The following is a 107,547-nucleotide window of genomic DNA, read 5'->3' as shown; positions in this document are numbered from 1 at the left end:
TCCTCTCGACCTTCTTCCTCATCACCTATCTCATCGTGCTGTTCCAGATCATCATCGACCTGTTCCGCGACCGTGAGATCGGCGGCTTTGCGCGGGCCATCTGGGTGATCGCACTGATCTTCGTGCCCATGCTGACAGCGCTCTTTTATCTCCTCATCCGCGGCAGCGGCATGGGGCGGCGGCAGATCCAGGCCAGTCAGGAGGCAAGGGCGGAGGCCGAAACCTATATCCGCAATGTCGCCGGCACCTCGCCAGCCGAACAGATCGCCCGGGCCAATGGCCTCCTGAAGGACGGGGTGATCTCCGAGGCCGAGTTCAACGCGCTCAAGGCCAAGGCGCTGGCATGAGCGAGGCGGGTCGAGATGGCTCAACGGGAGTTGCCGGCATGACCGACAAGGGCCCGGGCCATGACCAGGATCACAATCATGATCAAAATCATGATCGAGATCACGACCCGATCATCCCGATTGTCGATGTCATCGTCGCGCAATTGCGCGAACGGGCGGGGCGGCCTGACGCCGCCCTGACCTGCGCGGACCTGCTAGGGATGGTCGGCGAGCGTTCGCATGTGCTGGCGATCATGCTTTTTGCGCTGCTCAACCTCCTGCCCGGCCCGCCCGGCTACAACTTTCTCATGGCCGTGGCCATGTTCGCGGTCGGCATATCCATGCTGCTGCGCCAGCCACTGAGCTTTGGCAGCTGGTTTGGCCGCATGCCGCTGCCGCTCAAAGTCATCAAGAAGCTGCTCGAGGCGCTGGCCATGATCGTGCGCTGGGTCGCAAAGATTTCGGCGCCCCGCTGGCGCGGGCTGACCGGACCGGGCGCCATGCCCTTCGTGGCCGTGATCGCCATCATCCTGGCTCTGGTCAACATGGCCCCGGTGCCGTTCATGAATCTCATTCCTTCGGCGGGGCTGGCCGTCATCTGCATGGGCGTCCTCAACCAGGACGGCATCGCTGTCCTCGCGGGCGTCGCCATCGGCGCCCTGGGCACTCTGGTGGCGCTGGTCGCCATCTGGCTGATCTTCGTGCTCGCCTTCGCCCTGGGCGATATCGTCGAGCATGTGGTGGAGGGGGATGACCCCTGACGGGATAGGCCGGCGCCTCCGGGCACGCGGCAGAGCATGAAAACCGGCCCGCAGGGCCAGAACGACACACAAGTGCAAGGAGTTACCAAATGGCGGCGTCTTCCAAGCGTTGGGCGGTTACGTTCAGCCTGTTGCGCGGCGCGCTACTGCTGATCGGTGGGCTTGTCGCCATGTTTCTCCCCGACTACGCGCTGAAGGTCGTGGTGGTGGTCGGCGGCACGGTGCTGCTGGTCGATGGCGTGCTGGGGGCCCTGGCGAGCCAGAATTACGGCATTGAATCGAGCTGGCCATTCTGGCTGAGCCTGGTGCGCGGCGGCCTCGCCGCACTGGCCGGCATAATGCTGCTCCTGAGCCCTTTCCTTGCGGGCATGCTGACCCCCGAAGTCCTCTCCTGGGTGATCGGGCTCGGCGCCATTGCCGTGGGCCTGACGGAAGCCTTCATCCTGATCCGCTACCGCAAGAATTTTCCGCCGGTCTGGACCTCGGTTGCCGGCGCCGCGATCTACGTCGTGCTCGGCGCCCTGCTCATCGCCCTGCCGATGACTGGCGCGCTCCTTCTGATGCAGATCGGGGGCGGCCTCGTTGCCCTTTTTGGCCTGATACAGATCGTGCGCAGCTGGGGTGCGGCCAAGGAACGGCTGGCGCGGGGCTGAACGTTTGCCGTTTCCGAGGAGCGCCGCCAAATGCAGCCATCAGCGCCACCCAGAACCATCAGGGAGCCCTCGCTTGTCGATGCACTGATCCCGCTCGCCGTGCTGGCGGTGCTGATTTCGGCGGCGGTCTATCTCTTCGGCAACGACGCCATGGAAGGGCCGCTGCAGGTGGCGCTGATCTTTTCAGCGCTCACCGCCGCCCTCATCGTGCTCAAGAATGGTCACTCCTGGGAGGAGGTGGCAGAGGCCGGTCGCAAGGGCGTCTCCTCCGTCGTCAGTGCCATCTTCATCCTCTTTGCCATCGGCGCGCTGATCGGCGCCTGGAACATGGCCGGCACCATCCCGACCCTGGTCTATTATGGCATCATGGTGATGAACCCCGACTGGTTCTACCCCGCCGCCTTCCTCATCTGCGCGCTCATTTCCTTCGGCATTGGCAGCTCCTGGACCACTGCCGGGACCATTGGCGTCGGCCTAGTCGGCCTCTCCATCATGGTGGGTGTCTCCGTGCCGATCACGGCGGGCGCGGTGATTTCCGGTGCCTATGTGGGGGAAAAAATGTCCCCGCTCTCGGAAACCGCCATCCTCGCCGCACAACTGACAGATACGCCGATCCATACCCATTTGCGGGCCCAGGCCTGGAGCTCCATTCCCGCTTTGCTCATCGCGCTTACCGGCTTCATCCTCTTCGGCGCCTTTGACGGCACGTCCGGCGCCAGCGACGCGCTGATCGATTCCGAATTGGCCGCCCTGTCGCAGCTGTTTTCGATCACGCCATGGACCCTGCTCCCGGTGGTCCTGCTCGTCGCGCTTTCGGCGCTAAAAGTTCCAGCTTCCCTCGCTATCGCCTCCTCCGCGCTGGCCGCCGCCATCCTGGCGCCTTTCCTGCAGTCCGACGCGGTGCTGCGCTTCGTCAATGCGCCCGACCTGCCCCCGATCGTGGCCCATATCAAGGCCGGCTGGCAGGTGATGGCGACGGGGTTCGAGGCCCGATCCGGCATCGAACAGGTGGATAGCCTGCTCTCGCGCGGCGGCATGGCGAGCATGCTTCTCACCATCTGGCTCATTCTGGGGGCGCTGGTCTTCGGGTCGCTCCTCGACGAGTTCGGGCTGCTGCTCAAGCTCGTGACCCCACTGATCTCGCGGGCCAAAACCACCGGCTCGCTTGTTGCCACCGTCGTCGGCTCGGCCCTGGGGCTCAATGTCGTGGCGGGGGACCAATATGTGGCCGTGGTCCTGCCGGCACGAATTTTCAGCGCCGAGTTCAAAAAGCGCGGCCTTGCCTCAAGCAATCTCTCCCGCGCCGTGGCCGATGGCGGCAGCGTCACCTCGCCGCTGATCCCCTGGAATTCCTGCGGCGCCTATATGGCGGCCGTGCTGGGCGTGCCGGTGCTGGTCTATCTGCCGTTTTGCCTCTTCAATATTGCCAGCCCCCTCATGACCCTTCTTATTGGGGTGACAGGCTGGCGGGTGGTAAAGCTCGGCAAGGAAGAAGCGCGTCCGGACGCCATTGCCGGCTAAGCGCTGCGCGATTTCCAGGTTTCAGTCTCAACAGAACTTCGGCCGGGCCTGGAGGCGAACAACTAGGCCAGCGCGGAGAGGAGTTCGGCCAGATGGGTGACCGTGGCCGGCCGCTTGCCGACCGGGCGCACCGGGATCAATCGTCCCTCATGCCGCGCTTCGCTGGGGCTATAACCAAAATGGCGCTTGAAGGCGCGGCTGAATTCCGAGGGTTCGAGAAAGCCGCGCTCGGCCGCGATCTCGTAAATGGAACGCATATCGGTGCCGGAGGACAGGGCGCGATGGGCATCCTGCAGCCGGGCCGCGCGAATATAGTGCACGACGCCGCCCAGCGGCTCGAAGAGGCGATAGAGCGCGGTTCTAGACATGCCCAAATGGCGGCAAAGCTCCCGGACACCAAGCTGGGGCGAGAGCAGGTTCTGTCGGATGAAGCGTTTGGCGCGCTCCAGCTGCGTCGCCTGCAGCACAGGCATGGCTTCGGCCAGTGTATCGGGGCCCGGCGCGGTGCAGGCAATCAGCATGGCCCGCGTTGCCGCCACGACGGCAGGCAGATGTTCCGCGCCGAGCCGCGGCAATTGCCGCTCCAGCGAATGCATATAATCGGCCAGAAGCCCGCCGAGCTGGGAGGCGACATGGCGCTCATGCAGTGCATCGAGGCCCCGCGCCCCTGCGGGACAGAAATCGCGCGGCACGACCAGGGCCACGGCATCGAAATCGGTCGTTGAACCGGCGCTGACGCGGTGCATGGATCGCACATAGCAGAGCCCCGCGCCCGCCCTGTGCCCTGCTTCCGAACGCATGCTGCCCCGCCTTGGGGCAACCAGAAGCCAGTGATCCACCGCATCCGCCCGCAAGCGGATTGCATCGCGGCGAAAATCGAGGGCCGGCATTGTCGTATGGGTCAGGGCCAGAGGCCCCAGATCCCAGGCCAGCGACCGCGCGGAAAAGCCCCTTTCAACGGGGCTGCGCGGGGTCATCGCCACGAGCGGCCGCATGATCGAAAGCCAGGCATCGAACTGGTGCTCCCGCTCGACACTTGCCGTGGTAAAGACATAGCTCGGAACACGTTCGGCCGTGGCTGCCTCATCCATAGCCCAACTCCCGGGAAACTGCCGCGCCGCAGGTCATCTGGCACCATCCAAGCGCTGGACGGGCATGGACCCTCGCAGGGTCAACGCCCTGCCGCCGCACAAACTCTGATGGCGCACTGCCCGAAACGGCCGGAAAATGCCAACGGGCGAGCCTAAAGCGCGTCGCGATCTCAAGGATTCGCTCCCGGCGCTTTAGGTCCTTGTTGTTGCGCAGGTCTTTGTCCCGAAACCGGTGTTCGCTTTCGGGAGACAGGTTTTAGAAGCGGTTCGCCGTGAACGTACGCCGGGAGACGCCGGCAACGGTCGGATGATAGGTGCAGCGCAGGGCCCTGATGCTGAGCATGTCGCCGGCAAAGGCGCCGCTGATCGCGCCCATGAAGTTCGCCGTGGGCCGGCAATCGACCGCCGCAGCTTCCCAGGCCCGGCGATTGCCGCAGGACGTGCGATGCAGATCCATGAAAATGTCTCGACCCGAAACGTGCCAATCCATGCGGCCATCGCAGCGGGCGCCGCCGCCGCGAACAGTATAGGTGCCGCGGCGCTCGAAGCAGAAGGTCAGCCGATAGGGGCCAAAGAGGGTTTCATTGGCCCGGAAGCAGCCATTGACCGCGACGCCCCCGGGATGGTCAGGCACCATGACCATGGGCGCTATGTCTTGCCCAAACGTCGGAGAAGCGAGGCCGGCCAACATCGTTGCAGCCGCGAAAAGTAATTTGAAACCGATGCCTTTCACGAGAATGCACTCCTCCAAGCGTCGAGCGGTCAGTCCTGCTCAAGGCAAGTCTAGCCAATGCATGGGGTGGTTTTGATGTGCATGGCGTCCCGCAACTTTACCCCGTGTCCCTATTTGCAGAGCTGCCGGGAGCGATCCTTTCCCCAGCGCTCATTCTTGGATTAGCTAAATCCCTGCCGTGCATTTCAAGAAGAGAGAATTCATGACCCAGGATCACGAAGAGGGTTTTGATCGGCGCGATTTCATGATCGCCTCCCTGGGGGCCGTCAGCGCCGCCGCGGCGCTGATGACAAGCCCGGCCATGGCACAGGACGCCGCGACGCCGAAAACCGAAGGCGGCACCGTTTTTACCGGCGATATCATCAGTGGCAAGCAGGTGATCTCGGCGCTCGATATCGAGACGCTCGAACCGGGAAAGCACTTTTTCTATTTCCAGGGCGTGCAGATGCCCACCGGCCAGCACTGGTATGTGTCCGTTGCCGTGACCAAGGGCGAAAAGCCGGGCAAGCGCGTGGGCCTGATCAGCGGCGTGCACGGGGATGAAATGAGCCCCATCCACACCATTCAAAAGGTGCTGGCCGAGCTCGATCCCGCGCAAATGTCGGGCAGCGTACTGGCCGTGTTCGACCTGTCGCGGCCCGCCGTCGAAGACATGACCCGCCGCTGGCATAATTCGGGGCGCGGCATGGACCTGATCGACATGAACCGCCTGTTCCCCGGCAATGAAAACGCGCCCGACGCGCCGGTGCGCCATGCGGGCCTCGTCTTCAACCGGCTGCTGCGCAATAATCTCGACTATGCCATCGACTTTCACACGGCTGCGACCGGCATGGACGCCACATCCTTCCACCTGGCGCGCATGGACCTGCCCGAGGTGCGCGCCATGGCCGAGCTCTATCCAATCGACCATATCTTCGACAACATCGCCTATCCCGGCATTCTGCCCAATGCGCTGATCGATGCCGGCATCCCCTCCTTCACGCCCGAAATCGGCCGCCCGCGCATCTTTGACCACGAAATGATTCCGCTCTTCGTCGAAGGCACGATGAATGTCCTGAAATATCATGGCGTGATTGCCGGGGAGATCGGGCGGACCGGGAAGGACAGCGGCGTTTTCATCGGCGACGCCATGGCGCCTGTCATCACCACTCATGGTGGCTTTGTCGAACTGCTGGTCGAACTCAACGAGGCCGTCGAAGCCGGGCAGAAGGTTGCCATTCAGCGCAATACATTTGGCGAAGTGGTCGCCGAATATACCGCGCCGCGCAGTGGCGAAGTGCTGGCGCGCCGGACCGACGCCACCTGCGAAGAGGGGATGATCATCCTCTCCTTCCTCTTCGACAGCACCGTGCCGGAAGGCGGCGACCAGATCGTCGAATGAGCCTTTTTTGGGTCGGGCCCTGCCCGGCCCCTTTCCATCAACCTGACTTTCGGGAGTTAGTCTCATGACGATCGGATTTCATCGCTTTTTCAGGGGATCGCTGCTGGCGGTTGTGCCGCTGATGCTGGTCGGCGCGGCGGAGGCCGCAGGCTGGACGGCGCGCGGCAATGAGCCGGGATGGCATGTCGAAGTCAGCGATACCGCGATCAGTTTTTCCAGCATGGAGGGCGAGACTTTTTCCATCGAGCCGGTGCCGGAGCCGGTGCGCGCGGAAGATATTGAAGTCTATACGGGCGCGGCCGGCGATGAGGCCTTTACGCTCGTTGCCATCGACAAGATCTGTACCGACAATATGTCGGGCATGCCTTTCCCCAAGGCCGTGGTGGTGACGATCGGCGAACGAGCGCTGGTCGGCTGCGGCGGCGATCCGCTGAGCCTGCTGGTCGGGGACTGGAAGGTCGAGGAAATTTCGGGCGAGGCGGTCATCGCCAACTCGGAAACCTCCCTCGCCTTCGATCTCGACGGCAGCATCCACGGCAATGCCTCGTGCAACCGCTTCTTTGGCGGTTTTACTCTGACCGGCGAAGGCCTGACCCTGTCGCCCGGCGGCGCCACCATGATGGCCTGCGATCAGGGCCTGATGGAGCAGGAACAGAAATTCCTGGCCGCGCTTGAGAATGTTAACCGCTTCGAGAGTCTGCCGGATGGCGGGTTGCGGCTGGTGGATGTGGAAGGCAATACGGTTCTTGCCCTCCGCCAATAGCGAGCGAAGTCAGGCCCGCGCCTGCTTCCAGACATAGCGCCGGTAAAGGGTCGAGCGATCGACCCCGAGGGCCCGCGCCGCCGCCGACAGGTTGCCATTGTGCCGCGCGATGGCACGGCGCATGGCCACTTCGGTTATGTTTTCGATGTCGCCATCGGGCAGGGATGGTTCCGGTGGCTTTTCTGTCATGGCGGGGAGCGATGCAGCAGTGATCGGCTCGCCCGGATCGTTGAGGGCGGCCATGGCGCGCAGGCACCCGACGAGCTCGCGAAAATTGCCTGGCCAGTGATAGGCGGCGAGCTGTTCGAGCACCGGTTTTGGCAATTTGCCGTGGCGCTGGGCGACCTGCGACCACAGCGCTTCGATGAGCGCGGGGCGGTCGCTGCGCTCGGCGAGCGATTGCAGCGTGATCGTATATTGGGCGATGCGAAAATAGAGATCGGCGCGAAAAGTGCCGGCTTCGACCATCGCCTGTAGATCGCGATTGGTCGCGGCTATGGGCACGAAATCGGCCTTTTGCGGTGTGCCGCCGCCGAGCGGGGCGACTTCCTTGTCCTGCAGGACGCGGAGAAGGCGCGACTGCAAAGCGAGCGGCATGTCGCCGATTTCGTCGAGAAAGAGGATGCCGCCTTCGGCCTGTTGCACCAGACCCCTCGCACCCGACTTTTTGGCGCCGGTAAAGGCGCCGGCTTCGTAGCCGAAGAGCTCGGCTTCGATCAGGCTTTCGGGCAGCGCTGCGCAATTGATGGCGATGAAGGGTTTGCCCGCACGACTGGTTTTGGCGTGGAGGTGCCGGGCAAAGACTTCCTTGCCGGCGCCGGTTTCCCCGGCGATGAGCAGGGGGATTTCGGCATTGACGAGCCGGATGCCTTTGGCGAGATCGGCCTGGGCTTCGGGCGAGAGAATAGGGCCGTCGTGCCGGATGCGAGTATCGCGTGAGATGGTGCCGGTGACCCGCAACGGCGTTGCCCGCGGCTGGGTGACGGCGGCGAAAAAGCGCTCGCCATTGCGGCTGCGGAGGACGCCATTGTCGACCGCGAGCGCGGCTTCGGCGAAGATTTCTTCGCTTGTGGCTTTGCGCAGCGCCTTGCGATCGAGCCCGACCAGATGCAGCGCGCGGCGATTGCCAGCGACCAGCTTTTCGCCATCGAAGACCAGCACGCCCTCGCGGGCCGTGCCCAGGAGATCGGCGGAGCGATGGAAGCGGACGACGGTCATTTCCTCAAAGGCGCGATTGAAGAAGCGGTGCTCGATCTGTTCAACCGCGAGGCGAACGAGGCCCATGGCATGGGTGTGTTCGGCCGAGGCATGGCCCGACATGTCGAGCACGCCGGCCAGCTTGCCATAGGGGTCGAAGATGGGTGAGGCCGCGCAATGCAGGATTCCATGCGGCTCGAAAAAATGTTCGGCGCCGTGCACTTCGATGGCGCGGCGTTCGGCCAGGGCCGTGCCGATGGCATTGGTGCCGGTGGACATTTCGGACCAGGCGACGCCGGGGCGCAGCGCCACCCGGGCGGCGCGGCCGGCAAATTCGGGACTGCCGGCGGTGTCGAGCACGAGGCCCTTGGCATCGGTGAGGATGACGACGCTATCGGTGAGCTTTGCTTCCATGCGCAGCGACACGAGTTCGGAGCGCGAGAGCAAGCGCAGAGTTTCGTTCTGCTCGTGAAGGCCGCGCAATTCGGCGGCGCTCATGGGTTCGGCGAGCACGGTGCTGCCGGCATCGAGCCCCTGTTCGGCGCAGCGTTGCCAGGAGCGCAGGATGGGCGCCGGGACCAGGCCTTCGGGCAGGTCCAATCCTGAGAAGAATTTTTCGCGAGCGGCGGCCAGAGCCACCTCGGACGCAGTGTTCATCCTCGTTTCCTCCCAGTTGTGGCAGTTTGCAACAGGTGTTGCATCCGCCATCGCCTCTGGTTGTGGCAAAGTGTTGCATCCGGAAATTCAATCCGTCCAGCCAATTGCGCATCACGAAAACTTCGGCTGTTGCACCAATGACTTGGCCGATACTGGCATGGCGGTTGCAATGAGTGAGGCATCCAAAAAGGGAGGATGCCATGAACAAACCGGAATTCGTCGGCCAGCGGACCAAGTCTCCGTACAAGGCCAAATATGGCAATTACATCGGTGGGCAATGGGTCGATGCCGTCGACGGCGAGACCTTTGAAAATACCTCGCCGGTGACTGGCCAGGTGATCTGCGAAGTCGCGCGCTCCAAGGCCGCCGATGTCGAAAAGGCGCTCGATGCCGCGCACAAGGCGGCACCGGCATGGGGTCGCACCTCAGTGGCGCAGCGCGCCGTGATGCTCAACAAGATCGCCGACCGGATGGAGGAGCATCTGGACGAAATCGCCCTGGCCGAGACCTGGGACAATGGCAAGCCGATCCGCGAAACGACCGCCGCCGATATTCCGCTCGCCATCGACCACTTTCGGTATTTTGCCGGCGCCATTCGTGCGCAGGAAGGTGGGATTTCGGAAATCGACCGCGATACGGTGGCCTATCATTTTCATGAGCCGCTGGGGGTCGTCGGGCAGATCATTCCGTGGAATTTTCCGATCCTGATGGCCGTGTGGAAGCTGGCCCCGGCCCTTGCCGCGGGCAATGCCGTGGTGCTGAAGCCGGCCGAGCAGACGCCGGCTTCGATCCTTTTCCTGATGGAGCTGATCGAGGACATTCTGCCCCCCGGCGCCGTTAATATCGTCAATGGCTTTGGGCTCGAAGCGGGCAAGCCGCTGGCTTCGTCCAACCGCATCGCCAAGATCGCCTTTACCGGCGAGACGACGACGGGACGGCTGATCATGCAATATGCCAGCCAGAACCTCATTCCGGTGACACTCGAACTTGGTGGCAAATCGCCGAACATCTTCTTCTCGGACGTGGTCAACGAAGATGATGATTTCTTCGACAAGGCGCTCGAAGGCTTCGCCATGTTCGCGCTCAACCAGGGCGAGGTCTGCACCTGCCCGAGCCGCGCGCTGATCCAGGAAAATGTCTATGATCGCTTCATGGAGCGGGCGATCAAGCGCGTGGAAGCCATCAAGCAGGGTTCGCCCTTCGAGATGTCGACCATGATCGGCGCCCAGGCATCGAGCGAGCAACTCGAAAAGATCCTGAGCTACCTCGACATCGGCAAGCAGGAAGGCGCCAAGGTTCTTACCGGCGGCGAGCGCAACAATCTCGAGGGTGAGCTTTCGGGCGGCTATTATGTGAAGCCGACGGTCTTTGCCGGCACCAACAAGATGCGGATTTTCCAGGAAGAAATCTTTGGGCCGGTGGTTTCGGTGACGACCTTCAAGGACGATGCCGAAGCGCTCGAAATCGCCAATGACACGCTCTATGGCCTCGGCGCCGGCATCTGGACCCGCGATGGCAACCGGGCCTATCGCTTCGGCCGCGCCATTCAGGCCGGTCGCGTCTGGACCAATTGCTACCACGCCTATCCCGCTCACGCGGCCTTCGGCGGCTATAAGCAATCGGGTATCGGCCGCGAAAACCACCGCATGATGCTCGACCACTACCAACAGACCAAGAACATGCTGGTTTCTTACTCCCCCAAGAAGCTCGGCTTCTTCTGAAGCCATACCGTTGCGCTCCTCCCAAGGCGCAGCCCCCAGGGATCACCCCCTGGGGGCATCCACGGGAGGATCAAAGTTCGTTCCGGCAGGTGGGCCTGACCACCCCCCAACTCTCCCCCACGGCGGGCCGGCCTGTCGGAACGAAATCTCTTTTTTGCGGGAGAGTGAAATGACCGATTTTGTGGACCGCGTGGTGGCAACACCAGCGGCTTTGGACTTGCTGCACGACATCGAGGCGCGGCACGGCAAGGTGATGTTTCACCAGTCCGGCGGCTGCTGCGATGGCTCTTCGCCCATGTGCTATCCCATAGGCGACTTCATCCTCGGCGATCGCGATGTGCAGATGGGCGAGATCGGCGGCGCGCCGTTTTATATGTCGCCCAGCCAGTTCGAATATTGGCAACATACCCAGCTCATCATCGACGCCATTCCCGGCCGGGGCGGCATGTTCAGTTTGGACAATGGGACGGAGCGGCGGTTTCTGACGCGGTCGCGAGTGTTTTCGGATGAGGAGCATGCGCGGAGAAGGCCGATTGCGGTGCAGTAAGGGGGCGTAAGAACGCCCCTCCCCATCGTCATTGCCGGGCTTGTCCCGGCAATCCATCTTGCCAAGGCATGGACCACCGGGACAAGCCCGGTGGTGACGAGTGAGGGGACGTTTGCGATTTCAATGAAACTGCGCGGTTTCCGTCGATTCACCCATGGCCGTGGTGGCGCTCTTGCCTTCGCTTACGGCAAGGGAGACCGCGTCGAAATAGCTGGTGCCCACTTCGCGCTGGTGGCGAACCGCCGAAAAACCATGGGCTTCGGCGGCGAATTCGGCTTGTTGCAGGCGCGAATAGCCGGCCATGCCATCGGCCTTGTAGGCGCGGGCCAGTTCGAACGTGGTGAGGCTGAGATTGTGGAACCCGGCTAGGGTGATGAACTGGTATTTGTAGCCCATGGCGGCGATTTCGCGCTGGAAGCTGGCCATGGCGGTCTCGTCCATGTGGCGCGCCCAGTTAAAACTCGGCGAGCAATTATAGGCCAGCATCTGGTCCGGATGGACCTTTCGCACGGCCTCGGCGAACTTTTTGGCCTCGGCCAGATCCGGCTTGCTGGTTTCGCACCAGATGAGATCGGCATAGGGCGCATAGGCAATACCCCTCGCGATGGCGGCGTCGATGCCGCCCTTGAGGCGGTAAAAACCTTCGGGCGTGCGTTCGTCCGTCACGAAGGGCCGGTCATATTCGTCGATATCCGAGGTGATAAGCCGCGCCGCTTCCGCATCGGTGCGGGCCATGATCAGGGTCGGCACGTCCATGACATCGGCAGCGAGACGCGCGGCGTTGAGAGTGCGGATGAATTGGCTGGTGGGCACCAGCACCTTGCCGCCGAGGTGGCCGCACTTCTTTTCCGAAGCAAGCTGATCCTCGAAATGCACGGCGGCCGCGCCGGCTTCGATCATGGATTTCATCAGCTCGAAGGCATTGAGCGCGCCGCCAAAGCCGGCTTCGGCATCGGCGATGATGGGCACGAAGAAGTCGAGGTCGGTGGTCGCGATCCCGTCGGCCTGTTCCATGCTCTGGATCTGGTCGGCGCGCTGCAGCGCCTTGTTGATGCGGCGGACCACGGCGGGGACGCTGTCGACGGGATAAAGCGACTGGTCGGGATACATATTGCCCGAAGAGTTCGCATCGGCAGCCACCTGCCAGCCGCTCAGATAAATGGCCTGCAACCCGGCTTTCACCTGTTGCACCGCCTGGTTGCCCGTAAAGGTGCCAAGGGTCGGCACAAAATCCTGGCTGTGCAGCAGCTCCCAAAGGCGGCGGGCGCCGTTCTCGGCCAGCGTGTGGCGGATCGGCAAGGAGCCGGAGAGGCGCGCGACATCGGCGCGAGAAAAGGTGCGGGAAATGGTCTTCCAGCGATCGGGCGCATAGTCGGGCGCCGGAAACTGTTCGGGTTGGCTGGGCTTGTCGAGCATGTCGGGTCTCCTCAATTGGACATGGCTTCGCCGGTCCCGCCCGGAGGCGGGATCTGGCATTTTGTGGGATTGGCGGGGGTTTAGGCGGGGACCTTGCGGCTAAAGGTGGCGGCGAACATGCCACCGCCGGAGAACAGTTCGGTGCTGTCGGCGCCGCTAACCAGGGCAAACTGGTGACGGCCGATCTTGCCGGCAATGGCATAGCCCTGTTCGTCGAGGCCGCGCGCCTTGAACTGGGCCATGGCTTCGTGGGCACTGGGGGCGATGATGGTCAGATATTCTTCGCGTTCGCTGATGCTGGGGCTCATCTCCAGAACTCCTCTTGGCTGGATGATGTAAAGATTTGACAATTCCGCCCAGAAAGCAAGAATAGACCGGAAATCGGCTAGTAAAGCTGTCAATCGCCGTCAATTTTGACGCTGTGAATTGTAAAGTCTGTAAAGACTGGCACGGAGGAGACGATGGTTGCCGAAGCCGAAATGCAGATCGGCGGCCGCATCAAGCGGCTGCGACGGCAGAAAAAAGTGTCGCAGGCGGACCTGGCCCAGGCACTGGGTATTTCCGCGAGCTATCTGAACCTGATCGAGCACAATCGCCGCAAGGTGACGGTGCCTCTCTTGTTTTCACTGGCCGGGCAATTGGGCGTTGAGCCCGGCGAATTGGTGGACAGCGACGAGGGGCGGTTGGTTGGCGACCTGATGGAAGCTTTTGGCGATGACCTTTTTGCCGATAGCGACATCACCAATCTCGAAATCCGCGACCTCGCGCAATCCAACCCCGCGGCGGCGCGGGCGGTTCTGCGGCTTTACGATCGCTATCGGCTGCTGGGCAGCGCCGGGGCGCAGAAGGTGGACGCAGCGGAGCCGCCCTTCCATATGGCGACCGATGCCATTTCCGATTTCCTGCAGGAGAGCGCCAACCACTTTCCGGCACTGGAGGCGGCGGCGGAGCGCATTCGCGGTGACATCGACAATTTTGGCGACAGTTTTGAGAGCGGATTGAAGGCCTATCTCTTCAATGTCTTTGGGCAGGAGGTGCGGCTGGCCTCGCTGCCGCACGGCATTGCAAGGCAGCGCGAGCCCTCGGGGCGAGCCATCCTGATTTCCGACCTCTTGCCGAGCGAAACCGCGCAATTCCTTCTCGCCCATCATCTGGGGGAACTGGCGGCCGGGACCGAGATCGAGGCCACCATCGACGCGGCAAACCTGTCCGAGGGCGATGCGCCGGCCTTGGCGCGAAACGTCCTGGCGGCCTATTTCGCCGGGGCATTGATTATGCCCTATGAGCCTTTTCTGAAGGCCTGTCGCGACCATCGCTATGATATCGAGCGGATCGGGCGGCGCTTTGCGGCCAGCTTCGAGCAGGTCTGCCACCGCATGACCACGCTGCAGCGCAAGGGGGCGCAGGGCATTCCGCTGCATCTGGTGCGGACGGATATTGCCGGGAACATTTCAAAGCGCTTTTCGCTTTCGGGCATTCATATTCCGCGCCATTCGGGCGCCTGCCCGCGCTGGAATGTGTATGAAGCCTTCATGGCGCCCGAGCGCATTCATGTGCAGGTGAGCCAGATGCCCGATGGGCAGCGCTATTTCTGCATTGCCCGCGCCATCATCAAGGGCGGCTATCGCTACAATGCGCCCAAAAGCTACCTTTCCATCGGGCTTGGCTGCTCGGCGCATCATGCGCGGGACATGGTCTATGCCGATGGCATTGATGTGTTCGGTGAGGGCCAGGCCGTGCCGGTTGGAACTGGCTGCCGCACCTGTCCACGCATGGAATGCGGCCAGCGGGCGCATCCGCCGGCAGACCATAGATTCGGCCTCGACGGGACGAGCCGCCCCGAGAGCTTTTATGCGCGGATGACGTGACGGAAAGGAAGGAAAACTGGCGGAGAGAGAGGGATTCGAACCCCCGATAGAGTTGCCCCTATGCCGCATTTCGAGTGCGGTGCATTCAACCGCTCTGCCATCTCTCCGCGAGATCGAAAAGGGATCGTTGAAAATCCCGGCCGGTCGATACGGGGCGGCTTATGGCATAGCGTGAGGCGGGCTGCAACACCCCTTATGCGCGGATGTCACAGAAAGCGATCTCCGCCTCTCGCAGTCACAAATCCGTGTCGAGCGATCTCCTTTCGCAAATCCGCGTTGTTGTGGCGTCAGGCACAAATCTTTTCAGGGAAACGACTTATGGTTACGCGACGCATACTCGTTGCCGGCATGGCCGGCTTGCCAATAGCCGGGCTTGCGGCCAATCTTTTGGGCACCAGCTTTGCATTTTCCCAGGACGCAACCATGGCCGACACTATTGCTACGAGCGAGGGCGACCTCGCCATTCATCCGGTCGAACATGCGAGCCTGGTGCTCGAATGGGGTGGAAAGGTCATTTATGTCGACCCCGTGGGCGGGGCCGCGCTCTATGAAGGCCTGCCGGCTCCGACGGCCATTCTCATTACCCACGGCCACGGCGACCATTTTGACGTGCCGACCCTCGAAGCCATTGCCGGCGCGGCGCCGCTCCTCACCAATGAGGACGTTTTTGGGAAATTGCCCGAGGCGCTGAAGGCCAATGCCAGATCCATCGCCAACGGGGCGGATGGCGAGCTTGATGGGGTCAAACTGAAAGCCATCGCGGCGCATAACACCACCGAAGACCGCATGCGCTACCACCCGGTCGGGGTCGGCAATGGCTATGTTCTTAGGTTCGGCGACACGCTTGTCTATGTGGCGGGCGACACCGAGCCGACCGAGGACATGCTGGCACTGACGGGCATCGCCGTTGCTTTCCTGCCCATGAACCTGCCCTATACGATGACGCCCGAGCAGGCCATTGAAGCGATCAATGTCTTCAAGCCGGGGATCATCTATCCCTATCACTATGGCGACAGTGACCTTTCGGTGCTCGAAGCCGGGGTTGGCGATCATACCGAAGTGCGGCTGCGGGACTGGTATCCGAACGGCAGGGGCTGAGGGGCCGACACGCCGCCGAAAACCGCGACGGCGCTTGACTCTTGAGGCCTTTTTCACGATAAGCCCCCGATCCCACGCGCACTGGTCCCACCGGTGCGCTGGTTTTGTTTGAAAACGCTGCCTGAGGCTGCCGGTCGGAAATCTCCGGCCCAAGACTTGAAAACCGCGGAAAAGGCATGAAAACCGCGGTGCCGCAGGGCGCGACAGAAAAGGGACCGGGCGTTTGAAGCGTTCGGTTGTGCATATGACTTTTGCAGTCATCAAGACGGGCGGCAAGCAGTACAAGGTTGCTGCCAATGACGTCATCAAGATCGAAAAGCTCGACGCCGAAGCCGGCGACATCGTCACCTTTGACGAAGTCCTGATGGTTGGCGACGTGATTGGCGCTCCGCTGGTTGAAGGCGCACTCGTTGCTGCCGAGCTGGTCGAGACCAAGAAGCAGAAGACCGTCATCATCTTCAAGAAGCGTCGCCGCCACAATTCGCGTCGCCGCAACGGTCACCGCCAGCTGCTGACCACCGTGCGCATCACTGAAATTCTGACCGGCGGCGCCAAGCCGACGATCAAGGCTGCCGCCAAGGCCGAAGCCACCGATGCCGTGACCGAAAAGGCCCCGGCCAAGAAGGCTGCCAAGGCTGACGCTGCCGAAGCAACCGAAGCCAAGGCCGCACCGAAGAAGGCTGCGCCCAAGAAGGCCGCTGCTGAAGGCGAAGCCGCTGAAAAGCCGGCAAAGAAGGCCCCGGCCAAGAAGGCCGCTCCCAAGACCGACCAGGAATAAGAGGAAGCTAGACCATGGCACATAAGAAAGCAGGCGGTTCATCCCGCAACGGTCGTGATACCGCTGGCCGTCGTCTCGGCGTGAAGAAGTTCGGTGGCGAAGCTGTCGTCGCCGGCAACATCATCATCCGTCAACGCGGCACCAAGTGGGCTGTGGGCACCGGTGTTGGCCTCGGCAAGGATCACACGATCTATGCTCTGGTTGATGGCAGCGTCGCGTTCCGCACCCGCGCGAACAATAAAGTACACGTGTCTGTCATCCCGGCAGAGGCCGCCGAATAACCCGGCAGGCCCCAACGACCAGCCGGAGACCAGTTCCCCGGCGGCGTTTGGCGACAAACCAGACTTTTGAAGGGGGACCGGTCAGCCGGTCCCCCTTTTCGCTTCTGGAGCATTAGCATGACCACCATCAAGGACCGCCTGCCCGCCTCGATCCGCACCGAACGCCTGGTGCTGACCGTGCCGACCGTGGCCCATGCTCCAGCAATCGCCCAACTGGCCAATAATAAGAACGTCCATCGCTGGATGGCGCGACTCCCCTTTCCCTATGCGCTAAGCGACGCCGAATTTTTCGTTGAAGAGATCGTACCTACGGCCGAAGAAGCGTGCTTCGCCATCGAGGCAGACGGCACATTTATTGGCGTGGTCGGGCTCCATTTTGCCGATGGTCAGGTTCCTGAGCTCGGCTACTGGCTGGGCGAGGCTTTTTGGGGCCAGGGCTATGCCAGCGAAGCGGCACGAGCCTTGGTGGCAGAGGCACGAGCGGCGGGCGCCACCGCCCTGCGCTCACGCGCGCTCAAGGAAAATGCCGGCTCGCGCAACGTCCTGCGCAAAGCCGGCTTCACCGAAACCGGCGAAGCGATCGAGGCGGCAAACAATCTTGCCGGCCAGACCATGGTGCTCATGCGGTTGGAGTTTGGCGAGAGATGACCGAGCTTGTCACCGATAGACTGATCCTGCGGGCGCCCCGACCCGAGGACGCGCCCTGCTACGCTTTGGGCATCAGCGAGTTCGCCGTGGCCAAATGGCTGACCCCGGTGCCCTGGCCCTATACGCTCTCCATGGCGCAGGAGTTTTTACGCCTGGCTCCGGCGCCGACGCCCGAAAAAGCCTTCTTCATCATCGAGCATCCGAAAAAGGGGCTGATCGGTTGCGTGACGCTGATGACCGAACTCGGCTTCTGGATATCGCGCCCGCATTGGCACAGGGGTTTTGGGATGGAAGCGGCTTCTGCCCTGATCGACTGGCATTTTGACGGCACGGGCGCGGAAAGCATTCGCTCGAGCGCCCACCACAACAATGTGGCCTCGCTCAGACTCAAGGCCAAGCTCGGCTTTGTGGCGACGGGGCGGGAAATGCGCTTTTCCCAGGCGCTGCAGCACAATGTCGAGCACGTAACGACGGCGTTGAGCCGCGCCGACTGGCGGGCAAGAAGGAATGATCTATGCGCCTGAGAAACGCCCTGCCGGAAACGATCGCCACTGAACGACTGCGGCTGCGCACGCCGGTGCTGTCCGATCTCGATGCACTGGTGGAGGGCATCAACAACTGGAACGTCGCCGGGCCGACGGCTAGCCTAGCCTTTCCTTACCTGCCCGAACACGGGATCGAGTTTATTGAACAGTTTGCGCGGGCGCCCGAGCAGCGGCCCTATGCGATTGCCCAAAAGACAGACAACAGACTGATCGGCATCGTTGGACTCAAATTCGCCGATGAACATCCGCCTGAACTCGCCTATTGGATCGCAGAACCCCATTGGGGGCAGGGTTTTGCTGGTGAGGCCGCCTTGGGCCTGCTCAGCGCAGCCACCGAAATCGGCATCGATGTGATCAAGGCGCGCGTGCTGGGCTCTAATTCGGCCTCGCAACGCGTCCTCGAAAAAACCGGTTTCGTTGTGATCGAGCGCACTGAAAGCGTTGTCGAACGGCACAAGGGAAAGCCGCTGCTTATTCTGGAGCGACGCCGATGATGCTGCCGATCATCGAGACGGAACGGCTGATCCTGCGCACCCCGCGTGCGCAGGATGCCGAGGCCATTGCGCGCTACCTCAACGATTTTGAGGTGGCGGGCAATCTGGCGCGCGTGCCCTTCCCCTACCATCTCTCCGATGCCAAGGCGTGGCTGCGGACACGCCACCCCGATGTCGAGCCCGACGACGCCAATTTTACCATCGAGGTCAAGGGCGAGGGCTATGTGGGCCATATCGGCTTTCACCCCGGCCCCGATGGACCGGTGATCGGCTATTGGTTGGGAAAGCCCTTTTGGGGGCGCGGGATCATGACCGAGGCGAGCATTGCCTGCCTCGACTGGTTCTTCGAAACCACCAAAGCGCCAGTCGTCTATTCCGGCGTTTTTCACTTCAACCTGGCTTCCCTGGCGATCCAGCAGAAGCTGGGCTTTACCCAATCGGGACGAAGCTACCTGCTCTGCCTTGCGCGCGACGCCGAGGTGGAGCATATCGACACAGAACTGACGCTTGGCGTCTGGAAGGCACGACGCACATGAAATTTCTCGATCAGGCCAAGATCTACATCAAGTCCGGCGATGGCGGCGGCGGCGCCGTCAGCTTTCACCGCGAAAAATTCATCGAGTTCGGTGGCCCCGATGGCGGCAATGGTGGACGCGGCGGCGACGTCGTGGCGGTCTGTGCCGATGGCCTCAACACGCTGATCGACTTCCGCTACGCCCAACACTTTCGCGCGCCGACGGGCGTGCATGGCATGGGCAAGAACCGCGCCGGCGCCAATGGCGAAGACATCGTTCTGCGCGTACCCAAGGGCACGCAGATCTTTGAGGAAGATCAGGAAACCCTGATCGCCGATTTTACGGAAATCGGCCAGCGCGTCGTGCTGCTCCAGGGTGGCAATGGCGGTTTTGGTAATGCCTATTTCAAGACCAGCTCCAACCAGGCGCCGCGCCACGCCAATCCCGGCCAGCCGGGCCTCGAAAAAGGCATCTGGCTGCGCCTGAAACTGATCGCGGACGCGGGGCTTGTGGGCCAGCCCAATGCCGGCAAGTCAACGTTTTTGGCGGCTGTTTCGGCGGCCAAGCCGAAAATTGCGGACTATCCGTTTACGACGCTACACCCCAACCTCGGTGTCGTCCGCGCGGGCGAGCGCGAATTCGTGCTGGCCGACATTCCGGGCCTCATTGAAGGCGCCAGCGAAGGTATTGGTATTGGTGACCGCTTCCTCGGCCATATCGAGCGCTGCGGCGTGCTGATCCACCTCATCGATGGCACCAATGAAGACGTGGCGCATGTCTATAAGGCTGTGCGCTATGAACTGGCGGCCTATGCCGACGTGCTGGCGGAAAAACCCGAGATTGTCGTGCTCAACAAGATCGACGCCCTGGCGCCCGAAGAGCTCAAGGCCAAGATGAAGGCACTGAAAAAGGTCAGCAAGGCCGAAGTGCGCGCCATTTCGGGTGCGACGGGCGAAGGCGTCGAGCAGGTGCTCTATGACGTGCTCGGCGTGATCGACGAGAGCCGCGCCGAAGAGGCTGCAGCCCTCGCGCCCAAGACCGAAGAGAAGTGGACCCCCTGATGTCAGCCAATGCGCTGGCGCCCTATCGGCGCATTACCATCAAGATTGGTTCGGCGCTGCTGGTCGACAAAACCGGTAAACTGCGCAAGGCATGGCTCGACGATCTCGCCGAAGACATTGCGGCGCTGAAGGCGGAAGGGCGCGATATCGTCGTCGTCTCTTCGGGCGCCATTGCGCTGGGGCGTGGGCTGCTTGGATTGTCCGCCGTTTCGCTGACGCTGGAACAATCGCAGGCAGCGGCGAGCGCGGGGCAGATTGCCCTGTCGCAGGCCTGGGCCGAAGCGCTGGCGCGGCACAATATCGTCACGGGGCAGATTCTGATTACCCCCAACATCACCGAAGAGCGCCGCTACTATCTCAATGCGCGGACCACGGTGACGACCCTGCTTGGCCTCGGCGCCATTCCGATTTTCAACGAGAATGACAGCGTGGCGACGGCGGAAATCCGCTATGGCGACAATGATCGCCTTTCGGCGCGCGTTGCCACGATGATCGAGGCCGATTGCCTCGTGCTGCTCTCGGACATCGACGGGCTTTATACGGCGCCGCCGGCGAAAGACCCGAATGCGCAGCATATTCCGGTGGTGGAAAGTATTACCCCTGCCATCGAAGCCATGGCGGGCGGCGCGGCGAGCCATCTATCGCGCGGCGGCATGACCACCAAGGTGGAAGCGGGAAAAATCGCGACGCTGGCCGGCACGGCCATGGTAATCGCCAAGGGTACGGAAACGCATCCGCTCAAAACACTGACTGAAGGCGGTCGCCACACGCTGTTCCACCCTGCCCGCTCGCGAGCGCAGGCGCGAAAGCGCTGGATCATGGGGACGCTCACGGTTGCCGGTACGATACAGGTCGATGCCGGCGCAGCGCGGGCTCTTAATCAGGGCCGCTCCCTGCTGCCGATTGGCGTGACCAAGATCACCGGCGAGTTCGAGCGCGGCGACACCGTTGCCATTACCGATCCCGATGGACGCGAAATCGCACGCGGTCTCTCGGGTTTCGACAGCGACGATGCGCGCCTCATCATCGGCAAGCGCAGCGATGTGGTGATCGAACTGTTGGGCGCCGGCAGCCGTGCGGCCATGATCCATCGTGACAACCTGGTGCTGACGGCGGCCATGGAGGAAATGAACCAATGAGCCTCGCTGAAGTCGCCTCCAATGACATTCCGACGCTGATGCTTGAGCTGGGCCGCAAGGCTAGGGCCGCGGCGAGCAAGCTCGCGACGGCAAGTGCGGAGCGCAAATATGCGGCGCTGATCGGGGCCGCCGAGGCCGTACGCAATCACAAGGCTGACATTCTGGCCGCCAATGCCCTGGACATGGAGAATGCCCAGGCCAAGGGCATGACCAAGGCGTTTCAGGATCGGCTGCTGCTGACCGAAGCGCGGCTCGACGGCATTATCGATGCGCTGCGCACCATTGCCGAATTGCCCGATCCCGTTGGCGGGATCATTGCCGAATGGGACCGGCCCAATGGCCTCCACATCGAGCGCGTACGTACCCCGCTCGGCGTCATCGGTGTGATCTATGAAAGCCGGCCCAATGTGACGGCGGATGCAGGCGCGCTGTGCCTGAAATCAGGCAATGCGGTCATTCTGCGCGGCGGCAGCGACAGTGTGCATTCTTCGCGCGCTCTGGTCGATTGTCTGCGGCTGGGCCTCAAGCTTGCTGGCCTGCCGGAAGACGGCGTGCAGCTGGTGCCGACCACCGATCGCTCCGCCGTGGGCGAATTGCTTGGGGGTCTTGGCGGCGCTATCGACGTGATCGTGCCGCGCGGCGGCAAGTCGCTCGTGGCCCGGGTGCAGTCCGAAGCCCGCGTACCGGTCTTTGCGCACCTCGAAGGCCTCGTGCACGTCTATATCGACCGCTCGGCCGACCTCGACAAAGCCGTCTCCGTGACGCTCAACGCCAAGATGCGTCGCACCGGTATTTGTGGGGCCGCGGAAACGCTGCTCGTGCACAAGGACGTGGTATCGACCCACCTCAAGCCCATCATCGATGCGCTCGTCGACAAGGGTTGCGAAATCCGCGGCGATGCCACCGTGCAGTCGCTGATCGCGGAAGCAAAGCCGGCGACCGAAGAGGATTGGAAGACCGAATACGAGGATGCGATCATCTCCGTAAAGGTGGTCGACAGCGTCGAGGCGGCCATTGCGCACATAGGAAAATATTCGAGCCACCATACCGAGGCGATCATTGCCGAGGATGCGGTGGCGGTCGAAAAGTTCTTCAACGAGATCGATAGCGCCATTCTCGTCCACAATGCGTCCACGCAGTTTGCCGATGGCGGCGAATTCGGCTTTGGCGGCGAGATCGGTATCGCGACCGGAAAAATGCACGCGCGTGGCCCGGTGGGCGTCGAGCAATTGACCAGCTTCAAATACCGCGTTCGCGGCAATGGGCAGCTCCGACCCTGACGTGACCTTGCGTGCTGCCATCCGCATTCCCGGCATAACAGACCTGCCGCCCTCCGGCAGCGGTATGCGCATTGGCCTCTTCGGCGGCAGTTTCAATCCCATTCATGCCGGCCATGTGCTGGTGATGGAAGAGACCATGCGCCGGCTGGAACTCGATGCGCTCTGGGTGCTTGTGACGCCCGGCAATCCGCTGAAAAACCATTCCGAACTCGCCCCGCTGGCCGACCGAGTGCAGGCGGCACGGGCGCTGATCAACAATCCGCGTATTCGTGTCACCGGCTTTGAGGCCCAAAAAGGCTTTCGCTACACTTGGCAGACCGTACGCTTTCTGACGCATTCTCTGGCCGATCGGCGCTTTGTCTGGATCATGGGCGCGGACAGCCTTGCCGACTTCCATCGCTGGGAGCGCTGGCAGGATATTGCGAACACTCTGCCGATCGCGGTCTATGCGCGGCCCGGCTCGTCCAACCGCGCGCTGGCCTCGCGCGCGGCCCTCGCCCTGGCCCACGGGCAGATCGACCAGGAGGATGCGCCTGTGCTCGCAAGCCTGCCACCTCCTGCCTGGGTCTATCTTCACGGACGTCAATCGAGCCTGTCTTCAAGTGCAATTCGGGCGTCAAAACCCCGGAATTCCTAGACTTGTAGCCTTCGTCTTGCAGAAATGACGGAAAACGCGCATATTCAGGGAAATGATCGCTGTTTTCGGAACAGGAACTGACGGCTTGCCGTTTGCCAAGACGCCGCAATATTCCGATCAACAACCAAGGATGCTGACTAATCGCATGACTCATGCTCACGCATGGGCGGAAGGCCGTTTCTGATGGCCGCGCTGCCCAATAACACTGTTTCCGCCCCTGCAGCAGCTGCTGCGCCTTCGGTCGAATCGGCCGTCGAACTGATCCTCAACGTGCTCGATGACGCCAAGGCGGAAGAGACCGTGTCGGTCGATATCACCGGCAAGTCCTCGCTCGCCGACCACATGATCGTGACTTCGGGCCGCTCGCAGCGCCACGTCGGCGCTGTGGCAGACCAGATCATCCGCGCCCTGCGCGAAAATGGTTTTGGTAAGCCCCGCGTGGAAGGCCTGCCCCATTGCGACTGGGTGCTGGTCGATACGGGCGATGTGATCGTCCATATCTTCCGCCCGGAAGTGCGCGAATTCTACAATATCGAGAAGATGTGGCAGGCGGACTTTTCTGCCGACGCTCACTGATCTCAACCATTTCAATGTTTCCCCGAAACATTGAAATGGTGGTTAGGCGCCGGCTCCTGTGTGCCGGCGCATAGGAAAAAACCATGCGCATAGCCATTGCGGCCGTGGGCCGGATGAAGTCCGGCCCCGAGCGCGAGCTTGTCTCGCGCTATCTTGAGCGGGCTATTGCCAGTGGTAAGCCGCTGGCGCTCACCGGCTTCGATGTCACCGAACTCAATGAATCCCGCGCCGGCTCGGCTGCGGCCCGAAAGGTCGAAGAGGCCAAGGGGCTGCGCGCCGCCCTGCCCGACGGCATTCTGGTGACGCTCGACGAACGCGGCAAATCATTGGGCTCCGAAGCCTTTTCCAATCTGCTTGGGCGCTGGCGCGATGAGGGGAGGCCGGCGGTCTCCTTCGTCATCGGCGGAGCCGATGGCATCGATCCCGATTTCGTCCGAGGGGCCGACCTGTCGCTGAGCTTTTCGCCCATGGTCTGGCCGCACCAGCTGGTGCGCATCATGCTGGCCGAACAGCTTTATCGCGCGACGACGATTTTGTCAGGCCATCCCTACCATCGGGGTGATTGAGCGCCACAATTCCGGCACCTCCGCCCCATAGAGCGCGAACGGGTGCAGAAAATTATGGTTAAGCAACGTTAACCTGCGGTTTTCCTGCCCTTTGCTAATCTCGCCTCTGAGTGATTCGGTGCGCCATGCGGGCAAGCCGCTGGGCCCAGGAGTTTTCATGCCGGTTTGGCCGGACAGCATCGTCAGAGCAACGCTCGGCGGCATCGTGCTTGCCGGGGGTTTTGCCTTGCCCCTCCTCGCCCAGACCGAGACGCCTCCTGCAGCGACGACACCACCCGCTGCCACCACGCCGGCTGCTACCCCGGCGGCAACACCGACAACGCCTGCCCCCGCTGAAACCGCACCGGACGCCGCGCCGGCTCCCGAGACCGCGCCTCCAGCCGATGGCGAAGAAACGGCGCGCAGCAACGCAGCCGATCTTGAGGAAGTGGAAGCCTCGCTGCAGCTGAGCCGCGAGCGCATCGATGCGCTCAAAGCCGAGATCGCCGAAATGGAGGGTGACCGCACCCGCCAGAACGCCGCCCTCATCGCCGCTGGCCAACGCGTAAAACTGGCCGAAATCGAAGTGGCCGATGTCGAGGAGCGCCTTTCCAATCTCATCGTCGAGGAACTGGAAGTCCGCGGCCGGCTCGACGGTGCCGATGCCGAGATCGCCAATGTGCTGGCAGCGCTCGAGCGCATTTCGCTCAGTCCGCCGCCGGCCCTCATCGTTGACCCCAGCGACGCGCTCGGTTCAGCCCGCGGCGCCATGCTGATCGCCGCCATCGTGCCGCAGCTGCGCAACCGCGCCGACACGGTCAGCAGCGATCTCAAGACGCTGATGGGCATCAAGGAACAGGCGCTGGCCGAAGAGGCGACGCTGAAAGCCAACTATGCCGTGCTCGAGGAAGAGCAGCTGCGCATCGCCACCCTGATCGCGGCGCGAAAGCAGGGCATCGAGCAAGTCGGCGCCCAGCTCAGCAGCGAAGAGCAGGCAGCCGTTGACCTCGCCGAACGCGCCAGCACGCTGCGCGAACTCATCGACGCCCTCTCGGCCCGCGCCAGCCAGACCCAGACCGGCACCCCAACGCAGACGGATGTGCCTCAGCTTTCGCCCGAAGCTATCCAGCTCGCCTTTGCCAATGCGGCGCGCACCGAGCCGGCCGTGCCCTTTCCCCTGGCGCGCGGCTATCTCGCCCAGCCGGCCAATGGTGTCACCGTGGTGCAGTTTGGCGCCGGGGATGGCTTTGGCGGCATTTCGCAGGGCCAGTCGATTGTCACCCGCGCCGAAGCCCAGGTGGTGGCGCCGGCCGATGGCTGGGTGCTCTATAAAGGGCCCTACCTCAATTATGGCCAGATCGTCATCCTCAATACCGGGCAGGGTTTCACGACCCTCTTAGCCGGGCTGGATACCATTTCCGTCGATATCGGGCAGTTCGTCCTCCTGGGCGAACCCTTGGGACAGATGGGATCACGCACAATTGGGCGGACCGTGACCACCAATGCTGGCAACGCCCAGCCGACGCTTTATATAGAATTGCGACAGAACAACGAGCCCATCGACCCGGAAAGCTGGTGGGCCCCGAACGAACAACAGACGGGATAGTAATCCATGCGCTTGACCACCCTTCGCGCCGCCGCCCTTGGTGTGGCGCTGCTCATCCCGACCGTCGGGGTTTTGGCACAGGACACGCCGCCGGCCCCCGAAACGCCGGTGGAAGAGCCCAATCCCAGTGGCGAGCAGCCCGAGCCGACGGCCGAAGAGCTCGACAAGGAGCCGCGCGATCCCCTGGAAATCTACGCTGACCTCAATCTCTTCGGCGAGATTTTTGACCGCATCCGCGCCGAATATGTCGATCCCCCGGACGAGCAGGAGCTGATCCGCGCTGCCATCCAGGGCATGCTGACTTCGCTCGATCCGCATTCGGGCTATCTGCCGCCGGCCGATTACGACGAAATGCGCCAGGACACCTCGGGCGAATTCGGAGGCCTCGGCATCGAAGTCACCATGGAAGAGGGGACCATCAAGGTCATCTCGCCCATCGACGAGACCCCGGCCGCCCGCGCCGGCATTCTGGCCAATGACTTCATCATCGAGCTCGATGGCGTTTCCATCCAGGGCCTGTCCCTCGACGAAGCTGTCGAAAAGATGCGTGGGCCGGTGGGCACTGACATCACCGTGACCGTGGCGCGCGAAGGCGTCGACAAGCCGCTCGAATTCAAATTGACCCGCGCCACCATTGCCATGCGCGCCGTGCGCTGGAGCATGGAAGGCGACGTCGCCGTGCTGCGCCTCGCCCGCTTCTCGGCCCAGGCCTATATCGGCATCGAAAATGCCATTCGCGATATCTATGCCGAACGCGATGGCGTGGCACCCAAGGGCATCATCCTCGACCTGCGCAACAATCCCGGCGGTCTCGTCGATCAGGCCGTCTATGTCGCCGACGCCTTCCTCAAGCAAGGTGCAGTCGTTCTGACCCGTGGCCGGACCGAGCAGGAAAGCGCCCGCTATGACGCCGAGCCCGATCCGCTCGACGAACAGCTCGTCGACGTGCCTTTGGTCGTCTTGATCAATGGCGGCTCGGCTTCGGCCTCCGAAATCGTCGCCGGCGCCCTGCAGGACCACAAGCGTGCAACGCTCGTTGGTACCCGCTCCTTCGGCAAGGGTTCGGTGCAGTCGATCATTTCGCTCGGCCCCGATGGCGCCATGCGCCTGACCACGGCCCGCTACTACACCCCGGACAACCGCTCCATCCAGGCGCTCGGCATCACGCCCGATATCGAGATCCGCCAGGTGGTCCCCGCCGAGTTCCAGGGTCGTGACGAGATCGTCGGCGAAGCCGGCCTTGCCGGTCACATCACCATCGAAGGCCAGGAAGAAAGCACTGTCGGCTCTTCGGTCTACGTGCCGCAGGAAGCTGCCGATGATGCGCAGTTGCAATATGCGATCAAGCTGATCAATGGCGAGGAGACGAATGCCGCCTTCCCGCCAAAGGCGGAGTAACGGCTGAGCCGTGCTAGACTGGGGGCGCAGCGGGTTGATTCGCCGTTGCGCCCCCATTTTCTTCTCTCTCGGGTAGGGCCGGACTGCCGATGGCCAATGATTTGAGTACGCCCCTGACCGGCCGCAGACAGCGCCTCAAGAATGCCTTGGGGCGTCCGCACCTGCCTATCGCGCGCATCCTTTTCGGCCTGATCGGCGTCATCGCCGTGGGCACGGTGGCGCGGCTGGTTCTGGTTGATGACCCGACGGGCGGAAGGCCCAGCCAGGAAGCGGGCATCATCAATTCCCAGGTCGGCAATAGCGTCGCCGATACGGTCGCCTCCGGCCCCGCAACCATCACGGCCGACCCGCAGCAATATCCGGCCGATGGCTCGATCATCGCCGTGCCCGGCCCCGCCGCGGACACGGCGACCGCGGAGGCGCATCTGGCGCCCGATAGTTCCGGCATCGTACCCGAATTGAGCGAAGAGACGGCCAATGGCCCGATTCCACGCATTTCCGGGACCGGCCAGACTCCCTTTGCCACCTATCACCACCCATTCGAGGCCGCGAGCGCCGGCACCGGTCCGCGCATTGCGCTGATCGTCACCGGCCTCGGCATCAACGAGCAGGGTTCGCTCGACGCCATTGCGCAGCTGCCCGACCTTGTGACGCTGGCCTTTGCCCCCTATGGCAAGGCGCTCGAAAAGACCGTCACTGTCGCCCGCGGCGGCGGCCACGAAGTCATGCTCGAAGTACCGCTTGAGCCTTTCGACTTCCCGCAGAACGATCCCGGCCCGCACACCCTTCTCACGGGCGAGCCGCCGCGTGAAAACCTCGAAAAGCTGTTCTGGCTGATGGCGCGCTTTGGCGGCTATTTTGGCATCATCAACAATATGGGTGCGCGCTTCACCGCTTCCGCCGGTGATTTCGGCCCGGTGATGGAAGAGCTTGGCGCGCGCGGCGTCGGCTATATCGACGATGGTTCTTCCAACCGCTCGGTTTCGGCCCAGCTCGCCAGCGCCAACAAGGTGCCCTATGCACGGGCCAGCATGTTGATCGACGCCAATCCGGCGCGCTCATCTATTCTCTCAGCGCTGGACAGCCTTGAAGCCGAAGCCATGGAACATGGCAGCGCAATTGGTATTGTCAGCGCATTGCCCATTTCCATCCAGGCCGTCTCGGAATGGTCGGCGGGCCTTGATGGCAAGGGTATTGCGCTGGTTCCGGCCAGCGCCCTGATGCAATAGCGTCTCAGAGACAGGCTAGCTTTGGCCCGCTGGGCGCCAACAGAACTGACCGAAACATCATGTCGTCTATTCCGAACCGAGAATCCCTCCCCTATCGCGACTGCGTCGGCATTGCCGTCTTCAACGCCCAGGGCAATGTATTCGTCGGCCGCCGCAAGGCCGATGATCCGGAAAAATCGACTGACTATGACGCCCCATGGCAGATGCCGCAGGGCGGGATCGATGCCGGCGAAGATCCGCTGCGCGCCGCGCTGCGCGAGCTCTATGAGGAAACCAGCATCTCGTCCGTCAGCCTTCTCGCCGAGGCCCCGGAATGGATTTATTACGACCTGCCCGACGAGCAATTGGGCAAGGCGCTGAGGGGCAAGTATCGTGGCCAGCGCCAGCGCTGGTTCGCCTTCGCCTTTACCGGCGCCGATAGTGACATCGACGTTTCAGCGCCCGGCGGCGGCAAATTCCACGCCGAATTCGACGCCTGGCGCTGGGAGCGCCTGTCGCGCACCCCATCGCTGATTGTGCCATTCAAGCGCGAAGCCTATGAAAAGGTCGTCGAGGCTTTCATCGACATCCCGCAGCGCTTTACCCACGCGTAGAAAATCATGAAGACCATCGGCCTTATCGGCGGCATGAGCTGGGAATCAACGGCGCACTACTATCGCATTCTCAACCAGGAGACGGCGGCGCGGCTGGGTGGCCTCCATTCGGCGCCGGTCCTCGTGGATTCGCTCGATTTTGCGCCCATTGCGGAGCTGCAATCAGAGGGAAAATGGGACGAGGCGGGTGCGCTGCTCAATCGCTCGGCACTGCGACTGAAAGCGGCCGGGGCCGAGGTGATCGGGCTTGCGACCAACACCATGCATCTCGTCGCCGAACAGATGATGGCCGGCGTCGATACGCCATTCGTGCACATTGCCGATCCGACGGCGGACGCCTTGCTCGCGGATGGCTATACGACAGTTGGCCTTCTGGGCACGCGCTTCACCATGGAAATGGGCTTTTATCGCGAACGGCTGGAACAGCGCGGCCTGACCGCGCTCATTCCCGAGGTGGACCGCACCAATCTCAACGGCATCATTTATGACGAGCTCTGCCGCGGCATCGTTCGCGAGGAATCGCGAAAAATCTATGTCGACGCCATCAGCCGCCTCGCCGCGCGGGGCGCCGAGGCGGTCATTCTGGGTTGTACCGAGATCGGCATGCTGATCGACGATTCCGTCAGCCCTCTGCCGGTCTTCGATACGACGGACCTGCACGCCCGCGCACTGGTGGGCGCGGCGCTGGCCTAAGTCACGCTGCGCGCTGCTTGCGCGACAGCGCAGCCGTCTCCAATTGAAAAATATCGACGATGCGGTCGAGGGCCTGGGTCTGGGCCTCGGTCTGTTCGATGGCGGCATGGGTTTCCTGCACCAGGGCCGCGTTGTGCTGGGTAACCTCATCGAGCGTGTGAATGGATGTGGTGACCTCGCCGATGGCGGCGGCCTGCTCGCGGCTGGCCTTGGCGATGGCGCCGACAAGTGCAGTATTCTGCTGCATGACGTCGAGCATCTGCATCAGCTTGTTGCCGGCCGCCGCCACCAGTTCCTCGCCGCTCCGAACCTCGCTGCCGCTCTTTTCGACCAATTGCTTGACCTCGGACGAAGCCTGGGCGGTCGATTGGGCGAGGCGCCGCACTTCGACGGCTACGACGGCAAACCCTTTGCCCGCTTCGCCAGCCCGCGCCGCTTCCACCGAAGCATTGAGCGCGAGAAGATTGGTCTGGAAGGCGATGTCGTCGATCAGCCCGATGATATTGGCAATCTGGCCGGAAGAGTGGGTGATGCGCTGCATGGCTTCCGTCGCTTCGCTCATCACGGCGCCGCTCTGCTGGGCCACGCTGGCGACCGAGGCGGTCTTGTGAGCAGCCTCCTCGGCGCGGCCGGCATTCTCGACCACCGTACCGGCCAGCGCTTCCATGGCCGCCGAAGTCTGCTCGATGGTAGCGGCCTGGCGGGTCGTGCGGTCGGAAAGGTCGTTGGCGCCGCTCAGCAATTCGCCACCGGCCACGCGCAGCGATCTGGCTGTTGTCTGCAACTGGTGCATGACATCGGCAAAGCGCTCCACGGTCGCGTTGAGCGCCAGGCGCAGGTCTTCGAACTCGACCGGGAAAGGCGTCGCAATGCCACCGGTCAGATCGCCATCGGCAAGACGCTTCAGCCCAGCCCCGAGCGCCGCCACCGACTGCTTTCGCGCGGTTACGTCGGTTGCGAACTGCACGATCTTGTAGGCCCGACCGGTTTCGTCGCAGATCGGGGTAAAAGTGCTCTGGATCCAGACCTCGCGTCCATCGCGGCTACGACGGCGATATTCGCCGCTCTTGAATTCTCCGCCTGCCAGATCGAGCCAGAACTGCCTGTAGCTTTGGCTCCTGGGATCGGTATCGAAGAGAAAGAGCGCATTGGGCTGGCCGGCAATATCCTCAAGGCGGTAGCCGAGCAGACTGAGAAAGTTGGCATTGGCACCGGCCACCGTGCCGTCGAGATTGAATTCCACCACGATCTGCGAGCGCGAGATGGCCTGCAATTGCCCGGTATGGTCGGCCGCCTCGGCGAGGTGCTGACGGGCCTGCGCGTCCAGCACGGCTTTCTCAGCTGCATTGGCGCGAAAGACCTCGACCGTTCGCGCCATCAGGCCCAGTTCATTGCCATTCCTGAGATAGGGAATGGCATGAGCGAGATCGCCCTCGGCAATCGCCGCCATGGCTTCGGAGAGACGCGGAATGGGCCGGGTAATGGCGCGGGAAACCAGAAACGCGGCAAGACCGAGGACCAGCACGGCCAGCGCCACAATGCCCGCCAGCACGAGCATGGAGCGATTGAGCACCGCCTCGATAGGCGCACGGGCCACGGCAACCATCAGCGCGCCGATGACCGTGCCGTCCTCCCTGGCGATCGGCTGATAGCGAAGAAAGTAACCCGCGCCCGCGATCTCGCCGCTTTCGGTCACGGCCCTATTGGCGAGGAGCGCGGCATGGAGCGCGGTTCCTGCGGCGATGGGCTGATCGAGCAGACGCTCGCCCGTATCGTCAATGAGGCTGGTCGTGCCAACGACAAGGTCGGGAGACTGCTCGGGGTCAAACACATAGATGGCGACATCCTGCCCGGCGACGCCGGCAATGGCATCGATCATGTCATTGGTGCGGAAGCGCGGCATGCTGCGGCCGGTCAGCGTCTCGACATTGCCCGAGCCGTCCACGACCACTTCGAGATTGGGCAGATTGACCTGAAAGATTTGCGCGGCAATGCGGGTCGAGGAGCGGATGGCGTCCTCGGCATCGCTGCTGACTGTGCTCGAAAGCGTGACAAAGAGTGCGCCCAGAATGGTGACGCCGGCGAGCAGAATGCCGATGATCGACATGGCCGCAATAACCACGGTCAGTCGCAGATGGCTGAGGATGGAAAACATGCAGGTCCCCGCAAGACATCGGCGTCCCAACGCCGTTGCGGAAAAGACTGCGATAGAAACGTTAACTGAAGCTTGCCTAAGGCGCATAATCACGCAGTGCCAATGGCTTGCTCAAATTCTAGGCAAGGCTCGCAGAAGAGGGAAACAAAAAGGGCCGCCCCTGCGGGCGGCCCTTCAAAAACTGTATCCAGTCGGCGTCCCTTAGTGGACGTGACCTTCATTGAGCTGCTGGGCTTCGAGCGCCAGGTTCAGCAGGGCGCTCACGAACTGCTGGGCATAGGACTTGTCCTCGGGCGTTTCGGCCCGGGCGAGTTCTTCCTCGGCAGCCTTGATCTGCGCCTGCAGGTCCGAATGGTCGAATTCGGAGAAGGGCACGGATTCTTCGGCCAAAATCGTCAGGCCGGCGGGCGAGACGTCGGCAAAGCCGCCGCGGACGAAGAAAACTTCCGATGCATTGTCACCGGTCACGGTGATGAAACCGGGACGCAGCGTGGTCATGAAGGGCGCGTGGTCGGCCATGACGGTGAAATAGCCCTCGGTACCCGGCACGCTGACCGACTGCACGGTCTGCGAAACCAGCAGACGTTCGGGCGACACGATCTCGATCTTGAGGCCTTCAGCCATTTTTTTGGTCCCTTAAGCGGAGAAAACCCGAAACATCGGGCTTATGCGCTGGGCCCGCCGCAAGCGGCGAGCCCAAGTTGCAAAAATTAAGCAGCCTGAGCGGCGAGCTTCTGGGCCTTCTTGACGGCATCTTCGATGGTGCCGACCATGTAGAAGGCAGCTTCGGGCAGGTGGTCGTAGTCACCCTTCACGAGGCCAGCAAAGCCCTTGATGGTGTCCTCGAGCTGCACGAACACGCCCGGCGAACCGGTGAAGACTTCAGCCACGTCGAAGGGCTGGGACATGAAGCGCTCGATCTTGCGGGCGCGGGCCACGGTCAGCTTGTCTTCTTCGGAGAGTTCGTCCATGCCGAGGATGGCGATGATGTCCTGCAGAGCCTTGTACTTCTGCAGGATCGCCTGAACCTGGCGGGCGGTCTCGTAGTGCTCGACGCCGACAACGTTGGCATCGAGAATACGCGAGTTCGAAGCCAGCGGGTCAACGGCCGGGTAGATACCCTTTTCCGAGATGGCGCGGTTGAGAACGGTCGTCGCGTCAAGGTGAGCGAAGGTCGTTGCCGGTGCAGGGTCGGTCAAGTCGTCGGCGGGCACGTAAACGGCCTGCACCGAGGTGATCGAACCCTTGTTCGTGGTGGTGATGCGTTCCTGCATCGCGCCCATGTCGGTCGACAGCGTCGGCTGGTAACCCACGGCGGACGGGATACGACCCAAGAGAGCCGACATTTCGGCGCCGGCCTGGGTGAAGCGGAAGATGTTGTCCACGAAGAACAGCACGTCCTGGCCCTGGTCGCGGAAGTTTTCTGCAACGGTCAGACCGGTCAGAGCAACGCGGGCACGGGCGCCGGGGGGCTCGTTCATCTGGCCGAACACGAGGGCGCACTTGGAACCAGCGGCCGAGCCACCGTTCTCATGCGGATCCTTGTTCACGCCCGATTCGATCATTTCGTGATAGAGGTCGTTGCCTTCGCGGGTACGTTCACCAACGCCAGCGAACACCGAGTAACCACCGTGCGCCTTGGCGACGTTGTTGATCAGTTCCTGGATGAGAACGGTCTTGCCCACGCCGGCGCCGCCGAAGAGGCCGATCTTGCCGCCACGCGCATAGGGAGCGATGAGGTCGACGACCTTGATGCCGGTGACGAGCACCTGGGCTTCCGGGGACTGTTCGGCGAAGGACGGCGCTTCCTGGTGGATTTCGCGCTTGTCGGTCGTGGTGATCGGGCCGGCCTGGTCGATCGGCTCGCCGGTCACGTTCATGATGCGGCCGAGAGTGGCATCGCCCACGGGAACGGTGATAGCCGAACCGGTGTCGGTCACTTCAGTGCCGCGAACCAGACCTTCGGTCGTGTCCATGGCAATGGTGCGCACGGCGTTTTCGCCGAGGTGCTGGGCAACTTCCAGCACAAGGCGCTGGCCGTTGTTGGTGGTTTCAAGTGCGTTCAGGATGGCGGGCAGGTGATCGTCGAACACCACGTCAACGACGGCGCCAATGACCTGCGAAACGCGACCGGCCTTTTTTTCTGCCATTTGTTCGTCCTCGCTGATGGGTTAGAGCGCTTCCGCGCCAGAAATGATTTCGATGAGTTCTTTGGTGATCTGGGCCTGACGCTGGCGGTTGTAGCTCAGCTGCAGCTTGTTGATCATTTCGCCGGCATTGCGGGTCGCATTGTCCATGGCGGACATCTGCGCACCGTAGAAGGAAGCGCCGTTTTCGAGCATGGCCCGGAAGATCTGCACGCTGATATTGCGCGGCAGCAGGTCTTCCACGATCGCTTCTTCGCTCGGCTCGTATTCGTAGACGACGGCAGCGGACGCATCGCCCTGGCCTTCGGTCTTTTCGATCTTTGCCGGGATGATCTGCACGGCCTGCGGCACCTGGCTGATCACCGAGTTGAACTTGGCGAAGAACAGGGTGGCAATGTCGAATTCGCCAGCAGCGAACAGGGCCTGCACCTTCTGGGAGACTTCAGAGGCCTGCGCAAAGCCGATATTCTTGACTTCGCGATAGCTGATGGTCTCGATGATCTTGTCGGCAAACTGGCGCTTGAGGATATCGTGACCCTTGCGGCCAACCGTCAGGAACTTGACGGTCTTGCCTTCGCCCAGAAGTTTCAGGGCATGGTCACGTGCCAGACGGGCGATCGACGAATTGAAGCCGCCCGCCAAGCCACGCTCGCCGGTCGCCACAATCAGAAGATGCACCTGGTCCTTGCCATTGCCGCCCAGCAGGACGGGGGCATCGGCCTGGCCGTCATAGACGGCAGCCAGGCTCGAGAGCACCTGCTCCATGCGCTCGGCATAGGGGCGGGCCGCCACGGCAGCTTCCTGGGCGCGACGGAGCTTTGCCGCCGCGACCATCTGCATGGCCTTGGTGATCTTCTGGGTCGACTTGACCGAGTCGATCCGATTCTTAAGGTCCTTTAGCGACGGCATTGCCTGTCGTCTCCTTCAGAGCTCAGGCCGCGTAGGTCTTCTTGATATCGTCAAGAGCCGACTTCAGCTTGGCACGGGTGTCGTCGCTGAGCTGCTTTTCGACCGCGATGGTCTTCAACAGGTCGGCATGCTTGGAGCGCAGGTTCGACAGAACATGCTTTTCGAAGTCCTGGACCTTGTTGACCGCAACGCTGTCGAGATAGCCCTGGCCACCAGCAAAGATCACGGCAACCTGTTCTTCGGTCTTGAGCGGAGAGAACTGGGGCTGCTTGAGGAGTTCCGTGAGACGCGCACCACGGTTGAGGAGGCGCTGCGTTGCAGCGTCGAGGTCCGACCCGAACTGGGCGAAGGCGGCCATTTCGCGGTACTGCGAAAGTTCGCCCTTGAGCGAGCCTGCAACCTGCTTCATCGCCTTGACCTGAGCCGAGCCACCAACGCGCGAAACCGAGAGACCCACGTTCACGGCAGGACGGATGCCCTGGAAGAACAGGTTGGTTTCAAGGAAGATCTGGCCGTCGGTGATCGAGATCACGTTGGTCGGAATATAGGCCGACACGTCGTTTGCCTGGGTTTCGATGACAGGCAGAGCGGTCAGCGAACCAAGACCGTGGTCTTCGTTCATCTTGGCAGCGCGTTCGAGCAGACGGCTGTGGAGGTAGAAAACGTCGCCCGGGTAAGCTTCGCGGCCCGGCGGACGGCGCAGCAGCAGCGACATCTGACGGTAGGCAACGGCCTGCTTGGTCAAATCGTCATAGGCGATAACGGCGTGCTTGCCGTTGTCACGGAACCACTCGCCGATGGCGCAGCCGGTGAACGGCGCGATGTACTGGAGCGGAGCCGGATCGGATGCGGTAGCCGCGATCACGATCGAGTACTGCAGGGCGCCGGATTCTTCGAGCTGACGCACGAACTGGGCAACGGTCGAACGCTTCTGGCCAACGGCGACATAGATGCAGAACAGCTTGTCGGTGTCCGAAGCGTCGGCATCGTGAGCCGGCTTCTGGTTGAGGAAGGTGTCGAGAATGATGGCGGTCTTGCCGGTCTGGCGGTCGCCAATGACGAGCTCGCGCTGGCCACGGCCGATCGGGATCAGAGCGTCGATGGCCTTGAGGCCGGTCGACATCGGCTCGTGCACCGACTTGCGCGGCAGAATGCCGGGAGCCTTGACGTCGACGCGGCGACGTTCGGTGTGCACGATCGGGCCCTTGCCGTCGATCGGGTTGCCGAGGCCGTCGACCACGCGGCCGAGGAGGCCGGGACCAACCGGGGTATCCACGATGGCGCCGGTACGCTTGACGACGTCGCCTTCCTTGATCGAGCGGTCATTGCCGAAGATCACGACGCCGACATTGTCGGTTTCGAGGTTCAGCGCCATGCCCTTGATGCCACCCGGGAACTCGACGAGCTCACCGGCCTGCACCTTGTCGAGGCCGTAGACGCGGGCAATACCGTCACCGACGGAGAGCACCTGACCGACTTCCGAAACCTGGGCTTCCTGGCCGAAATTCTTGATCTGGTCCTTGAGGATCGCAGAAATTTCCGCGGCTTTGATGTCCATTATCCGACCTCTTTCATGGCGATCTTCATCGCAGCGAGTTTTGTCTTGATTGAAGAATCGATCATCTGGCTGCCGACCTTCACCTGAAGGCCGCCGATCAGCGAGGGATCGACAAACTGATTGAGCGTGACGGTTTTACCGAGCTTGGTCTTGAGCGTCTCGCTCAGGGCCGCAGCCTGGTCCGCCGTCAGTGGGGTCGCCGAAGTGACTTCGGCAGTGGTTTCGCCACGGGCCGCAGCGGCCAGCTCGCGGAAACCGACAATGATATTGTCGAGCGCGAAGAGGCGACCATTCCGCGCCACAAGGCGCAGGAAGTTGGCAACCAGCGGGTTGACCTTTGCCTTGCCGAGGATCGCGTCGAGCGCAGCAGCCTTCACGTCACCCGAAATGACCGGGGAGTGCAGGTAGCGCGAGAAATCGTCGCTTTCGCCGATGAGGCGGGAAATATCGGAAAGGCCGGTTTCGACCGAGGCCAGCTGATTCTCGCTCTGAGCGAGGTCAAACAGCGCCGACGCATATGGCCGCGCGATCTGGGTAAGCACTGAATTCTGCGCTGCCAATGTCGCTTCACCCTCTCTGTTGCCGTTCCCTGAACATGGATCAGGACGGCTTATTCAACGCTTTGGACGTGTCCGGAAATGAGGCCCAAGTCGGACTACCCCTAGCCGGACCCCTTCAAGTCGGGCTCGCTCTAACACAAGCCAAGCGGGCCTTGCAAGGCTGGGTGGCACGATTCAATTGCGGCGAAAATGTCGCAGGCTTGTGATGGGGACAAGCAAGCTTTTTCCCGCGACGGGCTACATGAAGCTCATGGGGTCAATATCGACCTGAATCTTGAGATCGCCCTTGGGCTTTTCGGCGCTCGACAGCCAGAAGCGGACATAGCCCGAGAGATCAAAATCCTTCCCCGACTGCGCGAGGAGCCGCACCCGATGACGGCCCCGGATCATGGCAACAGGCGCATCGGCAGGACCGAACAGCCTGACGCCATCCGCCATGGGCGCCGCCGAGAGCAGCAGGCGAGCAAAGTTGGTGGCGTTGTCGTGCTCATTGGCCGAGACGATCAGCGCCGCAAGGCGTCCGAAGGGCGGCATGCCGCCGGCTTCGCGCGCCAGGATTTCCTGCGCGTAAAATGCCTCGCGATCACCCGAGACCATGGCTTTCATCACCGGATGATCGGGATGATAGGTCTGCAAAAATGCCTTGCCGTGGCGGGAGGCGCGACCGGCGCGGCCGGCGACCTGGGTCAGGATCTGGAAGGTTTTTTCCGCCGCACGTGGATCGCCATGTGCGAGCCCGAGATCGGCATCGAGCACGCCGACGACCGAAAGCTTTTCGAAATGGTGGCCCTTTGAGACCAGTTGCGTGCCGATGATGAGGTCGTATTCACCCCGCTCGACCTCGGCAAAGCGTTCGCGCAGCTGGGCGTGGCTGCCCATATCGGTGGAGAGCAGGACACGACGGGCATTGGGGAAACGGGCGGCCGCTTCTTCGGCGACGCGTTCGATGCCGGGACCGACGGGAACGAGACTATCGACCTGCCCGCATTCGTTGCAGTGTTTTGGCGTCCGCACCTCATGGCCGCAATGGTGGCACATGAGGACGCCACGGAACCGATGCTCGACCATCCAGGACGAACAGTCGGGGCATTTGTATTGATGGCCGCAGGCATTGCAGAGGGTTAGCGGGGCATAACCGCGGCGATTGAGGAACAGCAGTGCCTGTTCGCCACGATCGAGTGCCGCAAAAACCTCGCGGGCGAGCGACGGCGCAATCCACGAGCCTTTTTCTGGTCCGTCGATCCGCATGTCGATGGCGGTAATGTCGGGCATGGCCGCTTCGGCAAAACGGCTTTCGAGCCGCACATGCGCATAGCGCCCCTGATTGGCATTGTTTCGCGATTCGACGGAGGGGGTCGCCGAGGAGAGGACGACGCGCGCCTGCGAAAACTGGGCGCGAACCACCGCCATGTCGCGGGCGTGATAGGTAAACCCTTCAGACTGTTTGTAGGCGCCGTCATGCTCTTCATCGAGCACCAGCAGGCCCAGCTCGCGGAACGGCAGGAACAGCGCCGAGCGCGCGCCGACCACGGCGCGCACGGTCCCCTCCAGCACGCCACGCCAGACCTTTGAGCGCTGCACTGGCGTCATATCCGAATGCCATTCGGCCGGGCGGGTGCCGAAGCGGCGAGTGAAACGGTCAATAAAAGTGTTGGTGAGCGCGATTTCTGGAAGGAGGATAAGCGCCTGCCTTCCGGCGCGCAGTGTGTCGGCCACCGCCTCGAAGAAAACCTCGGTCTTGCCACCGCCGGTGACGCCATCGAGAAGAGCGACGCCGAACCGGTGTGGATCGAGCGCCAAAATATTGTCGAGCGCGGCCTGCTGCTCGGGATTGAGTTTTGACGGCGCCGCCGCGGGATCGGGCGGCAGGACTACGGGCGGGGCCGGCATTTCGAGTTTTTCCAACGCCCCTGCCCGCTCGAGGCCATCGATGACAGAGGTCGAAACGCCTGATGCGCCAACCAGAGCCGCCTTGGGCCAGGCCATGTCATCCATCAGGGCGTCGAGCACGCGGAGACGGGCCGGCGTCAGCTTTTCGGGTTCAATACCCGTGCGGCGATAGGCAATGACCGGCTTTGGTGCATCGAGCGCTTCGGGCGAACGCAGCACGCCGCGCAGGACCTGTCCGGGCGCCGTGATCGTATACTTGGCCACCCATTCAACGAGCTTGAGCAGCTCTTCGGACAGCGGCGGCACATCAAAAACCTGAGCAATGTCGCGCAGGCGATTATGCGCAAAATTGTCCTTGGGCGCACCCCAGACGACGCCGAGGATGAGACGAGGCCCGAGCGGCACGGCGACGATGGAGCCGCGCTCGACCACCATATGTTCGGGCACGCGATAGCTATAGGGGCCGTCGACAGCCACCCCCACCATTACCGCAACAATGTCCATCCGCGTCTGCATCTCTAGCGTTCGGTTCGCATCGACCCATGGGAATTGCAAGCGATTCGGTCCGCCTTGTCATGCTGACAGACCCTGTCACAGCGTTCACTTAATGTTCTTGGGAGGAAAAGAACAGGAGGACGTCATGATTGGAAGTGAAAATCGGCGTGAGGCCGGCGATCTCGTTGCCATTGCCCGCAATGCCAGCCTTTATGACTGGCTGATCAATATGGCCCGGCCGCGCCGCCTGCCGGTGCCGTCGCGGCTGCGAAGTGACCTGGGCCTGCCGCCACCGCCCGACGAGCCGCGCTGGCCGCACTAGACCGTGCGGCTAGAGATCGGTAACCCGCCGGGTATAGACTCGCACCCATGACCGACAGCGCCTTTGCCACCGATGCCTTTGTCCAATCCCAGATTTCGCACTGGATGCGCGAGCTGGGATCGGTCAAACGCCTGGCGGAAAACACGCTCAAAGCCTATGGCCGCGATCTCGGCCAGTTCATGAGCTTTCTCGCCGGCCATATGGGCGGGCCGATAACGCTGCAATCGCTGAAAGACCTGCGCGCCGCCGATGTCAGGGCCTTCATGGCGCAGCGCCGCGCCGAAACTCTGGGCTCGCGCTCGCTGGCGCGGGTGCTTTCGGCGCTCAAAAGCTTTTTTGCCTTTTTGGAGCGCGAGGGCGTGCTGGCGACCGAAGCCTTTAACGCCATTCGCACACCCAAAATTCCACGCTCGCTGCCCAAGGCGCTGACAGTGGTAGAAGCCAAGCAAACCATTGCCGCGGTCGATGCAATGGAAGCCGAGCCATGGGTCGCAGCGCGCGACATGGCCGTGATTTCGCTTTGCTATGGCGCGGGTCTGCGTATTTCCGAAGCGCTGGCGCTGACCAAGGGTGACCTCGAAAGCGATGTGCTGCGGGTGACCGGCAAGGGCGGTAAGATCCGTATGGTGCCGCTGATTTCTCCGGTGCGGCAGTCGATTGAAGAGTACCTCAAACTCAGCCCCTTCAAGCTCTGGCCTGAGGACCCGCTCTTTCGCGGCGTGCGCGGCGGCGTTCTCTCCCCGCGATTGATCCAGAAGCGGATGGAGCAATTGCGCTCTGCCCTCGGCCTCCCGCCCTCGGCGACACCGCATGCGCTGCGCCACTCCTTTGCCACGCACCTCCTGGGAAAAGGCGGCGACCTGCGCGCCATCCAGGAATTGCTGGGCCATGCGAGCCTCTCGACGACACAAATCTATACCGCCGTCGACACCGAGCGGCTGATGGAAAGCTATGCCAAGGCCCATCCGCGCGGCTAAAGCGCTGCGCTGGACGGATTCATCGCACTCCGCCTTTTCAAGCGTACCCATGGGTACTATTGATACATCATGTCTTCACGCCCGCAGATTTCGCTTTCGCTGATTTCGCTTATCCGACCCATCAGGGCGCGGACCGAAGGCTGATATCCAGCATTTGGCAACCCGGCCCGCGTCTTGCGGTGTCCGGCAGGAGACCATGGGCGGGCCAGAAAAAGAGCAACCTCCATGAGTGCCCCCGAGACTGCCTCTCCATCGACAGCCGAAACCCAGCCAAGAATCGACCTGCTCGGTTATGGCCTCGCCTTTGCCGGCGCCGCGCTGTTTTCGACCAAGGGCGTTTTCATAAAACTCGCCTTTGCTCAGGGCGTGTCGGTGGAAGCAACCCTTGCCCTGCGCATGATGATGGCGCTGCCGATCTATCTCGTCATTCTGGCGATGCTCCTGCTGCGCAACACCAAGCTGCGCGGAATGATGACACCCGGAAAACTGCTCGGCGCCATGAGCGTGGGCGCGCTGGGCTATTATCTCTCGAGCTATCTCGATTTTGCGGGTCTCAATTTCGTCTCGGCGCAATATGAGCGGCTGGTGCTCTTCACCTATCCTTTCTTCGTGCTGCTGTTCGGGGTCTGGTTCTTTGGCGACCGGATGAACTGGAAGCTCGTGCCGGCCATGCTGGTGAGTTATTCGGGCCTGATGGTGATCTTTGCCTGGAATCTGAGCGTCGAGCCGGATGGGCTGGTGCTCGGCACGCTGCTCGTGCTCGGTTCGGCCCTGACCTTTGCCTTTTACCAGCACCTGGCCAAACGGCAGATGCTGGTGCTGGGCACCATGCTTTTCACCTGCGTCGGCATGTCGACCGCTGCCGTGCTCGCCATCGGCCAGAGTCTTGTCGTCGACGGACCAGCTACCTATGCCGGCTTTACTCCCAACATCTGGGGCATCGGCCTGATGCTGGGCATCTTTGGCACGGTGCTGCCCTCCTTCCTGCTCAATGGCGGCATTGCGCGCATCGGGGCACGGGCAACCTCGGCCACCGCGTCCTTCGGTCCCGTGGTCACCATTGTGCTGGCCGTAGCCGTGCTTGGTGAGGCTTTCACCTGGGTCCATGCCCTGGGCACGGGTCTGGTTCTGCTCGGCTCCTGGCTCTTTGCCCGCACGGATAGGCAAAGTCGCTCGCGCGCAGAATAAATCGACAGCATTTGCGCTTTGGACTGCCGCAAAGCCGCTGTAATCTCGCCGCAGAACGAGGGTGCAAAACCGGAGGGACAACCGATGCGCGCGATTAGTCACGTCATGGCGGGAAGCTTGCTTGGCCTCGCCTTGATGGCCGGCATGACCATGCCGAGCCTGGCCCAGAAACACTCTACCAATGCTGCGTCGACGATTGATTTCGGCGATGATTCCTCCGACTGGGCCAAGGACGGGGAGTGCGATGATCCCCGCTTTACCGGCGAGGGCGCTGCATCGGAACTGGTTGATAGCGACCTGATGAAGGATGCCACCGACTGTAAAGCCGCCTTCGAAGCCGGCACGGTCACCCTCAAGGATGGTGGCGCGGCCACGGCCGTTGCCACGACCGAGATCGACTTTGGCGATGATTCCTCGGAATGGGCCAAGGACGGCGAATGCGACGACCCGCGCTTTGAAGGCACCGGCACCGCCGACGAACTGGTCGATGCCGACCGCCTGAAGGACGCGACCGACTGCCAGGCCGCCTTTGAGGCCGGCACCGTCACCCTCAAGGATGGCGGCTCGACCACGGCCGTCGCCACGACCGAGATCGACTTTGGCGATGATTCCTCGGAGTGGGCCAAGGATGGCGAATGCGACGACCCGCGCTTTGTCGGTGAAGGCGCTGCGACCGAACTGGTCGATGCCGACCTGATGAAAGACGCAACGGACTGCAAGGCCGCCTTCGACGCCGGCACGGTCACCCTCAAGGATGGCGGCTCGACCGCGGTTGCGACCCTCGCCGATATCGATTTTGGCGATGATTCCTCGGAATGGGCCAAGGACGGCGAATGTGACGATCCGCGCTTTGAAGGTACTGGCACCGCTGATGAACTGGTCGATGCAGACCGCATGAAGGACGCTACCGACTGCCAGGCCGCATTCGAAGCCGGCACGGTCACCCTCAAGGACGGCGGTTCCTCCACCGTTGCCGCTATCGACTATGGCAATGACTCCTCCGAATGGGCCAATGACGGCGAATGCGACGACCCGCGCTTCACCGGCAAGGGCGTTGCCAGCACCACGCTCGCCGAAGACATCAAGAAGGACGCCACCGACTGCCGCGAGGCCGTGGAAGCGGGCCGCGCCACCTATAATGGCGAACAGCAGGCCGCTGCCTTCGATTTTGGTTCCGACTTCTCCAAATGGGCCAATGATGGCGAATGCGACGACCTGCGCTTTGAAGGCGCTGGCGTTGACAAGAAACTGCTCTCGGAAGACGTGATGGGCGACGCCACCGACTGCCGGACCCTGCTCGAGGAAGGCGCGATCGCGATCCGCCTCGTCTACACGCCGGAATACGCGGCCGGCGCGCCCTATGACGGCTCGGACATCGACTTTGGCGACAATTCTTCGTCTTACGCCAATGACGACGAATGCGACGATCCGCGCTTCGAAGGCCCGGGCACCGCAACGACGCTGCTCGACAGCGATCGCCTGGCCGACGCCGACGACTGCAAGGCGGCTTATGAAGCCGGCACGATCGTTCTTATTGAGAGCTGAGGTTTTTCAGTTCGGAAATTTGAGCGGCGGAGCGAAAGCTCCGCCGCTTTTTGTTTGGAGCGAGGTGCAGGCAGCTCCGCTCCTTTTGGTCGTCACCACCGGGCTTGTCCCGGTGGTCCATGCGGAGGCGAGATGGATTGCCGGGACAAGCCCGGCAATGACGACGGAGGGAGAAACGGTAGGGTGATGGACGCGCTCTTAGCCCCCCAAACAAAAAGGCCCGCAGCAGCGCCGCGGGCCCAAATTCCGAAAAAACCTTAAAATCACGCAGCCTTGCGCTCGACCATCATCTTCTTGATCTGGGCGATCGCCTTGGCGGGGTTGAGGCCCTTGGGGCAGACCTTTGCGCAATTCATGATGGTGTGGCAGCGATAGAGCTTGAAGGGGTCTTCAAGATTGTCGAGGCGCTCGGACGTGGTTTCGTCGCGGCTGTCGATCAGCCAGCGATAGGCCTGCAGCAAAGCTGCCGGGCCGAGATACTTTTCGCCATTCCACCAATAGGACGGGCACGAGGTCGAGCAGCAGGCGCAGAGGATGCACTCATAGAGGCCGTCGAGCTTGGCGCGGTTTTCAACTGACTGCGTCCATTCCTTTTGCGGCGTGGGCGAGGTGGTTTTGAGCCACGGCTCGATGGCGCGGTGCTGGGCGTAGAAATTGGTGAGGTCGGGCACGAGATCCTTCACCACCGGCATATGCGGCAGCGGGTAAATCTTCACCGGGCCCGAAGAGTCGTCCATGCCCTTGGTACAAGCCAGGGTGTTGAGCCCGTTGATGTTCATCGAGCACGAGCCGCAAATGCCTTCGCGGCAGGAGCGGCGCAGGGTCAGGGTCGGATCGACCTTGTTCTTGATATAGAGCAGCGCGTCGAGGATCATCGGGCCGCAATCGTTGAGATCAACGAAATAGGTATCGATGCGCGGGTTCTCGTTCTTGTCCGGATCGTAGCGGTAGATATGGAACTCGCGGAGGCGCGTGGCGCCTTCCGGTTTAGCCCAGGTCTTGCCCTTTTGCGGCCGGTCGGCCTTGCCCAAAGTCAGTTCGGCCATTTTCTCAACTCTTCCTTCCGAAACGCCGCTCAACCCGGCACTTCAATTTCGTCTCGCTGCCCTTTTGGGGCGGCAGTGGGGTCGCAATCAGTAGTTGGGCTTGCAGACCTGGTTCGATTTGGCGACGTAGGTATTGTAGGCGTCATATTCCCCGGCAGCGGGCGAGCCGCCCTTCATCGAGGCAATGACGACGCCCATGAACCGTTCGTCGATCAGCGTCATGGCCGCATCGGCCTTGCAACCGCAAAGGGTCGCGTCCTGGGCAATGCCCATGCAGACCGAATAAAACTCTTCCTTCTGCGCTGCAGTCGGCGCCGCGGCAAAGGCGGGCAGCGCGCCGGCAACGAGAAGCGGCAGGGCCAGGATCAGCTTGTGCATGGTCACTCCATGGAGCGTGGGAAAATTCATCGCGCATCCTTCCGGATCACGAGTTTGAGGCCAGACCAGATCTCGTCCACCGCGCAGACTTTTACGTCGACGAGTCCAAGCGGCAGGACGATCTCGCGAATGGTATCTTCGGTAATGTCCGTTTCGACCTTGCTGGCCTTTTTCGGCCAGCTCACCCAGATCATGCCGTCGCGAGCGATCAGCCCCATCAACGGCTGCGCCAGCTTTTCGAGCACGGCGCGGCTGGCGGTGAAGAGGTGGATGAAGTTGTAGCCCTGCTGCGCGTCGTCGAGCTGCTCAATAGTGATGCGCGAGGATTCGGCAAAGGCACGCGAGGTCGTGAGACCGGTCAGCGAGACAGGCAGGTCGATGAAGAGGGCGCGGAACCCATCCTTCAAACCCAGTTTTTGCGCCAATGGCGTGCCCGAATATCCTGCCAGACCACTCATGCTCAAACCCCGCCCCGGCTGAGTTTGACCGTGGTCGGCCCGAACATGGTGTTGACGGTGCCCAGATACGCCCCGGCATTGTCGGCAACCAGCTGGCCGCGCAACTGCCCCGAAGCATCGGTAAGGACGACGCCGTTGCCGGCCACCATCCAGCCGGCGAGGGCGGAAAATTCGTTTGAACAGAAACCGGTCTGATTGGCCTGTAGCGCTCCCGAGGTGCCGGCCAGCGGCGTGACGCTGAAGGACAGGGTGCAATTGCGCGAATAGCTGTCCGACAGCGTCCAGTTGCCAATCATGGCATTGGTCATGGCCGGCGAGGCGGGGGCCGTACCAACGGAAAAACTGCCGCCGGTGACAACGCGCTGGCCCGTCACCGGATCGATCTGGCTATTGGTGGTCGCCATGCCATTGCTGCCAAACGCGGTCTGCTGGGTCTGGCCGAAATTTCCGGGAGCCGGTGGCGCATTGGACGCCATGGAAAAGGAGCCGGTGGAACAGCCAGCCAGCGTCAGAAGCGCACCGAAAGCGAGAAGCGTGCGGATCATTTCGCCGCCCCGCCCACTGGTGGCGCATCAGGCGTGCGGCCGGGCGTCTCGCCCTTGGCAGTAGGCTTGGCCTTGCCTTCGGGCGCCTGATGCGGCGCCGAATGGCGAAACCCGTCATAACTGCGCTCTTCGCAGAGGTGGCACATGACTAGCGCGCTACTTTCTTTGCGGCAGGGGCGGCCTGAGGCGCGCCCTGGCGGTTGAGCAATGCATGGTTTTGATTCTGCGGGGCCGGTTCTGCCGGCTCCGCCTTGCCGTGGCGCAGAACAAAGGCATGAGCGAGCGCGTCGATATCGTCGTCGTCGTCAAACCCCTGGCACTGCTGGCACATGCTTTATGTCCTCAGTAAACGCGCGCCTTGGGCGCGATCTTCTTGAGGTCGATGCCGCCCTGGTCGTAGGGGGTCAGCGGATCGACGATCACCGGACGATAGGAGAGCTCCACCTTGCCGGTCTCGATATCGACGAGGGCCAGCGTGTGCTTGCGCCATTCGACGTCGTCACGGCTGGGGAAATCCTCATGGGCATGGGCGCCGCGGCTTTCGTGGCGGGCTTCGGCCGAAACCACCGTCGCCATGGCGCAGGCCATGAGGTTTTCGAGTTCGAGCGTTTCGACGAGATCCGAATTCCAGATCAGCGAGCGATCCGTGACCTTCACATCGCCCAGACGCGAATAGATCTCGGTCATGGCAGTGACGCCATTTTTGAGCGAGGCATCGGTGCGGAACACGGCGGCATCGGCCTGCATGGTGCGCTGCATCTCGTCGCGCAGTTTTGCCGTCGGCTGGCTGCCATTGGCGTTGCGCAGGCGATCGAAGCGGGCAAGGATTTTCGCGTCCGAAGCGGCATTAATGCCGGGGATCGGCGCGGCCTTGTCCATGACCTGGCCGGCGCGGATAGCGGCGGCGCGGCCAAAGACCACGAGGTCGGTGAGCGAGTTCGAGCCCAGGCGATTGGCGCCGTGCACCGAGGCACAGGCCGCTTCGCCCACGGCCATCAGGCCCGGCACGATGCGGTTGGGGTCTTCCGGCGTCGGGTTGAGGACTTCACCGTGATAGTTCGCGGGAATACCGCCCATATTGTAGTGCACGGTCGGCAGCACCGGGATCGGCTCGCGGGTGAGATCGACACCGGCGAAAATCTTGGCCGATTCGGTGATCCCGGGCAGGCGCTCGTGCAGCACCTTTGGATCCAAGTGATCGAGGTGCAGGTAGATATGGTCCTTGTTGGGACCAACACCACGGCCTTCGCGGATTTCGAGCGTCATGCAGCGCGAAACGACGTCGCGCGAGGCAAGATCCTTGGCGTTGGGCGCATAGCGCTCCATGAAACGCTCGCCCTCGGAATTGGTGAGATAGCCACCCTCGCCACGCGCGCCCTCGGTGATGAGAACGCCGGCGCCATAAATGCCGGTGGGGTGGAACTGCACGAATTCCATATCCTGCAGCGGCAGGCCGGCACGGGCGACCATGCCATTGCCGTCGCCGGTGCAGGTATGGGCCGACGTCGCCGAGAAATAGGAGCGGCCATAACCGCCCGTCGCCAGCACCACCATTTTCGCGCGGAAGCGGTGCAGCGTGCCATCGTCGAGCTTCCAGGCGATGACGCCCTGGCACTCGCCGTTTTCGCCCATGATCAGGTCGAGGGCAAAATACTCGATGAAGAACTGCGCATCGTTCTTGATCGACTGGCCATAGAGCGTGTGGAGGATGGCGTGGCCGGTACGGTCGGCGGCGGCACAGGTGCGCTGCACCGGCGGGCCATCGCCGAATTCGGTCATGTGACCGCCAAACGGGCGCTGATAGATTTTGCCATCTTGAGTACGGCTGAAGGGGACGCCGTAGTGCTCGAGCTCGTAGATCGCAGCCGGCGCCTCGCGCGCCAGATATTCCATGGCGTCGTTGTCGCCCAGCCAGTCCGACCCTTTTACGGTGTCGTACATGTGCCACTGCCAGCTATCGGGGCCCATGTTCTGCAGCGAAGCTGCAATGCCGCCCTGCGCCGCCACGGTATGCGAGCGCGTGGGAAAAACCTTGGTGATGCAGGCGGTATTAAAACCCTGCTCGGCCATGCCCAGCGTCGCGCGCAAACCCGCGCCACCAGCGCCAACCACCACCACGTCGAATTCGTGGTCGATCAGTTCGTAATTGGCCATTTTGATCAACCCCAGAAGACGATTTTAAGCACGGCGCCAGCGCCGGCGAGGCCGACGATCAGGCAGAAGAGCGTGTTGAGCAGCATGGTCAGGCGATACATGGAGCCATGGAAGTAGTCTTCCAGCGTATCGCGCATGCCATTGCGCATGTGCACGGCGGCTATGGCAATCAGCAGCGCCAGCGGCACGCCGATCCAGAAATTGCCGATCACGGCAATCATGTCGGCGCGGTCTTGCCCGGCAAGGCGCACGACGATGAACAGCAGAAACCCAAGGAAGAGGACGTTGAGCAGGCCGGTGACGCGCTGGGTAATAAAGTGGCGCGTCGAGGCTTTCGCATCGCCGTAATGGGTCTTGGGATTGGCGATCACAGCGGGGGTGATGACGGTTTCGCGCATGTTCAAGCCATCCACACAAAGACGGTCCAGATAAGAAGGGTGATGACCACCGAGGCGGCGAGCGTGGCCCAGGCCATCAATTCGCGCTGGCCGGGCTCCATCATCGCGGCAAAATCCCAGACCCAATGGCGCAGGCCACCGAGCATGTGATGCACCAGGCTCCAGGTGAAGCCGAAAAGCACGAGCTGGCCGAACCAGCTGCCATAGACCAGATTGACGAGATTGAGCGCTTCCTGATCGGCAGCAGCGGCAACCAGCCAGATCGCCAAGAGGGCCATGCCGGCATAATTGGCAATGCCGGTAGCGCGATGGAAGATCGACATGGCCATGGTAATGGTCCAGCGATAGATCTGCAGGTGCGGCGATGTGGGGCGGGCTCTGACCGACATGGGACTTTCCGGGGCCTTGGGTGGACGCCGGGGGCAACGTCCAGTTTGGAATAGTTCGAGATTACTAGCGGCCAATTGTTACGAAATCAAAGACGTTTCCGGCACGCGTGCCGCATTGGTGGCGAATACCGCACTTTGTTCGTATATCGCACAGAATGTTCGCGGGACGCGCGGGGGATAGGGTAAGGAGATCGGAATCTTGGTGAGGACGCCCAGCCGTCGGCTAAGAGCGCCTGTGTTCGACTAGCCGCCGCTCGTCATCCTCGGGCTTGACCCGAGGACGCTTCACTTGGCGATGACACAGAAAGTGGGGAGCCCTCGGGTCAAGCCCGAGGGTGACGGCCGCTTTTTTGGCGATCGCTAGAGAGAGGGCCCAGACTAGCCGGGAGATAGCGAGGTTGTGGGAGGGTGGCGCTATGTTTCACCCATCGTCATTGCCGGGCTTGTCCCGGCAATCCATTTCGCCTCCGTACGGACCACTCGGATAAGCCGGGTGGTGACGACTGATTGGTTGAGGTTTGGCCCGCAGCAAAACCCTATGGCGCCATAGGACCCTCTAAAAATCGCTGGTAAGCCCCTTGATCTCCCAGTCGCCATAGCGACCGGGCTCCAAGCCACCGCGGCCGCCCTTTTCCTTGGGCGCCATGGCGCTGGCGGCGTCGATCTCGTTGCGGCGCGCCTCAGCCTCGGCAAGGGCGCGCTTGGCGGCGGGGGTGAGAATTTTGGGTTCGGCTTCTACCGGAAGTTCTTCCGGCGTTGTGCTATCGGTCATGGTCGGGTTCGCATTACAATATGGTCATGCGCTTGCAGGGAACGCTTCGCCACACAACATAATTGTTCGAAGATACCAACCCAAGGGGTTTTGATGTTCAACGCCTTCCGCACCTTTGTTCTCATCGCGGCCATGACCGCCTTGTTCATGGTGGTCGGCTATTTCATCGGCGGCACCGGCGGCATGATGATTGCCCTGCTTTTTGCAGCCGGCACCAATCTCTTTGCCTACTGGAACTCGGACAAGGTCGTGCTGCGCATGCAGAATGCCGTCCCGGTGGAACGCTCCCGCGTGCCCGAGCTCTATGACATGGTCGACACGCTCTCCAAGCGCGCCGGCATCCCGACGCCGGCCGTCTATGTCATCCAGTCCGACCAGCCCAACGCTTTTGCAACGGGCCGTAATCCGCAAAACGCCGCCGTGGCCGTCTCGACCGGCCTTCTGCGCCAACTCGAAACGCGCGAAGTCGCCGGCGTCGTCGCCCACGAACTGGCCCATATCCGCTCGCGCGACACGCTGACCATGACCATCACGGCAACGCTGGCCGGTGCCGTTTCGGCCCTTGCCCAGTTCGGCCTCTTCTTTGGTGGCGGCAATAACAGGGACAATCCGCTCGGCGGCATTGGCGCGCTGCTGATGGTTTTCCTCGCCCCCGTCGCGGCCATGATGGTGCAGATGGCGGTCAGCCGCACCCGCGAATATGAAGCCGACAAGGACGGCGCCGAAATCTCCGGCGACCCCCTGGCCCTCGCCTCGGCGCTCAACAAGATCGCGACCCTGGCCGGTCGCCAGGTCAATGTCGCGGCCGAGCGCAACCCGGCCATGGCCCATATGTACATCATCAACCCGCTCTCGGGCGCCCGGATGGACAATCTCTTTTCCACCCACCCCGATACCGGCAACCGTATCGCCGCCTTGCAGAGGCTTGCAGGCGAGATGCGCGTGGACGATAAGGGCCGCAGACCCGCGCCCCGTCCGCAGCCAGCTTCGAGTGGCCACGATACCGGCGGCGGCTGGCGGGTGCCGAGTGCAGGCCGTGGCGAAGACGATAGCGGCGTGCGCGGTCCATGGGGATAAGCATACGTGTCGAAAAAACCTGATCCGGCTGGCCTTGGCCTCCGTCTGATTGCCGCCCAGAGGCTCCGTGCCGTTCTGGGCGGTGAGCATTTTGTGCCCCTGTCGGCGGCCGAACTGCCCGATGGCCGCGATCGCTCGCTGGCCAACCGCCTGATCAACACCGCTCTGCGCCGTCAGGGCCAGATCAACCTGATGATTGCAGAACTGCTCGAAAAGGGCATGCCGGCAAAGTCTGGGACCTTTGAAGCCGTGCTGCGCCTGTCGCTGGCCCAGCTGGTTTTCCTGCCCGATATCGGCGCCCATAGCGCCCTGTTCCTCGCCGTCGAAGCGACCAAGCGCGATGCCAAGGCGCGCCACCTTTCGGGCCTGATGAACGCCGTGCTCCGCCGCGCCCAGGCCAATTCGGCCCGCTATGGTCTGCTCGAAGACGACCTGCTGCTCCCCGAAATCTTCCGCCGGAAGTGGGAAGCCGCCTATGGCGCCGACGCGGTTGCCCGCTTTGTCGATGGCCTCGTCGATGGCGCCCCGCTCGATCTCACCCTCAAGGACGAAGATCCAACGCTGGTCGAAGCCCTGGGAGGCGACAAGCTCATCGCCGATTCCATTCGCGTCGAAACACGCGACCGACCCGTCGACGCCCTGCCCTTTTTTGACGAAGGCCGCTGGTGGGTGCAGGACGTGTCCTCCGCCCTGCCCGCCCGCCTTCTCGCCGCCAAGACTGGTGGCGCTGTGCTCGACCTCTGCGCTGCCCCCGGCGGCAAGACGGCCCAGCTTTCAAAGGCCGGCTATGTCGTGACCGCGCTCGACAGCGACGGTACGCGCCTCGAACGCCTCAAGGCTAATATGGAACGGCTTGGCTACGAGCCCACTGTGATCGAAGCCGACGCAACGAGTTACATTGCAGCCGAACCATTTGACGGCATCTTGCTCGACGCCCCCTGCTCGGCCACCGGCACCTTCCGGCGCCACCCCGAAGTCCTGTGGCACCGTAGCGCCGCCGACATAGACGGGCGCGTAAAACTGCAGCAGGGCATTTTTGCCCGCGCGGTGAAAAATCTCGCGCCCGGCGGGAGCCTCGTCTACTGCGTCTGCTCGCTTGAGCCTGAAGAGGGCGAGGCTATCGTGGATTGGGCCCTAAAAGCCTTCCACAACCTCGAACTTCACCCCGTCGCCCCAGCCGAACTGCCGGGCCTCGAAGGCGCGGTCACGCCGGGCGGTCTTGTCCGCACCCTACCCTCCATGGCGCCCAATGGCGTCGAGGGCGGCATGGACGGTTTCTTTGTGGCGCGGTTCCAGCGCAAGCCCTAGCTTGTCGCCAGCGCACAGGCTAAGTCTGTGGACGCAGGAGTTTTCCAGCAAGAAATCTATCCCCGGCTGGGCAAATCACGGCAAATTCACTAGACGCTTCAACATCGAGCGGCCGATGCCGCGTCTTGGAAGGTTCAATCTCGGTGGATTTTGAGGGCAGCGACCGACCTGCCCGCGTAGGTTTTTCGCGCGGAGGCAGAAGTTGAGCGGGCGGTTCGGTGCGACCTCCCGGCGCTTCGGATTGCGCCTTGCCGATGCCATCGTGACCACGCGGCTTATCCGCTGGACCTGGCAGGGCCTCGCCGAGCAGGGTTATAAGGGCGAACTCCCCGAATTCCGCCCCACCGACCGAGACGCGGTCCGCGAAATGATGTCGGGGCGGTATCTCCTCGCCTCAAAACTCATCGAAACCGGCGGCACCTCGCCCTTTTCCATCGACGTCGATTTCCCCGACTGGTGGAACAATCTGCAGAGCTTTTCGTGGCTCCGCCATTTCCGCGATGTCCGCGATCCCGGTGAAAAGCTCTTTGCCCGCACGCTGGTGCTCGACTGGATAGGACGCGAAGGAAAGTTCGATCCGGAAAGCTGGTCGCTGCCGCTGACCGGCCAGCGCGTGCTCAACTGGCTGCGCCACCTGCCGCTGCTGCTCGATGGCGCCACGCCCGACCAGGCAAAAACCCTGCAGCGCAGCCTCGGTACGCAGGTGCAAAGTCTCCGCGTCCGCGGAAAGCTCGCGACCGATCCCGTCGACCGGCTCTTTGCCGCCATGGGCATTTTGGGCGCCGAACTCTGCGAACCGGAAGACTCGGCCGATGTCGAAGCGCGCCTCATACAGCTCGACGCAGCCCTTGCCGAACAGCTTGATGAAGAGGGGCTCCACAAGAGCCGCAATCCGCGCATCCAGCTCAACCTCTTGGTCGAACTTTCGAGCCTGCGCCAGGCCGCCAACCGCCACGGCAGCCCGACCTTCGCCTCGCTCTCCAATCGCATCGACCGCATGCATGAAGCGCTCGACGCCGTTACCCTGTCGAGCGGCGAGCTTGCCTATTTCAACGGCTGCGGACAGGTGCCGCATGACGTGCTGGTCGCCGTTCAGGCCAATGGCCCAACCCCGGCGCGGCGCTCCCGGATTCTCGGCGGCTACGGCATTTTGCGCAGTGGCCGCGCCGTCGTTATCGCCGATTCAGGCCTGCGCCCGGAACCCGGTTTCGATGCCGAAGCTCATGCCGGCGCCCTCGCCTTCGAATTTTCTCATGGCAGCGAGCTTATTCTCGGCTCCTGCGGCCCCGCGCCTTCGGACATGCCGGAAACGCGCGACCTCTTCCGCCAGGCCATCGCCCATTCCTCGCCCACCATCGAGGACGAAGACGCCTTCGTGCCCGCCAAGGGATTTCGTGCAAAACCGCCCGCCGTGCCCGATATGGAACTGGTGCCAGCCGAGCATATGATGGCCGTCTCTTCCATCGGCTATGCCACCCGTTTTGGCGCCGAGATCGAGCGCCGACTGACCCTCTTGGGTGATGGCACGACGCTTGTCGGGCAGGATCGGGTCATTGCCGAAGGCACGCCAGAAGGGCAGCTCTCCATCCGCTTCCACCTCGCCCCGGGCATTTCCGTTCATGCCCCGGTGGGAGAAGGCATGCGCCGGCTGACCCTGCCCAATGGCGAGGTCTGGAGCTTTCTCTGGGAAGGCGCGACCCTGCGCCAGGACGACAGCGTCCGCCAATCGGCCTATCTCGGTTTCAACCGCACTATCCAGCTCGTGCTCGAGGCCGATCTCGCCCCGGGCGTGGAAGTGGGCTGGATCCTGACGCGCGAACACGGTTGAGCTTGGACTCCGCGGCCCGTTCGTGCTAGCGGAGCCGCGAAATCTCCTCCAATGCGAGCAAAAACTCATGGGCAAGACGGTCACGGTCGGGCGGGCACTGCTTTCGGTATTCGACAAATCGGGAATGGCGGATTTTGCCCGCGGGCTTTCCGAAGCCGGCGTGGAACTGGTCTCGACCGGCGGCACCCACAAGCTCATCGCCGAAACCGGTCTACCGGTGCGCGAGATTTCCGATCTGACCGGTTTCCCCGAAATGATGGATGGCCGCGTCAAGACGCTGCATCCCAAGGTCCACGGCGGTCTGCTTGCGGTTCGTGACAATCCCGAGCACAAGGCGAGCATGGACGAACACGAGATCGGCCCCATCGACCTCGTCGCCGTCAACCTCTACCCGTTTGAAAAGACCGTCGCCTCGGGCGCGAGCTACGACGAAATCATCGAGAACATCGACATTGGCGGCCCCGCTATGGTGCGCTCGGCGGCCAAGAACCACGCCTATGTGACCGTGGTCGTCGACCCGGCGGATTATCCGGCAATTCTGGAAGCCATCCGCAATGGCGGCATTCCCTACGAACTGCGCCAAAAGCTCGCCGCCAAGGCCTATGCCCGCACCGCCGCCTATGACAGCGCGATTTCGAGCTGGTTCGCTCGGGAGATCGACTTTGCCGACGTGAACTATCGCAGCTTTGCCGGCACGCTGCGCGAAGTCATGCGCTATGGCGAAAACCCGCATCAGTGGGCCGCCTTCTACGGCACCGGTGAAAACCGTCCGGGCGTCGCCACAGCGAGCCAGGTGCAGGGCAAGACGCTCTCCTACAACAATATCAACGACACCGACGCGGCATTCGAACTGGTTTCCGAATTCGACCCCAAGGAAACTGCTGCGGTTGCCATCATCAAGCACGCCAATCCCTGCGGCGTTGCCACGGCTTCGAACCTGACCGAGGCCTATAAGAAGGCCCTGCGCACCGATCCGGTTTCCGCTTTTGGCGGCATTGTCGCTACCAATCGTGAGATCGACGCTGAAACCGCGACCGAAATCGTCAAGGTCTTCACCGAAGTGATCGTCGCGCCCTCCGCCACGCAGGAAGCGCAGGATATCATTGCTGCCAAAAAGAACCTCCGTCTTCTCCTCACCGGCGGCCTCGCTGACCCGAAGGCCGAGGGCCTGCAGGTCAAATCCGTGGCCGGAGGTCTGCTGGTCCAGAGCCGCGACAATCGCAATGTTGATGATTGCGAACTGAAGGTCGTCACCAAGCGCGCGCCGACCGAAGCGGAACTGGCTGACCTCAAGCTCGCCGCCAAGGTCGCCAAGCACGTCAAATCCAACGCCATCATCTATGTGAAGGATGGCGCCACCGCCGGCATCGGCGCTGGCCAGATGTCCCGTGTCGACTCCGCCCGCGTCGCGCATCGCAAGTCGATCGACGCTGCCGAGGCCGCAGGTATCGAGGGCGCGCTGACGGTCGGTTCGGTCGTCGCCTCCGACGCTTTCTTCCCCTTCGCCGATGGCCTTGAAGCCCTTGTCGCCGCCGGCGCCACGGCCGTCATCCAGCCCGGTGGCTCCATGCGTGACGACGAAGTCATCGCCGCCGCAGACGCTGCCGGCATCGCCATGGTTCTTACCGGCATGCGCCACTTCCGGCACTAGGCCAACACGGTGCCGTGAGGGCCTAAACGCCCTCACGGTAAGACCTTCTTGACGGGGTTCTGGCACTCTCTGCCCGCTCGGCATTTGGGCCGGCGCGAGGACCCTTCATGCGGCTGGCCGTTCCAACCGATCTTTCTGCCCTGCTCTCCACCGGCCTCCTGCGCTCGGTGGGCTCGCTCGGCATCAAGGTCGCGACCGCCGGCCTCACCTACATCACCTATGTCGTTCTCTCGCGCACCCAGACCGAGAGCGAATATGGCCACTTTGCCTTTGGCCTGGCGCTCGCAACCGTGCTCGCCATTTTGGCCGGCATGGGCCAGTCGACAGCCGTGCTGCGGCTCTGGCCGCAACTACGTGCCAAGGGCGAGAACAGCGACGCAGAAGCCGTTGTCGCAGCCGGTTCGGCGATCACCATTGGCGCTAGCCTGATCCTCGCTGGGCTACTCTGCGTCCTCGCCGTCGCCAGCATTCCCTTTCTGCCGCCGCGCGAAACCATCAATCATTTCATCGGCGCAGCCTTCCTCATTCTCCCCATGGCGCTGGCCGAGTACAATTCCTCGGTGCTGCGAGCGCAGGGATCGCTCTGGACCGCTCTGCTGCCCCGCGACATCGTCTGGCGCCTGGCTTTGCCGGCTGCCGTGATGGCGCTCTTTGCCGTGGGCATTGTGCTCAGCGGTCCCGATGCACTGACCCTATCCGCCGCCCTTCTTATCGGCGCGCTGGTCCTGCAGATGAGCGTGGCGCTCAAGCGCAACTATGTCGTCCTGCCGCGGATTGCGCCCGTGCGTACCCATTGGCAGCGCTGGGGTAGCCTCAGCAACTGGATGCTGCTCGGCGCGCTCATCGAAACCTTCACGCTCAATGCCGACGTCATCCTTGTCGGCCTCATGCTCGATCTCGAAAGCTCCGGCCTCTATTTCAACGCTTTTCGGACTGCCGGGCTGATGACGCTCTTCACCTTCGCGATCGAACTGGTGATCGCCCCCATGGTGGCCGAGCACTACCATTCCGGCGCCATGCGGAAAGCCCAGGCCATCACGGCGCTCTGCGCCTGGGCCGGTTTTGTCTTTTCGCTCGTGATCTTTGCGCTGTTTTTGTTCTTCGGCGAATTCATCCTCTCGCTCTTCGGCCCCGCCTATGCCGAAGGCACGCTGGTCCTCCTTCTCCTCGCCTTCGGCCTCTTGTTCGACGCCGTCACCGGCCCCTCGAAGATCGTGATGATGATGACAGGGCACGAACGCGCCTATGTCGCCATCTTCGGCGCCATCATGGGTGTCGGCTTTCTGGTGCAAATCGCCGTGATCCCGATCTGGGGCATTGTCGGCGTCGCCGCCGTCAATATGGGCGCCCGCATTCTAGCCCAGATCGCCATAGCCCTCTGGTGCCGCTACCGCATCGGCCTCGATACCAGTCTTCTGGGCGCCCTCGCCGTCGGCCGTTTACGCGACGCCTCGGCAAACTGATTTCGGCAAGAGCGTACCCAAGAGTACGGTTGTTCTTGACCCAAAAGCCCCTCTGGGCTTAGAACCAATCCAAACTTCCATTCCTGCCCCTCGGAACACGACGCATGACCAAGGCCCGCACGCTCTACGACAAGATCTGGGACGACCATCTGGTTCAGAACAATCCGGACGGCACGAGCCTTCTCTATATCGACCGCCACCTCGTCCACGAAGTGACGAGCCCGCAGGCTTTCGAAGGCCTGCGCATGAACGGTCGCAAGGTCCGTCATCCCGAGCGCACGCTGGCCGTGGTCGACCACAACGTGCCAACCACCGACCGTTCGCTGCCCAACCCGGACCCGGAAAGCGCGATCCAGATCGAGACGCTGGCCGAAAACACCCGCGATTTCGGCATCGAATATTACGACCCCTTCGACAAGCGTCAGGGCGTCGTCCACATCGTCGGCCCCGAACAGGGCTTTACCCTGCCGGGCATGACCATCGTTTGCGGTGACTCCCACACCTCCACCCACGGTGCCTTCGGCGCCCTGGCCCACGGCATCGGCACCTCCGAAGTGGAACACGTTCTGGCCACCCAGACGCTGATCCAGCAAAAAGCCAAGAACATGCTGGTGCGCGTGGACGGTCAGCTGCCGCCCGGCGTCACCGCCAAGGACATCATCCTCGCCATCATCGGCGAAATCGGCACGGCTGGCGGCAATGGCCACGTGATCGAATTTGCCGGCGAAGCCATCCGCTCGCTCTCGATGGAAGGCCGCATGACGGTCTGCAACATGACCATCGAAGGCGGCGCCCGCGCCGGCCTGATCGCGCCCGACGAAACGACCTTTGCCTATGTGAAGGACCGTCCACGCGCCCCCAAGGGCGAAGCGTTCGACATGGCCGTCGACTACTGGAAGACCCTCTATACCGACGAAGGCGCACACTACGACAAGGTCGTCATCCTCGACGCCGCAAAACTGCCGCCGATCGTTTCCTGGGGTTCTTCGCCGGAAGACGTCATTTCGGTTCAGGGCGTCGTGCCCAATCCCGATGAAATCGCCGACGAGACCAAGCGTGCCTCAAAATGGCGTGCGCTCGACTATATGGGCTTAAAACCCGGCACCAAGATCACCGACATCAAGCTCGACCGTGTCTTTGTCGGTTCGTGCACCAATGGCCGTATCGAAGACCTGCGTGCTGCCGCTGCTGTCATCGGTGGCCGCAAGGTCGCGAGCCACGTCTCGGCCATGATCGTTCCGGGCTCAGGCCTCGTGAAGGCGCAGGCCGAGGAAGAAGGTCTGGATGTGATCTTCAAGGATGCCGGCTTTGAATGGCGCGAGCCGGGTTGCTCCATGTGCCTCGCCATGAACCCGGACAAGCTCAAACCCGAAGAACGCTGCGCGTCGACCTCGAACCGCAACTTTGAAGGCCGCCAGGGCTTTAAGGGCCGCACGCACCTCGTTTCTCCCGCCATGGCTGCCGCTGCCGCGATTGCCGGCCACTTCGTCGATATTCGCGAGTGGAAGTAAAAGGCACCGACTGGTCGGGGCTTTATGCTCCGACCCTCGATGATTTCGAGGCTTTGGCGAGCCACGCGCTCGCCAACCTCCCCGAGCCCTTCAAGTCGCTCGCGGCCGACGTCACCTGTTCGGTAGCCGAATTTGCCGAAGACGACATTCTCGAACATTTCGAGATGGAAAGCCCGTTCGAACTGATGGGGCTTTTCACCGGCATCGGCCTAACCGAAGACGGCGCCGTGCCCCAGACCGGGCAGATGCCCAATACGGTCTTCCTCTATCGCCGCGCCATTCTCGATTATTGGGCCGAGAATGACGACAATACGCTCGGCGAAGTCGTCACCCATGTTCTCATTCACGAACTCGGCCACCATTTCGGATTTTCCGACGAGGACATGGAAGAGATTGAAGCCCGCGCCGACGCCGAAGACTGACCGCGTTCCCTACCCGTTTGAAAAGGCATAGATTACCTCCGGCGCATCCAGCGCTTTCGGGGGAGTTTTATGTCATTTCTTGCCGTCAATTGGCTGGCCGTCGTGCTGGCCACCGTCGCCAGCTTCGCCTTTGGCGCCGTCTGGTACATGAGCCTGTCCAAGCAATGGATGACCGCGCTTGGCAAGACCAGGGACCAGCTTGATCCCAGCTATACGCCGTTCATCTGGTCGGTCGCCGTCGAATTCGTCATGGCTTACTTCATTGCGCTCTTCACCCCGGCCCTGATGGGCACGGTGGATATCGGCGCGGGCGCCCTGACGGGCTTTCTCTGCTGGTTCGGCTTCGTGCTCACCGTGATGATCATGAACCACCGCTATGAAGGCATGAAATGGTCGCTGACCCTGATCGACAGCGCCCATGTGCTGGGCGTGCTGGTCATCCAGGGCGTGGTCATCGGCCTCTTTGGGCCGGTCGCAGCGGCTGTCGCTGCCTAAGCCTCACTGTGTCATTCCCGCGCAAGCGGGAATCCCTGTTTTGGGCCGCACAAATAAAGATCCCCGCTTTCGCGGGGATGACATCGTGCTTTTGGCTGTTCTTGAAGGACGAAAAAGTCAGCCTTCGGCCACGGCGGCCTGCGGTTCGCTGGGTGGCGCATATTTGCTGAGAAGCGGAAGCTGGCTCATCGAGAACAGCACCGTCAGCGGCATGACGCCCCAGACCTTGAAGGCGATCCAGATCTCGGTCGAGAAATTGCGCCAGAGCACTTCGTTGATCACGGCAAGAACGAAGAAGAAAATGCCCCAATTCAGCGTCAACCGCCACCAGCCCTCGGGCCGCAGCTTGTAGACTTCGCCAAAGACATATTTGAGCAGCGACTGGCCAAAGAGCAGGCCGCCGAGCAGCACCGAGCCAAACAGCACATTGGTGATGGTCGGCTTTATCTTGATAAAAGTGTCGTCCTGCAGCCAGAGCGTCAGCCCGCCAAAGACCAGCACCACGACGCCGGTGACCAGCGGCATGACGGCGACCTTTTTGAGGATCAGCCAGGAGAGCAGCAGCGAGATCACCATGGCGCCCATGAACCAGGCGGTCGCGACAAAAATGTCAGCGCGCGCATTGGCGATGAAAAACACCACCAGCGGCCCCAGCTCCAAGGCGAGTTTGGTGATCTGCGGGCGCAGCTCGTCCCAATTGACGTCTGCTTCGGCTTTGTCGGTCATTGAACGTTCCATGGCGTATCCTGCCAATGTGATGGCATGAGCCACCTGATGCAAGCCGAATAGCCAGCAAGAGTGGTTAGATTTTGACCGAAACCTCAGTCTTGCCCGGCAATTGCGCTGGCAAAATCCTTGGCTTCGAAAGGTTCGAGATCGTCGACACCCTCGCCGACGCCGATAAAATGCACCGGCAGGCCAAATTTCTTGGCGATGGCAACGAGAATGCCGCCGCGGGCGGTGCCATCGAGCTTGGTCATGACAAGGCCGGTTACGCCAGCGCGCTGGCCAAAGATTTCGACCTGTTTCAAGGCATTCTGGCCCGTCGTCGCATCGAGGGTGAGGAGCGTCGCATGCGGCGCTGAGGGCTCGACCTTCTTGATGACGCGAATGACCTTCTCGAGCTCGTTCATCAGCTCGTCGCGGTTTTGCAGGCGCCCGGCCGTATCGATGATGAGCACGTCGCGACCCTCGGCCTTGGCTTGCGTGACGGCATCGAAGGCGAGACCCGAAGCGTCGGAACCGGCGGGCTTGGTGATTACCGGTGCTCCAGTACGCTGGCCCCAGACCTGCAACTGCTCAATAGCCGCTGCGCGGAATGTATCGCCTGCGGCCAGCATCACGGATTTTCCTTCGGCTGCGAACTTTTGCGCCAGCTTGCCAATGGTCGTGGTCTTGCCCGAGCCATTGACCCCGATCATGAGAATGATGAACGGCTTTTGGGTCATGTCCACGGTCAGCGGACGCGCGACGGGGCCAAGCACCTTTTCGACTTCCGAAGCCAGAACGGCGCGCACGTCGCTATCGGAAATTTCGCGATCAAACCGGTCACGGCGCAGGGTTTCGGTGATGGACATGGCCGTCTCGAGCCCGAGATCGGCCTGAATAAGAACGTCTTCCAGCTCATCGAGCGTTGCCGCATCGAGCTTGCGCTTGGTGAAGACGGACGTGATCGAATTGGAGAGATTGTCCGACGAGCGTTTCAGGCCCGAGGTGAGCCGTGAAAACCAGCTCTGGCGTTGGGCCGGGGCCGGAACGACCGCGGGCGGCGTGACGAATTGCTCTTCTACTGCCTCGATATAGTCGGGCGTCGTTTCCGGCGGACCCGGAGGCGGAGGCGTATCAGGAGGCTCGGGTTGCTTGACCGGCTCGGGAATGGGCTCGGGCGTCGGAGCAACCGGCTCCGGCACAAGGGCCGGGGTTTCGGGCTGCGTCTCGGGCGGCGCTGGAGGCACGGGGGCCGGCTGATTGCCAAAGAGGCGCTGGAAAAAGCCGGGCTTCTTGTCGGTCATATCTTTTGGTCTTTCCCTCGCCGCCTTAGGCGGCAATACGCAGCTTTTCGCCCACGAGCCCATCAGGGCCGCGGCCGGTAATTTCCACCGCCACAAGCTCGCCCGGCTCCATACCTGCAACGCTGACAGGCACGAATTGTTCGGTGCGCCCAAGGCCGCCGCGTTCCATCAGGACGTTTTCGAGACGGCCGAGGCGGGTATCGCAAAGCGCCGCAAATTGCTTATCGCCTTCAGCGCGCAAGCACGCGGCGCGCTCACGGGCAATCGCCTTGCTCACCTGCGGCATGCGCGCAGCTGGGGTGCCCGGACGGGGCGAATAGGGGAAGGCGTGGATATAGGTGATCCCGGCCTCGCCGATGAAGCGCAGCGTGTTTTCGAACATCTCGTCGGTCTCAGTCGGAAAACCGGCAATAATGTCGGCCCCAAAGACCATGCTCGGACGGATGGCGCGCAGTTTTGCGACGACACCAAGCGCGTCGTCGCGCAGATGCCGGCGCTTCATACGCTTGAGGATCATGTCGTCGCCCGATTGCAGCGACAAATGCAGATGCGGCATCAGCCGCGGATCGGACACGGCCTCATAAAGCGCCGCGTCGGCCTCGATGGAGTCGATGGACGAAATGCGCAGCCGCGGCAGATCAGGCACATGCTTGAGGATCGCCTGGGTAAGAAGGCCCAGGGTCGGCGTGCCGGGCAGGTCGGGACCATAGGAGGTGATATCGACGCCGGTCAGAACCACTTCCTGATAGCCATTGGCCACCAGTTTCTTGATCTGTTCCACTACCAGCCCCATCGGCACCGAGCGCGAGGGGCCACGGCCGAACGGGATAATGCAAAAGGTGCAGCGATGGTCACAGCCATTCTGCACCTGCACGAAGGCGCGCGTATGGGCGTCCATGCCTTCGATGAGGTGGCCGGCGGTTTCCCGCACGCTCATGATGTCGTTGACCTGCACCTTGTCATTGAGCGGCACGCCGAAGGTCATGGGCCTGTAGCTCTCTGCCTTGAGCTTGTCGGCATTGCCGATCACGAGATCGACCTCTTCCATATCGCCAAAAGAACGGGCTTCTGTCTGGGCGGCACAGCCGGTGACGATGATGCGGCTTTGCGGGTTTTCCCGTCGCGCCTTGCGCACGGCCTTTCGCGCCTGGGTGACGGCTTCCTGTGTCACGGCACAGGTATTGATGATGATGGCGTCTTCAAGCCCGGCCTTTTCGGCTTGGGCTTTCATCACTTCGCCTTCATAGGCATTGAGACGGCAGCCGAATGTCAGGGTGCGAACCGCCATCAGGCCGCCTCGCTGCGCGTCCAGGCGCCGGTTGCGGGATCAAACTCGCCGCGCCATTCGAATTCGGCCGGACCAGTCAGGGTAACATGATCATCCGGCAGCCATTCCACGACGAGATCGCCACCCGGCAGGGTGACGGTCGCCTTGCGTTCGGTACGGCGCGTACGGGCGCCGTTGACGACTGCCGCGCAGGCCGCAGTGCCGCAAGCTTCGGTGATGCCCGCGCCACGCTCCCAGACACGCAAAATTATCTTGTCGTGTGCGGCGACCTGGGCGATGCCGATATTGGCGCGCTCGGGGAAAATCGGATGGTTTTCTAGCAGCGGACCGAAGCGGTCGAGAGCATAGGACCAGACATCGTCCTTGACCCAGAACGTCGCGTGCGGATTGCCGATCGACATGACGGAAGGCGAATGCAGCACCGGCGCATCGATAGGCCCGATCTGCAGTTCGATTTTTCGCGTGTCGGCAAACTCTTCGGCAAGCGGAATGTCGTACCAGGCGAACTTGGGCGTGCCCATGTCGACGGTGATGAGGCCATTTTCGGCCTCTTCGCCAAAAAGAATTCCTGCCACGGTTTCAAACGTGAACCGCTGGCGGCCCTGCTCGACGCTCAGCGTCTGCACCACGCAGCGCATGCCATTGCCACAGGCCTGGGCGCGCGAACCGTCGGAATTGATGATCTCGATATAGTTGGCCGTGCCGGGCGTGCGGGAATCATGGATGGCCATGATCTGGTCGAACTTGGTCTCGGCGCGAGCATTGATGGCGATGGCAGCTTCGGCCGTGACGCGATCCCGGCGGCCGCGCATGTCGGCCACGATGATCTGGTTGCCCAGCCCGTTCATCTTGAGAAAGGGTGCGTTGCTCAAAGCGTTTCGCCTGTATCTGTGTCGAACCCTATATGGCGGAACTGGCCGGCAATTGCCAGTGCAGGCGCTGCATGGGAGCGTTTGGCATGCTGACGGGTTCTGTCGTGGTCTGATTGGAAGGTTGGCGCATTGGCTGATCGAGTTTCATCCCGCATTGCGAATGCCGTCGCTGCCCTGCCCATAGACGGGAATATGCGGGTGCTGGAAATCGGCTGCGGCCCCGGTGTCGCCGCGCGGCTTGTCAGCCAGAAGCTCAAAACAGGAATGATCCTTGCCATCGACCGCTCGGAAAAAGCCATCGCGGCGGCGATTGCCGGCTCAGAGGAGGAGATCGCGACCGGCAGGCTCGCCTTTCGCTGCGTCGCGATGGAAGATTTCGTCCTCGAGAGAGGCGAACCGCAATTCGATCTCGCCTTTGCCATGCGGGTGGGCGCGCTGGACGGACGTCACCCTGAGCTCGAAGCCCAGGCCTTGGGTCGGCTCAGGGCAGTACTCACGCCAGGGGCCGTGCTTGTCATCGACGATGCCACCCCGCTTTCCGCGGCAGATTTGCCGGACTTTCCTTGACTCAATAGAGCATCTGTCATAAACGCCCCCTGTTCATCAGGCTTTTGCTCCTGACCAGCCGACCGGGACCCCAAACGGGTACCACGATCCCGGAGGCCAACATCCGCCAGCGCGTTGCGCCCGCGGGTGGGTTTTGCGTTTGGCCTTTTGGTACTTATCTCTCCGGAGATCGTCTCCGCGAGCGAAAAGGAAATAGTATGTTCGAGAGCCTCTCAGACCGGCTTGGCAAAATTTTCGATGGTCTTCGTGGACGCGGCGCGCTGAACGCTGCCGATGTCGATGCGGCCATGCGCGAAATCCGCCGGGCGCTGATCGAGGCTGACGTCTCGCTCGAAGTTGTACGCGCTTTTGTTGAGCAAGTCCGCGAGCGTGCTGTGGGTGCCGAAGTCACCCGTTCGGTGACCCCGGGCCAGCAGGTCGTCAAGATCGTCAATGACGAGCTGGTTGCCGTTCTCGGCTCCGATGCCGTCACCATCGATCTCAATGCGCCAGCGCCCGTCACCCTGCTCATGGTGGGTTTGCAGGGTTCTGGTAAGACGACGACCACGGCAAAGATCGCCAAGCGCCTGAAGGATCGCCAGAAGAAAAAGGTTCTTCTCGCTTCCCTCGATACCCGCCGCCCGGCCGCCATGGAGCAGCTGCGTGTGCTCGGCGAACAGGTCGGCGTCGATACGCTACCGATCGTTGCGACTGAAACCCCCGTTGAAATTGCCCGCCGCGCCGAGCGCGAAGGCCGTCTTGGTGGCTATGACGTTCTCATTCTCGATACTGCCGGCCGTACGCATATCGACGAAGAGCTGATGGTCGAAACGGTCTCCATCAAGGAGATCGCCAAGCCGCACGAAATCCTGCTCGTCGTCGACGCTTTGACCGGCCAGGACGCGATCAACGTCGCGCGCAGCTTCGACCAGCGTCTCGACGTGACCGGCATCGTCATGACCCGCGTCGATGGCGATGGCCGTGGTGGTGCAGCGCTTTCCATGCGCGCGGCCACCGGCAAGCCGATCAAGCTGATCGGCGTCGGCGAAAAGATGGATGCGCTTGAGGATTTCCATCCCTCGCGCATTGCCGACCGTATTCTGGGCATGGGCGACATCGTCTCGCTCGTCGAAAAGGCCGCCGAGCACGTCACGGCCGAAGACGCCCAGAAAATGGCGCAGAAGCTCAAGAAGGGCTCCTTCGACCTCGACGATCTGCGCGCCCAGCTGCTGCAGATGAAGAAGATGGGCGGCATGGGCGGCCTGATGGGCATGTTGCCCGGCGCGGGCCAGATCAAGAAGGCCATGGCCGGGGCCAATGTCGACGAGAAGGTCTTTGACCGTCAGATCGCCATCATCAATTCCATGACCAAGAAAGAGCGGGCCAATCCCGACCTGCTCAATGCCTCGCGCCGCAAGCGCATTGCCGCGGGCGCCGGCGTCGAAGTCTCGGAAATCAACAAGCTGTCCAAGCAGCACCGCCAGATGGCGGACATGATGAAGAAGGTATCCAAGGGCGGCATGGGATCGCTGGCCGGCATGTTCGGCGGCAAGATGGGCGGCATGCTCGGTGGCATGCCCGACCTCTCCAAGATGGACCCCAAGCAGCTCGAACAGATGGCTCGTCAGGCCGGCATCAATCCGGACCAGCTCAAGGGCCTGCCCTCGGCCGATCTGCCGATGACCGACAAGCTGCCTACCGACGTCAACAAGCTTCTGAAATCCGCTGGTGGTCCGGGCCTTCCCGGCCTCGGCGGTGCTCCCCGTTTCCCTGGCCTTCCGGGCCTGGGCAAGAAGAAATAACCCCGAACTTTCAACCGACACCCTTAGGAACAAAAGATGTCCCTCAAGATCCGCCTTGCCCGCGCTGGCACCAAGAAGCGCCCGTTCTACCACATCGTCATCGCTGACGCCCGTTCGCCGCGCGATGGCCGCTTCATCGAAAAGCTCGGCACCTTCAACCCGCTGCTCGACAAGACCGCTGAAAACCGCGTCGTGCTCAACACCGAACGCGCTCAGCACTGGGTTTCCGTTGGCGCCCAGCCGACCGACCGCGTTGCCCGTTTCCTCGACGCTGCAGGCCTGCTGAAGCGCGCACCGCGCAACAACCCGGAAAAGGCCGTTCCCGGCGAAAAGGCCAAGGAACGTGCTGAAGAAAAGGCCGCCAAGGCCGCCGCTGCCGCCGAAGGCGCTGCCGAGTAATTTTTCGGGATCGTTTGGTCCCTGGAATACAAAAAGCCCCGGTCTCGCGACCGGGGCTTTTTTGTTGCGCTTCATTCCAGATCGTCGTCATTGCCGGGCCTGTCCCGGCAATCCACCTCGAGGAGGCATGGACCACCGGGACAGGCCCGGTGGTGACGATGGAAGGGTGGGCGAGGCTGCCCGCCATTCGCGCATAGCGCTCATGGCCTTGCCGCCTCAAATCGCTCCACCGGAGCGATTTGCCCTTCGGGAGGGCGTCAAGCCTTGAGCTTGCTCAGAATCGCGGCACCCATTTCTTCGGTACCAATGGTCTTGCGGTTGTCCTGGGCAATATCCCCAGTCCGCAGGCCATCGCTCAGCACGGCCGAGATGGCGCCTTCGACCTTGTCGGCCAGTTCGATCATGTTGAACGAGTAGCGCAGCGCCATGGCGAGCGAGGCAATCATCGCGATCGGGTTGGCAATGCCCTTGCCGGCAATGTCTGGGGCAGAGCCATGGACGGGCTCATAAAAAGCCTTGCGCTTGCCGGTAGAGGCATCGGGCGCGCCGAGCGAGGCGGAGGGCAGCATGCCCAGCGAACCAGTCAGCATGGCGGCGACGTCGGAGAGGATGTCGCCAAAGAGGTTATCAGTGACCATGACGTCGAACTGCTTTGGCGTGCGCACCAGCTGCATCGCGGCATTGTCGGCGAGGATGTGGTGGAGTTCCACATCGGCATAGTCCTTGGCGACGCCCTTGACCACTTCGTCCCAGAGCACACCCGACTTCATCACGTTCTTCTTGTCGGCCGAGTGCACCTTGTTCTTGCGGGTGCGGGCGAGATCGAAGGCGACGCGAGCGATGCGGTCGATTTCGTAGGTTTCGTAGACCTGGGTGTCCACGGCGCGCTTCTGGCCATTGCCGAGATCGGTAATGGTTTTCGGCTCACCAAAGTAAACGCCGCCAGTCAGTTCGCGGACGATGAGAATATCGAGGCCTTCAACCAGCTCTTTCTTGAGCGAGGAGGCTTCGGCCAGCGCCGGATAGCAGATGGCTGGGCGCAGGTTGGCGAACACGGCCAGTTCCTTGCGGAGACGCAGGAGAGCGGCCTCCGGGCGGTGCTCATAGGCGACATTGTCCCACTTGGGACCACCCACGGCGCCGAAGATCACGGCGTCGGCGGCCTTGGCCTTGGCGACGTCTTCATCGGTGATGGCTACCTGATGCTTGTCATAGGCTGCGCCGCCAGCAAGGCCGCGATCGAGCGAGAAATCGGTCAGGCCTTCGGCATTGGTCCAGGCGATGATCTTTTCGACCTCGACCATGATTTCCGTGCCGATGCCGTCGCCGGGCAGAAGAAAGAGGGAATGGGTGGCCATTTCTGGAAAACTCCTCGCCGTACTGGTGGGTACACCTTGAATTGGTGCCGACATAGCGGGTTTTGGGGAGTTTGCGCAAGGACCGTCCGCGCGGAATCGTCAGGCCTAGGTCTCCAGAGATTTGGAGCGTGATCCCTCGGCCTCTGCTAGGCTCATGCGGTGAGCATTAGGCAAGCCTCGGTTCCCGGCGGCGCGCATTGATGGGCCGCTTGCGGAACGGGTGACCGCAAGGGGAGTTCTCCATGACCGGTTCGGTACCTCTACTGCCGCAGCAGCAAGGCAGGATGTTTGTCGCCGATGGCGGCATCGAAACCCATCTCATCTTCAATGAGGGGTTCGATTTTCCTTACTTCACGGTTTTCGAACTGCTCGATCGCGAAGGCGGTCCCGAGGCCTTGCGAGCCTATTATGCGCCCTATCTCGACATTGCGCGCCGTGCCGGACATGGCTTTGTGTTCGACACCAATACCTGGCGGGCCAATCCGGACTGGGGGGCGATGGTTGGCTATGACGCGGACAGGCTTCGCCGCGTGAATATCGGGGCGGTCGAGCTGTGCCGCGACATCGCCAGGGACTTCGAAGCGGCCGGTGTTCCGACCCTCGTCAGTGGCGCCATGGGGCCGCGGCGCGACGCCTGGCAATATGATGGGGTGATGAGCATTGCAGAAGCGCTCGACTATCACGCCCCGCAGGTCGCGGCCTTTGCCGAGGCGAAGGCGGACCTCGTGACAATCCTGACCCTCACCAATGTGCCCGAGGCGATTGGCGTTGCGCGTCTTGCGGAAGAGGCCGGCCTGCCCTGCGTCATTTCCTTTACGCTTGAGACAGATGGGCACCTGCCCGGCGGCAAGCCGCTGGGAGAGGCCATCACGGCGGTCGAGGAGGCGACCAACGCCTACCCCGCCTATTACATGATCAATTGCGTGCACCCGATCCATTTCGCCAGCACCATTCGCCATGGCGGCGACTGGGTGGATCGGATCGGCGGCCTCAGGGTCAATGCCTCGATGAAGAGCCACGCCGAACTCGACGAGAGCCCCGAACTCGACATCGGGGATTGGCAGGATCTGGCGCAGCGCTATCAGCGGTTGCTGCCCCTGCTGCCCAATATTCGGGTGATCGGCGGATGTTGCGGAACCGACCATCGGCATATCGACGCCATATGCCGGGTGTGTCTGCCAGCCGTGCCGGAATAGCGTTCGACCTGTAGCCGAGCACGCGTCCACGTCCCCAATTGGTTAACACACTGTGAACATCGAGATCACGAGGCGTTCAAGGCAAGGAGGACAAAAGGCGGGTCATCGAAGCCGGCGAGGGGCCGGCGCAAACGAGGAGAACCAAAATGCTCAAACTGATCCGCCTGACCGCTTTTGCCGCCATCACCACCGTGGGCGTCGTCCAGGCCTTTGCCGGCGTGCAGTCCCTGCCCGAATGTTACGACCGCGTCATTGCCGCCTGCAACAAGGGCAACCATGCCCAGAGCTGCGCCAATACCGGCATGAACGAGTGCGACAAGATTTTCCCGACCCCGATGGTTCTTACTCCGGGCCTGTCGCTCGGCAGCAAACCAGCGGTCGTGGCTCCCGTGCCGCTACCGCGCCCGGCGCACCTGATGGTTTCCACCCGCTAAAGTTTTTGCCCCATGGGCAAAGGCACAAAAAAAACAGCGCTCCCTTTGAGAGCGCTGTTTTTGCATTTTCTGGTCGTGAAAAAGAATCAGCTCTTGGCGGCGCCGATGCGGGCGGTCACTTCGATTTCGATCTTCATGCCTTCTTCAATCATCGCCACGATGAGCATGGAGGCAGCCGGGCGGATGTCCTTGAAGACCGGGCCGACGGCGGCGACGACTTCATCCACATAGGAGCGGTCGCCAACATAGTAGACGACGCGAACCGTGTCCTCGATCGAGGAGCCGGCTTCCTTGAGCGCCTTGTCGATGGTGGCTAGGGCATTCTTGGCCTGGGCGCCGACGCCTTCGGGCATCTTCATGACCGAATAATCGTAGCCCGTCGTGCCCGACACATAGACCGTGTCTTCGTGGCGAACGGCACGGGAATAGCCAAAGGTCGCTTCAAAGGGCGAACCGGTAGAAACGCGTTGAACCATTTTTCGTCCTTAGAGCCAGGGCCGCGCGGATGCCATCTTGCCCTCAAAGGACGAAATGGCCGGATCGGATTTTAGCGTGCCGGCGATATCGTCGAGACCTTCGAGCAGGATGTGCTTGCGCGCCGGGTCGATATCGAAATGCAGCGTGCCGCCATCCGGACCTTTGATGGTCTGGGCTTCGAGATCCACGGTCAGCGTCGCGTTCGAGCCGCGCTCGGCATCATCGAGCAGGAGCTTGAGCTGCTCGGCCGAAACCACCAGCGGCAGAATGCCGTTCTTGAAGCAGTTGTTATAAAAGATGTCGGCAAAGCTGGTGGAAACAACGCAGCGAATGCCAAAGTCGGCCAGCGCCCAGGGGGCATGCTCGCGCGAGGAGCCGCAACCAAAGTTGTCGCCGGCAATGATGATCTTCGCCTGGCGATAGGCCGGCTTGTTGAGAACGAATTCGGGATTTTCCGAACCGTCTTCATTGTAGCGCATTTCCGAAAACAGGGCGGTGCCGAGGCCGGTCCGCTTGATGGTCTTCAGGTACTGCTTGGGGATGATCATATCGGTGTCGATATTGATGATCGGCAACGGCGCCGCGACACCCGTCAATGTGGTGAATTTTTCCATCGGAAAACCTCGCTTTGCCTTGGGTCTTTGGGCCAAACCGGGGTCGGGGTCAAGTCGGCTCTGGACGAAAGCGTTCGGCGCTTGACCTCAGGCACTCCGTTTGTCTACTCCTGACGCCCTGAACGGTCTTACCTTCAACTTGCGCTCGGGGGGGCGGGTGATGCAGGGACCAGTGCCTCCTGTGCCTGAACTTGGCCAGACGAAATCCTATCAGCCGACATCACGCCAGCTTTTGCGGGCGCTCGAAACCATGGCAGGCGTGGGTTTTTTTACCCTGTCTTTCGCTGATGGGAAGGTGCGGCCGTCCGATGGCCTGCTTGTTCTGGCGGGGACGCTCGATCAGGTGGGCCAGCCGATCGGCATTGAATTCATCGAGGCGCGCACCCATCCCGACGACCGGGCCAGTCTGATCGAGAGCTTTCACATGTTGATGCGCGATACGCTGCCGACCCGGCGTGATCTGCGCATCCTGCGCGAGGATGGCACCGAGCGGCGCCTCGAAATGCGTTTCGAGCGCATGGCCGACGAAGCGCGCCGACCGGTAGGCTGGATCATCTGCGTGCTCGACCGCACCGAGGAAGAGAGTCTCAAAAAGAACCTGGTGCTCATGCGCCAGCGCCTGCGGGCTGTGCTCGAGCGGCTCGATGTGGACCTTGCCTGGTTCAGCTCGCCCAATGGCAGGGTGATCGAGCGGGTCAAGCAGTCCGAGAACGCCCACCTGCCCGACACCTCGCTCTTTACCCTCGACAGCTGGTTTTCGTCCGTGCATCCGGACGACCGGGCCCAGGTGCTTGCCGGCCTCGATCACCCCGGACAAAGCGTCACCGAAGCGCGCGTCGAGCGGGCGCCGGGCCAATATGTTCCCATGCGCACCGTGCGCCAGCCCGTCCTCAACGAGACGGGGGAAACCATCGAATGGCTGGGGCTGACAACCCTTGTCGAACCGGGGCGCGGCGGGCTCGAAGCGAATGCGGCGGCGAGCGAAGAACTGCTCAATGGTCCCCTCTTGCGCGCAGCGCGCAATCTTCTGGGCTGGACCATTCCGGTGCTGGCCGAACAGTCGGGCGTTTCGGCGTCGACCATCATGCGGATCGAGGAAGCGACCGCGCCGGTCATTGAAGTGGCGCGGCGGCGCACCGCGGAGCGGCTGACCCAAGCCCTTACCAAGGGCGGGGTAACCTTTCACCGCACCCTGACAGGAAAGCTCGCCATCTCGCTCTAGGCGCCTGTTCCGACACCTTCCATGCGGCCCGCGGCGCGGGCAAAGCCTTCGGCAATGGCGATACGCATGGATTCGCGCGCGCCCTGCGGGTTCTTGTCGAGGATGGCCTGGGCGATGGCGCGATGCACGGCGACCGTCTGGACCAAGGCCTCGGGCTCATTGACCGGCGAGGAAATGGTGAAGGCCGCCGTCAGGGCCATTTCCACCAGGGCGCTGATCGAGGCCATGAAGGGATTGCCGGATGCATTGGCCACCGCCTTGTGGAAGTCGAGATCATGCCGGGCAAAATCCTCCGGCGTGCTCGCCGCTGCCATGCGGTCCACCGCGGCAAGGAGGAGTTTTGCCTGCTCGTCGGTGCGCCGCTCAGCGGCAAGTGCAGCCGCTTCGATTTCGATGCCGATGCGCACTTCGGCAAGGCTCTGCAGGAAGCTGACTTCCGGCCCCAGCTCAAAATGCCAGGCCAGCACATCGGCATCAAAAAGATTCCAGCGATTGCGCGGCAAGACACGGGTACCGATGCGCGCCCGCGCTTCGATCAGGCCCTTGGCCGCCAGCGTCTTCAGCGCCTCGCGCAACACCGTGCGCGACACGCGGAACCGATCGAGCAGTTCCGTATCGGGCGGCAGGATCGAGCCCTGCGCATATTGGCCCGAGACAATGGCAAAGCCCATGTCCCAGAGCACGTCGGAATGCAGGTTGTGCGCCAGATTGCGGCCCGACAGGGCAGCGATGAGGTCGCCGGAATGGCGCGCTCTGCCGCCTGATCGATCCATGCTGGATGGCTCCTTGCCGAATGGTCGGGCGACCTAAGCACAGGCAGATAAGTATGACAATATTGGGCGTCCACCCGAGGCTGGACAGAGCGGCTTGGGCTCGCCATGGTGCGCCCAGCAAATTTCGTGAATTCGCCGCAGGATTTTACCATGACCGACCAAGCCCAACTCGATGCCGTTCTTGCTCACGTGGATGCGGGCCTCGACCAAAGCCTCGATCGGCTCTTTCATCTTTTGCGCATCAAGTCGATCTCGACCGACCCCGCTTTCGCGGCCGAATGCCAGAAGGCAGCGGACTGGCTGGCGACGGAACTGAACGACCTCGGCTTTGCCGCCAGCGCCCGCCCGACGCCGGGCCATCCGGTCGTCGTCGCCCATGGTCCCGACCAGGCCGGCCCGCATGTGCTGTTTTATGCCCACTATGACGTGCAGCCGGTCGACCCGCTGAACCTGTGGAATTCCGATCCCTTCGATCCCCAGATCAAGCAAGACGCTTCGGGCCGCAAGATCATCGTTGCCCGCGGCGCCTCGGACGACAAGGGCCAGATGCTGACCTTCATCGAAGCCTGCCGCGCCTATAAGGCCGTCACCGGCAGCCTGCCGGTAAAGGTTTCGCTGATGCTCGAAGGCGAAGAAGAATCCGGCGGCAAGAACCTGCCGCCCTTCATGCGCGACAATGCCGAAGAGCTGAAGGCCGACATTGCGCTCGTCTGCGACACCGATATGTGGGATCGCCAGACGCCGTCGATCACCACCATGCTGCGTGGCCTTGTGGCCGACGAGATCGTCGTCACCGCTGCCGACAAGGATCTTCACTCCGGCATGTTCGGCAATGCGGCGCGCAATCCCAATCAAGTGGTCGCCGAAATCATCGCCAGCCTCCGCGCCCCCGACGGTTCGGTGACCCTGCCGGGCTTTTATGACGACGTCGCCGAAATCTCGCCCGAACTCAAGGCTCAGTGGCAGGGTCTGGGCTTTGACGAAAAAGCCTTCCTCGGCAGCGTCGACCTTTCCGTGCCGGCCGGCGAGCAGAACCGTTCCGTTCTCGAAATGCTCTGGTCGCGCCCGACCTGCGAGATCAACGGCATGAGCGGCGGCTATACCGGCGACGGTTTCAAGACCGTCATTCCCGCCAAGGCCTCGGCCAAGATTTCGTTCCGCCTGGTTTCGGGCATGGACCCCAAGAAGATCCGTGCCGCCTTCCGCGCCCATGTGGAAAAAATGATCCCGGCCGATTGCTCGGTCGAATTCATCCCGCATGGCGGGTCGCCCGCCATCACCGTACCGGCCGATGGCGAATTCCTGCGCAAGGCGCTGTCCGGGCTTTCGGCTGAATGGGGCAAGCAGGCCGTGATCACCGGCTCAGGCGGGTCGATCCCGGTTGCCGGCGAATTCAAGTCCATCCTTGGCCTCGACACGCTGCTCATCGGCTTCGCGCATGTGGACGACCAGATCCACAGCCCCAACGAAAAATACGACCTCGACAGTTTTCATCGCGGCATTCGTTCGTGGGTGCACGTGTTGGCGGCGCTGTCGAAGTAAGGCTTCTTCTGGCGTGCTACCGCTACCCCACCCATCGTCATTGCCGGGCTTGTCCCGGCAATCCATCTTGGGGAAGCCTGCCAGCCTGCGGATGGCGTGGACCACCGGGACAAGCCCGGTGGCGACGACGGAAAATAAGCTCGGTGTGCTTAGGCGCCGCTTTAGAGCTAAGCGAAGACCAGCGCGATAATCGCCAGCACCGCCGGCACTGTCTGGATGAACAGGATCTTCCGGCTGGCCGTCGCAGCGCCGTAAATCCCGGCAACGGCCACGCAGGCGAGGAAGAACAGCTTGATCTGCCAGGCCACGACCGAGTCGGGGTGCACAAGACCCCAGATCAGGCCGGCAGCAAGAAAACCGTTATAGAGCCCCTGATTGCCGGCAAGGACCTTCGTCTGCTCAGCAAATTCCGGCGTCAGGCCAAACGCCTTCTGGCCGCGCGGGCTGGTCCACCAGACCATTTCCAAGAGCACGATATAGATATGGATCAGGGCGACGAGCCCGGTCAGCACATTGGCAACGAGCGTCATGCTCGGTCCCTCCTGGTTGTTGTCGGCCCGTCAGCCATTGAGTTTGCGCAGCAGCTTTTCCATGCGGTCGCGCTTGGATTTCTGCATCATGCCATCGAGCCGTTCGCGAATAATGGCGAGCAGGCCCGGCTTTTCTTCCGGCGTGATGACGCTGGCCGTTTCCTCGGCATAGGTCGGAAACTGGTTCGGCGCAGCATCCTTCAGCCGCTCGACCAGGATTGGCACTGCCTTTTCCGCATAGCCCGAGCGGGCCAGTTTCACGAGCAGCGAGGTGCAGCGATCCTTGGCGATGACGGAGCCCCGGTCGGCGGCCTCGATCACCTTGGGCAGCTCCGCCGCGATTTCATCAGCGCGGATTTCGGCCACTGCATCGAGTGCCGTCATGGCGCCCCAGACCTGGCGATTATTGCCGCTCCCCAGCGCATCGATGAAGGCAGGGCAATAATAGCCGATGAGATCGGGACTGCGCGCGCCGATCTCGTAAAGCACCTTCATCGCATCGTTGCGCTGGCGCGCCGTGCCGGAGCGCACGATCTCCACCAGTTCGGCAATGCCCTGCTTGTCGCCCGAATTGGCCAGTTCCTCGGCCAGGGCCACATTGGGCTCCTCGTCGCGGCGGTCCAGCGCGCCAGCCAGCCGATCGGCGATCGTCACGCTTCCACCGCCACGTCGAGCGCCAGCTCGACCATGTCCTTGAGCGAGGTCTGCCGCGCATCGGCGCTGATTTCCTCGTGCGTAATGAGGCAATCGGTCATGGTGCAGATGGTGAGCGCTTTCACCCCGAAGCGGGCAGCCAGAGTGTAAAGCGCCGCCGCTTCCATCTCGACGCCGATGACGCCGTGGTCGGGCAGCTTGTCGTAACCGGCAAAGCCGTCGGCATGGTAGAAAATGTCCGAGGACAGCATGTTGCCGGCGTGGAATTTTAGGCCCTTGGCATCGGCCTTATCAGCGGCCGAACGCAGAAGACCAAAATCGGCGATGGGCGCGAAATTGAACGCCCCGAACCGGCCCTTGACGATGGAACTGTCGGTCGAAGCGGCCTGGGCCAAAATAACGTCGCGCACCTTCACCTTGGCATTGAGCCCACCGCAGGTCCCGACGCGGATCAGGGTCTTGGCGCCGTAAACGTTGATCAGCTCATGCACATAGATCGAGAGCGACGGCTGGCCCATGCCCGAGGCCTGCACCGAAACCGGCTTGCCCTTCCAGGTACCGGTATAGCCAAGGCAATTGCGCACCGAATTGACCAGTTTTGGATTTTCGAAAAACGTTTCCGCGATCCATTTGGCGCGCAAGGGATCACCGGGCAGCAGCACGGCCTCGGCATAGTCGCCCTCTTTGGCGTGATTGTGCGGGGTCATGCTGATCTCCTCTGTTCCCAATGCCACCGAGCATTGCCACTGGTCGCCCGCCTTGACAATCCTCGGCACGGAACGGCCGTCCCCGCCCGCGCATTCTATTGAAAGCAAAGCCCGGAGGTCGACGATGTCCGATAGAATCGAAGCCAAAGTCACGCATCGTTTCCGCGTCAGTCCCGAACGGGTCTTCGATGTCTTCGTCGATCCCGAACTCGCCCGCCGCTGGCAGGTCGCCTGGCTCAAGCGGTCCGGCCTGGCAGGCCGGGCGACACAAGCAGAACTCGATCCCCGCGTCGGCGGCAATTTCATCCTTGTCGACGAGCGCGAGGGAGGCGAGGCGCGTCACTGGGGCACGTTTCTGGCGCTCGATCGCCCCACAAAGATTTCCTTCTCCTGGATTGTCGACGAGAGCGAAGAGGACGATCCAAGTATCGTGTGCATGATCATCGAGCCCGAGCCAGACGGGCCGGGTAGCGTGGTCACGCTCTACAACACCATGGATGCTCAGTGGGAAGACTGGCTGCCCCAGACCGAGAAAGGCTGGATCGCCCTTCTCTCCGGCATAGAGGATGTCATCGAGCGGCGTGATATTCTGCCCGCGCTAGACGCTTGACGGCGCGGGGCCTGAGCCCCATTTAACACCAGCAATTTTGCGCGGGAGCCAAGGACATGGTCGCGAAGATCTTTATCGACGGGGAAGCTGGAACCACGGGGCTGCAGATTCGCGAGCGCCTGGCTGGCCGTCGCGATCTCGAGGTCATTTCCATTGCGCCGGAAAAGCGCAAGGACCAGGACGAGCGCAAGCGCCTGCTCAACCTGGCCGATGTCGCCATCCTCTGCCTGCCCGACGAGGCCGCCAAGGAAAGCGTAAGGCTGATCGACAATGGCACGACCCGCATCATCGACGCTTCGACCGCCTATCGCGTTGATCCCAACTGGGCCTATGGCTTTGCCGAAATGGACAAGGGCCAGGCCGACAGGATCGCCACTGCGCGCTTTGTCGCCAATCCCGGCTGCTGGCCGCAGGGCCTGATCGCGGGCCTGCGGCCGCTGATCGCTGCCGGCCTCATCCCGGCCGATCACCCGGTCATCTATCACGGCATTTCCGGCTATACCGGCGGTGGTCGCCCGATGATCGAGGAATACGTGGCCGGGGGCGACAAAGCGAGCCAGTTCATGCCCTATGGCCTGACCTTCCAGCACAAGCACGTGCCGGAAATGACCTTTTACACCGGCCTCAAGCGCGAGCCGCTGTTCGAGCCGGTCGTCGGCAATTTCGCCCAGGGCATGACCACGGCCCTGCCGCTGCAATTGGGTACGCTGGCAAAAATCCCGACCGGCGCCGAAATCCACGCCGCCATTGCCGACCATTTTGCCGGCATCAAGGACGGCTTTGTGAAGGTCGCCCCCTATGATCCGGCGCTCGGCAAGAGCCCGGCGCTCGATCCGCAGGCGCATAACGGCACCAATACGCTGACCCTGCATGTCTTTGCCAACGACGCGCGCGCCCAGGCCGCCGTGGTCGCGGTCTATGACAATCTGGGCAAGGGCGCTTCGGGCGCTGCCGTCCAGAACCTCAATCTCATGCTCGGCGTTTCGGCGGCCGAGAGCCTTGCGGCGTGACCATGGCGGATTACAAGATCCGGCGCGAAGAAGGGCCAACCCGCGGCCGCTACGTCATTGACCTGGCGCCCGGCGCCGAGGCCGAAATGACCTATCGCCGCGATGATGGCCGCATCATCGTCGACCACACCGGCGTGCCCAAGGAATATGAAGGTCGCGGCATTGCGCTTGAACTGGTCAAGGCCGCCATTGCCGATGCGCGGGCCGAAGGATTCAAGATCACCCCGATCTGCCCCTATGTCGTGGTGCAGTTCCGCCGTCATCCCGAATGGAACGACCTTCTGGCTTGAGGCTCAGTCCTCGTAGGCGAGGCCCATCAGCCGCTCGTCGCGCCAGATGACGCGGCACAGTTCCAGCCGATGTCCGAACAGCACGTAAAAGCGCTCGGGCGTCGGCCAATCTTCCAGCATTTCGATCTTGGCGCCAAAGGGCGAGGCATTGCGCAACAGGGCGGGCAGTCTGACGAGGCCATCCTCGAGCACGAGGGTAGCATCAAGGCGGACTTTCTCTCTGGGTCGAAGCCGACGCTCTGTCTGGTCCATGCCCCATTGTAGCGCAGATCAGCGAGATGATCCTGCAAGCCTTTGATTCAAAGGCCAAGCATCTTTCGGGGCTTTGGGAGGCGTTTGGTGGAGCTGAGCGGGATCGAACCGCTGACCTCGTCATTGCGAACGACGCGCTCTCCCAACTGAGCTACAGCCCCGCACCAATGGCTGAGATATGGACATAAATCGCTGACAGGGCAAGGGGGATCATGGATCGCCCCCGCCCCCAGATGACCTCAAACGAGGCGTTGCGAAATGAGGCTGTCGGCAGTTGCCAAAAGCGCCTCTGGAGCGGTGCGGAGCGGCCGGCCGAGAAGGGCAATGGCGTCGCTCGAATCGAGCCGCTTGATGTAGCCGAGCTCCCCCATATTGTCGCGCATGTCGCGGTCGAAAAGCGCATAGAGGCGCACGGCCCAATCGGGCATGCCGAAGCTTGGAATGCGGCGCTCCGGATAGCGCTCACGCAGGATTTTTGCCGCTTCGAGGAAAAAGACCGTGCGCTCGCCCATCGGAAAACGCTTGCCGCCGGCATCGGGCGCGCTCATGGCGGCGACATGGGCGGCCGCGATATCTCGGACGTCGATAATGGTCATGGGAATGCGCGGCGCAGCCGGAATGGACCCATCGAGGAGGCGCTGCACAATGACAGCGGACGTGCCGGGATCGTCATCGAGCAAGGGCCCGAAAATAGCACTCGGATTGATCACCGACAGCGCATCGTGACGACCGGCGGCATCCATGATTTCCCAGGCGCGCTTTTCCGCCAGGGTTTTGGATTCCTGGTAGAAATTGACCGCGCGACCATTGAGATCGGTCCAGTCCTTGGCCGTAAAGGGGGTGTTGCGGCTTTTGTCGTGCCCATAAGCGATGGCGGCCATGGACGAGGTAAGAACGATCCGCTCGATGCCGGCCTTGTTGGCGGCGTTGAGGGCACGCTCGGTGCCTTCAACGGCCGGGCCGATCAGCTCCATCTTGTCCTTGGGGATCTGGATCAGGAACGGGGACGCCGTATGCTGGAGATAGCGAACGCCCTCCATGGCTTCGTCCCAGCCCGCATCCCGCATCAGGTCAAGCGCCACGAATTCGAGGCGCGAGACATCAGCACCATGGTGCCGAAGCGTTTCGCGCACCTTGTCGGCACGCTGGAGGTTGCGCACGCTGCCGCGGACGGTGTAGCCAGAATTCAGCAGTTGAAGGGCGACATGGCCGCCGAGAAAGCCGGAAATGCCGGTGAGCAGAACACGATCGGTCATGGTTGTTCTCCTGACGAATTGAACGATATATAGTGCAATCGTTCAATTTGTTCAAGATGTGGAGTGAAAGGTGACAGAACCCGCCCTCGATCGCGCCGCCGAAAAGCGTCGCCGCATTCTCGATGCGGCGCGGCTGCTCTTCGTACGCGATGGCTTGCGGGGCACCACCATGGAGGCGCTGGCGCGCGCCGCCGGCGTCGCCAAGCCCACACTCTACGGCTATTTTTCCGACAAGGACGCGGTCTTTACCGCACTGCTCGACGACCTGTCGGACGCGCTGACCGCAGCTTTCGAGGCAGGCATGGCCGGTCCCGGCACGGTTGCCCAGCGCATCGGCGCAGCGCTGGCGGGCAAATATGGCGTGATCGCCGCAGTGGTCGAGAGCTCACCCTTTGCCGAAGAGCTTTACGCCACCCATAGCCGCTTTTCCCTGCGCTTTCGGGCGCTCGACGCAGAGATGAGCGAGACCATGGTCGAGGCGCTGCGCCAGGCGGGCGTGCGCGAGCCGGTGGAGCTCAACCGGCTGGTGCAGGCGGCGGCCTATGGCGTCGCCCGCAAGCTTTTGGAAGAGGCCTCGGTGCGAGCCGCCCTGCCGGTTCTGGCCGAGCGGCTGATCGCGCCGGAACTGCCCGAAACTTAGACCTTTTCCCAGGCGCCGGATTTCTCGCTGGCAAAGATCGCGTCGAGCACCTTCATCGAGGCGATCGCGTCTTCAACGTCATAGGGCAGCGGCGCTTCACCCAGAACCGCCCTGGCAAAGGCTTCGGCCTGCTCGGTATATTGGTCGCATTCGCCGATGATTTCCCGCCGCGCCAGCGAGCCATCGAGCGGCGAACCGGTGTCGACGGTGATGGCACTGCGCTCGTCGGGCAGGGCATTGTAGGGGATGATGATCTCGAGCTTGCCCTTTGTGCCGAACACCTGGACGCGCTGGTGGCGCACCAATTGGGTCGAGCAGGTAAAGGTCAGCCGCTTGCCGGCGCCAAAATCCATCATCACGCTGGCAAGCCGGTCGGTGCCGAAATTGGGATCGCGCTCAACCAGCGAAACCACGCGCTGCGGCTCGCTTTCGAAGAGGAACCGGCCGGAGGTGATCGGATAGCAGCCAATATCCAGAATGCCGCCGCCGCCGATATCTGCCTGGTTGCGCACATTGTCGGGATTGGCGTTGAAATAGGAAAACACCGCATCGATAGCGCGGACTTCGCCCAGTTCACCCGAGCGGATGATGTCCCGCGCCCGCTGCCATTGCGGATGAAAGCGGATCATGAAGGCTTCCATGACCAAGCGCCCCGGAGGCACATGGCGCAGTTCCTCGGCCTCCCCGGCCGTGATGGCGATGGGTTTTTCGCACAGCACATGTTTTCCCGCCCGCGTTGCCGCGAGCGTCATGGGCACGTGCAAATGGTTTGGCAGGGGATTGTAGATGACGTCGATTTCGGGATCGGCAAAAAGCTCCTCATAGGAGCCGTAAGCCTTGGCAATGCCAAGCTGGCCGGCCGCTTCCTGCGCCTTTTTGAGATCGCGCGAAGCGATGGCCACCACTTCGCAATTTTCCGCCTTCTGGATGGCCGGCGTCACCTTGGCCATGCCGATATTGGCGGTAGACAAAATCCCCCAGCGCACTTTCTTCGTCATTCTCGTCTCCCTTGTCCTACCCGGACTGGCCTAGCGCCCTCCCCTGCCGCGCCGCAAGCGGAAAGCGCGCTCACGGCACTGTCATCGCCCCGGCATTAACCTCATAAAATACTGCCTCCTTCTTGCCGAGATCGCTGTGTTAACGTCGGCTTAATCGGCCCGCCCGGGCCGCAAGGGGGACCAGAGATGCAGCTCAAGCCCAACGCCTTCCGTCTCAACGAAACGGTGCGCGGGGTGGAGACCATGACCCGCTTCGCTCTCGCGGTGCTGGCCCTGGCCTCGGGCGTCTACACCTATCTCGGCGTCCGCGGCATTCTCGATGGTTCTGCCACCTTCGTCTTCTTTGCCGCCATCATCTATTCGGCCGCTGTCTCCGTCGCCATCTATGCCTTCTGGAGCTTTATGCTCCGCTTCGTGCCGCTGGTGACTTCGGGCGTGCAACGCATCGGCCTTTTCGTCACCATGGCCATCGGCTGCGCCATGATCATCGCCATGTCGTCCTGGCTCAATGCCGCCGCCCTTGCCGGTTCGGCGGCTACCGAACAGCATATGGCTGTCACTCTGCAGGGTTATGCCGAAGACCTCGACCAGGCCCATGCCAATGCATTGGCCGCGCAGAGCCTCCTCCCCGACGTGCAGCGCGCCGCCGAACGCTTTTCGGGCCTCGCCGCCGACGAGCGCGAATCCGGCGCCCTCACCGGCACCACCGGCTCGGGCAGCGTCGTGCAATTGCTCACCCAGATGGGCTCGCAGATGAACCAGCTGGCATCAACCATTACCGGCAGCCGCGAAGAAGTGGCCGCGCTCTTTGAACAGGGTTCGGCGCGCCTCGCCGCCATGCGCGAACTGGTTTCGACGCCCGGCCAGATCGAACCGCGCGCCGACGCCTTCCAGACCGAAGCCGTGCAGCTTTCCGCCGTCATCGCCTCGCTGCAGCAGACCGGCGTTGCCGCCTCGGTCAAACGCGCCTCGGCCGATCTGTCGGCCGGCTTCATCGCCCCGGTGGCCGATGGCCGCTCGGCCGACCTCGCCAACCGGCAGGACCAGGTGATGGAAACGGTGCGCGCTTCCGTTGCCGCGCAATCCGCCGCCCTCAGCGCCGCCGCCGACGAAATCCTCGCGACCCCGTCCGTGGAGCAACGCCGCTATGTGCCGCTCTCCAGCGCCGAAGCCGTCATCCGCTATTGGCAGGATTTCATTCCCTCCTGGGCCGGCGCTATTTCCATCGATCTCCTGCCGGTGGTGCTCGTTCTGGTGCTGATGATCGTCAACGACGCGATGCGAAAGGATTCGTCCTCGCTTGAGGAAGCCGAAAACATCACGGCGGCGGAAATGCTGCGGGCTCTGGCGCTCTACCGCCGCATGGAAGCCGCCGGCATCGATGTCGCGACCGGCCAGCCCAAGCCAGAACCGCAGGCGCCCACTGAAGACTTGCCAGCCGCAGCCGAGCTGCCGCCCGACGATAGCACAGTCACACCGATTGAAACCGCCCAGCGCAAACGCACCGACGGGCCGCGGCCGGCATGAAGACTGAGGCAAACCACCGCGCGTCTTCTGCCAGTCCCGGCATCATCGCCCGGCTTGCCGCCATCGATGATGGCAATATCATCCGCGTGGCCTTCTTCGCCCTGCTGCTCGGCACGGCAAGCGTGCTCTATGTCGATTTTCGCGAACTGGCCCTCAGCGAGCCGGCTGCCCTGGCGCCAACATTGACGCCCATCCTGCCCCCGGCAGACCCGAGCAGCGGGGTCGAGGGCCGGCCCATGCCACACATCACCTCATCTCCCGAGATTCTTGATGCGCCACTCGCCATCGCGCTCGAAAGTGGCGGTGAGCTAAAACTGTCCGGCACCATCGATCCAGGCGCTGCAGTCCGTTTTAGGACGGAGATTGAACAGCGTGGCGAATACGTGAAGACTGTAGTTCTTGATTCGCCCGGAGGATCAGTGATGGACGCGCTGGAGATCGGCGCCCTCATCCAGGAAAAAGGCCTCGCGACAAAGGTCGCCGCCGGAAACCTCTGTGCCTCCTCCTGCCCCATCATTTTCGCCTCCGGCGCCGAGCGGATAGCCAGCGCCGACTCTGCCATTGGCGTGCACCAGATCTATGCGGCATCGCTTGGCGAAGCGTCGCGCGATGCGTTTGCCGTGGCGGGCATTGCCATGGCCGATGCGCAATCGACCACGGCCGAGATCACCCGGCACCTGACAAAAAGCGGCGTCGACCCGGCCCTGTGGCTGCACGCGCTCGATACGCCGCCCGACCGGCTCTACTATTTTTCAGGAGAGGAGATGCAGCGTCTGAAGCTTGTCACGCAATTCATCGAGAATTGAACGCCTGCCAGGAACCGGTGGAGGACCGGGGCCGTTAGGCGGGTAAGGGCCAAAAGTGCCCAAAATACCTCGTGGAGGAGGCTACCCATGTCCGCTACGCATACTCTGACGCGACACAGCGATATCCAGAGCTGGGTCACCGATCGCAAGGGCATTCCCGCTGTCGCGCGTATCCGCAATCGCTTCGGTGAGGAGAAATCGAAGCTCCTGCTGCGCTTCGTCCGCAGCCAGGGCGGTTCGACTGACGACGGCATGAGCCCATGCTCATGGACCGCCTGGTTCGCCGAACTCGATCGTCAGCAATTGGCGCTGAAAGTGACGCAAGGCGGGGAGTGCGAACTCGTCCCGCGCGCCGCAATGAACTAGATCAGGCCCGGGCCTGCTGCTCGGGTCCATCCCTCGAAATCCCGACGGCCGTGACCGGCGCCACGCAAACGCGGTCGCGGCCTCGGGATTTTGCTTCGTAAAGCGCGGTATCGGCGCGCCGCAACAGATCGGCCAGGCTTTCGCCCGGCTCCATGGCGGCAATCCCGAACGAGGAGGTGATCTGTTGCTCCAGGCCGCGCTCTTGGCTTGAGAGTTCCCGCAGCAGCCGCCTCGCCGTTTCCGCCGCGCCCCGAGCCACGCCAAGATCGGCGCCCGGCAGCAGCACGGCGAACTCTTCTCCGCCCAACCGCCCGACGACGGCGCGAAAATCAAAGCTTTCCTTCAGCACCCGGCCAAAAGCGGCAATCGCCTGGTCGCCTGCAGCGTGGCCGTAGGAATCGTTGATCCGTTTGAAATGATCGAGATCGGCCACCACCATCACCGCCGGAGCACCGGCGCGTACGGCCAGAAGGCGCGCCTTGTCGGCCTGGTCCTCAAAACCACGGCGATTGAGCAGGCCCGAAAGCGGATCGGTCTCTGACCGCGCCGTCATGTCTGCGATCATGTCGCGCACGATGATGAGCAGCATAAGCAGGCCATTGGAGATCAGCAGCACCGCGCCTGTGCTCTGCGAGATGGCCGCATAGCTGCTGCCAAGATAGCCCTGCGGCGAGCCACCCGAACCGAGCATCACGGCAAGGAAGGGCTTTGTGACAAAGTTGGCGGCGCTGAGCCCGAAAAGGGCCAGAAGCGCCATGTCGAGCGCCCGATTGGACTGCCGCGACAGGATGATCCTTATCCCAACCAGATGCATCAGCGCATAGGGGGCCTGGTAGAGCATGCCGCGCAACAAAGAATCGCGCGGCATATCAAGGATCAGCAGATTGACCACCAGCGCGCCGACATAGAGGCCGCCCAGCGCCAGCCAGGGCGGCCTGACACCATAGTGGCGCGCAATGCCGATATTGCACAGGGTCAGAGCCGACAGGAACACCGCGAAGATGGCAAAGCTGACCGGCCGCGCATCGGTCTGATAGGGCAGGATGAATTCCAGCGCCCCATTGGCAATGCCAAGGCCATAACCCAGAGCCAGCCATCGGGCGCCAATGGCGCCGCGATAGTAGGCGGCAACAATGCCAAAGGCGGTGGCGAACAACCCCGCGATAAAGAGGTTGATGGCCAGCACGAAGCCTGCTGCGCTCATGGAAGCTTCCGGCGAGAATAACCGGCTCAGTCTCCCCGAGCTTCCGTAAAACTCCGTTAAGATTCTGGCCGGAGGCCCGGTGCTAGGCCCGCGGCGCGACTCCAAGTGCCTCGGCCAGCAGCGCAAAGGAGCGCCGGCGCAGCTCATAAGAGTGGATGGTGGTGGTGATCATCACCTCGTCGGCCTGCGCTTCCCGCGCCTTCTGGCTAATCTCTTCGGCCATCCGTTCGGCACTACCGACCATCCAGAGCGCGCCCTGATGGGCGATCACCTGCTGCTGTTGGGGCGTCAGGGTTTTGGCGCGCTCCAGCGCTTCCTCCGGCGGCGTCAACCGGCGTTGCTCGCCGGTCACGAACAGCGCCCAGTTCACCGCCTGCGAGGTAGCGAGGAATTTTGCCTCTTCCTCTGTCGGGGCGGCAATCACCGAGAGGCAAAGGATGGTGCGCGGCTCGGGAAAATCCGCGGAGGGTTCAAAGGCGGCGCGATAGGACGCAAAGGCGGGCGCCGCGGGCGTATGCGAAAAATGTGCGGCAAAGGCATAACCAAAGCCGATCTGCCCCGCCGGTTGAGCGCTGGCGCCCGACGAACCGAGCAGCCATTTTGGCGGCAGGCGCACACCGCCCGGCGAAACCGGGACGCGCGAAAACGGATGGTCGGACGGAAAGTTGTCCTCGTCGAAAGCCATCAGCTCGGCGAGATAATTGGAAAATTCCTCGCCGCCGCCGGACCGCAGGGCCCGCATGGCGTAGCCATCCCCGCCCGGGGCGCGGCCAAGCCCGAGATCGATGCGGCCCGGATGCAGCGCCTCGAGCGTGCGATAGGCCTCGGCAATGCGCAGCGGCGCATGGTTGAGCAGCATGACGCCGCCTGAACCGACGCGTATGCCCTTGGTCGCCGCCGCCGCGCTGCCGATGAGAATTTCCGGCACCGAGGAGGCGATGGAGGGCATGCCGTGATGCTCGGCATACCAGAGCCGCTCATAGCCCAGCCCATCGGCCGCCTGCGCCAGCTTTATTGTCTCCGCCATGGCCTCTTCCGTCGAACTGCCCTGGGCGATCGGGGCGAGATCCTGCAGGGAAAGCTTGAAATTGGCGGGCATGGGGAACTCCAAAAGGTTGCGCCGCTTATATCGGTACTTGCCGATGGATTTCCAGAGGCTTACGCAAAGCGTGCTTTTGTGCTAGCCTGGGGTGAATGAGGGTTATGCTGTGCGGCGTGCTATTGTCCTGACTATCCTATTGGGTGCCTGTGGAACCGGGACTGCAAATGCGCAGAATCTGCTCGATCCACATCCCCTCGCAGGCGTCGTGGATGAGCTTCGTTTTGGCCTCCACGCCTACAATGTGCACCACGCCATGCTGCCCTTTCTCGTCAATGAGTGGCAGATTACGGAAGTAAGAAGCCTCAGTTTCGACGTGCTGTTCGTCTCTCCCGACATTGATGCCTTTCGCTGGATCGGGTCGCCCCGGCCCGAGATCGGCACCACCATCAATCTCGGCGGCAAGGAAAATCTCCTCCATGCCGGTCTCACCTGGCAATTGCCGATCTTTGACACGCCGATTTACCTCGAAGGCACGTTTGGCGCTGCCATTCATGACGGCGCCCTCACCGGCGCGTCGGCGCCGGCGAAGAATTTTGGCTGCCGCGTGAATTTCTATGAACGCTTCGGTATCGGCGCCAACCTGTCGGACAATGTGACGGCGACCGTTACTTATGAGCACACGTCCAATAATAGCTACTGCGAGGCCAATGACGGCCTCTCGAACTTCGGCGTTCGCCTAGGCTGGAAGTTCTAAACTTTTCATGCGCATAATATCCCCAGGCTCTGGCGGATATTTTCTTTATGAAGATTTCTGGAAACACCTCTGTCGTCTTGGCGGCGTATCTGTTGTTTTCAGTTTCTGCGCTTGCGCAGGATTTTGGCTTGTCCGAAATCCGGGGCGGGATTTTCTCCCATAGCGTCGATGAGCCCGGCACGTTTATGGGCATGCTCAATGCCGAGCGCGTCCATGACATCAATGTCGAGCTGCTGTTCGACACGCCAAGCCTGACCGAATGGGTCACGCTCGGCGAACTGCGCCCCCATATCGGCGCCACCCTGAGCTTGGGGGGACTTGAAAACATGGTCTATGCCGGCGTGAGCTGGACTGTGCCCGTCTTCGACTCGCCTGTTTTCGTCGAAGCCGCCTTTGGCGGCGCCGTGCACACGGGCAATAATATCGGCCCGACGCCTATGCCCGCGCGTAGTCTCGGTTGCTCGGTGCTGTTCCACGAGGCGGCCAGTATCGGCATTCAGCTCTCGGCAAATGCATCGATCATGGCCACGATCGAGCATGCCTCCAATGCCAATCTTTGCCAGGACAATCGCGGCCTGACCAATATGGGCATCCGCCTCGGCTGGAAGTTCTAGGCCGCCTGCCCGGCCGACCAGCCTGAGGCCCAGGCCCACTGGAAATTATAGCCGCCAAGCCAACCGGTGACATCGACTGCTTCGCCTACGAAATAAAGGCCCGGTACCGTCCGTGCCATCATCGTCTTGGCGTCGAGCCCGGTCGTGTCGATGCCACCCAGCGTCACTTCCGCCGTGCGATAACCTTCCGAACCCACCGGCTTCAACGTCCAGCGGCTGACCTGATCCGCCACCGGTTGCAGCTTCTTGTCTGAAAAATCGCCGATCATGCCCGGCTGGTTGATCAGTTCACCCAGCAATTGCGCCAGACGCTTGGGCAGGTGTCCCGCCAGCACGGTCTGAATGTGATTGCGTGGCTGTTCCTTGCGCGCCGCCTGCAAAAGGCCCATCGCATCCTGCTCGGGCAGGAGATCGACGGAAATGCTGTCGCCCTCGCGCCAGTAGGAAGAGATCTGTAGAATCGCCGGCCCCGAAAGCCCGCGATGGGTGAAGAGCAGTGCTTCGCGGAATTTGGTCTTGCCGTGGCTGATAATTGCGTCGGTCGAAACACCAGCCAATTCCTTCAGCTCCTCCAGCTTGCCTTCCTCAAAAGTCAGCGGCACGAGACCCGGACGCGTCTCTGTAACGGCCAGCCCAAATTGCTTTGCCAGCGAATAGGCAAAGCCGGTCGCCCCCATTTTCGGGATCGACTTGCCGCCCGTGGCAACGATCAGACTTTCGCAGGTGACAAAACCATCGCCGACAAGAACCTTAAAACCCTCGTCGATCTTTTCGACCGAGCCGACGGAACGCCCCGTCCAGATTGCGGCACCGGCCTGTCGCAACTCGTCGATCAGCATGGAGACGATCTGCGTCGCCGGCCCATCGCAAAAGAGCTGCCCCAGCGTCTTTTCATGGAAGGCAATGCCGCGCTTCTTCACCCGCTCGATGAACATATCCGGCGTGAAGCGCGACAGGGCCGACAGCGCAAAGCGCGGATTGCTGCTCAGGAAACGCTCGCGCCCCAAAACATGCGTCGCATTGATATTGGTGAAATTGCAGCGCCCGCCACCGGAGATGCGGATCTTCTCGCCGGGGTTCTTGGCATGATCCACCACCAGCACCCGCCGCCCCCGGCGCCCCGCCTCGATGCCCGCCATGAGGCCGGCGGCGCCCGCGCCCAGGATGATGATGTCAAAATCGGTCATTTCGGGCCTCTCGCCGCTCTTTGCCTTCCCGTATCGTTCCGGCAGGCCCGGCGCCACTCCAATTTCATTGACTCTTTCCTATTTGAGAGTATGAGAAGTCCTGCTTTTCACCTGAGAGCATCGATTTTCATGCGCAGCTTCGGCCACATCGCCGTTCTTATGCCCACCCGGCCTGCCGCCGGGGGCGCTGTCGTCATGACCAAAACCACTAAAACCGCCTGACGCTTTTCCCCGGGTTCCCTCCCGCCGGGGAGAGGCTCAAAGCACTGACCGCGATGGCAAGACCATCGCGCGGGGGCGGAAAAGGTAAAGGGACCGGAGTTCCAAAATGGGTTATCGCGTCGCTGTCGTCGGGGCCACAGGCAATGTGGGCCGCGAAGTTCTCAATATCCTCGCCGAGCGCAATTTTCCGGCTGACGAGGTCTTTGCTCTCGCCTCGTCCCGCTCGATCGGCAAGGAAATTTCCTACGGCGACAAGGTGCTCAAGGCCAAGGACCTGCAGCACTTCGACTTTTCCAATGTCGACTTTGCCATCATGTCGGCCGGCGGCGCCATTTCCAAGGATTGGGCCCCGCGCATTGCCGCGGCCGGCGCTATCGTCATCGATAACTCGTCCTATTGGCGTTATCACTCGGACGTGCCGCTGATCGTGCCGGAAGTGAACGGCCATGTGCTCGATCGCTGGCTCGCCGACGCCAAGCGCAACAACATCATCGCCAACCCGAACTGCTCCACCGCCCAGCTCGTCGTGGCGCTGAAGCCGCTCCATGATGCCGCGACCATCAAGCGCGTTGTCGTCTCGACCTACCAGTCGGTTTCGGGCGCGGGCAAGGAAGGCGTCGACGAGCTCTGGAACCAGACCAAGGGCATTTTCGTCAACGATTCGCCGACCCCGCAAAAGTTCCCCAAGCAGATCGCCTTCAACGTCATCCCGCACATCGATGTGTTCATGGAAGACGGCTACACCAAGGAAGAGTGGAAGGTCCTCGCCGAGACCAAGAAGATCCTCGATCCCAAGATCAAGGTCACCTGCACCGCCGTGCGCGTGCCGGTCTTCGTGGGCCACTCGGAAGCGGTCAATCTCGAATTCGAAAAGCCGATTTCGGCCGACGAAGCCCGTGACCTCCTGCGCGAAGCGCCTGGTATTTCCGTGCTCGACAAGCGCGAAGCCGGTGGCTACGCGACCCCGGTGGAAGCCGTGGGCGAATACGACACCTTTGTCAGCCGCATCCGCGAAGACGTTACGGTCGAGAACGGCCTCGCCATGTGGGTTGTTTCCGACAACCTGCGCAAGGGCGCCGCGCTCAACACCATCCAGATCGCCGAAGCGCTGATCGAAAAGGGTTACAAGGCCCGCGCTCTGGCCGCCTGATCGACAACCCTGACCCCACGCGCAACTTTCGCGCTGTCGTCATTGCCGGGCTTGTCCCGGCAATCCATCTCGCCTCCGCATGGACCACCGGGACAAGCCCGGTGGTGACGAGTGCGGGGGGATCGGCACAGGCATCCCAGCTCTGCAATTCGAATGCCTTGAGCCCAGGGGCACACAGGCGTACAAGACTGCCGTACCGGTAGTTACTCCATGCCCATCCGCCATATTCTTCTTGCCCTTCTGGTCGTTGCCATCTGGGGCTTCAATTTCGTCGTCATCAAATTGAGTGTCGAGGCGCTGCCGCCCATTCTGGCTGCCGCATTGCGCTTTTCGGCGGCCGCCTTCCCAGCCATTCTCTTCGTAAGACCGCCCAAGGCGCCGGCCTGGCTGGTGATAGCCTTCGGCCTCTCCTTCGGCTTTGCGCTCTACGCTTTCCTCAATCTCTCGATCGCCTGGGGCATGCCGGCGGGCCTGTCCTCGCTGGTGCTGCAGACCCAGGCCTTTTTCACCATGGCCATGGCCTTCGTGCTGCTCGGCGAACGGCCAAGCAGGTTTCAGGTCATCGGGGCAGGGATTGCCTTTCTCGGCATCAGCGTCATTGCGTTCGAACGCATCGAGGGCGCCGGCTTCGTGCCGCTGCTGATGGTGCTGCTCGCGGCCGTCGCCTGGGGCCTTGCCAATGTGCTGACGAAGAAAGCCGGCAAGGTCAACGCCATTGCCTTCACGGTCTGGGGCTCGCTGGCGGCGCCGCTACCGCTCTTCGCCCTGTCCTTCGTCACCGAAGGAGGCGACACGATTCTCAATGCTCTTGCAGGTTTTTCCTGGTCAGACGCAGCGCTGATCGCCTTCCTCGCCTATCCGGCGACGCTGCTTGGCGGCGGCATCTGGAGCTGGCTACTCGGGCGCCATCCGGCCTCGGTCGTCGCGCCTTTCACCCTGCTCGTCCCGATCACCGGCCTGTTGTCGGGCTATCTGGTGCTGGGCGAAACCATCACCGCAATCGAGATTGTGGGCGGCCTGCTGGTCATCGCGGGCCTTGTCGTCACCTTGCGAAAATCGAAATCAGCCGAGCCGGCAATCCGGCTCGACTGAATTTTGGGCTTATTGCACCAGCGCGTCGGCCGGCGGCGGCGCGTCTGCCGGAATGTCGGCTGGCGCATCAAGCGGGACTGGTACGGCTTCTGCCGGCGCCGGTACGCTTGCCGGCTGCAGGGCGTTGAGCTGTTCAGGCGTCAGGCCACCGGCCCCTTCGATATCGGCCGTGGCAAATTCTTCCGGCGTCAGGTCTGGCCAGACAACCTGCAATTCCTCAAAGCTGAGGCGGCCATCGGCATTGACGTCGACATCGGCAAAGGTCAGGGGCGTCTGCGCCATGACGGGCGCAGCGAAAAGAGTAGCGGCCACAAGGCCGAGGGCGATCTTGCGCATGGGAGAAAGTCCTATGGTCAAAGGATGGGCGACGTGGTCGCAAAATAAGGACGCCACCCCGTAAGGGTCGGGGTGGCGTGCTGCCCGAAAAGCGGGCGAAGGCTTAGCTGGCCGGGGCGGCAGCGGCCGCAACCAGGGCGTCATATTCTTCCGCGCTGAGTTCGCCATTGCCGTCGACGTCACCCGCCGTAAAGGCTTCCTGGGTCAGGTCAGGCCAGGCGACCTGTGCTTCCACCAGCGAAACGCCGCCATTGGCATCGGTATCGACCGAGGCGAAATCAGTGGCCGCCTGCGCCATGGCGGCGCCGGAAAGGCCAAGAAGGATAAGGGAGGACAGAACGATCTTCTTCATGGGGTTAGCTCCATGTTTTCGGGAACGTGCGATGGGAGATTGGTCTCCCAACGACGGGCAGCTCTCCTGCGGCCCGTGAGCAAAGACTGGCGAGCCAATGTGTCTCGCTCCGGACCACACAAGGGCGTGATCGAGCAGATGTCTGGGCCATTTCCGGGCAATGGAAACGCGCTGGAAGATCAATGATTTTGGAATGTTCTGCGAGACAACTGCAAGACGACTGCAGTTTCTTTCCTGCCGATGACGCCAGGAACTGATCACGATTTCAGCAGTGCAAGATCAACTTGAAGGCAAAAAGGGGGCAATTGATCACGGACAAGTGAAGATGCCCAAGCCAATTGCATGTCCCCGCCATCACCACGCGGCCCGTCCGCGTGGTTCCTGCGATGCGACCGTCGGGACCGCTCAGAGTTCGGGCCGAACAAAGTCCCCGTCGTGGTCCATGACCCACAATTCGCCCGTCGAAATATCGAACCAAGCCCCATGCACGGCGATTTTCCCTTCGGCTTCGAGAGCGGCCACATAAGGGAAGGTGCGCAGGTTGCGAATGGAATTGCGGATCGAAATCCGCTCCATCGCCGTCTGCCGTTCGGTCGAGGTGAGAAGGCTGTTCTGGCCGAGCTGGCTCGGCAATTCGCCCAGCATGGCCATCCACTTGCCGATGAAATCGCCCGAATCGAGCGGCTTCAGGTCCGGATCGAGCGCTGCCTTGATGCCACCGCAGCGGCCATGGCCCATGATCACGATATTGGCGATACCCAGCGCCTTGACGGCAAATTCGATCGCCGCCGAGGTACCGTGCTGGCCACCATCAGGCTGGTAGGTCGGCACCAGATTGGCGACGTTTCGCAACACGAACATTTCGCCCGGCCCGGAGTCGAAAATCATTTCGGGCGCCGCGCGGCTGTCGCAGCAGGCAATGATCATGGTGGTCGGCTTCTGGCCGGCCTCGGCGAGGTCGCGAATGCGTTCCTTCTCGCGGACATAGCGCCCGGCTAGAAAGTTTGCGTGACCGTCGAGCAGTTCTTGCGGAAAGCTGTGCATGCCGTCTCGATTAGCGCTAAGAGGCAAGAGAATCAATCTCGGCGCTGGGCTCGCGCCGCAATGGGGGTATGCATGCTTATCTATCGCTTCCTGACGGGCGAAGACGATTCCGCCTTTTGCCACAAGGTCACCAAGGCGCTGTCCGAGGGCTGGCAGCTACACGGCAGCCCCACCTACGCCTTCGATGCCGTCAGCAAAAAAATGCGCTGCGGCCAGGCTGTGACCCGCGTCGCCAAGGACCAGCCCTACGATCCGGAAAAAAAGCTCATCGATTTCTGATCTTGGCGGGGCCGGTGAAAACCGGCCCCGGCTTTTTAGATGCGCCGCGCCACGAAGGTGGCATTGCGTGCGCCCGGCACGGTGGGGCGATAGGTGCAGCGGAGCGAGCCGACCTGCGGATGGTCGGGCACCAGCACGCGTTCATTGTTCTGCGTCTGGTTCTTGAAAATTTCCGAGAGAATGAGATCGATCAGCCCGCGCGGCCGGCAGGTAATGGTGGCTGCCGCCCAGGCCATGCCGCCACTGCAGCTCTGGCGCCGGAGGTCGATGGTCACGTCCCGGCCCGAGGCGCGCCAATCGAGCCGGCCCTCGCAGCGCACACCCTGCCCGCGCACCGAATAGCTGCCGCGCCGCTCGAGGCAGAAGGTCAGGCGGTTGGCGCCATAAAGGTTGCGATCGGCCTGATAGCAGCCCGCCACCAGCGCACTGCCACCTGGTGCATCGGGCACCAGCACTCGCGTCGAAGCGTCCTGCGCCATGGCGCCGCTCGTCAGGACCAGAAACAGTCCCACTATCCATCCAGCTATCGATCTCGACACCACGGTCGTCTCCTCCTGCGTCCGGTGCAACGAGGATAGAGCGCTTCAGGCTTTACGGTCTATCGTCATTTCTCCCAAAGTATAGATGCTGGAGCAGGATGACGGTTTTGCCGTCGATGATGCGTCCATCGCGACAGGCGACTATGGCATCGTCGAGGTCCATTTCGACGACTTCGAGCTCCTCGCCCTCCTCGACGAGCCCGCCGCCAAAGTGACGATAGGTGTCCTCGCCATAGCGACCGACGAAGAGGCTGACCTTTTCCTGCACCGAACCGGGCGACATGTAGACGTCGCTGACATGGACAATGTCGCGCGGCTCATGTCCGGTTTCCTCAAAGGCCTCGCGGCGCGCGCAGGTTTCGGGATCGTCGCCATCAAGCAGTCCCGCACAGGCTTCGAGCAGAAAGGCCGCATCGCCATTGGCGAGCACCGGATAGCGGAACTGCCGTACCAGCAGCACCGTGCGCTTTTCCGCGTTGAAGAGGACGATGGAAGCGGCATTGCCATGGTCGTAATTTTCGCGGCTGAGGCGCTGCACCGTGCCGTCGTCACGACGATAGTCCAGCGTCACGCGCGTCAGCGTACCCCACTCATCCGAGAGCGTTTCCGAACCGATAAGGGTGACTTTGCCGTCCATGATGCTTCCTTCGCTTGGCCGGAAGCTGGCGCATTTTTCCCGATTCTGGAACTCAGTCCCTGCCTGGAAGGGCCGCCATGCGCGTCGCCAGCGCCTCCTGCCCCGAAGACTTCAAACCGTCAACGGCACCCTCAAAATCCCTGCTATCGCGGTTTTGGCTGAGTTTTGACTTGGCGATCGTCCGGGTCACGGCAATGCGGAAGGCAACGATCTTGCCCAGCATATCGGTCATGTAGTCGGCCGGCGCATCGGCCATGCGCCAGGCCTTTTCGCCATTGATCCGGCGCTCATGTTCGCGGGTAAGAAGCCCCACTGCTGCGCGCTTGCTGGTCTCGTCACGCTGAAAGCTGATCGTGCCATGCACATGCACGACCTGATAGTTCCAGGTCGGCACCTGTTTGTGGTGCTCGGCCTTGCTGGGATAAAAGTTGGGCGAGACATAACCGTCGACGCCGCGGAAGATCACCAGAACCTCCTCGCCCTCGGCGATCAGCCGATGCATGTCATTGGCAAGGGCAATATGCCCGACAAGTTCCCCGCGCTTGTCGACGAGGATCGGCATGTGATTGGCAATCAGGCCCTCGGCCGTATTCGCGACCACGCAGCCGAGCGGCGCCGCAGCGATCACCGCCGCGATCTCTTCCTGATCGATTTCCTTAAAATGCTCGGGCAGATACATAGGCGCCTCACGGAAAAATCTCAGCCGCCAAGGATCAGTTTTAGGGCAATGGCCCACATGATCACGGCGATGATCCCCTCAAGAATACGCCAGGCAAACGGTTTGGCGAAGATGGGTCGCAGAAAACCAGCGCCATAGCCAAGGGCAAAGAAAAACGCGAAAGACCCGGTGATGGCGCCAGCGGCGAAATGCACTTCGCGTCCCGCAAATTGCGTCGAAATGGTACCGAGCAGCACCACCGTATCGAGATAGACATGCGGGTTGAGCCAGGTGATCGCGAGGCAGGCCAGAAGCGTCGTCAGCAAGGGCTTGGTCGCGTCGGCCTCGCTGACCGACAAGGCACCATGGGATTTTAGCGCGGAAAGCAGGCTTCGCGCCCCATACCAGACGAGAAACGCCGCGCCGCCGAAGCGCATCACCGGATCGATCCAGGGCAGCAGGGCGGCGATGCGTCCAAAACTTGTCACCCCCAGGACGATCAGTGCCGCATCCGAAAGCGCGCAGACGAGACAGACGGCAAAGACATGTTCGCCCTTGAGCCCCTGTCGCAGCACGAAGGCATTTTGCGCACCGATGGCGACGATGAGGCTGAGGCCGATGGAGAGGCCCGCGATGAAAACCGGAATATCCATGCCCTTGCGCTAATCGACGGGGCGTGATTAGGCAATTTAATCTGCCTTACATCGAATTAGCTGAGCTAACCATGATCGACTATTCCGCCGCCCTTGCCGTTGCCAGGGTCGTGCAGACCGGCAGTTTCGAAAAAGCCGCCCGCGCGCTCAACGTCACCCCCTCGGCCATCTCCCAGCGCGTCCGGCAACTCGAGGAGCGCATGGGTACGGTGCTGATCGAGCGCGGCACGCCCTGTATCGCGACCGAGAAGGGCGCCTGGCTCTGCCGCCATATGGAACTGGTCGGCATGCTGGAAAACGATCTGCTAAAACACCTGCCGAGCCTTGGAGACCAGCAGGCGGGCCCCACCACCGTCGATATCGCCGTCAATGCCGATAGTCTGGGCACCTGGTTCCTGCCCGCCGCTGCGGCCTTTGCGCAAAACTCCACCGTGGTGCTCAATATCACGGTCGACGACCAGGAGCACACGGCCGAAGCGCTGCGCCGGGGGCGCGTGCTGGCCGCCGTCACCGCGCTGGCCGAGCCGGTGGCCGGCTGCCGCACCATTCCCCTCGGGCGCCTGCGCTATCTCGCCACCGCCAGCCCGGATTTCATGCGCCGTCATTTTCCCCACGGGGTGACGAGCGAAGCTCTGGCCCGTGCGCCCGCCATGACCTTCAACCAGAAGGACCTGTTGCAGCGCGACTGGGTCGTAAAAGTCTTCGGCGCGGCGGTCAGCGGCCCCAGCCATTTCCTGCCCTCGACGCAGGGTTTTGTGGAGGCGTGCTTGCTTGGCATGGGCTGGTGTCTCAACCCCATCCATCTGGTGCGCGATCACCTGGCGAGCGGGCGCCTTGTCGAACTGGTGCCCGGCGCCGTGCTTGATATATCGCTGCACTGGCAGGTCAGCCGTCTCGCGGCCGGTCAGTTTTCCGAATTGACCAATGCCGTGGTCGAAGCCGCGCGGCGCGAACTTTTATGACCCCGCGCGACCCTATGGCGCCATAGAACCCCTAACGCTCCAGGAAATTTGCCAGATTGTCGAGGGACGATGCCAGGCCCTCCGCATGATCCTCGGCACTGATGCCGCTGGGCACGTTTTCGGCGCGAATAGTCACCTCCGTGCCTTCCGGCACCGGCCGCAGGATCCAGTTCATCACCATGGTCCCAACAAAGGCAGGATCATCGGAGACGAAGTCGACGGCTTGCGAAACCAGCGCCCCCGGCACGAGATCGAGAAAGCGCACCGCCACATCGTCGGAATTCTCGCCAGTCTTGCCAGCGATGCTGCTGTCCTCATAGCGCAGCACCATGCGATAATGTCCGCCGGGGCGCAGATCGAATTCCAGCATCTGCCCACGCATGCCTTGGGGCGGCAGCCAGACCACCATGGCGGCAGGGTCGGTCATGGCGGCATAGACCGCTTCGGGCGTCGCATCCATGATGCGGCTGGCGCTGTCGGTTCGGCTCATGGTCGTTCCTCCTCGCGAGGAACGAGTGTGCGCTAGAGCCGCGCCTTTTCCAAGGCGGGGAGCAATTCGCCCTCAATGGCTTCCGCTGTCAGCGGACCGACATGCTTGAAAACGATCTTGCCCGATCCATCGACGACAAAAGTTTCCGGCACGCCATAAACGCCCCAATCGATGGAAACGCGCCGGTCGCGATCAGCTCCTATGGCGTCATAGGGATTGCCCAGTTCGGCCAGAAAGGCCCGGGCATTCTCGGGCGCATCGGAATGGTTGATGCCGAAGAGGCGGACGCCGGTCTCCGCCTTGAGAGCTTCGAGCAGCGGGTGCTCATCCCGACAGGGAATGCACCAGGAGGCAAAGACATTGACGACGGTCGGCTCGCCCCTGAGCGCGGCCGTATCAAAACCGGGCACATCCATGCCCTCGATCGCGGCCAGGGCGAATTCGGGCGCCGGTTTGTCGATCAGCACCGAACGAACCAGATTAGGGTCCCGATTGATCGTCGAGGCAAAGACCGCGATCAGCCCCACGAGCAGCAGCAGCGGCGCGGCAAAGAGAAGCTTCTTCATTGCGCTGAACTGCTCACCCGCTGACCATCCCCCAGCTCTTCAAGCCGGCGTTTCGTCTGGCGCGCGGCAAGGATCGTCCAGCCGACGAGCGCGGCAAGGCCGATAAACACGCCGGCATAGGCGGAAATAATGAACTCGGCATGGGCCCCAAGCGCGATCATTTGAGGTCTCCCCTGGCAGCGCGGCGCTCCAGCGTGGTGATGCGGCGGCGGCGCACTTCGGTATGCATGGCGGCAAGCTGCAGCGTGACGAACAAAAACGTGAAGGCAAAGAACATGACGAAGAGCGGCGTCAGGATCTCGCCGGGCATGGTCGGGCCGTCGGGACGGAAAACGCTGGCCGGCTGGTGCAGCGTGCTCCACCAATCGACCGAGAATTTGATGATCGGGATGTTGACCGCACCCACAAGGGTGAAGACGGCGACGACGCGGGCGGCACGCAACTGATCGTCAAAGGCGCGCCAGAGAGCGACGATACCGAGATAGATGAAGAGAAGGACCAGGGTGGACGTCATGCGCCCGTCCCATTCCCAAAAGGTGCCCCATGTGGGGCGGCCCCAGAGCGAACCGGTAAAGAGCGCCATGGCGGTGAAGGCGGCCCCGAGCGGCGCTGCCGCTTTCATCGACACATCGGCCATGGGATGGCGCCAGACCAGCGTGCCCAGCGCCGAAACGGCCATGGTGGCGTAGACGAACTGGCTGAGCCAGGCCGTGGGCACGTGCACATACATGATGCGCACCGTGTCACCCATGTATTTTTCGGGCGGCGAGGAGAACAAGCCATACCAGAGGCCAACCGCGAACAGCACGGCGGTGAGCAGCGCCAGCGGCAGGACGAGCGGTCGCGTCAGGGCGACGAACTGGCCGGGATGGGACAGCCGGTTCCACCAGGTCATTTTGGGTGTCGTGTCGATCGTCATACTTGCCGGGGGCCTTCGGAACGCATGTCGCAGTGGGAGCAGTACGCTCTAGTCTTCGCCCCAGTCTATCGCAAGGGCCGCCGCGAAGGGAGACAGCACCACGACCATGAGACTGAGTGCCGCAAGCAGGAGCGCGGCGGCCTGCGCCTGGTCGGGTCCGCCACTGGCGGAAATGGCCCCGACCCCGAAGATCAGGACGGGCACGGAGAGCGGGGCGATGAGGATGGGCGCAAGCAGTCCACCCCGCCGTGTGGCCACGGTCACTGCAGCGCCGATCGCCCCAAAGCCGGCCAAAGCGGGCGTACCGAGGAGAAGCGACAGCACCGTGCGCCCGAACGTTTCCCCATCCATGGCAAGGAGCAGAGCGAGAGCTGGCGAGGCGAGGATCAGCGGCAGGGCTGCGGTCAGCCAATGGGCAATCACTTTTGCGGCAACCACGGCCGAGAGCGGGATATCGGCAAGCCGGTAGAGTGCCAGCGTGCCATCGGCCCTGTCGGGCCCGAAGAGTTTTTCGAGGCCGAGCAGCATGGCGAGGAAGGCCGCGATCCAGACAATGCCCGGGGCGATACGCGCCAGGAGCGCCTTGTCCGGCCCCACGGCAAAAGGCACCACCGCGCCGACGATGACGAAGAACAGGACAAGGGTTAGAATTTCCCCGCCACCGCGGAGGCTCAGACGGATTTCGCGGGAGAGAACAGACATAAAGCCGCTCATGCGCTGCGCTCCAGCGTGAAGACAGCAAGACCGTCGAGCGCGATAGCATCATGACTGGCAATCACGGCTATGCCACCGGAGGCAAGATGGTCGCCGATCAGCCCCGCCAGCAGCTTTTGCCCCTCCGTATCGAGCGCAGACGTTGGCTCGTCGAGAAGCCAGACCGGACGGGCGGAGACCAGCAGTCGAGCCAGGGCCAGGCGGCGTTGCTGCCCAGCCGAAAGATAGGCGGCATCGAGCTTGGCCTGGCGCTTGAGACCGACACGATCGAGGGCCTCGGCAACCGGCAGGGCAGGATTGCCGTTGATCCCACGCCAGAACTCCAGCGTTTCAATCGCTGTCAGGCGGGGGCGGATGGCATTGCGATGGCCGCAATGATGGAAAGCAGGACCAAAATCCTCGTCGTGACCCTCAAGCACCACCGACCCTTCGAGCGGTGTAAGCAGGCCCGCAAGGGTAAGCAGCAGGGTGGATTTGCCGGCGCCATTGGGGCCGCGCAGCATCAACCCGCTGCCGGCAGGAACCGAGAGCGCAATATCACGGGCAAGCATGGTCTCGCCGCGACCGACGCCCAGCGCGAAAGTCCTGAGGCAGAGCGAAGAATGGACGTGCCGTTCAGTCATGGCCCCATCTCGTATTGAACGATGGCCGAGGCTGGCAAGGGCTTTTCCGATTGACTATAAAGGACATAGATTAGAGTCATTCCAGCAAAGCGCGGTTTTACCGGCGGCCCCCATTGCTCTCCGGTAGGCAGCGTCACAGCAGCAAAGGGCGGAGCAAGTGGCCTCACTAGACAGCTTCAAATCCAAGTCGACCCTGACGGTCGGTGGCAAGACCTATACCTATTTTTCCATTCTAGAAGCGGAAAAGAACGGTCTGGCGGGCGTCTCAAAGCTTCCCGGCTCGATGAAGGTCGTGCTCGAAAATCTGCTGCGTTTTGAAGACAATCGCACGGTGAAGAAGGAAGACATTCTGGCCATCGCCGAATGGCTCGTCACCCGCACCTCTGAATATGAAATCCAATATCGCCCGGCCCGCGTGCTGATGCAGGATTTTACCGGCGTTCCCGCCGTCGTGGACCTCGCCGCCATGCGCGACGCCACCGCAAAACTCGGCGCCAATCCGCAAAAGATCAATCCGCTCGTGCCCGTCGACCTCGTCATCGACCACTCGGTGATGGTCGATTCCTTCGGCACGCCCCTCGCCTTCCAGCAGAATGTCGAACTCGAATATGAGCGCAATGGCGAGCGCTATGAATTCCTGCGCTGGGGCCAGTCGGCCTTCGACAATTTTCGCGTGGTTCCGCCCGGTACAGGTATCTGCCACCAGGTGAACCTCGAATATCTGGCCCAGACCGTCTGGACCAAGGATGAGGATGGCGAAACCGTCGCCTATCCCGACACGCTCGTCGGCACCGACTCGCACACGACCATGGTCAACGGCCTTGCCGTGCTCGGCTGGGGCGTCGGCGGCATCGAGGCCGAAGCGGCCATGCTGGGCCAGCCGATCACCATGCTGATCCCCGAAGTCGTCGGCTTCAAGCTCACCGGAAAAATCAATGAAGGCATCACCGCCACCGACTTGGTGCTGACGGTCACCGAAATGCTGCGCAAAAAGGGCGTGGTCGGCAAATTCGTGGAATTCTACGGCCCTGGCCTCGACTATCTCAGCCTCGAAGACCAGGCGACCATTGCCAATATGGCCCCCGAATATGGCGCCACCTGCGGCTATTTCCCTGTCGACGCCGACACGCTGAAATTCCTCTCCACCACCGGCCGCGATCCCGATCGCGTGGCATTGGTAGAGGCCTATTCCAAGGCCCAGGGCATGTTCCGCACCACGGACACGCCCGACCCCACCTTCACCTCGACGCTCGAACTCGATCTGTCCACGGTCGTGCCATCGCTCTCGGGGCCAAAACGCCCGCAGGATCGTGTCGCCCTCAAGGACGTCACGCGTGCCTTTGACGCGGCCCTGCCGGACCTCTCGGGCGGCCGCATCGAACGCACCCGTCTTCCGGCCGACAAGCAGGAAAGCCGCTTTGTTGACGAAGGCGCCAGCGGCGTTCACGACATCCCAGAGGAAGCCGCCTTTGAGGTGAAAGGCACCGACTACCACATCACCGATGGCTCGGTTGTCATCGCCGCAATCACCTCCTGCACCAACACCTCCAATCCTTCGGTGCTGGTCGCTGCCGGTCTCGTCGCCCGCAAGGCCCGCGCCCTCGGCCTCAACTCAAAACCCTGGGTGAAGACGTCGCTTGCCCCCGGCTCGCAGGTGGTCACCGACTATCTCACGGCCGCAGGCCTGCAGGCCGATCTCGATGCCATTGGTTTCAATCTCGTCGGCTATGGCTGCACCACCTGCATCGGCAATTCCGGGCCCCTACCCCAGGCCATTTCCGATACGATCAACGAGAACAAGCTCGTTGCCGCCTCGGTGCTCTCGGGCAACCGCAATTTTGAGGGCCGCGTAAACCCCGACGTGCGGGCGAACTATCTCGCCTCCCCGCCGCTGGTGGTGGCCTATGCCCTCCTCGGCACGCTCAATGTCGACATCACCACCGAGCCGCTCGGCACCAGCAAGGATGGCAAGCCGGTCTATCTGAAGGATATCTGGCCCTCCAACCACGAGATCGCAGAGATCGTTCGGAAACACGTCAATGCCGACATGTTCCGCAAGCGCTATTCCGACGTGTTCAAGGGCGACAAGCTCTGGCAGGCCATCTCCGTCGAAGGCGGCGAAACCTATGGCTGGAACGGCACTTCCACCTATGTGCAGAACCCGCCCTATTTTGAGGACCTGACCATCGAACCAAAGCCCGTCACCGACGTGGTTTCGGCCCGTGTTCTGGCGCTGTTCCTTGATTCCATCACCACCGACCACATTTCTCCGGCCGGTTCGTTCAAGGCCGGCACACCTGCCGGCAAATATCTGACCGAGCGTCAGGTCGCGCCGAAGGATTTCAATTCCTACGGCTCCCGTCGCGGCAATCATGAAATCATGATGCGCGGCACCTTCGCCAATATCCGCATCAAGAACATGATGCTCGACGGCGTCGAAGGCGGTTTCACCAGGGGTCCCGACGGATCCCAGATGGCCATCTATGATGCCGCCATGGCCTATCAGGCCCAGAACACGCCGCTGGTGATTTTTGCCGGCAAGGAATACGGCACCGGCTCCTCGCGTGACTGGGCGGCCAAGGGCACGAACCTTCTCGGCGTGAAAGCCGTCATCGCCCAGTCGTTCGAGCGCATCCACCGCTCGAACCTCGTCGGCATGGGCGTCATCCCGCTGCAGTTCAAGGATGGCGAAAGCTGGCAGAGCCTCGGCCTCGACGGCACCGAAACCGTGGACATTGCCGGCGTCGAACAGATCGAACCGCGCGCCACCGTCAATGTGAAGATCACCCGCGCCGATGGCTCGGTGCTCAATGTCGAAACCCGCTGCCGCATCGATACGGCCAACGAGCTCGACTATTTCCGGAACGGCGGCATCCTGCACTACGTGCTGCGTAGCCTCGTCGCGGCCTAGCGCCAACCAACCCAATGAAATGGCGGCTCTCGGGCCGCCATTTTCGTTTCGGGGGCGGTCTGCGGGGAATCCACCCCTTCTCACCCTCTTTTGACTAGGCAGTGGGCGTTGGGCCAGAATACAACCTTGCCCATGATCTCAAGACCCCTCATCGGCCTCGCATTCGCGCTGGCGGCTAATTTTGTTGTGCTTGGCGGCGCCTCGTCCGAGGAGCAGCACATAGAACCCAAGGCCGTGGTGGAATTGTTCACGAGCCAGGGTTGCGCGTCCTGCCCGCCGGCCGATGCGCTGCTGACCGCCCTTGCCGAACGCGACGATGTCGTCGCCCTCGCCTTTCACGTCGACTATTGGGACTATGTGGGGTGGAAGGACACTTTTGCCCAGGAGGCCTATTCCGACCGCCAGCGCGCCTATGCCAAGAGCTGGGGCTCCTCGCGCATCTATACTCCGCAGATTGTCGTCAATGGCGCCAAGGCCGTGGTCGGCTCGCGCCGCAATGAGGTGCAGCAGGCCGTCGACCGCGCCAGCCTGCCGCTCGCCATGGACCTGACGCTCAGCGGCGACATGCTAAAAATTTCCGTGCCTCCCAAGGCCGATTTCTCCGACGCCGTCGTCTGGCTCGTGACCTATATGAACCGCGCCGACGTCAAGATCGACAGTGGCGACAATGCCGGCAAGTCCATGGTCTATACCCAGGTGGTGACCGGACGGCAGGTACTGGGCATGTGGGAGAGCGAGACCGGGGCGGAACTGAAGCTGCCGCTCGGCGAAGTTTTGGGCGCGGCCAATACCGGCATCGCCATTGTCGTGCAGCAGGAGCGCGGCGGCCTGCCCGGCGCCATTCTCGCCGCCGGCGCCTACGAGCCGTAGGGGGCCGTCAGGTACAAAAGAAAACGCCTGCTCCGGGGGCTTGGAGCAGGCGTGACTGACTTGGAGGTCAGATAGGAGACTGGCAACCGGACGTCATGGTTGGGGGCTCGGTCGGTCCGGTTGCCAGCCGCTGGAGGCAATGGTGAAAAGATGCCCGGCCAATTGGGCGTCTTGAGGGACGAATCGTGGCCGAAATTGGATTTTTTCGTCCTTGCCAAGCCATCGGAATATGCCGATCATGACTGTCCGATGACATGAATCTCGGTGGAGGTCGCGTGCAGGGTCGTCAGCCAAATGAGTCTCTGGCCAATCTGTCGCTGGTGCATGTGGGCGAACCGCAGAACCAGCCGGCCCGCCCCGTCCAGCCCATCGTCGCCTTCGACCGCCGCGAACTGATGCAGATACTTTCGGTCTATGGCCGCAAGGTCGGACAAGGTGAGTGGCGCGACTACGCCATGGATTTTCTCAAGGATCGCGCGCTCTTCTCCATCTATGCCCGCGTCTCCGAACGCCCGCTTTTCGTGGTCGAGAAAAACCCGAAACTGCGCGCCAAGCAGGGCCAATACATGGTCACCAACCAGCAGGGCCGCATCCTCAAGCGCGGCCACGACCTCACGCAGGTCCTGCGCGTACTCGATCCCGATCTGGCCGTGGTTGGATGAGCATTCTCGTTCGCCCGGCGGAGCCGGACGACGTGCCGGCCATGAGCCGCATTCTGACGGCCTCCATCATCGAGCTCTGCGCTGCCGATCACGGCAATGATCCCACCGCGATTGCCGCCTGGACGCGCAACAAGTCGCCAGAAGGCGTGGCCACCATGCTGACCAATGCCAATCTCTTGATGTTCGTCGCCGAGGCGGCGGGCGTGACTGGCGCTGTCGGCGCCGTGACGCGCACCGGCGAAATCGCCCTCAACTATGTGGCCCCGGACATGCGCTTTCTTGGGCTTAGCAAGGCATTGCTGGCGCGGCTCGAGGCCGAATTGCGCGCTCTCGGATTTGAAGAGGGGCGGCTTGAAGCGACGGCCACCGCCCAGCGCTTTTACGAGCGCGCCGGCTGGCACCTCGACGGCCCGCAGGCAAGTGGCCGTGTGGTCAATGGCTATCCGATGAAGAAGGTGCTGGCGGGCTGAAATTTCCGGCCAGTTCGGCGGCGTCAGGCGCCTCGAAAAGTTTCGCCCACTCGCGCAATGTCGTCACCGGAATGACGAAATGGCCCCCTTCCGCCCCTTCATTGCGCCCGGCAATCCTGCGCTCCAGCTCCTCGAGCGGTATGTGGTCAAACTGCACGCGGCAATCCGCCCCGAGCGCCCGCGCCCGCTGCGCAAAGTCGACCCGCTCGGCCCGGCTCCAAAAGCCGAAATCGAGGATGACGTCGCCACCACCTGCCAGGATATGAGCCGCGACATCCCACATGATCGCTTCCACTGTGTTGTGCCGCAGGTCGTGGTCGGGGTGATGCATGTCGTCGGCAAAAAGCCGCGTCTGCCACTCGTCCGGCGTCAGGCGCAGGGCGCCAGTCTCCGCTGCCAGCGCCTTGGCCCGCGTCGTCTTGCCCGAACCGGGCAGGCCCACCATCAGCGTGAGCAGGGCCACCGCTTCAAAGCGCCTTTTGCAGGTGCACGATATCGTGCCAGCGATCGAATTTCAGGCCCACCGACTTGTAGTAGCCGACATGCTCGAACCCGAATTTTTCGTGGATGGCGATGGAATTGGCGGTGTCAGCCGTGATCACCGCCAGCATCTGCTTGAAACCATGTGCTTTCGATTGCACCAGCAATTCGGTCAGCAGCGCCTTGCCCAGACCCTTCCCGGTCTCGGTGGGATCGAGATAGATCGAATCCTCGCAGGTGAAACGATAGGCGGCGCGGGGGCGATAAAAGCTCGCATAGGCATAGCCCAGCACCTTGCCGGCGCGTTCGGCGATGATGACCGGATGACCCAGTTTCAAGAGGCCGGCATATTTCTCCGCAATGCCTTCCTCGCCCGGCGCTTCGGTATCGAAGGTGATGGCGGTGTTCTCGACATAGTGGCGATAGATCGCGGTGATGGCGGGAACATCGGACCAGGAAAACGGGCGGAGGGAAAAATCGGACATTGCGGCTTACAAAAGAAAAGGACCGCAGCCTTTGTAAGCTGCGGTCCGAATATCAGTCCAACCAAATTCCTTGATTCCTGGATCAAGGAACCTGCTGATTACTCGCGATTGCCGAACAGGCGCAGGAGCATCAGGAACAGGTTGATGAAGTCCATGTAGAGCGACAGGGCGCCCATGATGGCATTCTTGGCCATGACGTCGGCGCCATAGGCGTCCGAATAGCTTTCCTTGATCTTCTGGGTGTCATAGGCGGTCAGACCGGTGAAGATCAGCACGCCGACGACCGAGATGATGAAATCCATCATCGAGGACTGCATGAAGATATTGACGATCGAGGCGATGATGATGCCGATCAGGCCCATCATCAGGAAATTGCCCATGCCGGTCAGGTCGCGCTTGGTGGTGTAGCCATAAAGGCTCATCGCGCCGAAGGTAGCGGCGGTGATGAAGAACACCTTGGCGATCGAGGCGCCGGTATAGACGAGGAAGATCGAGGACAGCGACAGGCCCATGACGGCGGCAAAGGCCCAGAAAATGGCCTGTGCGGCGCCAACCGAGAGCTTGTTGATGCCAAAGCTCAGCACCAGCACAAAGGCCAGCGGGGAGAGCATGATCACCCAGGCAAGCGGGCTTGCATAAAGCAGCTCGGCATTCGCCTGGCTCGACATGGCCCACTGGCTGGTGAAATAGGCCACAAGGCCGGTTACCACCAGGCCAAGGCCCATGTAATTGTAGACGCGCAGCATATAGCTGCGAAGGCCCTCGTCGATGGCCAAGGCCGAGCCGGCCCGCGCACCGAGGGTCTGACGGTCATATTCAGCCATTCTAATTCCCTTTCCCTTGGAAAATCGCGGTCGATATCACCGCCGGGGGCAATTGGCTTTTGCCACTTGAGTGCAAATATGGATTCGGACCTGTTGATTTACAAGGCGAAACGGAACGTTGCGACATCTGTGACTGGCCAGATGACCCGATTGTGTTAGGCTCCAGAGCATGTTCCCCGAAAGCGGGTATCGGTTTCGGGACAAGGACATGCGTAAAAACAAGGAGCTAAAGCGCCGGAAGCGAATCCTTGAGATCGCGACGCGCTTTTGCGCAAGATTCCATCGCTCCTGCCTGGGAGACCTGCCATGCCCCGGCTTTTTACCGGCCTCGAAATCCCCTCCGACATCGGCTTTGCCCTGTCGCTGAAGCGCGGCGGCCTCAATGGCGCGCGCTGGATCGAACCGGAAAACTATCACATCACCCTCAGGTTCATCGGCGATGTCGACAAGCAGACCGCCAATGAGGTCGTGGATAATCTCGACTATCTCAGCGAAAGCCTGAGCTTTCCGATCCGGCTCACCCATCTTGGGACTTTTGGCGGCGACAAGCCGCGTGCCCTCTATGCCGGGGTCGAGCCGAGCGAAGCGCTCAATCGCCTGCAATCAGCCCATGAGCGCATGTTGCAGCGCGCCGGCCTGCCCCCCGACGGGCGCAAGTTCGTCCCCCATGTCAGCCTTGCGCGGTTGCGCGGTACGGCCGCTGAAGATGTGGCCCGCTTTATTGCCGAAGCAGGCCGCTTCGAACCCCTGAGCTTTTCGGTGCCCCGCTTCGCGCTCTTTTCGAGCCGGGATTCGGTGGGTGGCGGCCCCTATGTGGTGGAAGAGACCTATCCCCTCGCCGCCTGAAGCCGCTTCTGCTCACGCAAGCGTTAGCCTCGTTTTAACCGTTCGGGTTCAAAGCGGGGCTTCGTGCCGCGCACCTGCCAAATTGCCGCCGCCTTTGCCGAGCATTTGAGGCAAAAGCGGTGCATGACGGCCCCGCTTGACAGCTTGGTAACCATGTTTGCGGCATGCTGGGCGGACGCATCCCCCGCGGACTGGCAGCGAAAAGAGGAAGAATTGGCAATGAAGACAAAGACCGGTGGTCTCGTTTTTGGACTCGCGGTAACTGCCCTTGTGACTTTTGCAGCGGCCGCCCAGGCGCAGCAAGCCACCGAACTGGGCTCGTTCAACGCCTGGAGCGCCTGGCAGGCAACCGATGCCAGCGGCCAGATCTGCTACATTTCGGCCACCCC

Annotated in this window: 120 protein-coding genes and 2 tRNA genes (2 of these 122 running past the window's edge); 66 read left to right on the top strand and 56 right to left on the bottom strand. The window is 62.3% G+C overall.

What is annotated here, in order from left to right; genetic code table 11:
* From ACSQ2A_RS16595 to ACSQ2A_RS16580, 4 genes are all read left to right on the top strand, one after another.
* Positions 1-347 carry the 3' portion of an SHOCT domain-containing protein gene (locus ACSQ2A_RS16595; protein ID WP_295412835.1) on the top strand. Its footprint begins 34 nt before the window's first position, so 347 of the gene's 381 nt are visible here — the last part of the coding sequence; the start codon falls outside the window, past its left edge; the stop codon is at positions 345-347.
* Positions 348-385: 38 nt separating this feature from the next.
* The gene (locus ACSQ2A_RS16590) at positions 386-1,087 is read left to right on the top strand and encodes an exopolysaccharide biosynthesis protein (RefSeq protein ID WP_436073122.1); all 702 of its coding nucleotides are present in this window, start codon (positions 386-388) and stop codon (positions 1,085-1,087) included.
* A gap of 89 nt (positions 1,088-1,176) precedes the next feature.
* Positions 1,177-1,740 (top strand): HdeD family acid-resistance protein, encoded by a 564-nt coding sequence (locus tag ACSQ2A_RS16585; protein WP_436073121.1) that lies wholly within the window; start codon positions 1,177-1,179, stop codon positions 1,738-1,740.
* A gap of 30 nt (positions 1,741-1,770) precedes the next feature.
* A complete protein-coding gene (locus ACSQ2A_RS16580) occupies positions 1,771-3,261 on the top strand; it encodes a Na+/H+ antiporter NhaC family protein (protein ID WP_436073120.1) in 1,491 nt (496 codons plus the stop codon).
* Positions 3,262-3,323: 62 nt separating this feature from the next.
* Here ACSQ2A_RS16580 and ACSQ2A_RS16575 read toward each other — a convergent pair whose 3' ends face one another.
* Entirely contained in the window at positions 3,324-4,352 is a 1,029-nt protein-coding gene (locus tag ACSQ2A_RS16575; RefSeq protein ID WP_436073119.1) for a helix-turn-helix domain-containing protein, read from the bottom strand.
* Positions 4,353-4,608: 256 nt separating this feature from the next.
* On the bottom strand, positions 4,609-4,995 hold the full coding sequence (locus tag ACSQ2A_RS16570) for a hypothetical protein (protein WP_295412848.1): 387 nt from the start codon (positions 4,993-4,995) through the stop codon (positions 4,609-4,611).
* A gap of 292 nt (positions 4,996-5,287) precedes the next feature.
* Between ACSQ2A_RS16570 and ACSQ2A_RS16565 the strand changes: the two genes are divergently transcribed.
* Both ACSQ2A_RS16565 and ACSQ2A_RS16560 read left to right on the top strand, forming a co-directional pair.
* Positions 5,288-6,466, top strand: coding sequence for a succinylglutamate desuccinylase/aspartoacylase family protein (locus ACSQ2A_RS16565; protein ID WP_436073118.1), 1,179 nt, complete (start codon positions 5,288-5,290; stop codon positions 6,464-6,466).
* 64 nt (positions 6,467-6,530) lie between these two features.
* A complete protein-coding gene (locus ACSQ2A_RS16560) occupies positions 6,531-7,229 on the top strand; it encodes an META domain-containing protein (RefSeq protein WP_436073117.1) in 699 nt (232 codons plus the stop codon).
* A gap of 9 nt (positions 7,230-7,238) precedes the next feature.
* On the opposite strand, the gene ACSQ2A_RS16555 is transcribed toward ACSQ2A_RS16560, so the two are convergent.
* On the bottom strand, positions 7,239-9,083 hold the full coding sequence (locus tag ACSQ2A_RS16555) for a sigma-54-dependent Fis family transcriptional regulator (protein ID WP_436073116.1): 1,845 nt from the start codon (positions 9,081-9,083) through the stop codon (positions 7,239-7,241).
* A 200-nt stretch (positions 9,084-9,283) separates the two neighbouring features.
* Between ACSQ2A_RS16555 and adh the strand changes: the two genes are divergently transcribed.
* Together adh and ACSQ2A_RS16545 are read left to right on the top strand one after the other, a co-directional pair.
* A complete protein-coding gene (gene adh, locus ACSQ2A_RS16550) occupies positions 9,284-10,804 on the top strand; it encodes an aldehyde dehydrogenase (protein ID WP_436073115.1) in 1,521 nt (506 codons plus the stop codon).
* Between the two features lie 169 nt (positions 10,805-10,973).
* Positions 10,974-11,351, top strand: a complete 378-nt coding sequence (locus tag ACSQ2A_RS16545) for a DUF779 domain-containing protein (protein ID WP_436073114.1) — start codon at positions 10,974-10,976, stop codon at positions 11,349-11,351.
* A gap of 120 nt (positions 11,352-11,471) precedes the next feature.
* On the opposite strand, the gene aceA is transcribed toward ACSQ2A_RS16545, so the two are convergent.
* Positions 11,472-12,767 (bottom strand): isocitrate lyase, encoded by a 1,296-nt coding sequence (gene aceA / locus ACSQ2A_RS16540; RefSeq protein ID WP_436073113.1) that lies wholly within the window; start codon positions 12,765-12,767, stop codon positions 11,472-11,474.
* Between the two features lie 80 nt (positions 12,768-12,847).
* Positions 12,848-13,075, bottom strand: a complete 228-nt coding sequence (locus ACSQ2A_RS16535; RefSeq protein ID WP_295412864.1) for a hypothetical protein — start codon at positions 13,073-13,075, stop codon at positions 12,848-12,850.
* A 153-nt stretch (positions 13,076-13,228) separates the two neighbouring features.
* On the opposite strand from ACSQ2A_RS16535, the gene ACSQ2A_RS16530 reads away from it, so the two are divergent.
* The gene (locus ACSQ2A_RS16530) at positions 13,229-14,635 is read left to right on the top strand and encodes a helix-turn-helix domain-containing protein (RefSeq protein WP_436073112.1); all 1,407 of its coding nucleotides are present in this window, start codon (positions 13,229-13,231) and stop codon (positions 14,633-14,635) included.
* A gap of 17 nt (positions 14,636-14,652) precedes the next feature.
* Here the strand turns inward: ACSQ2A_RS16530 and ACSQ2A_RS16525 are convergent.
* Positions 14,653-14,742 (bottom strand) — tRNA-Ser (locus ACSQ2A_RS16525).
* Between the two features lie 211 nt (positions 14,743-14,953).
* Here ACSQ2A_RS16525 and ACSQ2A_RS16520 point away from each other — a divergent pair.
* The 18 genes from ACSQ2A_RS16520 (at position 14,954) to ACSQ2A_RS16435 (ending at position 29,751) form a co-directional block, all read left to right on the top strand.
* A complete protein-coding gene (locus ACSQ2A_RS16520; protein ID WP_436073111.1) occupies positions 14,954-15,733 on the top strand; it encodes an MBL fold metallo-hydrolase in 780 nt (259 codons plus the stop codon).
* 244 nt (positions 15,734-15,977) lie between these two features.
* A complete protein-coding gene (gene rplU, locus ACSQ2A_RS16515; protein ID WP_436073228.1) occupies positions 15,978-16,511 on the top strand; it encodes a 50S ribosomal protein L21 in 534 nt (177 codons plus the stop codon).
* 14 nt (positions 16,512-16,525) lie between these two features.
* A complete protein-coding gene (rpmA, locus tag ACSQ2A_RS16510; protein ID WP_092426362.1) occupies positions 16,526-16,792 on the top strand; it encodes a 50S ribosomal protein L27 in 267 nt (88 codons plus the stop codon).
* Between the two features lie 117 nt (positions 16,793-16,909).
* Positions 16,910-17,440, top strand: a complete 531-nt coding sequence (locus ACSQ2A_RS16505) for a GNAT family N-acetyltransferase (RefSeq protein ID WP_436073110.1) — start codon at positions 16,910-16,912, stop codon at positions 17,438-17,440.
* Positions 17,437-17,964 carry a GNAT family N-acetyltransferase gene (locus ACSQ2A_RS16500; RefSeq protein ID WP_436073109.1) on the top strand — a complete coding sequence of 176 codons (528 nt, stop codon included), beginning with the start codon at positions 17,437-17,439 and terminating at the stop codon, positions 17,962-17,964. Before ACSQ2A_RS16505 ends, ACSQ2A_RS16500 begins: the two co-directional genes overlap by 4 nt.
* Positions 17,955-18,479 (top strand): GNAT family N-acetyltransferase, encoded by a 525-nt coding sequence (locus ACSQ2A_RS16495; protein WP_436073108.1) that lies wholly within the window; start codon positions 17,955-17,957, stop codon positions 18,477-18,479. The genes ACSQ2A_RS16500 and ACSQ2A_RS16495 overlap by 10 nt, the downstream gene beginning before the upstream one ends.
* Positions 18,476-19,015 (top strand): GNAT family N-acetyltransferase, encoded by a 540-nt coding sequence (locus ACSQ2A_RS16490; RefSeq protein WP_436073107.1) that lies wholly within the window; start codon positions 18,476-18,478, stop codon positions 19,013-19,015. The genes ACSQ2A_RS16495 and ACSQ2A_RS16490 overlap by 4 nt, the downstream gene beginning before the upstream one ends.
* Positions 19,012-20,055, top strand: coding sequence for a GTPase ObgE (gene obgE, locus ACSQ2A_RS16485; RefSeq protein ID WP_436073106.1), 1,044 nt, complete (start codon positions 19,012-19,014; stop codon positions 20,053-20,055). Before ACSQ2A_RS16490 ends, obgE begins: the two co-directional genes overlap by 4 nt.
* On the top strand, positions 20,055-21,194 hold the full coding sequence (gene proB / locus ACSQ2A_RS16480; protein WP_436073105.1) for a glutamate 5-kinase: 1,140 nt from the start codon (positions 20,055-20,057) through the stop codon (positions 21,192-21,194). The genes obgE and proB overlap by 1 nt, the downstream gene beginning before the upstream one ends.
* Entirely contained in the window at positions 21,191-22,474 is a 1,284-nt protein-coding gene (locus ACSQ2A_RS16475; protein ID WP_436073104.1) for a glutamate-5-semialdehyde dehydrogenase, read from the top strand. Before proB ends, ACSQ2A_RS16475 begins: the two co-directional genes overlap by 4 nt.
* Position 22,475: 1 nt before the next feature.
* Positions 22,476-23,111 carry a nicotinate-nucleotide adenylyltransferase gene (locus tag ACSQ2A_RS16470; RefSeq protein WP_436073103.1) on the top strand — a complete coding sequence of 212 codons (636 nt, stop codon included), beginning with the start codon at positions 22,476-22,478 and terminating at the stop codon, positions 23,109-23,111.
* 183 nt (positions 23,112-23,294) lie between these two features.
* Positions 23,295-23,687, top strand: coding sequence for a ribosome silencing factor (gene rsfS, locus ACSQ2A_RS16465; RefSeq protein ID WP_295412889.1), 393 nt, complete (start codon positions 23,295-23,297; stop codon positions 23,685-23,687).
* An 83-nt stretch (positions 23,688-23,770) separates the two neighbouring features.
* Entirely contained in the window at positions 23,771-24,253 is a 483-nt protein-coding gene (gene rlmH / locus ACSQ2A_RS16460) for a 23S rRNA (pseudouridine(1915)-N(3))-methyltransferase RlmH (RefSeq protein WP_436073102.1), read from the top strand.
* Between the two features lie 157 nt (positions 24,254-24,410).
* Positions 24,411-25,838: a murein hydrolase activator EnvC family protein gene (locus tag ACSQ2A_RS16455; protein ID WP_436073101.1), complete on the top strand. Its 1,428-nt coding sequence runs from the start codon at positions 24,411-24,413 to the stop codon at positions 25,836-25,838.
* Positions 25,839-25,844: 6 nt separating this feature from the next.
* Positions 25,845-27,236 carry a S41 family peptidase gene (locus tag ACSQ2A_RS16450; protein ID WP_295412892.1) on the top strand — a complete coding sequence of 464 codons (1,392 nt, stop codon included), beginning with the start codon at positions 25,845-25,847 and terminating at the stop codon, positions 27,234-27,236.
* Between the two features lie 89 nt (positions 27,237-27,325).
* Entirely contained in the window at positions 27,326-28,465 is a 1,140-nt protein-coding gene (locus ACSQ2A_RS16445; RefSeq protein WP_295412894.1) for a divergent polysaccharide deacetylase family protein, read from the top strand.
* A 59-nt stretch (positions 28,466-28,524) separates the two neighbouring features.
* Positions 28,525-29,058: an RNA pyrophosphohydrolase gene (locus tag ACSQ2A_RS16440; RefSeq protein ID WP_436073100.1), complete on the top strand. Its 534-nt coding sequence runs from the start codon at positions 28,525-28,527 to the stop codon at positions 29,056-29,058.
* Between the two features lie 6 nt (positions 29,059-29,064).
* Positions 29,065-29,751, top strand: coding sequence for an aspartate/glutamate racemase family protein (locus ACSQ2A_RS16435; protein WP_436073099.1), 687 nt, complete (start codon positions 29,065-29,067; stop codon positions 29,749-29,751).
* Between the two features lies 1 nt (position 29,752).
* Here ACSQ2A_RS16435 and ACSQ2A_RS16430 read toward each other — a convergent pair whose 3' ends face one another.
* The 7 genes from ACSQ2A_RS16430 to ACSQ2A_RS16400 form a co-directional block, all read right to left on the bottom strand.
* Positions 29,753-31,906: a methyl-accepting chemotaxis protein gene (locus ACSQ2A_RS16430; protein ID WP_436073098.1), complete on the bottom strand. Its 2,154-nt coding sequence runs from the start codon at positions 31,904-31,906 to the stop codon at positions 29,753-29,755.
* Between the two features lie 201 nt (positions 31,907-32,107).
* Entirely contained in the window at positions 32,108-32,530 is a 423-nt protein-coding gene (locus ACSQ2A_RS16425; RefSeq protein WP_295412906.1) for a F0F1 ATP synthase subunit epsilon, read from the bottom strand.
* Positions 32,531-32,616: 86 nt separating this feature from the next.
* Entirely contained in the window at positions 32,617-34,056 is a 1,440-nt protein-coding gene (gene atpD / locus ACSQ2A_RS16420; RefSeq protein WP_295412909.1) for a F0F1 ATP synthase subunit beta, read from the bottom strand.
* A 21-nt stretch (positions 34,057-34,077) separates the two neighbouring features.
* The gene (locus ACSQ2A_RS16415) at positions 34,078-34,962 is read right to left on the bottom strand and encodes a F0F1 ATP synthase subunit gamma (protein ID WP_295412910.1); all 885 of its coding nucleotides are present in this window, start codon (positions 34,960-34,962) and stop codon (positions 34,078-34,080) included.
* A gap of 22 nt (positions 34,963-34,984) precedes the next feature.
* On the bottom strand, positions 34,985-36,520 hold the full coding sequence (gene atpA / locus ACSQ2A_RS16410) for a F0F1 ATP synthase subunit alpha (RefSeq protein WP_295412913.1): 1,536 nt from the start codon (positions 36,518-36,520) through the stop codon (positions 34,985-34,987).
* Positions 36,520-37,080, bottom strand: a complete 561-nt coding sequence (locus ACSQ2A_RS16405; protein WP_295412914.1) for a F0F1 ATP synthase subunit delta — start codon at positions 37,078-37,080, stop codon at positions 36,520-36,522. Before ACSQ2A_RS16405 ends, atpA begins: the two co-directional genes overlap by 1 nt.
* Before the next feature lie 237 nt (positions 37,081-37,317).
* Entirely contained in the window at positions 37,318-39,486 is a 2,169-nt protein-coding gene (locus ACSQ2A_RS16400; RefSeq protein ID WP_436073097.1) for a primosomal protein N', read from the bottom strand.
* A 124-nt stretch (positions 39,487-39,610) separates the two neighbouring features.
* Between ACSQ2A_RS16400 and ACSQ2A_RS16395 the strand changes: the two genes are divergently transcribed.
* From ACSQ2A_RS16395 to ACSQ2A_RS16380, 4 genes are all read left to right on the top strand, one after another.
* Complete coding sequence (locus ACSQ2A_RS16395; RefSeq protein ID WP_295412918.1) at positions 39,611-39,787, top strand: hypothetical protein; 177 nt, start codon at positions 39,611-39,613, stop codon at positions 39,785-39,787.
* 47 nt (positions 39,788-39,834) lie between these two features.
* A complete protein-coding gene (locus ACSQ2A_RS16390; RefSeq protein ID WP_436073096.1) occupies positions 39,835-40,764 on the top strand; it encodes a tyrosine recombinase XerC in 930 nt (309 codons plus the stop codon).
* A gap of 225 nt (positions 40,765-40,989) precedes the next feature.
* A complete protein-coding gene (locus tag ACSQ2A_RS16385; RefSeq protein ID WP_436073095.1) occupies positions 40,990-41,952 on the top strand; it encodes a DMT family transporter in 963 nt (320 codons plus the stop codon).
* An 84-nt stretch (positions 41,953-42,036) separates the two neighbouring features.
* Positions 42,037-43,497: a hypothetical protein gene (locus ACSQ2A_RS16380; protein WP_436073094.1), complete on the top strand. Its 1,461-nt coding sequence runs from the start codon at positions 42,037-42,039 to the stop codon at positions 43,495-43,497.
* 263 nt (positions 43,498-43,760) lie between these two features.
* On the opposite strand, the gene ACSQ2A_RS16375 is transcribed toward ACSQ2A_RS16380, so the two are convergent.
* The 5 genes from ACSQ2A_RS16375 to ACSQ2A_RS16355 all read right to left on the bottom strand — a co-directional run bounded on the left by ACSQ2A_RS16375 (position 43,761) and on the right by ACSQ2A_RS16355 (position 46,070).
* Positions 43,761-44,543 carry a succinate dehydrogenase iron-sulfur subunit gene (locus tag ACSQ2A_RS16375; RefSeq protein ID WP_295412924.1) on the bottom strand — a complete coding sequence of 261 codons (783 nt, stop codon included), beginning with the start codon at positions 44,541-44,543 and terminating at the stop codon, positions 43,761-43,763.
* Between the two features lie 87 nt (positions 44,544-44,630).
* On the bottom strand, positions 44,631-44,951 hold the full coding sequence (locus tag ACSQ2A_RS16370; protein ID WP_295412925.1) for a hypothetical protein: 321 nt from the start codon (positions 44,949-44,951) through the stop codon (positions 44,631-44,633).
* Positions 44,948-45,379 carry a DUF3052 domain-containing protein gene (locus ACSQ2A_RS16365; protein ID WP_436073093.1) on the bottom strand — a complete coding sequence of 144 codons (432 nt, stop codon included), beginning with the start codon at positions 45,377-45,379 and terminating at the stop codon, positions 44,948-44,950. Before ACSQ2A_RS16365 ends, ACSQ2A_RS16370 begins: the two co-directional genes overlap by 4 nt.
* Before the next feature lie 2 nt (positions 45,380-45,381).
* Positions 45,382-45,924, bottom strand: coding sequence for an AprI/Inh family metalloprotease inhibitor (locus ACSQ2A_RS16360; RefSeq protein ID WP_436073092.1), 543 nt, complete (start codon positions 45,922-45,924; stop codon positions 45,382-45,384).
* Complete coding sequence (locus ACSQ2A_RS16355) at positions 45,921-46,070, bottom strand: hypothetical protein (protein ID WP_436073091.1); 150 nt, start codon at positions 46,068-46,070, stop codon at positions 45,921-45,923. The genes ACSQ2A_RS16360 and ACSQ2A_RS16355 overlap by 4 nt, the downstream gene beginning before the upstream one ends.
* 65 nt (positions 46,071-46,135) lie before the next feature.
* Between ACSQ2A_RS16355 and ACSQ2A_RS16350 the strand changes: the two genes are divergently transcribed.
* Positions 46,136-46,273 carry a hypothetical protein gene (locus tag ACSQ2A_RS16350; protein WP_436073090.1) on the top strand — a complete coding sequence of 46 codons (138 nt, stop codon included), beginning with the start codon at positions 46,136-46,138 and terminating at the stop codon, positions 46,271-46,273.
* Here ACSQ2A_RS16350 and sdhA read toward each other — a convergent pair.
* The 4 genes from sdhA to ACSQ2A_RS16330 all read right to left on the bottom strand — a co-directional run bounded on the left by sdhA (position 46,267) and on the right by ACSQ2A_RS16330 (position 49,637).
* The gene (gene sdhA / locus ACSQ2A_RS16345) at positions 46,267-48,078 is read right to left on the bottom strand and encodes a succinate dehydrogenase flavoprotein subunit (RefSeq protein WP_295412934.1); all 1,812 of its coding nucleotides are present in this window, start codon (positions 48,076-48,078) and stop codon (positions 46,267-46,269) included. The genes ACSQ2A_RS16350 and sdhA overlap by 7 nt on opposite strands.
* A gap of 5 nt (positions 48,079-48,083) precedes the next feature.
* Entirely contained in the window at positions 48,084-48,476 is a 393-nt protein-coding gene (gene sdhD / locus ACSQ2A_RS16340) for a succinate dehydrogenase, hydrophobic membrane anchor protein (protein WP_436073089.1), read from the bottom strand.
* Between the two features lie 2 nt (positions 48,477-48,478).
* Positions 48,479-48,865: a succinate dehydrogenase, cytochrome b556 subunit gene (sdhC, locus tag ACSQ2A_RS16335; RefSeq protein WP_436073088.1), complete on the bottom strand. Its 387-nt coding sequence runs from the start codon at positions 48,863-48,865 to the stop codon at positions 48,479-48,481.
* Between the two features lie 556 nt (positions 48,866-49,421).
* Positions 49,422-49,637, bottom strand: a complete 216-nt coding sequence (locus tag ACSQ2A_RS16330) for a DUF1674 domain-containing protein (RefSeq protein ID WP_295412942.1) — start codon at positions 49,635-49,637, stop codon at positions 49,422-49,424.
* 93 nt (positions 49,638-49,730) lie between these two features.
* On the opposite strand from ACSQ2A_RS16330, the gene htpX reads away from it, so the two are divergent.
* The 8 genes from htpX to ACSQ2A_RS16290 all read left to right on the top strand — a co-directional run bounded on the left by htpX (position 49,731) and on the right by ACSQ2A_RS16290 (position 59,392).
* Entirely contained in the window at positions 49,731-50,714 is a 984-nt protein-coding gene (gene htpX, locus ACSQ2A_RS16325; protein ID WP_436073087.1) for a zinc metalloprotease HtpX, read from the top strand.
* A 6-nt stretch (positions 50,715-50,720) separates the two neighbouring features.
* Entirely contained in the window at positions 50,721-52,022 is a 1,302-nt protein-coding gene (locus ACSQ2A_RS16320; RefSeq protein ID WP_436073086.1) for an RsmB/NOP family class I SAM-dependent RNA methyltransferase, read from the top strand.
* Between the two features lie 202 nt (positions 52,023-52,224).
* Entirely contained in the window at positions 52,225-53,850 is a 1,626-nt protein-coding gene (locus tag ACSQ2A_RS16315) for a heparinase II/III family protein (protein ID WP_436073085.1), read from the top strand.
* Between the two features lie 67 nt (positions 53,851-53,917).
* Positions 53,918-55,501, top strand: coding sequence for a bifunctional phosphoribosylaminoimidazolecarboxamide formyltransferase/IMP cyclohydrolase (gene purH, locus ACSQ2A_RS16310; protein ID WP_436073084.1), 1,584 nt, complete (start codon positions 53,918-53,920; stop codon positions 55,499-55,501).
* Positions 55,502-55,608: 107 nt separating this feature from the next.
* A complete protein-coding gene (locus tag ACSQ2A_RS16305; protein WP_436073083.1) occupies positions 55,609-56,964 on the top strand; it encodes an oligosaccharide flippase family protein in 1,356 nt (451 codons plus the stop codon).
* Positions 56,965-57,068: 104 nt separating this feature from the next.
* Entirely contained in the window at positions 57,069-58,475 is a 1,407-nt protein-coding gene (leuC, locus tag ACSQ2A_RS16300) for a 3-isopropylmalate dehydratase large subunit (RefSeq protein WP_436073082.1), read from the top strand.
* The gene (locus tag ACSQ2A_RS16295; protein WP_295412958.1) at positions 58,466-58,897 is read left to right on the top strand and encodes a metallopeptidase family protein; all 432 of its coding nucleotides are present in this window, start codon (positions 58,466-58,468) and stop codon (positions 58,895-58,897) included. The genes leuC and ACSQ2A_RS16295 overlap by 10 nt, the downstream gene beginning before the upstream one ends.
* 69 nt (positions 58,898-58,966) lie before the next feature.
* Positions 58,967-59,392 carry a DUF1761 domain-containing protein gene (locus tag ACSQ2A_RS16290; protein WP_436073081.1) on the top strand — a complete coding sequence of 142 codons (426 nt, stop codon included), beginning with the start codon at positions 58,967-58,969 and terminating at the stop codon, positions 59,390-59,392.
* A gap of 117 nt (positions 59,393-59,509) precedes the next feature.
* Here the strand turns inward: ACSQ2A_RS16290 and ACSQ2A_RS16285 are convergent, their stop codons facing one another.
* From ACSQ2A_RS16285 to dapF, 4 genes are all read right to left on the bottom strand, one after another.
* Positions 59,510-60,130, bottom strand: a complete 621-nt coding sequence (locus ACSQ2A_RS16285; RefSeq protein ID WP_436073080.1) for a septation protein A — start codon at positions 60,128-60,130, stop codon at positions 59,510-59,512.
* An 83-nt stretch (positions 60,131-60,213) separates the two neighbouring features.
* Complete coding sequence (gene ftsY / locus ACSQ2A_RS16280; RefSeq protein WP_436073079.1) at positions 60,214-61,404, bottom strand: signal recognition particle-docking protein FtsY; 1,191 nt, start codon at positions 61,402-61,404, stop codon at positions 60,214-60,216.
* Positions 61,405-61,429: 25 nt separating this feature from the next.
* Positions 61,430-62,692 carry a tRNA (N(6)-L-threonylcarbamoyladenosine(37)-C(2))-methylthiotransferase MtaB gene (mtaB, locus tag ACSQ2A_RS16275; RefSeq protein WP_436073078.1) on the bottom strand — a complete coding sequence of 421 codons (1,263 nt, stop codon included), beginning with the start codon at positions 62,690-62,692 and terminating at the stop codon, positions 61,430-61,432.
* Positions 62,692-63,540: a diaminopimelate epimerase gene (gene dapF / locus ACSQ2A_RS16270; protein ID WP_436073227.1), complete on the bottom strand. Its 849-nt coding sequence runs from the start codon at positions 63,538-63,540 to the stop codon at positions 62,692-62,694. The genes mtaB and dapF overlap by 1 nt, the downstream gene beginning before the upstream one ends.
* Before the next feature lie 216 nt (positions 63,541-63,756).
* Here dapF and ACSQ2A_RS16265 point away from each other — a divergent pair, with 216 nt between their 5' ends.
* The 3 genes from ACSQ2A_RS16265 (at position 63,757) to rpsP (ending at position 66,311) form a co-directional block, all read left to right on the top strand.
* Positions 63,757-64,131, top strand: a complete 375-nt coding sequence (locus tag ACSQ2A_RS16265; RefSeq protein WP_436073077.1) for a class I SAM-dependent methyltransferase — start codon at positions 63,757-63,759, stop codon at positions 64,129-64,131.
* Positions 64,132-64,328: 197 nt separating this feature from the next.
* The gene (ffh, locus tag ACSQ2A_RS16260; RefSeq protein ID WP_295412974.1) at positions 64,329-65,912 is read left to right on the top strand and encodes a signal recognition particle protein; all 1,584 of its coding nucleotides are present in this window, start codon (positions 64,329-64,331) and stop codon (positions 65,910-65,912) included.
* A gap of 36 nt (positions 65,913-65,948) precedes the next feature.
* Positions 65,949-66,311, top strand: coding sequence for a 30S ribosomal protein S16 (gene rpsP, locus ACSQ2A_RS16255; RefSeq protein WP_295412976.1), 363 nt, complete (start codon positions 65,949-65,951; stop codon positions 66,309-66,311).
* 257 nt (positions 66,312-66,568) lie between these two features.
* Here the strand turns inward: rpsP and leuB are convergent, their stop codons facing one another.
* Entirely contained in the window at positions 66,569-67,669 is a 1,101-nt protein-coding gene (gene leuB, locus ACSQ2A_RS16250; RefSeq protein ID WP_436073076.1) for a 3-isopropylmalate dehydrogenase, read from the bottom strand.
* 242 nt (positions 67,670-67,911) lie between these two features.
* On the opposite strand from leuB, the gene ACSQ2A_RS16245 reads away from it, so the two are divergent.
* Both ACSQ2A_RS16245 and ACSQ2A_RS16240 read left to right on the top strand, forming a co-directional pair.
* Positions 67,912-68,865 (top strand): homocysteine S-methyltransferase family protein, encoded by a 954-nt coding sequence (locus ACSQ2A_RS16245; RefSeq protein WP_436073075.1) that lies wholly within the window; start codon positions 67,912-67,914, stop codon positions 68,863-68,865.
* Positions 68,866-69,011: 146 nt separating this feature from the next.
* Positions 69,012-69,299, top strand: coding sequence for a hypothetical protein (locus ACSQ2A_RS16240; RefSeq protein ID WP_436073074.1), 288 nt, complete (start codon positions 69,012-69,014; stop codon positions 69,297-69,299).
* Positions 69,300-69,385: 86 nt separating this feature from the next.
* On the opposite strand, the gene ACSQ2A_RS16235 is transcribed toward ACSQ2A_RS16240, so the two are convergent.
* Both ACSQ2A_RS16235 and leuD read right to left on the bottom strand, forming a co-directional pair.
* A complete protein-coding gene (locus tag ACSQ2A_RS16235) occupies positions 69,386-69,775 on the bottom strand; it encodes a RidA family protein (RefSeq protein WP_035085205.1) in 390 nt (129 codons plus the stop codon).
* Positions 69,776-69,784: 9 nt separating this feature from the next.
* Positions 69,785-70,390: a 3-isopropylmalate dehydratase small subunit gene (gene leuD / locus ACSQ2A_RS16230; RefSeq protein ID WP_295412986.1), complete on the bottom strand. Its 606-nt coding sequence runs from the start codon at positions 70,388-70,390 to the stop codon at positions 69,785-69,787.
* A 160-nt stretch (positions 70,391-70,550) separates the two neighbouring features.
* Here leuD and ACSQ2A_RS16225 point away from each other — a divergent pair, with 160 nt between their 5' ends.
* Entirely contained in the window at positions 70,551-71,612 is a 1,062-nt protein-coding gene (locus tag ACSQ2A_RS16225) for a helix-turn-helix domain-containing protein (protein ID WP_436073073.1), read from the top strand.
* On the opposite strand, the gene ACSQ2A_RS16220 is transcribed toward ACSQ2A_RS16225, so the two are convergent.
* Entirely contained in the window at positions 71,609-72,385 is a 777-nt protein-coding gene (locus tag ACSQ2A_RS16220; RefSeq protein WP_436073072.1) for a FadR/GntR family transcriptional regulator, read from the bottom strand. The genes ACSQ2A_RS16225 and ACSQ2A_RS16220 overlap by 4 nt on opposite strands.
* 150 nt (positions 72,386-72,535) lie before the next feature.
* Here ACSQ2A_RS16220 and ACSQ2A_RS16215 point away from each other — a divergent pair, with 150 nt between their 5' ends.
* Positions 72,536-73,927 carry a M20/M25/M40 family metallo-hydrolase gene (locus tag ACSQ2A_RS16215; RefSeq protein ID WP_436073071.1) on the top strand — a complete coding sequence of 464 codons (1,392 nt, stop codon included), beginning with the start codon at positions 72,536-72,538 and terminating at the stop codon, positions 73,925-73,927.
* Positions 73,928-74,094: 167 nt separating this feature from the next.
* Here ACSQ2A_RS16215 and ACSQ2A_RS16210 read toward each other — a convergent pair whose 3' ends face one another.
* The 3 genes from ACSQ2A_RS16210 to deoD are packed head-to-tail and all read right to left on the bottom strand — an operon-like array spanning position 74,095 to position 75,818.
* Positions 74,095-74,457 carry a DUF1304 domain-containing protein gene (locus ACSQ2A_RS16210; RefSeq protein ID WP_436073070.1) on the bottom strand — a complete coding sequence of 121 codons (363 nt, stop codon included), beginning with the start codon at positions 74,455-74,457 and terminating at the stop codon, positions 74,095-74,097.
* Positions 74,458-74,487: 30 nt separating this feature from the next.
* Positions 74,488-75,111, bottom strand: coding sequence for a hypothetical protein (locus ACSQ2A_RS16205; RefSeq protein ID WP_436073069.1), 624 nt, complete (start codon positions 75,109-75,111; stop codon positions 74,488-74,490).
* The gene (gene deoD / locus ACSQ2A_RS16200; protein ID WP_436073068.1) at positions 75,108-75,818 is read right to left on the bottom strand and encodes a purine-nucleoside phosphorylase; all 711 of its coding nucleotides are present in this window, start codon (positions 75,816-75,818) and stop codon (positions 75,108-75,110) included. The genes ACSQ2A_RS16205 and deoD overlap by 4 nt, the downstream gene beginning before the upstream one ends.
* A 124-nt stretch (positions 75,819-75,942) precedes the next feature.
* On the opposite strand from deoD, the gene ACSQ2A_RS16195 reads away from it, so the two are divergent.
* The 3 genes from ACSQ2A_RS16195 to ACSQ2A_RS16185 are packed head-to-tail and all read left to right on the top strand — an operon-like array spanning position 75,943 to position 77,728.
* Complete coding sequence (locus ACSQ2A_RS16195; protein ID WP_436073067.1) at positions 75,943-76,428, top strand: SRPBCC family protein; 486 nt, start codon at positions 75,943-75,945, stop codon at positions 76,426-76,428.
* Between the two features lie 56 nt (positions 76,429-76,484).
* The gene (gene argC / locus ACSQ2A_RS16190) at positions 76,485-77,438 is read left to right on the top strand and encodes an N-acetyl-gamma-glutamyl-phosphate reductase (protein WP_436073066.1); all 954 of its coding nucleotides are present in this window, start codon (positions 76,485-76,487) and stop codon (positions 77,436-77,438) included.
* A 2-nt stretch (positions 77,439-77,440) separates the two neighbouring features.
* Positions 77,441-77,728, top strand: coding sequence for a GNAT family N-acetyltransferase (locus ACSQ2A_RS16185; RefSeq protein ID WP_436073226.1), 288 nt, complete (start codon positions 77,441-77,443; stop codon positions 77,726-77,728).
* A 3-nt stretch (positions 77,729-77,731) separates the two neighbouring features.
* Here the strand turns inward: ACSQ2A_RS16185 and ACSQ2A_RS16180 are convergent, their stop codons facing one another.
* From ACSQ2A_RS16180 to ACSQ2A_RS16170, 3 genes are all read right to left on the bottom strand, one after another.
* Positions 77,732-77,980, bottom strand: coding sequence for a hypothetical protein (locus ACSQ2A_RS16180; protein WP_436073065.1), 249 nt, complete (start codon positions 77,978-77,980; stop codon positions 77,732-77,734).
* Between the two features lie 85 nt (positions 77,981-78,065).
* A tRNA-Ala gene (locus tag ACSQ2A_RS16175) sits at positions 78,066-78,141 on the bottom strand.
* Positions 78,142-78,219: 78 nt separating this feature from the next.
* Positions 78,220-79,236, bottom strand: a complete 1,017-nt coding sequence (locus tag ACSQ2A_RS16170) for an SDR family oxidoreductase (RefSeq protein ID WP_436073064.1) — start codon at positions 79,234-79,236, stop codon at positions 78,220-78,222.
* Positions 79,237-79,306: 70 nt separating this feature from the next.
* On the opposite strand from ACSQ2A_RS16170, the gene ACSQ2A_RS16165 reads away from it, so the two are divergent.
* The gene (locus tag ACSQ2A_RS16165; RefSeq protein WP_436073063.1) at positions 79,307-79,876 is read left to right on the top strand and encodes a TetR/AcrR family transcriptional regulator; all 570 of its coding nucleotides are present in this window, start codon (positions 79,307-79,309) and stop codon (positions 79,874-79,876) included.
* Here the strand turns inward: ACSQ2A_RS16165 and ACSQ2A_RS16160 are convergent.
* Positions 79,873-80,874: a Gfo/Idh/MocA family protein gene (locus ACSQ2A_RS16160; protein WP_436073062.1), complete on the bottom strand. Its 1,002-nt coding sequence runs from the start codon at positions 80,872-80,874 to the stop codon at positions 79,873-79,875. The two genes, ACSQ2A_RS16165 and ACSQ2A_RS16160, sit on opposite strands and share 4 nt — an antisense overlap.
* Before the next feature lie 186 nt (positions 80,875-81,060).
* On the opposite strand from ACSQ2A_RS16160, the gene ACSQ2A_RS16155 reads away from it, so the two are divergent.
* From ACSQ2A_RS16155 to ACSQ2A_RS16145, 3 genes are all read left to right on the top strand, one after another.
* Complete coding sequence (locus tag ACSQ2A_RS16155) at positions 81,061-82,401, top strand: hypothetical protein (protein WP_436073061.1); 1,341 nt, start codon at positions 81,061-81,063, stop codon at positions 82,399-82,401.
* Positions 82,398-83,207 carry a hypothetical protein gene (locus ACSQ2A_RS16150; RefSeq protein WP_436073060.1) on the top strand — a complete coding sequence of 270 codons (810 nt, stop codon included), beginning with the start codon at positions 82,398-82,400 and terminating at the stop codon, positions 83,205-83,207. Before ACSQ2A_RS16155 ends, ACSQ2A_RS16150 begins: the two co-directional genes overlap by 4 nt.
* Positions 83,208-83,294: 87 nt before the next feature.
* Complete coding sequence (locus ACSQ2A_RS16145; RefSeq protein ID WP_295413019.1) at positions 83,295-83,573, top strand: hypothetical protein; 279 nt, start codon at positions 83,295-83,297, stop codon at positions 83,571-83,573.
* A gap of 1 nt (position 83,574) precedes the next feature.
* Here the strand turns inward: ACSQ2A_RS16145 and ACSQ2A_RS16140 are convergent, their stop codons facing one another.
* Positions 83,575-84,777, bottom strand: coding sequence for a diguanylate cyclase domain-containing protein (locus tag ACSQ2A_RS16140; RefSeq protein ID WP_436073059.1), 1,203 nt, complete (start codon positions 84,775-84,777; stop codon positions 83,575-83,577).
* Positions 84,778-84,859: 82 nt separating this feature from the next.
* A complete protein-coding gene (locus tag ACSQ2A_RS16135) occupies positions 84,860-85,876 on the bottom strand; it encodes an LLM class flavin-dependent oxidoreductase (RefSeq protein ID WP_436073058.1) in 1,017 nt (338 codons plus the stop codon).
* 208 nt (positions 85,877-86,084) lie between these two features.
* Here ACSQ2A_RS16135 and ACSQ2A_RS16130 point away from each other — a divergent pair, with 208 nt between their 5' ends.
* Both ACSQ2A_RS16130 and ACSQ2A_RS16125 read left to right on the top strand, forming a co-directional pair.
* A complete protein-coding gene (locus tag ACSQ2A_RS16130; RefSeq protein ID WP_436073057.1) occupies positions 86,085-86,573 on the top strand; it encodes an acyloxyacyl hydrolase in 489 nt (162 codons plus the stop codon).
* Between the two features lie 128 nt (positions 86,574-86,701).
* A complete protein-coding gene (locus ACSQ2A_RS16125) occupies positions 86,702-87,187 on the top strand; it encodes an acyloxyacyl hydrolase (RefSeq protein ID WP_295413030.1) in 486 nt (161 codons plus the stop codon).
* On the opposite strand, the gene ACSQ2A_RS16120 is transcribed toward ACSQ2A_RS16125, so the two are convergent.
* On the bottom strand, positions 87,184-88,374 hold the full coding sequence (locus tag ACSQ2A_RS16120; RefSeq protein ID WP_436073056.1) for an NAD(P)/FAD-dependent oxidoreductase: 1,191 nt from the start codon (positions 88,372-88,374) through the stop codon (positions 87,184-87,186). The genes ACSQ2A_RS16125 and ACSQ2A_RS16120 overlap by 4 nt on opposite strands.
* 328 nt (positions 88,375-88,702) lie before the next feature.
* On the opposite strand from ACSQ2A_RS16120, the gene ACSQ2A_RS16115 reads away from it, so the two are divergent.
* Both ACSQ2A_RS16115 and ACSQ2A_RS16110 read left to right on the top strand, forming a co-directional pair.
* Positions 88,703-89,746: an aspartate-semialdehyde dehydrogenase gene (locus ACSQ2A_RS16115; RefSeq protein ID WP_436073055.1), complete on the top strand. Its 1,044-nt coding sequence runs from the start codon at positions 88,703-88,705 to the stop codon at positions 89,744-89,746.
* A 210-nt stretch (positions 89,747-89,956) separates the two neighbouring features.
* Positions 89,957-90,838 (top strand): EamA family transporter, encoded by an 882-nt coding sequence (locus ACSQ2A_RS16110; RefSeq protein WP_436073054.1) that lies wholly within the window; start codon positions 89,957-89,959, stop codon positions 90,836-90,838.
* 9 nt (positions 90,839-90,847) lie between these two features.
* Here the strand turns inward: ACSQ2A_RS16110 and ACSQ2A_RS16105 are convergent, their stop codons facing one another.
* The 3 genes from ACSQ2A_RS16105 to ACSQ2A_RS16095 all read right to left on the bottom strand — a co-directional run bounded on the left by ACSQ2A_RS16105 (position 90,848) and on the right by ACSQ2A_RS16095 (position 92,570).
* Positions 90,848-91,174 (bottom strand): hypothetical protein, encoded by a 327-nt coding sequence (locus tag ACSQ2A_RS16105; RefSeq protein WP_436073053.1) that lies wholly within the window; start codon positions 91,172-91,174, stop codon positions 90,848-90,850.
* A gap of 103 nt (positions 91,175-91,277) precedes the next feature.
* Positions 91,278-91,526 carry a hypothetical protein gene (locus ACSQ2A_RS16100; RefSeq protein WP_295413039.1) on the bottom strand — a complete coding sequence of 83 codons (249 nt, stop codon included), beginning with the start codon at positions 91,524-91,526 and terminating at the stop codon, positions 91,278-91,280.
* 405 nt (positions 91,527-91,931) lie between these two features.
* Positions 91,932-92,570 (bottom strand): carbonic anhydrase, encoded by a 639-nt coding sequence (locus ACSQ2A_RS16095; RefSeq protein WP_436073052.1) that lies wholly within the window; start codon positions 92,568-92,570, stop codon positions 91,932-91,934.
* 72 nt (positions 92,571-92,642) lie between these two features.
* Between ACSQ2A_RS16095 and ACSQ2A_RS16090 the strand changes: the two genes are divergently transcribed.
* A complete protein-coding gene (locus tag ACSQ2A_RS16090) occupies positions 92,643-92,849 on the top strand; it encodes a DUF1737 domain-containing protein (RefSeq protein WP_436073051.1) in 207 nt (68 codons plus the stop codon).
* Positions 92,850-92,884: 35 nt separating this feature from the next.
* On the opposite strand, the gene ACSQ2A_RS16085 is transcribed toward ACSQ2A_RS16090, so the two are convergent.
* The 4 genes from ACSQ2A_RS16085 to ACSQ2A_RS16070 all read right to left on the bottom strand — a co-directional run bounded on the left by ACSQ2A_RS16085 (position 92,885) and on the right by ACSQ2A_RS16070 (position 95,336).
* A complete protein-coding gene (locus ACSQ2A_RS16085; protein WP_436073050.1) occupies positions 92,885-93,361 on the bottom strand; it encodes a hypothetical protein in 477 nt (158 codons plus the stop codon).
* 79 nt (positions 93,362-93,440) lie between these two features.
* On the bottom strand, positions 93,441-94,025 hold the full coding sequence (locus ACSQ2A_RS16080; RefSeq protein WP_436073049.1) for an NUDIX domain-containing protein: 585 nt from the start codon (positions 94,023-94,025) through the stop codon (positions 93,441-93,443).
* A 52-nt stretch (positions 94,026-94,077) separates the two neighbouring features.
* Positions 94,078-94,704, bottom strand: coding sequence for an FMN-binding negative transcriptional regulator (locus ACSQ2A_RS16075; protein ID WP_436073048.1), 627 nt, complete (start codon positions 94,702-94,704; stop codon positions 94,078-94,080).
* Between the two features lie 20 nt (positions 94,705-94,724).
* Complete coding sequence (locus tag ACSQ2A_RS16070) at positions 94,725-95,336, bottom strand: LysE/ArgO family amino acid transporter (RefSeq protein WP_436073047.1); 612 nt, start codon at positions 95,334-95,336, stop codon at positions 94,725-94,727.
* Between the two features lie 71 nt (positions 95,337-95,407).
* Between ACSQ2A_RS16070 and ACSQ2A_RS16065 the strand changes: the two genes are divergently transcribed.
* Positions 95,408-96,298, top strand: a complete 891-nt coding sequence (locus ACSQ2A_RS16065) for a LysR family transcriptional regulator ArgP (RefSeq protein WP_436073046.1) — start codon at positions 95,408-95,410, stop codon at positions 96,296-96,298.
* A gap of 31 nt (positions 96,299-96,329) precedes the next feature.
* On the opposite strand, the gene ACSQ2A_RS16060 is transcribed toward ACSQ2A_RS16065, so the two are convergent.
* Genes ACSQ2A_RS16060 through ccmA form a run of 6 tightly spaced genes read right to left on the bottom strand, consistent with a single transcriptional unit; the run spans position 96,330 to position 99,610 of the window.
* Positions 96,330-96,788 (bottom strand): SRPBCC domain-containing protein, encoded by a 459-nt coding sequence (locus tag ACSQ2A_RS16060; RefSeq protein WP_436073045.1) that lies wholly within the window; start codon positions 96,786-96,788, stop codon positions 96,330-96,332.
* 32 nt (positions 96,789-96,820) lie between these two features.
* Positions 96,821-97,354, bottom strand: coding sequence for a DsbE family thiol:disulfide interchange protein (locus ACSQ2A_RS16055; RefSeq protein WP_436073044.1), 534 nt, complete (start codon positions 97,352-97,354; stop codon positions 96,821-96,823).
* Positions 97,351-97,515 carry a heme exporter protein CcmD gene (ccmD, locus tag ACSQ2A_RS16050; RefSeq protein WP_436073043.1) on the bottom strand — a complete coding sequence of 55 codons (165 nt, stop codon included), beginning with the start codon at positions 97,513-97,515 and terminating at the stop codon, positions 97,351-97,353. Before ccmD ends, ACSQ2A_RS16055 begins: the two co-directional genes overlap by 4 nt.
* Positions 97,512-98,273, bottom strand: coding sequence for a heme ABC transporter permease (locus ACSQ2A_RS16045; protein WP_436073042.1), 762 nt, complete (start codon positions 98,271-98,273; stop codon positions 97,512-97,514). Before ACSQ2A_RS16045 ends, ccmD begins: the two co-directional genes overlap by 4 nt.
* Positions 98,274-98,321: 48 nt before the next feature.
* Positions 98,322-98,987 (bottom strand): heme exporter protein CcmB, encoded by a 666-nt coding sequence (ccmB, locus tag ACSQ2A_RS16040; protein WP_436073041.1) that lies wholly within the window; start codon positions 98,985-98,987, stop codon positions 98,322-98,324.
* Entirely contained in the window at positions 98,984-99,610 is a 627-nt protein-coding gene (gene ccmA, locus ACSQ2A_RS16035) for a heme ABC exporter ATP-binding protein CcmA (protein ID WP_436073040.1), read from the bottom strand. The genes ccmB and ccmA overlap by 4 nt, the downstream gene beginning before the upstream one ends.
* 157 nt (positions 99,611-99,767) lie before the next feature.
* On the opposite strand from ccmA, the gene acnA reads away from it, so the two are divergent.
* The 4 genes from acnA to ACSQ2A_RS16015 all read left to right on the top strand — a co-directional run bounded on the left by acnA (position 99,768) and on the right by ACSQ2A_RS16015 (position 104,523).
* Positions 99,768-102,521: an aconitate hydratase AcnA gene (acnA, locus tag ACSQ2A_RS16030; RefSeq protein WP_436073039.1), complete on the top strand. Its 2,754-nt coding sequence runs from the start codon at positions 99,768-99,770 to the stop codon at positions 102,519-102,521.
* 132 nt (positions 102,522-102,653) lie between these two features.
* Positions 102,654-103,391: a DUF1223 domain-containing protein gene (locus ACSQ2A_RS16025; RefSeq protein WP_436073038.1), complete on the top strand. Its 738-nt coding sequence runs from the start codon at positions 102,654-102,656 to the stop codon at positions 103,389-103,391.
* 254 nt (positions 103,392-103,645) lie between these two features.
* Positions 103,646-104,053, top strand: a complete 408-nt coding sequence (locus tag ACSQ2A_RS16020; protein WP_436073037.1) for a DUF2794 domain-containing protein — start codon at positions 103,646-103,648, stop codon at positions 104,051-104,053.
* Positions 104,050-104,523, top strand: a complete 474-nt coding sequence (locus ACSQ2A_RS16015; protein WP_436073036.1) for a GNAT family N-acetyltransferase — start codon at positions 104,050-104,052, stop codon at positions 104,521-104,523. Before ACSQ2A_RS16020 ends, ACSQ2A_RS16015 begins: the two co-directional genes overlap by 4 nt.
* On the opposite strand, the gene ACSQ2A_RS16010 is transcribed toward ACSQ2A_RS16015, so the two are convergent.
* From ACSQ2A_RS16010 to ACSQ2A_RS16000, 3 genes are all read right to left on the bottom strand, one after another.
* A complete protein-coding gene (locus tag ACSQ2A_RS16010; RefSeq protein WP_436073035.1) occupies positions 104,486-104,986 on the bottom strand; it encodes an AAA family ATPase in 501 nt (166 codons plus the stop codon). The genes ACSQ2A_RS16015 and ACSQ2A_RS16010 overlap by 38 nt on opposite strands.
* 4 nt (positions 104,987-104,990) lie before the next feature.
* Entirely contained in the window at positions 104,991-105,488 is a 498-nt protein-coding gene (locus tag ACSQ2A_RS16005) for an N-acetyltransferase family protein (RefSeq protein WP_436073034.1), read from the bottom strand.
* Positions 105,489-105,586: 98 nt separating this feature from the next.
* Positions 105,587-106,312 carry a Bax inhibitor-1/YccA family protein gene (locus ACSQ2A_RS16000; RefSeq protein WP_295413079.1) on the bottom strand — a complete coding sequence of 242 codons (726 nt, stop codon included), beginning with the start codon at positions 106,310-106,312 and terminating at the stop codon, positions 105,587-105,589.
* 306 nt (positions 106,313-106,618) lie between these two features.
* Between ACSQ2A_RS16000 and thpR the strand changes: the two genes are divergently transcribed.
* Positions 106,619-107,158 carry an RNA 2',3'-cyclic phosphodiesterase gene (gene thpR, locus ACSQ2A_RS15995; protein WP_295413082.1) on the top strand — a complete coding sequence of 180 codons (540 nt, stop codon included), beginning with the start codon at positions 106,619-106,621 and terminating at the stop codon, positions 107,156-107,158.
* 219 nt (positions 107,159-107,377) lie between these two features.
* On the top strand, positions 107,378-107,547 hold the start of the coding sequence (locus ACSQ2A_RS15990; RefSeq protein WP_295413085.1) for an invasion associated locus B family protein. Its footprint extends 352 nt past the window's final position; 170 of the gene's 522 nt are visible here — the first part of the coding sequence; the start codon lies at positions 107,378-107,380; its stop codon lies off the right edge, out of view.

This window comes from Devosia sp. LjRoot3, from assembly GCF_964252865.1.
Lineage (GTDB): Bacteria > Pseudomonadota > Alphaproteobacteria > Rhizobiales > Devosiaceae > Devosia.
Note: the sequence above shows the minus strand (reverse complement) of the source record. Positions and strands in the feature narration are given on the sequence as shown.

Excerpts from the sequence above, each read along its gene's own strand:
- ftsY (WP_436073079.1), bottom strand. The coding sequence starts at position 61,404 with ATGACCGACAAGAAGCCCGGCTTTTTCCAGCGCCTCTTTGGCAATCAG.
- sdhD (WP_436073089.1), bottom strand. The coding sequence starts at position 48,476 with ATGCGCGAAACCGTCATCACCCCCGCTGTGATCGCCAATCCCAAGACC.
- proB (WP_436073105.1), top strand. The coding sequence starts at position 20,055 with ATGTCAGCCAATGCGCTGGCGCCCTATCGGCGCATTACCATCAAGATT.
- ACSQ2A_RS16045 (WP_436073042.1), bottom strand. The coding sequence starts at position 98,273 with ATGACGATCGACACGACACCCAAAATGACCTGGTGGAACCGGCTGTCC.
- ACSQ2A_RS16210 (WP_436073070.1), bottom strand. The coding sequence starts at position 74,457 with ATGACGCTCGTTGCCAATGTGCTGACCGGGCTCGTCGCCCTGATCCAT.
- leuC (WP_436073082.1), top strand. The coding sequence starts at position 57,069 with ATGACCAAGGCCCGCACGCTCTACGACAAGATCTGGGACGACCATCTG.
- ACSQ2A_RS16115 (WP_436073055.1), top strand. The coding sequence starts at position 88,703 with ATGGGTTATCGCGTCGCTGTCGTCGGGGCCACAGGCAATGTGGGCCGC.
- ACSQ2A_RS16415 (WP_295412910.1), bottom strand. The coding sequence starts at position 34,962 with ATGCCGTCGCTAAAGGACCTTAAGAATCGGATCGACTCGGTCAAGTCG.
- ACSQ2A_RS16375 (WP_295412924.1), bottom strand. The coding sequence starts at position 44,543 with ATGGCCGAACTGACTTTGGGCAAGGCCGACCGGCCGCAAAAGGGCAAG.
- ACSQ2A_RS16575 (WP_436073119.1), bottom strand. The coding sequence starts at position 4,352 with ATGGATGAGGCAGCCACGGCCGAACGTGTTCCGAGCTATGTCTTTACC.
- mtaB (WP_436073078.1), bottom strand. The coding sequence starts at position 62,692 with ATGGCGGTTCGCACCCTGACATTCGGCTGCCGTCTCAATGCCTATGAA.
- ACSQ2A_RS16555 (WP_436073116.1), bottom strand. The coding sequence starts at position 9,083 with ATGAACACTGCGTCCGAGGTGGCTCTGGCCGCCGCTCGCGAAAAATTC.
- leuD (WP_295412986.1), bottom strand. The coding sequence starts at position 70,390 with ATGGAAAAATTCACCACATTGACGGGTGTCGCGGCGCCGTTGCCGATC.
- ACSQ2A_RS16520 (WP_436073111.1), top strand. The coding sequence starts at position 14,954 with ATGGTTACGCGACGCATACTCGTTGCCGGCATGGCCGGCTTGCCAATA.
- atpD (WP_295412909.1), bottom strand. The coding sequence starts at position 34,056 with ATGGCAGAAAAAAAGGCCGGTCGCGTTTCGCAGGTCATTGGCGCCGTC.
- ACSQ2A_RS16025 (WP_436073038.1), top strand. The coding sequence starts at position 102,654 with ATGATCTCAAGACCCCTCATCGGCCTCGCATTCGCGCTGGCGGCTAAT.
- ACSQ2A_RS16355 (WP_436073091.1), bottom strand. The coding sequence starts at position 46,070 with ATGTGCCACCTCTGCGAAGAGCGCAGTTATGACGGGTTTCGCCATTCG.
- ACSQ2A_RS16370 (WP_295412925.1), bottom strand. The coding sequence starts at position 44,951 with ATGAATTTTCCCACGCTCCATGGAGTGACCATGCACAAGCTGATCCTG.
- ACSQ2A_RS16015 (WP_436073036.1), top strand. The coding sequence starts at position 104,050 with ATGAGCATTCTCGTTCGCCCGGCGGAGCCGGACGACGTGCCGGCCATG.
- ACSQ2A_RS16590 (WP_436073122.1), top strand. The coding sequence starts at position 386 with ATGACCGACAAGGGCCCGGGCCATGACCAGGATCACAATCATGATCAA.
- ACSQ2A_RS16435 (WP_436073099.1), top strand. The coding sequence starts at position 29,065 with ATGAAGACCATCGGCCTTATCGGCGGCATGAGCTGGGAATCAACGGCG.
- ACSQ2A_RS16425 (WP_295412906.1), bottom strand. The coding sequence starts at position 32,530 with ATGGCTGAAGGCCTCAAGATCGAGATCGTGTCGCCCGAACGTCTGCTG.
- ACSQ2A_RS16290 (WP_436073081.1), top strand. The coding sequence starts at position 58,967 with ATGTCATTTCTTGCCGTCAATTGGCTGGCCGTCGTGCTGGCCACCGTC.
- ACSQ2A_RS16110 (WP_436073054.1), top strand. The coding sequence starts at position 89,957 with ATGCCCATCCGCCATATTCTTCTTGCCCTTCTGGTCGTTGCCATCTGG.
- ACSQ2A_RS16000 (WP_295413079.1), bottom strand. The coding sequence starts at position 106,312 with ATGGCTGAATATGACCGTCAGACCCTCGGTGCGCGGGCCGGCTCGGCC.
- ACSQ2A_RS16365 (WP_436073093.1), bottom strand. The coding sequence starts at position 45,379 with ATGAGTGGTCTGGCAGGATATTCGGGCACGCCATTGGCGCAAAAACTG.
- ACSQ2A_RS16055 (WP_436073044.1), bottom strand. The coding sequence starts at position 97,354 with ATGAAGAAGCTTCTCTTTGCCGCGCCGCTGCTGCTGCTCGTGGGGCTG.
- ACSQ2A_RS16400 (WP_436073097.1), bottom strand. The coding sequence starts at position 39,486 with ATGCAGACGCGGATGGACATTGTTGCGGTAATGGTGGGGGTGGCTGTC.
- adh (WP_436073115.1), top strand. The coding sequence starts at position 9,284 with ATGAACAAACCGGAATTCGTCGGCCAGCGGACCAAGTCTCCGTACAAG.
- rlmH (WP_436073102.1), top strand. The coding sequence starts at position 23,771 with ATGCGCATAGCCATTGCGGCCGTGGGCCGGATGAAGTCCGGCCCCGAG.
- ACSQ2A_RS16570 (WP_295412848.1), bottom strand. The coding sequence starts at position 4,995 with ATGGTCATGGTGCCTGACCATCCCGGGGGCGTCGCGGTCAATGGCTGC.
- ACSQ2A_RS16535 (WP_295412864.1), bottom strand. The coding sequence starts at position 13,075 with ATGAGCCCCAGCATCAGCGAACGCGAAGAATATCTGACCATCATCGCC.
- ACSQ2A_RS16090 (WP_436073051.1), top strand. The coding sequence starts at position 92,643 with ATGCTTATCTATCGCTTCCTGACGGGCGAAGACGATTCCGCCTTTTGC.
- ACSQ2A_RS16530 (WP_436073112.1), top strand. The coding sequence starts at position 13,229 with ATGGTTGCCGAAGCCGAAATGCAGATCGGCGGCCGCATCAAGCGGCTG.
- rsfS (WP_295412889.1), top strand. The coding sequence starts at position 23,295 with ATGGCCGCGCTGCCCAATAACACTGTTTCCGCCCCTGCAGCAGCTGCT.
- rpmA (WP_092426362.1), top strand. The coding sequence starts at position 16,526 with ATGGCACATAAGAAAGCAGGCGGTTCATCCCGCAACGGTCGTGATACC.
- ACSQ2A_RS16490 (WP_436073107.1), top strand. The coding sequence starts at position 18,476 with ATGATGCTGCCGATCATCGAGACGGAACGGCTGATCCTGCGCACCCCG.
- ACSQ2A_RS16505 (WP_436073110.1), top strand. The coding sequence starts at position 16,910 with ATGACCACCATCAAGGACCGCCTGCCCGCCTCGATCCGCACCGAACGC.
- ACSQ2A_RS16350 (WP_436073090.1), top strand. The coding sequence starts at position 46,136 with ATGGTTTTGATTCTGCGGGGCCGGTTCTGCCGGCTCCGCCTTGCCGTG.
- sdhA (WP_295412934.1), bottom strand. The coding sequence starts at position 48,078 with ATGGCCAATTACGAACTGATCGACCACGAATTCGACGTGGTGGTGGTT.
- ACSQ2A_RS16500 (WP_436073109.1), top strand. The coding sequence starts at position 17,437 with ATGACCGAGCTTGTCACCGATAGACTGATCCTGCGGGCGCCCCGACCC.
- ACSQ2A_RS16075 (WP_436073048.1), bottom strand. The coding sequence starts at position 94,704 with ATGTATCTGCCCGAGCATTTTAAGGAAATCGATCAGGAAGAGATCGCG.
- ACSQ2A_RS16390 (WP_436073096.1), top strand. The coding sequence starts at position 39,835 with ATGACCGACAGCGCCTTTGCCACCGATGCCTTTGTCCAATCCCAGATT.
- ACSQ2A_RS16240 (WP_436073074.1), top strand. The coding sequence starts at position 69,012 with ATGCTCAAACTGATCCGCCTGACCGCTTTTGCCGCCATCACCACCGTG.
- deoD (WP_436073068.1), bottom strand. The coding sequence starts at position 75,818 with ATGACCCCGCACAATCACGCCAAAGAGGGCGACTATGCCGAGGCCGTG.
- ACSQ2A_RS16145 (WP_295413019.1), top strand. The coding sequence starts at position 83,295 with ATGTCCGCTACGCATACTCTGACGCGACACAGCGATATCCAGAGCTGG.
- ACSQ2A_RS16185 (WP_436073226.1), top strand. The coding sequence starts at position 77,441 with ATGGCGGATTACAAGATCCGGCGCGAAGAAGGGCCAACCCGCGGCCGC.
- ACSQ2A_RS16095 (WP_436073052.1), bottom strand. The coding sequence starts at position 92,570 with ATGCACAGCTTTCCGCAAGAACTGCTCGACGGTCACGCAAACTTTCTA.
- ACSQ2A_RS16160 (WP_436073062.1), bottom strand. The coding sequence starts at position 80,874 with ATGACGAAGAAAGTGCGCTGGGGGATTTTGTCTACCGCCAATATCGGC.
- ccmB (WP_436073041.1), bottom strand. The coding sequence starts at position 98,987 with ATGAGCGGCTTTATGTCTGTTCTCTCCCGCGAAATCCGTCTGAGCCTC.
- thpR (WP_295413082.1), top strand. The coding sequence starts at position 106,619 with ATGCCCCGGCTTTTTACCGGCCTCGAAATCCCCTCCGACATCGGCTTT.
- ACSQ2A_RS16245 (WP_436073075.1), top strand. The coding sequence starts at position 67,912 with ATGACCGGTTCGGTACCTCTACTGCCGCAGCAGCAAGGCAGGATGTTT.
- atpA (WP_295412913.1), bottom strand. The coding sequence starts at position 36,520 with ATGGACATCAAAGCCGCGGAAATTTCTGCGATCCTCAAGGACCAGATC.
- ACSQ2A_RS16495 (WP_436073108.1), top strand. The coding sequence starts at position 17,955 with ATGCGCCTGAGAAACGCCCTGCCGGAAACGATCGCCACTGAACGACTG.
- rpsP (WP_295412976.1), top strand. The coding sequence starts at position 65,949 with ATGTCCCTCAAGATCCGCCTTGCCCGCGCTGGCACCAAGAAGCGCCCG.
- ACSQ2A_RS16120 (WP_436073056.1), bottom strand. The coding sequence starts at position 88,374 with ATGACCGATTTTGACATCATCATCCTGGGCGCGGGCGCCGCCGGCCTC.
- ACSQ2A_RS16395 (WP_295412918.1), top strand. The coding sequence starts at position 39,611 with ATGATTGGAAGTGAAAATCGGCGTGAGGCCGGCGATCTCGTTGCCATT.
- ACSQ2A_RS16385 (WP_436073095.1), top strand. The coding sequence starts at position 40,990 with ATGAGTGCCCCCGAGACTGCCTCTCCATCGACAGCCGAAACCCAGCCA.
- ACSQ2A_RS16580 (WP_436073120.1), top strand. The coding sequence starts at position 1,771 with ATGCAGCCATCAGCGCCACCCAGAACCATCAGGGAGCCCTCGCTTGTC.
- ACSQ2A_RS16380 (WP_436073094.1), top strand. The coding sequence starts at position 42,037 with ATGCGCGCGATTAGTCACGTCATGGCGGGAAGCTTGCTTGGCCTCGCC.
- purH (WP_436073084.1), top strand. The coding sequence starts at position 53,918 with ATGGGCAAGACGGTCACGGTCGGGCGGGCACTGCTTTCGGTATTCGAC.
- ACSQ2A_RS16545 (WP_436073114.1), top strand. The coding sequence starts at position 10,974 with ATGACCGATTTTGTGGACCGCGTGGTGGCAACACCAGCGGCTTTGGAC.
- ACSQ2A_RS16105 (WP_436073053.1), bottom strand. The coding sequence starts at position 91,174 with ATGCGCAAGATCGCCCTCGGCCTTGTGGCCGCTACTCTTTTCGCTGCG.
- ccmD (WP_436073043.1), bottom strand. The coding sequence starts at position 97,515 with ATGATCGCGCTTGGGGCCCATGCCGAGTTCATTATTTCCGCCTATGCC.
- ACSQ2A_RS16475 (WP_436073104.1), top strand. The coding sequence starts at position 21,191 with ATGAGCCTCGCTGAAGTCGCCTCCAATGACATTCCGACGCTGATGCTT.
- ACSQ2A_RS16100 (WP_295413039.1), bottom strand. The coding sequence starts at position 91,526 with ATGAAGAAGATCGTTCTGTCCTCCCTTATCCTTCTTGGCCTTTCCGGC.
- aceA (WP_436073113.1), bottom strand. The coding sequence starts at position 12,767 with ATGCTCGACAAGCCCAGCCAACCCGAACAGTTTCCGGCGCCCGACTAT.
- leuB (WP_436073076.1), bottom strand. The coding sequence starts at position 67,669 with ATGGCCACCCATTCCCTCTTTCTTCTGCCCGGCGACGGCATCGGCACG.
- ffh (WP_295412974.1), top strand. The coding sequence starts at position 64,329 with ATGTTCGAGAGCCTCTCAGACCGGCTTGGCAAAATTTTCGATGGTCTT.
- ACSQ2A_RS16020 (WP_436073037.1), top strand. The coding sequence starts at position 103,646 with ATGAATCTCGGTGGAGGTCGCGTGCAGGGTCGTCAGCCAAATGAGTCT.
- ACSQ2A_RS16455 (WP_436073101.1), top strand. The coding sequence starts at position 24,411 with ATGCCGGTTTGGCCGGACAGCATCGTCAGAGCAACGCTCGGCGGCATC.
- ACSQ2A_RS16005 (WP_436073034.1), bottom strand. The coding sequence starts at position 105,488 with ATGTCCGATTTTTCCCTCCGCCCGTTTTCCTGGTCCGATGTTCCCGCC.
- ACSQ2A_RS16440 (WP_436073100.1), top strand. The coding sequence starts at position 28,525 with ATGTCGTCTATTCCGAACCGAGAATCCCTCCCCTATCGCGACTGCGTC.
- ACSQ2A_RS16235 (WP_035085205.1), bottom strand. The coding sequence starts at position 69,775 with ATGGTTCAACGCGTTTCTACCGGTTCGCCCTTTGAAGCGACCTTTGGC.
- ACSQ2A_RS16450 (WP_295412892.1), top strand. The coding sequence starts at position 25,845 with ATGCGCTTGACCACCCTTCGCGCCGCCGCCCTTGGTGTGGCGCTGCTC.
- argC (WP_436073066.1), top strand. The coding sequence starts at position 76,485 with ATGGTCGCGAAGATCTTTATCGACGGGGAAGCTGGAACCACGGGGCTG.
- ACSQ2A_RS16360 (WP_436073092.1), bottom strand. The coding sequence starts at position 45,924 with ATGATCCGCACGCTTCTCGCTTTCGGTGCGCTTCTGACGCTGGCTGGC.
- ACSQ2A_RS16305 (WP_436073083.1), top strand. The coding sequence starts at position 55,609 with ATGCGGCTGGCCGTTCCAACCGATCTTTCTGCCCTGCTCTCCACCGGC.
- dapF (WP_436073227.1), bottom strand. The coding sequence starts at position 63,540 with ATGAACGGGCTGGGCAACCAGATCATCGTGGCCGACATGCGCGGCCGC.
- ACSQ2A_RS16155 (WP_436073061.1), top strand. The coding sequence starts at position 81,061 with ATGCAGCTCAAGCCCAACGCCTTCCGTCTCAACGAAACGGTGCGCGGG.
- ACSQ2A_RS16060 (WP_436073045.1), bottom strand. The coding sequence starts at position 96,788 with ATGAGCCGAACCGACAGCGCCAGCCGCATCATGGATGCGACGCCCGAA.
- ACSQ2A_RS16560 (WP_436073117.1), top strand. The coding sequence starts at position 6,531 with ATGACGATCGGATTTCATCGCTTTTTCAGGGGATCGCTGCTGGCGGTT.
- ACSQ2A_RS16195 (WP_436073067.1), top strand. The coding sequence starts at position 75,943 with ATGTCCGATAGAATCGAAGCCAAAGTCACGCATCGTTTCCGCGTCAGT.
- htpX (WP_436073087.1), top strand. The coding sequence starts at position 49,731 with ATGTTCAACGCCTTCCGCACCTTTGTTCTCATCGCGGCCATGACCGCC.
- ACSQ2A_RS16080 (WP_436073049.1), bottom strand. The coding sequence starts at position 94,025 with ATGGACGGCAAAGTCACCCTTATCGGTTCGGAAACGCTCTCGGATGAG.
- ccmA (WP_436073040.1), bottom strand. The coding sequence starts at position 99,610 with ATGACTGAACGGCACGTCCATTCTTCGCTCTGCCTCAGGACTTTCGCG.
- ACSQ2A_RS16215 (WP_436073071.1), top strand. The coding sequence starts at position 72,536 with ATGACCGACCAAGCCCAACTCGATGCCGTTCTTGCTCACGTGGATGCG.
- sdhC (WP_436073088.1), bottom strand. The coding sequence starts at position 48,865 with ATGTCGGTCAGAGCCCGCCCCACATCGCCGCACCTGCAGATCTATCGC.
- ACSQ2A_RS16170 (WP_436073064.1), bottom strand. The coding sequence starts at position 79,236 with ATGACCGATCGTGTTCTGCTCACCGGCATTTCCGGCTTTCTCGGCGGC.
- ACSQ2A_RS16445 (WP_295412894.1), top strand. The coding sequence starts at position 27,326 with ATGGCCAATGATTTGAGTACGCCCCTGACCGGCCGCAGACAGCGCCTC.
- ACSQ2A_RS16135 (WP_436073058.1), bottom strand. The coding sequence starts at position 85,876 with ATGCCCGCCAATTTCAAGCTTTCCCTGCAGGATCTCGCCCCGATCGCC.
- ACSQ2A_RS16225 (WP_436073073.1), top strand. The coding sequence starts at position 70,551 with ATGCAGGGACCAGTGCCTCCTGTGCCTGAACTTGGCCAGACGAAATCC.
- ACSQ2A_RS16180 (WP_436073065.1), bottom strand. The coding sequence starts at position 77,980 with ATGGACCAGACAGAGCGTCGGCTTCGACCCAGAGAGAAAGTCCGCCTT.
- ACSQ2A_RS16565 (WP_436073118.1), top strand. The coding sequence starts at position 5,288 with ATGACCCAGGATCACGAAGAGGGTTTTGATCGGCGCGATTTCATGATC.
- ACSQ2A_RS16585 (WP_436073121.1), top strand. The coding sequence starts at position 1,177 with ATGGCGGCGTCTTCCAAGCGTTGGGCGGTTACGTTCAGCCTGTTGCGC.
- ACSQ2A_RS16265 (WP_436073077.1), top strand. The coding sequence starts at position 63,757 with ATGCGGGTGCTGGAAATCGGCTGCGGCCCCGGTGTCGCCGCGCGGCTT.
- ACSQ2A_RS16430 (WP_436073098.1), bottom strand. The coding sequence starts at position 31,906 with ATGTTTTCCATCCTCAGCCATCTGCGACTGACCGTGGTTATTGCGGCC.
- obgE (WP_436073106.1), top strand. The coding sequence starts at position 19,012 with ATGAAATTTCTCGATCAGGCCAAGATCTACATCAAGTCCGGCGATGGC.
- rplU (WP_436073228.1), top strand. The coding sequence starts at position 15,978 with ATGACTTTTGCAGTCATCAAGACGGGCGGCAAGCAGTACAAGGTTGCT.
- ACSQ2A_RS16285 (WP_436073080.1), bottom strand. The coding sequence starts at position 60,130 with ATGGAACGTTCAATGACCGACAAAGCCGAAGCAGACGTCAATTGGGAC.
- ACSQ2A_RS16065 (WP_436073046.1), top strand. The coding sequence starts at position 95,408 with ATGATCGACTATTCCGCCGCCCTTGCCGTTGCCAGGGTCGTGCAGACC.
- ACSQ2A_RS16220 (WP_436073072.1), bottom strand. The coding sequence starts at position 72,385 with ATGGATCGATCAGGCGGCAGAGCGCGCCATTCCGGCGACCTCATCGCT.
- ACSQ2A_RS16330 (WP_295412942.1), bottom strand. The coding sequence starts at position 49,637 with ATGACCGATAGCACAACGCCGGAAGAACTTCCGGTAGAAGCCGAACCC.
- ACSQ2A_RS16140 (WP_436073059.1), bottom strand. The coding sequence starts at position 84,777 with ATGAGCGCAGCAGGCTTCGTGCTGGCCATCAACCTCTTTATCGCGGGG.
- ACSQ2A_RS16070 (WP_436073047.1), bottom strand. The coding sequence starts at position 95,336 with ATGGATATTCCGGTTTTCATCGCGGGCCTCTCCATCGGCCTCAGCCTC.
- ACSQ2A_RS16150 (WP_436073060.1), top strand. The coding sequence starts at position 82,398 with ATGAAGACTGAGGCAAACCACCGCGCGTCTTCTGCCAGTCCCGGCATC.